The following is a 92811-nucleotide window of genomic DNA, read 5'->3' as shown; positions in this document are numbered from 1 at the left end:
CCAACGCAACGGGCAAGCCAGATTCATGAACTGCTGCCGCACCGCTGGCAACCACAAAGCTAGCTCGGTAAAGCAGGACTGCAATGCGCAGTCAATATGGGTTCACCGCATGCTTACCCTCGTAACTGTCGGCTGTCGGATCAACTGGATCAATGTCATCGTTCATTACGGTACCTTCTTTTTTGCCGCCATGCGCTTTTTCAAGGTAGCCAGTGCCAGCTTGGTGTCGCTGCCACTTTTATCGTGTTCTAGCGCCGCCAAAAACTCATTTAGCTCACGTTCCATTTCGCGGTACTGATAAAACTGAGAAGCCGCGACCAGTGCAACGGTCATCTTCCCATGTTTTGTTACAACTAACTCGCGGCCACCCATCACGTCCTCAATGACACGGGACAACCCAGAGCGCGCATCCGAGAACGGAATAAGCTCATCCGTCGAAAAATTCATACCGATTTGGCCATCAAAAAGTGAGCAGAAATTTGTACAAATTTTACGCGCAAACCGATTTTTCAACAAATTTCTGAAAATATCTGGGAGTTGCTTATTTTTTAAGCAATTCCGCCATATTTACTGTTTTGCTGGATAACCACCAGAACGCGGTTTTTTAGCTCAGTTGAGGGGTTCAAAGTGCCAGTTGAGGGGTCAATACGGCCACTTTCACGCTGTCAATTGGCATATTTAGTCGCTTTTATATACTAAAAATTGCATAAAGCTGTTAAAATACAGCTATCGGTTGTCAATATAAAGAAATTGCGGTTTTCACTGTGTTTCAGAGTCACCGATGGTTAATTGAGCAAGCCTAGACAGCCTGTCTCACCCATCCCAAAAACGTTCTGTTTTAGGGACGCTGCCTAGCATCACCGGGCAGCAAAGATTTCCACCCCGCATACGAGCCTGAACTGTGTGCCTGATCGCCTCCAAGCATCGGGCTACTTTCGCTCGTCTGTACCCGATGAACCTGTTGACCTGGCTAAACCGCGCAGGCGGCTGGACTGGGTCTGGAAACCGACATGAGCCCAAAACAAAGAGGTAGCGTCGATGATGATGCTGCCCCAAATGCAGACCCGACGGTTGCTCCTTATGGCGTGCCGCCCCATCCTGCAAATGAAGCCTATGCCAAGTGCGTGGCCGCTGTCCTGATGAAGACCATAGGTATGAACCTGAGCAGCATCACCACCAGTGAGAATTTTCCATGGGCTGCCATCCAGATCAGGGACCACTTTGCCGAACAGTTTGGTGACCAAATTGAAGCACCTGCCACGCCGAATGCGCCGAAGTTTTTACTGCCACCTGAGCAACGTGTCACCCCGGTGATAGTACCTGCGGCCTTTCGCTACCGACTAGGTTCACTGGAACTCGCGACACCTGATCAGGCATGTGCGGTGGTGCGAAATCTGGATTGGTTAACCGACGCCTTTTACTTAAGCCAAGCGGAGCGGAAGGTATTGCTTTGGACCTATGTGGCGAATTCCCAGATGCCCCCCGTTATTGAGGGTGTGATGTCCGAGATTCAGTTCTGCAATGAACGCCAAGCCCATGCCGCGCTGTCGTTGCTGTTGGATGAACCCGAATCTGACGTTGCGAAATGCTTTGCTGCCCCCTGTCGTTTACGTGGAATGCGGCTCATTGATTCGCACCTTTGGCGGTATCCGCTGACGCTGGACAGTTTCTTTCAAGGTACGGAGAACCTAACCGATGTGCTGGAAGTCGTTCATTACAGCCGCGCCGGAATGATTCAACGCCTGTCAGAACTGTCCTTGTACTGGTCAATGTTGCCCGACGCTGGTGTCCCAAACGAGCAGCTTTTTAGGTGGTTCAAGCCTGCAATGGCTGAGGCGTGTATTGCCACGGTCAATGACCAGCCACTGTCGGCGGCTCACATCTCAGAACTGGTGTGGTGGTTGATTGGCTACCGAATGCCCGCCGAACAGTTTGAACCACTGGCAGGAAACATTGATTTCGTGACCATTCAAAAGGCCATTCAACGCTGCTGCATAGAGCGCAGCCAACTTGATCAAGGCGTCACTCAATTGGCCGTCTTGCAGGCGCTTTACGCCGCTGTGCCGTAACCATTTAGCAAGTACCGCTGACACCGCCGATCCCGGCGATGTGCAGCACCAATTCTTTCACCGAGTGCTCTCGAATCCACGGACCTGTGGAGGGAAACACTCGCCCATCAATTTTTCAATAGAGGAACATGTCATGAAATGCACCACAACTGACGATGCGAGTTCACAAACGCCAGTCACGATCATCTCAAATTCAGTACGTTTTTCACTGGGGCAAGTTGTTGCAACACCCGGCGCATTGGCATTACTTCAAGCCACAGGACGTAGTGCCGCCAGCCTGCTTGCACGCCATATGCATGGTGATTTCGGAGATACCTGCCGGGACGACTCAGCTTTGAATGAACTGGCAATCACTGACGGCTCCCGAATCATGAGCGTTTACAGGCTTGTTGACGCGGAAAAGCTCAAGGCCACGCCGAAGCAAAAGCGAGCCGATTTACCCACTGTCTGGGTCATCACCGATGGCACGAACGACGATGGAAAACGTGAATACACAACGTTGCTGCTGCCAGAGGACTACTGATGGCAACCAGCCCTCGACCCAAAGAAGTAAAAGTGGCCTATCGGTTTCAGCGCGTCTATGCAGATTTGCAAACTGGACACGCACTAACCGTCAAGGCGACCAGAGCGGAACCAGTCAGACCGTTTATGCAGCAATCAGATTTGGATGGGGCCTGTGGCGTTCATCTCACCGCCATCATTGTTTCAATCTACGGACTTGCAAAGCCAAGTGCGCTACATGAAATGGGGCGGCGCAAGTTCGGACTTGCGGCAGAAATATTCAGCGCGTTCAAGCACACATATTTCACTGGGGTACACGCTGCGGAGTGGGTGGAACTGTTCAACGGCTTGCACCTGCCACTGCAAGTGACCTCCAAGTTCGGCGAGGAAGACAACGCCGATGGTCACGCGGTGGAGTGGTTGATGCGTGGCGAACTGGTGGCACTGGCGTTCGCCTCGGTCCAACACCAAAAGACCAAACATTGGAGTTTGGGCATTGGCATAGAGGGCGCTGTGATCGACAAGATTCACAGACCGGACACGATATTGCTGCTCGATCCCAGTGCGTCAGAACCCAGCTTTCAGGCGTTCAATGCGCGGATGCGGATACCCGTGTCTGGTGCTGGCGGTCGCAGTGCCAAGTCAAATCTGGTCAAGCCTTCGGATGCCGGAAAGCGCAAGCCCGTGACATGGCTCTATGAGTCGATGGAATGGAATGCCGAAGAAGTAAGGCTATTGGCCGCAGTTCGGATACGTCGAACTGACACCAGTTAGCGCAGCGGCGAACGGCGCGACCCCTGTTTACGTTCGCCATTTGCTTCGAGAGAAGCTTCATTGGCACGGCGTTTGACGGGTTGTTTGCGCGTTCGCTGCTTGGATAAATGCACCTCAAACCCGGCGACTAACTCCGAAGTTGGCAACCCCAGTGGCTTGGACAGCGCCATAAGCAACAGCAGCGTTGGACTGGCAAGCCCCCGCTCAAGCAGCGACACGTAAGTGCGATCAATCGCGGCATCGAACGCCAGCTCCTGCTGGGACTTGTTGCTCTCAATCCGAACCTCTTTTAGGTACTCACCAAACGCCACGGAAAGCGGGTGTCTTTCAGACGCAACTTTCTTCTTGGGTTTGGCTTTATCAGAGGTGGAATTCATTGACGCGAAGATGCGTCATTGAAGGATATATAGCGACGGAGTTAATGCTGCATTGTCATGTCAGAATCTTACTCTGACGAGTAAACACCTCATTGATCTAAAAACAGAATGGAAACCTTTATGGGAGCGATAACAAATGTGGGCGTAAGCATGTCTGTGCTGCTTGCACTAACCGGATGTGGAAACAAGACACCCTCATGTACCGACCCGGCAGCGGTCGATCTGGTGAAGACGATCTACCAGCAAACCTTCGATAAGGAACTGTCGGCCATGAGCGATGAGCGCAAGCAACGGGTTCAGTACACCGCCAAGGACACGAAGATTTCGGTGGATTCCATCAGAACGGCCAGTGCTGACGATGCGGTGGGCAAGAGAACCTGCGAAGCGCAGTTGATAGCCACGGTTCCGGCAGATGCGGTACCTACCGTTCCAGAATTGAAAAACCAGTTGCGATCAATCTACGACGCTCAGGGTGTCAGCATGGACGGCACGGCCATCAAGGGCCAAGTGACGTACACGGCTCAACGCACGCAAGACAAAGGCGAATTGTTGGTTTCACTGGTGGGGCATATGCCAGTCATGAGCTATCTCCATGACATTGCGATGTTCAGAGTCTGGGACAAGGGTGTACCGACCACACCAGATGCCACGACCAAATCATCGGCCTCATCGGTGAACTGGAGCAGCCTTCTTGGTCAGTCTGCATCTGTGGCGCTGAGTGATGCAGTCGTCAGTAACCAGTTCAAGGCCCTGCTTGGTGACAAGTACCCGGTATTCCAAACCAACATGGAAGTCGCTGGGGAGCTTCATGCTGAGGACGGCAATCTGATCGTCGGCAGCGGAAACGCTCCCCACGACGGTGGCACCAATGAAGCCATGTTCGCCGTCAACACGGCCACAGGCAAGTATTACGCGGTGCTTTTCACCGATGGCAAGTCGTTCAACGCATTTGGGGTGGCAAACATGCGCGAGTTGCCAGCGCCTTTACTTCAATGGTTTCAAAACAAAGGCGGTAAATTGTGAAGCACACCTTCAATCTCATTTGGACAGTATCAGTCCTGGCATGTACTGGTGCTGTAGCGGCTCCACTTGCAGACCTTACTGGTGGGCAGACTGGTCGTATTGAGTTTCAAAGCATCAACACGCAAGATATGTGGCAGTACGCCCGCAAGAACACCAGCAACACCACTCAGCAGACGGTATGGGGCGATCTGCTGATGCCAAAGACCGTGAGTGGCAAAGTACCAGCGTTGGTCATCATGCACGGCAGCGCGGGTGTGGAACCGTGGGCTTACGACTTGTGGGCGGCACGCTTGAACCCTGCTGGTGCGGCCGTGTTTGTGGTGGACAGCTACAAGCCACGAGGTGTTGACGGTACATCCACGAATCAACTGGATACAAAGGTCACTATGCCGTCGCAGGTTGCTGATGCGCTCAATGCCCTTCGCGTACTGGCAACCCATCCTCAAGTTGATGCCAGCCGTATCTACGTGATTGGTATGAGCCGTGGCGGCAATCCTGCCTTTTACTCAGCTTGGCCGATGTACCAAGCGGCGGTGAACACCAATGGAGCGAAGTTCGCTGGTCACATCCCCATGTATCCAGGCATGTGCAACATTCGCTACCGTGCCGATGAGAATGCCAAGGCCACGGCTCCGATCTTCTTTGCCTTACCTGATCGTGACCGTGAAGACTATCAGGATGTGGCCGTGTGTGAGCGTTACGCCAAAGAACTTGAGGCGGCAGGAAATCAAGTGACCGTCAAGGAATATAAAGGCACTTACCACGCTTGGGACGGTGGCGGTCGCAGGTTCCGATACGAAAACGGACAACACAGCGGCAAGCAGTGCGACTTGGAATTGCAGATGACTTCTGTGATGGGTGGTGGGCTTGGCAAAAATGCCAAAGACCTCAAGTCAAACCGCGAAATAAAAACCTTTGACGAGTGGAATACGGCGGTTCGAGGCTGCATGACCAGCGTGCGCGCTCGCATAGGTGGCGATGCCGCACAAACCGATGCGGTTGTAGAGGATGTACTCAAGTTCATGGGTGTCCGCTAATCAACCAAGAAGGGCGGCTTTTGTAAGGATGCAGATAGGTGATTTGACTCGGAGGTGAGGGCAGGGCGCTCGCCTCATTGCCACAGACAGATTGACAAGGTATGTGTGCGAAAATCCAAGCAACAAAGGAAGAGTCGCTTTTGTCTGAAAGAGTGCCGTTTTGCTTTGACGGTAAATGAGACGGTATAGCCACTTTTCCGAACTTTTAACAAAGGCTCAATAGTGAGTATCACCATCCAATGTCGTTCATTTTCAAAAACTTGTTGACGATTGAGTGGGAATAAGCGGGCCAGCAAGCCATTCACAAGGCAGGCTATGTATTTACCTCCGCAGTTCAAGTCAAAAAATGGTCTGGATGCGATCGAGCTTATACGCAGCCATCCATTTGCGAGCCTGATCAGCGTGGACGACGAAGGCCTGCCCTTTGTCAGCCACATCCCACTTCACCTTGAGATACATGGCGATCAACATGTGTTGCTGGGCCATGTCGCCAAACCCAATCCTCACTGGCGTTACTTGCAGAAACGCCCTAAGGCGCTGGCTACATTTTTGGGTCCGCATGCCTACATGTCGCCACAGGTCTACCCCGACCTCGCTCGGGTGCCCACCTGGAACTACCTCGCAGTTCATTGCACCGTAGAGGCCGCTCTGGTCGAAGTCCCGGCGAAAAAGGATGCGCTACTCAAAAAACTCATCGGAGACCATGAACCGGCCTACGCCGAGCAATGGCGCAGTTTGGGAGATGAGTTTGCGCAAAAAATGCTGGCAGGCATTGTCGGCTTTGAATTGCGGATGACGGATCTGCAATGCAAAGTAAAAATTAACCAGCACAGGCCGGAGGCGCACGAGTCGATGCAGGCGATGTATGCCTCAGGCAATGAAAACGAGCGTGCTTTGGCCCAGTGGATGACGCATTTGGGACTCCATACGCCCACATGATGACCGACGCCGATTTCATGGCGTTGGCACTTGGCCAGGCCTCGGACGCCATGAACGCCGGTGAAGTGCCAGTCGGCGCCGTGGTGGTCAGGGCAGGGCAGGTGATCGCGGTCGGTCGCAATGCCCCGATTGGCCAGCATGACCCCAGCGCCCACGCAGAAATTGTGGCCTTGCGCGCAGCTGCGCTTGCGCTGGGCAATTACCGACTGGACGATTGCGAACTGTTTGTTACCCTGGAGCCTTGCGCCATGTGTGCCGGGGCCATGCTGCACGCCCGGATGAAACGCGTTGTCTTCGGTGCGCCGGACCCCAAGACCGGCGCAGCGGGGTCGGTACTTGATTTGTTCGCGACACCCCAGTTGAACCACCACACCCGTGTACAGGGTGGCGTGCTATCCGCTCAATGTGCATCCATGTTGCAACAGTTTTTCAAAGCCCGGCGCAGGGAAACAGCGCGGTTGAGCAGCCCGGTGCGGGACGACGCTTTGAGAACACCAGACGAGTGCTTTGCGAGCCTTCCAGGCTACCCCTGGCCCGCTCAGTACCTCAGCGATTTGCCTGCTTTGGGTGGCCTGCGCATGCATTACCTGGATGTGGGGCCGCGTGATGCACCATTGACCTACCTTTGCTTGCATGGCAACCCCACTTGGAGTTATCTCTATCGGAAAATGATTCCGATTTTCCTCGGCGCTGGCAGCCGTGTTGTGGCACCCGACCTCATTGGATTCGGCAAGAGTGACAAACCCAAAAAGGACGGGTTTCATACCTTCACCTGGCATCGCCAAGTGTTGCTCGAATTCGTTGAACGACTCAATCTGAAAAACATCGTTCTGGTCGTGCAGGACTGGGGAGGCTTGCTGGGGTTAACGTTGCCAATGGCCGATGAGACACGCTATGCGGGCCTCCTGGTGATGAATACGACACTGGCCACGGGCGAATCGCCATTGCCTGCGGGCTTCCTGAATTGGCGCGACATGTGCGCCAAAAATCGTGAGTTTGACATTGCGCGCCTGCTTGCCCGTGGCAACCCAAACCTGAGCGAGCAGGAATGCAAGGCTTACGCAACACCCTTTCCAAATGCGGGATATCGTGCCGCAACACGGGCATTTCCGCCTATGGTGCCGGAGTTTCTGGATTCGGACGGTGCCGACACTTCGCGACAGGCTGGCAATTTCTGGCGCGACCGATGGCATGGGCAAGCCATGATGGCGATTGGCCGTCAGGACCCCGTGTTGGGCTTACCCGTGATGCGCGAGCTTCAACAACTGATTCACAACTGCCCTGAGCCTATGATCGTTGACGAAGCAGGACACTTTGTGCAGGAACTTGGCGAGCCGATTGCGCAAGCCGCCATTCAGTATTTCGTATCGACTCCAACCCATTGATTTCTCCGTGAACAAAAAGCACATCTATATCTATTCGCCCTCGGGCGCCGTCCGTGACAAAGCGGCGTTCAAACGCGGTGTTGCCCGCCTGAAAAAACTCGGCCATGAGGTCGAAATTGACGAGGCCGCACTAGCGAGTCATTTGCGTTTTGCCGGCGATGACGAGACCCGCCTGGCAGCCATTCACCGGGCCGCAGCCAGTGGGGCCGATGTGGCGTTGATTTCTCGCGGTGGCTACGGGTTGACGCGAATCCTGCCCGGCATTCACTACAAGAAAGTTGCAAAAGCCATTGAGGCGGGCATGCTGTTCGTCGGCATCAGTGACTTCACGGCTTTCCAAAGCGCTGTGTTGGCACGCACCGGCGGCATCACCTGGGCTGGCCCAGCGCTGTGCGAAGGTTTTGGTGTGGGCGGCAAGCCCGTCCAGGTGGATGGGAACGGCCATGGCGAGGCGCCAATGCCAGACGACATCATGGAAGCCTGTTTTGATGACCTCGTCACAGGCCAGGGGGAGGGGGCTGGCTGGCGTCAGAATCGTGAGGCACCGCAGGCCGCTATCAAAACAATAGCACCCTCCGCAAACAGAGAGGGCGCCAAGACAGACTATTGCATAAAGAATTCAGTGCTTTGGGGTGGCAATCTGGCCATATTGACGTCGCTGCTTGGCACGCCATACTTCCCCGATATCAAAGGCGGTATCCTGTTTCTGGAAGACGTGGCAGAGCATCCTTACCGCATCGAACGCATGCTCACTCAATTGCTCCATGCAGGCGTTCTGGGTCGCCAAAAAGCCATCGTCATGGGGCAATTCACCGACTACAAATTGGTGCCGCATGACCGGGGCTATAAATTGCAGACAGTAGTGGAATGGTTGCGTCAGCAGATCAAAGTGCCAGTCCTCACCAATTTGCCCTACGGCCATGTAGCCACCAAAGTGGTACTGCCGGTTGGGGCCCAGGCCGATTTGATGGTGGAGGGGCGTGATGCCTTACTCTATTGGGGCCATCCGGCTTAAGCCTGACTTTTTGCCTTGTACCAAGTGTGCAAAGTTCCCTGTATTGCGTCTAGATAGATGGACTTCGTTTTCAAATGGGCTTTCATTGCCTTTAAACTAGGAATAAGCAAAATATAAGGACTTAGAGGGCATGGGCGTTCAAAAAACGGTTGTTTTTACCGATCTGTTCGGTAGCACAAGTGCATTTGAAGCGCTGGGAAACGTCATGGCGACCAAGGCTGTGACACAGGTGACGACATGGATCGCCACCGTTATCGAGTCACACGGTGGCTATGTCGTCAAGATGCTGGGCGATGGCGTACTCGCCTTGTTCGAAGACAACGCATCGGCGATCAGCGCCGTGGTTGAAATTCAGCGCAAGCATCAAAAACACATTGCCCAGATCCCCCCTGCAAATCATCTCCCTATTCGTATCGGCGTCGCCAGTGGGGATGTTGAAATTGTGGCGGGCGATTGCTACGGTGATGCTGTGAATGTCGCAGCTCGTCTCAGCAGCCTCTCGGGTCCTCATCAGATTTGGGCCAACAGTTCGGCGCTTGAGCAAGCTGATGAATCAGACGGCGTACGATTTCGTATTCTGGGGCCCATCAGTATTCGCGGTCGGGCAGAACCTTGTACGGTCTACCAGGTTGAGTGGCAGGAAGATGTTGGGTCAGGTTTTCTGACCATGCAGGCGGCGCTTGACCCCATGCACGATATTGTCGATACCGACGTCTTGGGTGGGCAGATCGAATTGTCCTGGCTTGAATTGCGCAAAAACTTCATGTCGTTCGAGCTGCCTATTCACATCGGCCGTATCCATCAGGTCGAGTTTGTTGTCAACGATCCGCGAGTCTCTCGAACTCATGCCCGCGTTGACTGGCGCAATGGAAGTGTCTACCTGACTGACGTAAGCACCTATGGCAGTTGGGTACGTTTCTCGGGCACAGGTTCAGACCTGTTACTACGCCGGGATGAGTGTGTTCTGCATGGACGAGGGGAAATAGCCTTGGGTTCTCCATTTTCCGATTTGAGCGCACCAACCATCAGCTTTGCAGTCAGCTAAAAGGCGTTATTTGGAATCTGCGCCCGGCATCATCTTATTAACATAATATACATCGTATCAAGTACGATCCAGCACTGGATTACCAAGATCCTTTAGGGCTCAAGGCCCTGACGAAGGCAGCGATGATCTCTGCAGAATCGGCACGCTCGGCCTTTTGGGCAAAGTCAATGGCTGTCAGACCCTGGTCATTCTTGAGCAAGGGGTCGGCACCAGCCTCCAGCAACAACTTGACTGCCAACGGTGTGCCGTAATGGGCGGCCATCATGAGCGGCGTTGTGCCATTGGGCGATGCGGCGTCAATGTAGGCATGGTTCTCCAGCAAAAGACGCATCACATCCAGATGTCCATGCGTGGCGGCGTAATGCAAAGGCGCCCAACCTGGCTTGTTGACGTCGGCGCCTTTAAGGATGAGCTGGTTGCAGACTTCAAGCAGCCCTTGCAGGGAAGCCAGCATCAAAGGGCTTTCCTCGTTCAGGGTGCGGGATTCAACCTGCGTGGCGGGCCAATCCATCAGCACAGCCGCCACGTGAAGCGATGGCTCACGAAGGGCAATGAGCAGGCCATGCTCACCTTGGGGACTGAGCGTATTGGCATCAAAGCCACGCTGGAGCAAGCGGGTGATGGTGCTGGGCTCATCCCGTTTGATGGCAGAGAAAAAATCTTCGTAGGATCCTGCATGGGCAGAAGAAAATCCATAAAAAACAATAAGATAAATGACACTCTTAATGTAATTTATCATGTATCCCGAGCCTCTAAAATTCATACCAGGACGCCTTTGAACAGCCTGTCGAAGTTGCGACTGGTCACCTCTGCAATATGCTCAACCGGGCATTTCTTGATCTCGGCAAGCTGTGCCGCCACATAGGGCACGTAAGACGGATTATTGGTCTTACCACGATAAGGCGCAGGCGCCAGGTACGGACTGTCGGTCTCGATCAACAGTCGATCCAGCGGCACAAATGCGGCTACATCACGCAAGTCCTGTGCATTCTTGAATGTCAGGATTCCAGAAAAAGAAATGTAAAAGCCCAGGTCCAACGCGGCACGGGCCACGTGCGCGGTCTCGGTAAAGCAATGAAAAACACCGCCCGCGCTCCCCGGTGAGCCGTCTTCGCCCTCTTCCCGCAAAATCGCCAAGGTGTCATCAGACGCACTTCGGGTGTGAATGACCAGTGGCTTATCGAGCTGGCGAGCCGCAAGGATGTGGGTCCTGAAGCGATCACGTTGCCAGGCCATGTCCGCCACGGTGCGATCGCCCAGGCGGTAGTAATCCAGCCCGGTCTCGCCAATACCGACCACACGCGGCATTTTACCCAGGGTCAACAGGTCTTGCAGGCTGGGCTCGGTGACCCCCTCGTTGTCGGGATGAACACCCACCGTTGCCCAAAAATTATCGTATTGGACCGCGAGCGCCTGAACACCCGCAAACTCCTCCAACGTGGTGCAGATGCACAGGGCCCGGTCAACCTGGGCCTCGCTCATGGCCAGGCGAATGGCCGGCATTTGGGCCAGAAGCTCCGGGAAAATCAGGTGGCAGTGCGAATCAGTGAACATGAAATGAGTCAGATAAAAACCAGGGTGGCGCCCAAAAACCAAGCGCAATGCCTAGATGGTTTGTGTGGGGCGATCGGAAGCTATGTGAGCCCCCAGAATTTCTTCAATCCTGAGCTTCAGGGTGCGGGACTTTTCGTCTTTGGGAAACTGGATGCCCACACCTTGCGTGCGGTTGTTGGAGGCTTTGGCCGGTGTGACCCACGCCACTTTGCCGGCGACCGGATACCGCTGCGGGTCATCCGGCAAGGACAACAGCACATACACATCGTCACCCAGACGGTATTCCCGCGAGGTGGGAATAAAGATACCGCCTTCAGAAAACAAGGGAATGTAGGCTGCATAGAGAGCCGACTTTTCCTTGATCGCCAGTTGAATGACGCTGGGGCGAGGGGTGTTGGGACTTGGATTGGACATGCGCGATTTCTAATGACTGGAGTTTAGGGCGATTTGGGCCTGGCTCGCCAACGCCTCAAGCATCAGGCCAGCGTTGAAGGGGTGCTCCACCGTGCGTGTGGTCTGCGCCAGAGCACGGGACCAGGCGGTCAAGCGGCTCACTGAACCGCCAACAGGCAAGTCCGCCGCTGCAAAAAATCGCGGGCTGGCGCCCATCTTGATCGCCAGAACGTCGTGGCAGACCTTGTGCAGGGCATCTACCGCTTGCGAAGGCGTCCAGTCTTTGAGCACACTAACATCACCGCGGGCCATGGCCTTGGGCAACTTGACCCAGGCTTGCGGATCGCGGCCCGATTGGGAAAACTGCAGGGCGTCTTCAGGTCGGCCACCCGCCGCGCGCAACATCACCTCGGCCTGGGCCAGAGGAATGCCCTTCTCCACCATCCAGGCCAAGGCGTCCTGAGCCGACGGCCAGACCATGGTGTGACCCAGGCAACGACTGCGAATGGTGGGGAGCAACTGGTGGGCAGCGTCGCTGGCGAGGACAAACTTGACATCGCCCGGTGGCTCTTCGAGCGTCTTGAGCAACGCATTGGCCGTGACGTTGTTCATGCGCTCGGCGGGAAACACCAACACGGCTTTGCCGCGGCCCCGGGCACTGGTGCGCTGGGAAAACTCGACCGCATCGCGCATCGCATCCACCCGAATCTCCTTGCTGGGCTTGCGCTTTTTGTCGTCAATGTCCGACTGGGCTTTTTCGCTAAGCGGCCAGCCCAGTTCCAGCATGACGGTCTCGGGCATCAGCACGCACAAGTCAGCATGGGCACGTACGTTGATGGCATGGCAACTGCCACACGCCCCACATGCGCCATGCGCGGTCGGTTTGTCGCACAACCAGGCACGAGCCAGCGCCATTGCCAGGTGGTACTGGCCCAGCCCCGACGGCCCGGCCAACAACCAGGCATGCCCACGTTGTGCAAGCAACTGCGTTGTTTGTGCGGCAATCCAGGGGGCCAGCGTGCTCATGCCAGCCAACCTTTGGCCTGGACCGCCTGCAGCACATCCAGCCAGACGGCTTCGCGTGAATTGTCGGCATTGATCCGGGCAAAACGGGCTGGGTCAATCGTCATGCGACTCAGATAACCGTTCGACACCCGCTTGAAGAACGCCACGGGCTGCGCTTCAAATTTGTCGGGTGCACGCGCACCGGCAAGGCGCGCAGCGGCTACTTCAGCAGCCAGATCAAACCAGACTGTCAAATCTGGTTGTCGAATGAAATCGGGGCCTAGCCCAGGTACCGCCTGCACCCATTGCTCCAAAATAGATAGCAAATTCAAATCAAACCCACGTCCACCGCCTTGGTAGGCAAAGGTGGCGTCGGTAAACCGATCGCACAAGACCACATCCCCGCGGGCCAGCGCAGGTTCAATCACTTGCTGCAGGTGGTCGCGCCGGGCGGCGAACACCAGCAAGGCCTCGGTCATGGCGTCCATGGGATCGTTCAATACCAGGGTCCGCAGCTTTTCAGCCAAAGGCGTACCACCGGGCTCGCGGGTCAGCGTCACCGCCCTGCCCCGGGCCTTGAAGGCCTGTGCCAAACCATCGATGTGAGTTGATTTTCCGGCTCCGTCGATGCCTTCAAAACTGATAAAAAGTCCGCCTGTTGCCATAGGTTGTTACTGTCCGCGCTGGTATTTGTTGACTGCCCGATTGTGCTCTTCAAGGCTGGCGCTGAAGTGGCTGGTACCGTCGCCGCGGGCCACAAAATACAGCGCCTTGGTGGGTTCGGGCTGCACCGCCGCCAGCAAGGCCGCCTTGCCTGGCATGGCAATCGGGGTAGGCGGCAGGCCTGCGCGGGTGTAGGTGTTCCAGGGGGTGTCGGTTTTGAGGTCACTGCGCCGCAGATTGCCGTCAAAGCGGTCTCCCAAGCCGTAGATCACCGTCGGATCGGTCTGCAACATCATGCCGATGCGCAGCCGGTTGGTGAAGACGCCCGCGATCATGCCGCGGTCGCTGCCCCGGCCTGTTTCCTTCTCGACAATGCTGGCGAGAATGAGCGCCTGCTCGGGTGTTTTGAGGGGCGAGTCGGGCAGGCGCTGAAGCCAGGCGGCTTCCAGCTTTTTGTCCATGGCCCGCATGGCGCGTTTGAGCACCGACAGATCACTGCTCCCTTTGGCGTAGGTGTAGGTGTCCGGGAAGAACCTTCCCTCGGGGTGCACGCCCGGCCTGCCCAATGCGGTCATGATCGAATCAGGTGACAACCCTTGTGATTCGGGATTGAGTTGCTCCGCTTTTGAGAGCGCCGCGCGCACTTGGGTGAATTTCCAGCCTTCAACCAGCGTGACGACGCGCAAGGACTCCTCCCCGCGCACAAGCTTTCGTAACAGACTGCGCGGCGTGGTGCCGCGTTCTATTTCATAGCTGCCGGCCTTGATCTGGCGGGCCTCACCCGACAGGCGAAACCACCAGTACAACAGGGCCGGATTGACCTGGACACCGGCCTCGTTCACGACTAGCGTCAGGCCGCGCACCGAGGTACCGGGTTCCACCGAAAGGTCGACCGTGTCGCTGGTCAGGCTCAGGTCATTGTTAAGCCACCAGACCACGCCGCCACCCAGCAGCACGGCCAGTAGCAACAATAAATTAAAGAGACGACGCACAGCCCTACAGCCTTCCTAGAAATCAAGGGAGGATGATAATTCACGCCATGAAAAACAAACTCAATGGCGTTGCCCCACTGACCCACCTTGGCGTGATTCGGGTGGAGGGCGAGGATGCCGGCAAATTTCTTCACGGCCAGTTGACGCAGGACTTTGCGCTGCTGGGCCTGTCCGAAGCACGCCTTGCAGCGTTTTGTTCCGCCAAGGGGCGTATGCAAGCCAGTTTTGTGGGCTTCAAGCGCAGCCACACCGAGATACTGCTGATTTGCAGCCGTGACATTTTGCCCGCCACGCTCAAGCGTTTGTCCATGTTTGTGATGCGGGCCAAGGCCAAATTGACCGATGCGACCGACGACTTCGCCCTTTTTGGGCTGGCTGGAGATACTATTGAATTAATAGCTACTCCCGCACAGCCCACCTGGGCTAAGGTCGATATTGGTACTATAAACGTTATCAACCTCTACCCGGCCGATGATGTGCGGCGTGCTTTGTGGGTCGCACCTGTAGGCGAGACAGCGCCCACAGGCCAGGCATTGAGCGAGTCAGACTGGAACTGGGGCGACGTGCGCAGCGGTATCGCCATGATCACCACGCCCATTGTTGAAGCCTTTGTGCCGCAGATGCTGAATTACGAATCCGTGGGCGGTGTGAACTTCAAGAAGGGTTGCTACCCGGGACAGGAAGTGGTGGCGCGCAGCCAGTTTCGAGGCACCTTGAAGCGCCGCGCTTACCTGGTGCATTCGGAATCGGCCATGACCGCTGGCGACGACGTGTTTCAGGCAGAAGACAACACGCAACCCTGCGGCACGGTCGCCCAAGCGGCGCCTGCCCCGGCCGGCGGTTTTGACGCGATCATCTCGGCGCAAGTCTCGGCGGTAGAGGCTGGCGACCTGCACCTGACCAGCGCAAGCGGCCCTGCCCTGGTGGTCTCGCCACCGCCCTACCCTTTGCTCGCCGACATTTAAAGCCGTTAAATAAATGTCGCTAGATGAGAGAAGCAGGCAAGGCGTGGACCATCTCCACATGCACGATGCCAGCCTCCTCGAAGGGTTCACCACGGCGGACAAACCCCAGCCGGGCATAAAAGCCTTCAGCACTCCGCCGGGCGTGAACCAACACCTCCCGATCACCGCGCTGAGTGGCGGCTTTCATCAACGCCCGCAGCACATCGCGGCCCACATTGGAGCCCCGCAGCACCCGGTTAACCGCCATTCGGCTGATTTGCCCAACGCCAGGCGCCTGCTGTAGCAGCCGACCGGTGGCCACCGGCAGGCCCAGGCGGTTGCGGCCCAGGGCGTGCACGGCGAGGTGGTCCTCAGCATCGCCCGCCATCACCATGGGGATGCCTTGTTCGTCCTGGAATACATCCGTTCGCAACTGGCTCGCCTCGGCGCCCAGCGCTGGCCACGACCCAACGTCCACCTGCACCATCGGCTCCCACGCCTCATAGGCGATAAAGATGGCGCGCAGTTCGTCAGGCACGGGTTTGGAGGTCTGGGCAACAGGGTCGGCAAACACATAGAGCAACTCGCCCGTGACCAACTGCTGATCACCGCGAAAAATAGCGCCTGTGAACAGCATCGACGAGGTGCCGATGCGCTCGCACGTCAAGGCCACATCGAGCTGATCGTCCAGCCGCGCTGAGGCGTGAAACTCAACCGTGGCTTTCTTGACAAAAGGTTCTCCCGCCAGCGCGAACATGGTGGCCTCGTAGGGCAAGGCCAAAAAGCGCCAGTAGTCGGTCATGGCCGTGTCAAAGTACATCAGGTAGTGGGCGTTGAACACAATTTTTTGCATGTCCACTTCTGCCCAGCGCACCCGCAGGGCGTGAAAAAAGCGGAAATCCGTGCGCGTCAGTTCCGTCATGTCAGGCCTTTGGAGTCATGTCAGTTTGAAATGCGGCCTTCAGGGCGTGGGCTGCCTCGGCATGGGCTCGGGCGGCTTCCGGGATGACCCGCCCCAATTTGATGAACTCATGCACCACGCCACGGTAAATCTCCAGGTCCACCGGCACGCCCGCCAGACGCAGCTTGTCCGCATACATCACGCCCTCGTCCACCAGCGGGTCACACTCGGCCAGGCCAAACCAGGCCGGGGCCACGCCCTCCACATCAGCCGCATTCAGCGGGGCAAAACGCCAGTCATCGCGGTCAGCGGCTGTGCGCAGGTAGTGGTTGAAAAAGTAGGTGATTTGCGGCTCTTCGAGCAAAAAACCGTAGGCAAAGGTCTTGTGGGACGGAGTGTCCTGGTGCGCGGCGCAACCCGGATAGAACAATAACTGCAGCGCCAGCGGCACACCGGTATCACGGGCCTGCAAGGCACAGGCGGCGGCCAGGGTGCCACCGGCACTGTCACCGCCTACCGCGATGCGGGCGGGGTCAATCCCATGCGCGTCGCCGTGTGCGGCCACCCACTGCACAGCATCCCAAGCGTCATTGTGGGCAACCGGAAATTTGTGTTCGGGTGCCAGCCGGTAGTCCACCGACAACACCGCGCAATGGGCCAGGTGGCTCAAGTTACGGCAAAGAATGTCATGCGTGGCAATGCTGCCAATGGTGAAGCCGCCGCCGTGAAAGTAAACAAGAACAGGCAACTTCTCGTTTGACGGGGCGTACAGCCGCACGGGTACGTCGTAGCCATCACGGGCGGTGAAGGTGAAACTCTCAACCCGCTGCAACTTGACAGACGGAACTTCCAGCATGCTGGCACCCGTCTCGTAATTGGCACGCGCTTGTTGCGCCGTCAGCCCATGCATGGGCACCTGGACCACACGGGCCATGCGATCAAGCACGCGGTGCATGACGGGGGTCAGCAAGGCGCGCGGGTTACGGTGGTGACTCATATTTGTCGTGTCTTCTTGTTAAAGTGCATTTTTTATCCTACACCGCAAAACGCCATGGCACTTATTTACTACGTGACGCAAATCCAGTTCGATTTTGGTGCCATTCAACTGCTCAAACAGGAGTGTGAGCGGGTAGGCATCACCCGCCCGCTGATCGTGACCGACGCAGGCGTCAAAGCGGCGGGTATTTTGCAAAAAGCGCTGGACGCACTGCCAGGCATGGCTGTAGCAGTGTTCGACCAGACACCTTCGAACCCGACCGAGGCTGCTGTCCGCGCCGCGGCCGACCTGTACAAAAGCCAGGGGTGCGATGGTCTCATTGCGGTGGGCGGTGGCTCGGCCATCGACTGCGCCAAAGGCGTGGCCATCGCCGCCACGCACGAAGGCCCGCTGACCACCTACGCCACGATTGAAGGGGGTTCGCCCCGTATCACCGACCGGGTTGCGCCATTGATTGCCGTCCCCACCACCAGCGGCACAGGCAGCGAGGTGGCGCGCGGCGCCATCATCATCGTGGACGACCACCGCAAGCTGGGCTTTCACTCCTGGCACCTGGTGCCCAAGGCCGCCATTTGCGACCCGGAACTCACCCTGGGCCTGCCACCCAAGCTGACCGCAGCCACCGGTATGGACGCCATTGCCCATTGCATGGAAACCTTCATGTCGCCAGCGTTCAACCCGCCCGCCGACGGCATTGCGCTGGATGGTCTGACCCGTGGCTGGGCCCATATTGAACGCGCCACCCACGACGGCTCGGACCGCGAAGCTCGCCTGAACATGATGAGTGCGTCCATGCAGGGCGCCATGGCCTTCCAGAAAGGACTTGGGGCGGTGCATTCCCTGAGCCACAGCCTGGGCGGTGTGGATCCCCGTCTGCACCACGGCACCCTCAACGCCATGTTCATGCCCGCGGTCATCGCGTTCAATGCCAGCGCCGAGTCCATGCAAAAAGACCAGCGTTTGCAGCGCATGGCCCATGCCATGGGTCTGGCATCCGGCAGCGACATCCCCGCCGCCATCAAAGACATGAACGCCCGCCTGGCGTTGCCCACCGGACTGGCTGCCATGGGTGTGCGCACTGATCAGTTTGACCAGATCATCACCGGCGCGCTGGCCGACCACTGTCACAAGACCGGGCCGCGCATTCCCAGCGCCGACGCGTACCGTGACATGCTCGGCCAGTCGATGTAATTTGCCCTGATACTCACTGGCACCAACATTGCTAGTATGTGCACAGGTAAGGTGTTGCCTTGCACAACCAAAGATACAAAATATGTCCATTCACGCTGCCCTGAACCACGTAACCCATTACAAATACGACCGCTTGGTCAATCTGGGCCCCCAGGTGATTCGCTTGCGGCCCGCACCGCACTGTCGCAGCAAGATCATTTCGTATTCCCTCAAGGTTGAACCGGCTGACCACTACATCAACTGGCAACAGGACCCGTTTGCCAACTACCAGGGTCGTCTCGTTTTTGAGAAGAAGACCCGCGAATTCAAGGTCACGGTCGACCTGGTGGTCGAAATGGCCGTGTACAACCCGTTTGACTTCTTCCTGGAGCCCAGCGCGGAGAACTTTCCGTTCAAATACGAAGAACTGCTGGCCCAGGAACTGGCCCCCTACCTCGCTGCGGACCCTCTGAGCAAACGCATGAATGCGTGTTTGGCCCGTATTGACCGCACCAAGCGCCGCACCATCGACTTCCTGGTCGACATCAACCAGATGGTGCACAAGGACATCAGCTACCTCATCCGCATGGAACCGGGAGTACAAACCCCTGACGAAACGCTGGGACTGGGGTCCGGCTCCTGCCGTGACTCGGCCTGGCTGCTGGTACAACTGCTGCGCAACTGCGGCCTGGCTGCGCGTTTTGTATCGGGCTACCTGATCCAGTTGAAGCCCGACGTCAAGTCGCTCGATGGCCCCAGCGGTACCGAAGTCGACTTCACCGACCTGCACGCGTGGTGCGAGGTGTATCTGCCCGGCGCGGGTTGGGTCGGCCTGGACGCCACCTCGGGCCTGCTCGCGGGGGAGGGTCATATTCCCCTGGCCTGCACACCCCAGCCGTCTGGCGCCGCGCCCATTGAAGGTGGCATGGACAAGTGCGAGGTGGAGTTTGAGCACCACATGGCCGTGACCCGTATTTACGAGTCGCCCCGCGTCACCAAGCCCTATACGCAAGAGCAATGGCAAGACGTCATGGACCTTGGGGCAGCGGTGGACAAGGAACTCGAAGCCAGTGATGTGCGCCTGACCATGGGTGGTGAGCCGACCTTCGTGGCCGTCAATGATCGCGATGCACCAGAATGGAACACCGATGCCCTGGGCCCAACCAAGCGTGGTTTTGCAACCGCTTTGGTGCACAAACTGCGCAAGGAATACGGCGAAGGCGGCTTTTTGCACTTTGGGCAAGGCAAGTGGTATCCGGGCGAGCAGTTGCCACGCTGGGCGCTCAACATCTATTGGCGTGCTGATCGCCAGCCCGTTTGGGCCAACCCGGACCTCTTCACCGATGAGCGTGTGCCGTCGCATTACACAAGCGAAGACGCCAAACGTTTCACACAAAAATTAGCGTCCAAGCTGGGTATCACCGACGAATTCATGCAGAGTGCCTACGAAGACGTCTGGTACTACCTGTGGCGTGAACGTCGCCTGCCTGTCAACGTGGACCCCTTCAACTCCAAGCTCGACGACGAAATGGAGCGAGCCCGCTTGCGCCGCGTCTTCGAGCAAAAGCTCGATGCCGTGGTGGGCTATGTGCTGCCTGTGAAAGTTGCCGACAAGCCAGGTCCGAACGGCCCGGTATGGAGCACTGGCTCCTGGTTCTTGCGTGACGAACGCATGTACCTGATGCCGGGTGACTCGCCCATGGGCCTGCGCCTGCCGCTGGACTCACTGCCCTGGGTGAGCGAGGCCGATTACCCGTACCTGATCGAGCAAGATCCCTCGAGCCCGCGCGCTGGATTGCCAGCGCACGGCACTTTGGCCGCCCGTTACGCGCCCGGCGTGCCAAGTCGTGGCGTCAACACCGGTATGGCGGGCGCCGTCAGCAGTGCCGTGCCCTATTTGTCCGGCACGGGGCCCCAATCTGAGGCCGCCCGCAAATTTCAGACTTCAACTGGTACCGGCCGGGCCGCCATGGCGGCCAGCGCGCAAAGCCGTACCCAGGCCGAACCCTCTGAATTCGCCCGGGCGCCGAACAAACTTGAGTCGGCCTCCTGGATCACCCGCACCGCCTTGTGCGTTGAAGTGCGCGACCCACGCCGCGCCAGCGGCCCCAAAGCAGAAGCCGTTGGCCAAAAGTCAGGCGTCATCTACATCTTCATGCCGCCGCTGGAAAAGCTGGACGACTACCTGGACCTGCTGGCCGCCATTGAAGCCACAGCGGAAGAGCTCAAGGTCAAGATCGTGCTCGAAGGCTACCCACCGCCCCGCGATCCACGCCTGAAACTGCTGCAGGTCACACCAGATCCGGGGGTGATCGAGGTCAACATTCATCCCGTGACCAACTGGGGCGAACTCGTCAAAAACACCGAGTTCCTGTACAACGCGGCGTTTGAGTCCCGCCTGTCAGCCGAGAAGTTCATGAAAGATGGTCGCCACACCGGCACCGGTGGCGGCAACCACTTTGTGATGGGCGGCGCCACGCCGTCTGACAGCCCGTTCCTGCGCAAGCCGGAACTGCTGGCCAGCCTGCTGCTGTTCTGGCACAACCACCCGTCTCTGAGCTACCTGTTCAGCGGCATGTTTGTGGGCCCCACCAGCCAGGCACCGCGGGTGGATGAAGCCCGCAACGATCAGCTCTATGAACTTGAGATTGCCATCGAGCAAATCTACAAAAACCGCGAACTCTACGGCCAAAGCATGCCGCCGTGGCTGGTGGACCGCACGTTGCGCAACATCCTGATCGATGCCACCGGCAACACCCATCGCAGCGAGTTCTCGATCGACAAGATGTACTCGCCCGACTCGGCCACCGGCCGACTGGGTCTGCTGGAGTTGCGCGCCTTTGAGATGCCGCCCCACCCTCACATGAGCAGCGTGCAGCAGTTGCTGTTGCGGGCCTTGGTGGCACGGTTCTGGAAAACGCCCTACAAGGCACCGGCCACGCGCTGGGGTACCGAACTGCACGACCGCTTCCTGCTGCCCACCTTCATCAAGATGGATTTTGACGACGTCATGCAGGAGATGTGCAGCGCCGGTTATGCGTTTGATGCCAGCTGGTTTGCACCGCACTACGAGTTCCGCTTCCCGATCGTGGGCTCGATTCAATCAAACAGCATTGAACTCACCCTGCGCAATGCACTGGAACCGTGGCATGTCATGGGCGAAGAAGGGGCACCCGGCGGCACCGCCCGTTACGTGGACTCGTCTTTGGAGCGCATTGAGGTCCATGTGACCGGTCTGAACGAAAGCCGTTACGTGGTGACCTGCAATGGGCAGGCCATGCCACTGCAATCCACCGGCGTGACCGGTGAATATGCCGCGGGCGTGCGTTACAAGGCCTGGAACCCGCCGTCGGCCTTGCATCCGAGCATTGGCATTCACACGCCGCTGACGTTTGACATTGTGGACACCTGGATGAAGCGCTCCATTGGCGGCTGCCAGTACTATGTCGCGCATCCTGGCGGACTGAATCCCGACACCTTCCCGGTGAACTCGTACGAGGCGGAAAGTCGACGCATGTCACGCTTTGCAGCCATGGGTCACACGCCGGGCACACTGGTGATACCGCCAGCCACCATCAACGTGGCGGCCAGCCGCGAGTTTCCGTTTACGCTGGACTTGCGGCGCGAAAAACGCGGTTAAGAGAGGCCCCGCAAAAGCGGGAGGCCACAAGCACAAAGCGCTTCCTGCAGACCAGCAGGAAGCGCTTTTTTATTGGGCGGGCGGGAAGATTAAGCGAGCGGAACTTCAGGTGTAGTCACCGGACCACGCCCGCTGAATCGCTCCAGCGTGAGGTAGATCACGGGCGTGATGAAGAGCGTAATCGCCTGGGAAAAGACCAGGCCACCCACCACAGCCAGGCCCAGTGGCTGGCGCAATTCAGCACCGGCGCCAATGCCCAGGGCAATGGGCAACGCCCCCATCAGTGCGGCCAATGTGGTCATCATGATCGGGCGAAACCGCAAGACGCAGGCCTCGCGGATAGCTTGGGCGGGTGTCATGCCGTGACGGCGCTGGGCATCCAGCGCAAAGTCAATCATCATGATGGCGTTTTTCTTCACAATACCGATCAACAGCACGATACCAATGGTCGCAATCAGGGTCAGGTCCTGGCCAAAAAGCATCAAGGTCAGCAGCGCGCCAACGGCAGCAGACGGCAAGCCCGCCAGAATGGTGATGGGGTGGATATAGCTCTCGTACAGCACTCCCAGCAACACATAAATGACCAACAGGGCCGCCACAATGAGGATGGTCTGGCTGCCCTGTGAACTCTTGAACACCGCCGCATCGCCGCCGTAGGTGGCAATGATGGACGCAGGCATTTGAATGGCATCGCGTGCCGCATCAATCTTGGCGGTCGCGTCGCCCAGAGCCACGCCCGGGGCGAGGTTGAAAGACACCGTCACGGCCTGCAGTTGGCCCACATGGTTGATGGAGGTGGCCCCCACCGTCCGCTCCACGGTGGTGAAGCTTGACAGCGGCACCAAATTGCCTGCGGACGATCGAACGTAAATGCCGTTCAAGGCCTGTTCATCCTGTTTGGATTCCGGCTGTACTTCCATGATCACCTGGTAGCTGTCGGTGGGCAGGTAAATGGTAGATACCTGGCGTTCGCCAAAGGCGTTGAACAGCGCGTTGCGAATGGCATCGATGGACACCCCCAGCGTATTGGCGCGGTCGCGGTCAATCTTGAGCTGGGCTTGCAAACCACGCAACTGGGAGTCGCTGGTCACATCCCTGAACTGGGGATCGGCGCGCAAACGGTCCTGCAACTTGCTGGCCCAGCTGTTGAGCTCATCAGCGCGAACGCTTTGCAGGATGTACTGGAACTGCGCCTTGCTTTGTCGCCCACCCAATTGCAAATTTTGCACCGGTCGCATGAAGATGGTGATACCAGCCACCTCACGCAGTTTGCGCCGCAACCCCTCTGTGACCTTTTTCATGGCCTGTCGTTGGGCCATCGGCTTGAGGGTGACGAACATGCGCCCGGTATTCTGCGCACCGCTGCCGCCGTTGAACGAACTCACGGCCGCCACATTGGCATCAGCCCGAATGATGGTCGCCGCGCGCTCCTGCAGCCGGACCATCTCGGCAAAGGAAGTGTCTTCCGACGACTCGGTGGTGACCTGAATTTGACCAATGTCCTCCTCCGGGAAAAAGCCCTTGGGAATCACCGCGAGCAGCCATGCGGTGGCAATAAAGGTCGCCACCGCCACTGCCAGCACCACATGGCGATGACGAAGCGCCATGTCAAGCAGGCGCGTATAACCCGCGAGCAGACTGTCAAAACCACGCTCGAACAGACGTACCACGCGACCCGGTGGCTTTTTATGGGTTTCGTCGGTCAGAAAGCGACTGGCCAGCATGGGCACGAGGGTCAAGGACACAAAGGCGGACACCACAATGGAAAGTCCCACCACGACGGCAAACTCATGGAACAAAAGACCGATCACGCCCGGCATGAAAAAGATCGGAATGAAAACCGCAATGAGCGAGGTGGAAATTGAAATAATGGTGAAGCCAACTTCACGCGCACCCTTGAGCGCCGCCTGGAACGGGGGCACACCCTCCTCCACGTGGCGGATGATGTTTTCAAGGACCACGATGGCGTCATCGACAACCAGGCCAACGGCCAGCGTTAACCCCAGCAGGGAGATGTTGTCCAGGCTGTAGGAAAAACCCCAGAGCAGCGCGACGGCGCCAATCAGTGAGATGGGCAAGGAGAGGGCCGGGATCACCGTGGCAACAAACCGGCGCAAAAACAGGAAAATCACCAGCACCACCAGCACGATGGTGCCCAGCAGGGTCAGGGTCACATCGTGCAGGGCCTCACGCACGGACACCGAGCGATCGTTGACCGGGGTCAGGTTGACCGACTGGGGCATCTGGCTTTTGAGCATCGGCAAAGCGGCCCGCACGGCATCCACCACGCGCACGGTGTTCGCGCCGGGTTGCCTCTGGATTGCAATGGTGATGGAGTTCTCGCCGTTGAGGGTCGCCCAACTCCGGGTGTTCTCGATGCTGTCCTCGACCCGCGCCACATCTTTGAGCCGAACCGGGTTCCCCCCGCGGTTGCTGACAATCAGGTCGGCAAAATCGGCTGCATTTTTGAGTTGACGGTTCGCCTGCAAGGTCAGCGTCTGGCGTGGCCCCTCAAAGGTGCCCACCGGGGTGTTGACGTTGGCAGCGCGCAGCGCCGCGCTCAATTCGTCAAGTCCGATGTTGCGGGCCTGCAGCGCATCGGGCTGCACCCGGACCCGCACGGCGTAACGTTTTGACCCAAAAATATTGACCTGCGCCACGCCATCAATGGTGGACAAGGTGGGGGAAATCAAATGTTCGGCGTAGTCCTGCATGTCGGACGGTGCGAGCGAAGGCGAGGTCAAGGCGATCAGCAGCACGGGGGCATCCGCCGGATTGACCTTTCGGTAGGACGGTGGCGATGTCATGTCGGTGGGGAGCGAGCGCTGTGCGCGCAGCAAGGCGGCTTGCACATCCACCGCGGCGGCGTCAATATTGCGCCCTTCCTCGAACTCCAGCGTCAGCGAGGTATTGCCCAGCGTGCTGGTTGAGCTGATGGTCTTCAGCCCCGGCACGGTTTGAAATTGTTTCTCAAGCGGCAAGGCCACTGAACTGGCCATGGTTTCCGGATTGGCGCCCGGCAAAGCCGCGGACACATTGATCACCGGGGTGTCGTAACTCGGCAACGCGGCCACCGGAATGTTGCGAAACCCGATCACCCCGGCCATCACCACGGCCACGTTGAGCAGGACCGTCATCACCGGACGACGGATGAAGAGTTCGGAAATATTCATGGTGCTGCGGACCGTGTTGTCGTGGACGCTGCACCCGCTGACTCACGCACCTTCTCGACCACGGGGGTACCGGGACGCAGGTTTTGACGGCCATCCAACACCACGGGGTCGCCCACCTTGACGCCGGTGACCGCCGCATCGGCGTCCTGGGCATAGAGCACCTTCACGGGCTTCAGCGCCGCTTTACCCTCCTCCATGACATACACAATCGTGCCGCGGGCGCCTTGGATGATAGCGGCCTGAGGCACCACGACCGCGTCTTTCAGCGTGCTCACCGTCTGGGAGACCGCAACGAAGGCACCGGGCCAGAGTTTGCCGTCACGGTTGTCAAACACCGCCTTGACTTTGACTGTACCCGAGTTGGCGTCCACCGCGTTGTCCACAAATTTGAGGCGTCCGCTGAAGCTGCCCGCTGCATCCGCCAAGGTCGCAGTCACGGGCGCGCCGCCCTCCTTCAGGGCGACCAGCGCATCTGGCAGGTTGCGCTGCGGCAGATTGAACGTCACAGCAATGGGGTCCAGCTGGGTGATGGTGACCAGCGTGCTGACGTTGGCCTGCACCGCACTGCCCGGGAACACACTGATGGCACCTGCCCGTCCGGCATTGGGCGCAGTGATGCGGGCGTAGGACAAGGGCACGCGCGCTGCGTCGATGGCGGCCTGATCGGCCGCCACGGTCGCGGTTTGCGCATCCACCGCGGCCTGGCTGGTGTCCAGTGCGCCCTGGGAGATGAAGTTTTGCGCCAGCAACTGCTGGGCCCGCGCAAACTGGCGTTGCGCATCCGCCAGCGCAGCCCGGTCCTTGGCGAGCTGCGCCCGTGCCTTGGCGACGTTGGCTTCATCTGCCCGCGCGTCCAGCGTGAACAACAACTCACCAGCCTTGACAAATTGCCCCTCGTGGATATGCACCTTGGCGATCACGCTGTTCATTTGCGCCCGGACGTCGACGCTGGTCAGCGGCGTGACGGTCCCGGTGGCCTTGATCAAAATGGGTAAATCGCGCTTTTTTGCACGCACCGTGGTCACACTCACGGGCGGGCCTGCCGGCACCGCCGCGGCAGCTGGCGCACTGCTGGGCGCAACAGGCGCGCCGGCGGGTGCGGTGACATCGGCCTTGCCGGAACAACCCAGCAGCGTGGCCGCGGCAATTCCGCAGGCAATTTTCGAGAGATGGTACGAAGTGATCATGGTTGTTCTATGGGCGGTCGAAAAATGGGGAGAAGTGTGGTCAACCACGGCAGAGACCGTTGGCACGGTGACACCCAGAAAGCGGATCACCGCCCTCTGCTGGCTTGTGAGCAATGAGGTCTGCGCAGGCATGTCGTCTTGTTCAAGGCGTTGAAGGGGGCAACCGGGTGTATTAGTTAGCTTCACTGTCAATTTTCTGAGCTTATCAGCTACCGGTGGCGGACAGGTGGCGTTATTGTGTTTTCGCAAGGTGATACCAGCAAAGTTTGGGTAAAGCGCCCTGTTGGCAGAAGGGGTAATGAACGCCTACAGGCGAACGGGCAAAAAGCGAGCTTCTGGCCCGGCTTTGTCCGCTAGGTTGATGGCAGCCGGGTTCTTAGACTGGGGCATCCTCCTCCACAAAGCGAGTCGCCATGCAAACCACGTCCACCTCCCCTTCCATGCGCCAGGCCATCAACTACTTCCTTGGAAGCGCCATTTTTGCCGTCGCGGCCGCCAGCGCGCAGGTGGGCGTGATAGGTGACACCGGCATAGACACCTCCGGCAACCACCAGCAAGAAATGGCATGGTGCGTGGCCAACACGGTAGGGGACGAACGTGCCGCCTGCCTCAAAGACTCGGGGGCCGCGCAAGCCGAAAAGCGCCAAGGCACACTTGACGGCCCGCCCGCCAACTACCGCGCCAATGCGATGCGTCGGTGCGACGAACTGGCCGGGGACGACCGTACAGCCTGCCGGGCCCGGGTTCAGGGCCTGGGTAGCAGCAGTGGCAGCGTGCAGGGCGGTGGTGTCATCAAAGAGATCGAAACCCTCATTGCGCCAGCCGTGCAGTAAGACACAGGGTGTAAACCGTATGGCAGGTTTAAAGCGGTGACGCTGGCATACACTTACCCAGTGAAAGATGTAAACGAATCACCCATTCCCGCTGCACCGCCCGCATCACCTGATGCGCTCGCAGTTGCTCTTGCCTGTGCCGCCGTAGCTGGGCATTTTGACGAGTTGCGGGGCTCCACCTCGGCAAGCGCACCTCATCCTGCCACGGCTGCTATAACTTCGATAGCTGCTTCCGAAGAATTGACGGGGGCTTGGGCCCAATTCTTTGAAAATATCGCTGACAACAGCACGCTCCACCTGAACCAGCACATGGTCAGCCTGGAGCGCCAGATCCGGGACAACGGCGTCACCTACAACGTCTATGCCGACGAAGACGGGCCGCAGCGCCCCTGGTCGCTGGATCTTTTTCCACTCATCATCGAGGCGAACAGCTGGCTGCAAATCGAAAAAGGCGTCAAGCAGCGCATGCGGGTGCTGGAGCGTGTCATGGCCGACGTCTATGGTCCCCAGCAATTGCTGGCCAAGGGCCTGCTGCCCCCGGCACTGGTTCAGGGCCACCCCGGCTACCTGCGGGCCATGCACGGCGTCAAACCCGTGGGCGGCACGCACCTGCACATCGCCGCCTTTGATTTGGCCCGTGGGCCGGACGGCAACTGGTGGGTGGTCAGCCAGCGTTGCCAGGCACCTTCCGGGCTCGGTTACCTGCTGGAGAACCGGCTGGCCGTGTCGGGCCAGTTTCCCCAGGCTTTTCAGGCCATGCGGGTGCAGCGGCTGGCCGGGACCTACCGTGCGCTGATGGACAGCATGAAAAAGATGAGCCCGGCGGGTGTGGATTCGCACCTCGCGCTGCTCACGCCCGGGCCGTATAACGAAACCTATTTTGAGCATGCCTACCTGGCCCGGTACCTGGGCCTGACGCTGGTGGAAGGCAGTGACCTGATCGTGCGTGATGAGCGTCTTTTCCTCAAGACGCTCAAAGGCCTGGTGCCGGTGCACGGTCTCCTCAAGCGCGTGGACGACGAGTATTTGGACCCGCTGGAATTGCGCCCGGACTCCACTCTGGGCGTTCCCGGTCTGCTGCAGGCCATTCGCGCGGGCAATGTGCTGGTGGCCAACGCGCCAGGCTCGGCCTTTCTGGAATCACCCGCGCTTTTGGGCTTTTTGCCTGCACTGTCACAGCATCTGCTGGGCGAAGAACTGCAGCTGCCGTCTTTGCCCACCTGGTGGTGCGGCGAGCGCTCGGCCATGGAAGAAGCCCTGCCCCGATTGCGGGACTGCGCCATCAAACCCACTTACCCGGGTTCGGTCAGCCATGGCAGCTTTGATGCCGTCCTGGGTCGCTCGCTGTCCACCCGCGAACTGGACGAATGGGCGGGCCGCATCGCTTTGCAAAGCGAAGAACACACGGTGCAGGCTTACGTGCCCTTGTCACAAATGCCCACCTGGCATGCACCGGCCAAAGGCATGGAGGCCGAGGGGCAGGTTGTTGCACGCTCGGTGATTTTGCGGGTATTTGCCGTGTCAGACGGGCCGCAATCCTGGCGCGTACTGCCTGGCGGTCTGGCCCGGGTGGCGGGAGCGGGGGCCGAGATCGCCTCCATGCAACGCGGCGGCAGCAGTGCCGACGTCTGGGCCCTGACGCGCGGCGAGGTGGATAAAACCACCCTGCTTCAGCCGCAACTGACGCCAGCAACACTGGCGCAGCGTAAACGATTGGTCACCAGCCGGGCGGCCGAAAACCTGTTCTGGATGGGCCGCTACACCGAACGTGCCGAAAACGCGATCCGGCTGGCCCGCCTGACCCTGGAATGCCTCAATGGCGAGGAGCAGTCCTCCGCCCCGCTGCTGGCGTGGCTGAGCAAGATGGCCGTGGCCAATACCCTGGTGTTGCCGCGTGTGCCCTCCGCTGCGCAGGCGCGGCGCGTCTTTGAACGCTCGCTGATTTCCAGCCTGGGCAGCACCGAGGGCGCCACCAGCGTGGGCTACTACCTGCGCGCCCTCAAGATGACCGGCGCGACCGTGCGCGACCGGCTGTCGCAGGAGCATTGGCGTGTGATCGTACGGGCCGAGGAAGAGTTGTTTTCGCGCTGCGCAGAGCACGCCCGCAAAGGTGACTATTCGTCGCTGGACGCCCTGCAGATCCTCAAGGACACCAGCGACTACATGGCCGCCATCACCGGCGCTCAGACCGACCGCATGACCCGCGACGACGGCTGGCGCCTGCTCAGTATTGGACGTCACATCGAGCGCCTGAGTTTTCTGGCCAGCGCCCTGACCCGCGGCCTGGCCACCGGCTCAGTCCACACCCAGGGCGGCTTTGAGGCCATGATCGCCTTGTTTGACAGCACCATCACCTTTCACGCCCAGTTCCAGCAAAGCCGCGACATGGCCGCGCTGATTGACCTGCTGGTGCTGGACCGCGACAACCCCAGGTCGCTGGCCTGGGTGGCCCACACCATGCGCGGTCGCCTGGCCAAACTGGCTGGCAGCGAGCCGGATGAACTCAGTGCCCTGTCCCTGAAGGTGCCCAACCCTGCCTGCTGGGACCTGACGCATTTGTGTGAGGTGCAAACCCAGGGGGACGCCGACGACGCTGAACCCGTTCTGGAGACGGATGATGCGCCCGCGGACAGCTCGGGCTACTACTTTGCGCTCAACGAGTTGCTGCTGCAGTGTTCGGCCGCCGCCTTTGCCGTATCCGACGAGATCAGCACGATTTATTTCACCCACTCGGGCGAGACCAAACAAAGCATGGGGACCTCATGAAGCTGCAGATCACCCATGAAACCCGGTACAACTACATGCCCGCGGTCGAAACCGCGCAGCACATGGCTTACCTGCAGCCCGTCAGCACCCGGTATCAACAGCTATTGAGCCATTCTTTGCTGATCAGCCCCACGCCCGCCCAAATGACGCAGACACTGGACGTGTTTGGCAACCCGCGCTGCTTTTTCTCGTTGCAAACGCCGCACAGCGAACTCGCCGTGGTGGCCCACAGCCTGGTCAGCACGGTGACCCGCCGGCTGCCTTTGAGCCGTATGAGCTGGGAGCAAACGCGTGAGCACTTCCGGTATCAGTCGGGCAGCGTGTTTGACGCGGCGACAGAATTTGTGTTTTCCTCACCGTTTTGTCAGCGCCACCCGGACTTTGCGGCCTATGCACGCCCCAGTTTTGCACCGGGTGTGAGTGTGCTTGCCGCGGCAAGCGACCTGATGACCCGCATTCACACGGACTTTGTCTACGAGAGCCAGAGCACCCAGATCAACACGCCCGCGCTGGAAGCCCTGGCCAACCGCAAGGGCGTTTGCCAGGACTTTGCCCACATCATGATCGCCTGCCTGCGGGCCATGGGCATTGCGGCGCGTTATGTGAGTGGCTACCTCCTCACCCGACCGGCGCCCGGCACCGTCAAGCTGCGCGGCAGCGATGCGTCCCATGCCTGGGTGGCGGTGTACGCGCCTGATCTGCCGCCGGGCGAGCGCTGGTGCGACTTTGATCCCACCAACGATCGGGCTGGCTGGCATTCACCGGGGGAAGACTACGTGACGCTGGCGACCGGTCGGGACTTCTCCGATGTGTCACCGATTCGCGGCGTCATTCACGGCGGCGCCAGCCATACGCTGACCGTGGGTGTCACGGTGGAGCCCGCGCCGGGCGATGGTGGCAAAGGCCCATCGCAATCGCAGTCACAAAGCCAATCCCAGGGACTCAATCAGTCTCAAAGTCAAAGCCAAAGTCAAAACGCTATCAATTAGATAGCTTCCTGCGCATATCACACGTGGGCTACAGGCACTATTTACCTAAAAAAGGAAGCATCATGAGCATTTACGACAAACTCGCCGAACTCAACATCACCCTGCCCCCGGTGGCGATTCCCGCGGCCGCCTATGTGCCGTTTGTACAGAGTGGCAATCTGGTTTTTCTGAGCGGGCACATTGCCAAAAAAGACGGCAAGGTCTGGGTCGGCCAGCTCGGCAAAAACATCTCCACCGAAGAAGGCCAGGCCGCGGCACGCGCGATCGCCATCGACCTGATGGGCACACTGCACGCGGCGGTGGGTGACCTGAACCGTGTGAAGCGCATCGTCAAACTGATGTCACTGGTCAACTCCACCGGCGACTACACCGAGCAACACCTGGTGACCAACGGCGCCAGCGAGTTGATTGGCCAGGTGTTTGGTGCGCAAGGCGCGCACGCACGCAGTGCTTTTGGCGTCGCCCAAATTCCGATGGGCGCCTGCGTTGAAATCGAAATGATTGCCGAACTGGCCTGACCTGCCAAGGCGCCTAACCGGCGTCAAGCGCCTTAAAAGCTCTCCCAGTCCGACTCGGCAGCCCGCTGGATCACCGGCGCAGGCTTGGCGAGTGCTGGCCGGGCCGACGCTGACGACGGCGTGCTGAGCGGTCGCGATAGCGGCAGCTTATTCACCACTGGCGCACGTCGGGTAGTGGCCAGCGGCAGGGGTCGCTTGTAAGTGAACGCCTGGGCCTGTGGCGTGATGTTCCGCGGGGCTCGGGTTGGCGCGTGTACCACCATCTCCCTGATTTTGAAGACGGCCACGGCCTGCGCCAACTGGTTGGCCTGGTCCCGCAGGCTTTCGGCCGCCGCGGCGCTTTCTTCCACCAATGCCGCGTTTTGTTGCGTCATCTGGTCCAGGTTGCCAATGGCCTGGTTGACGTGGGCAATACCCGCGCTTTGCTCGGTGGAAGCCGCCGTGATCTCGCCAATCACATCAGCCACCTTGCGCACCGATTGCACGATGTCGCTCATCGTGACCCCGGCATCTGACACCAGCTTGGTTCCGGAAGCCACTTTCTCTACCGAGGTGCCGATCAGCTGCTTGATTTCTTTGGCGGCCTCGGCACTGCGCTGCGCCAAGCTGCGCACCTCACTCGCCACCACGGCAAACCCGCGTCCCTGCTCACCGGCACGGGCTGCTTCCACAGCCGCATTGAGGGCCAGAATATTGGTCTGAAAAGCAATGCCGTCAATGACACCAATGATGTCCGATATCTTCTTGCTGCTGGCGTTGATCTCTTCCATGGTGAACACCACTTGCTTCACAACCGCCCCGCCCCGCTCGGCCACGGACGACGCATTGGCCGCCAGTGTGCTCGCCTGGCGGGCGTTGGCCGCACTCAGCTGGACCGTACCGGTCAGCTGGTCCATGCTTGACGCGGTGGACTGCAAGTTGCTGGAGGTTTGTTCAGTGCGCTGCGCCAGATCGTTGTTGCCGCTGGCGATTTCTGCACTGGCCGTGGCAATGCTGTCGGTGCTTTGGCGCACTTGATGCACCATGCGGCCCAGGGACTCATTCATCAACGCCAGGGAGCGCATCAGGTCGCCAAACTCATCGCCCCGCAGGGTAGAAATCTGCATGCTGAGGTCACCCTTGGCAATACGCGCTGCCAGATCATTGGCTTGCTGCAGCGGCTGGCGAATGGAGCGGATGAGCCAGGCGGCACCAGCCAGAATGCCGATCATCAACAACACGGCAAACCCGGCCGAAATCAGAATAAGGTCTTTGGACCGTTGGGCATAAAAAAGGCGGGCCTTCTCGTACGCTTGCTCCTGCATCACCACAAAATCACGCTGTGATTGCTGATACACGGTCATGGCCGGTTTGTACTGGCTGTCGAGAAGGGCTGTCACTTCATCGGGTTTGGCGTCTGCGCGCAGTTTCATGGCAGCAGCGCGCGTCTCCAGAACCACTTTGCGAAGACTCGCAATCTTCTCCATCTGCTCACGGTCCGCCGGGGTGAGGCGGGTGCCTTCAATGCTTTTCTGGATCTCCCCGATCTGTGCAGACGTCGCACTGATGGCCTCTTTCAGGCCCGCCTCCACGGCAGGATCGATGCTGAGCAAGATGGCCTGGGAGCGCGCTGCATTGGTTTCGGTCAGCCCGGCCCAACGGTTGGTCAATTTGATTTTGCTCGTCAGACCATCAAGAATGGCAGCACTTTCGGCCCGGTCACCCCCGGAACGCGAGGCGGCGAATCCGACCAGCGCGCACAAAGCCAAAACCATCAAACCGGTGGCGAGCCACAGTTTGGCCGCAAGGCGCATATTGTTAAAATTCATGAGGGGTCTCCAACCATTTTTATTGACAGTGATCGTACGGCAAACAGCCGCTGTCCGGCGTGTTCTACATTTTTACAATGGCTTGCGACTGCACCGCCCAAAGTTGCGCCGCAGTCACCTGCTGAGGCGCAATTTCAGCCAGAGGCAGCAGGACAAAAGCTCGATTCACCATGCGGGGGTGCGGAATAGTCAGCTGGTCGCTGTCCATGGAGGCCGCCCCAAAAGTCAATATATCCAGGTCCAGCAAGCGCGGCGCATTGTGGTAAGGCCGCTCACGCCCGGCTCGCTGCTCAATGGCCTGCAGCTGGACCCAAAGCGCCGGGGCCGATAAAGTGGTCTGTATTTCCACCACCGCATTCACGTAGTCCGGGCCGCTGGACTCTATCGGCGCGGTGCGGTACAGGGATGAGCGCCGGACCAGCGTGACATCGTGCAGCGCAGCAATCTCATCCATGGCCGATCGCAGCGCAGTGGCGGGGTCCCCCAGGTTGGCGCCCAGGGCCACAAATGCCGTGACTGCGGGGCGGGACAACAACGTCAAGCGCCGTTGTCCGGCATGGACTCACCACCCGTTTGGGGGCCGCTGGGGCGACGGCGACGGCGACGCTTTTTGGGCGCGTCACCCGTGCCGGCCTCGCCTTCGGGTGTTGCTTCCGGGCGATTGAGATCCGCTGCGTCGGCTGTAGAGGGATCGCGCGCGACTGGCGCGGCATCACGGGCCACTGGCGCCTTGTGCACACGAGGTGCGCGTTGGCGCTGTTGCTGTTCTTCGCGCACCTGGTCCACCAGGTCCTGGCGCAGCTCATCACTCGCCATGCTGAACTCTTGCCACCAGTCGGCCAGCACCAAGTCAATTTCGCCAGCATCCGCGCGCAAGCGCATGAAGTCAAACGCAGCTCGGAAACGCGGCTGGTCCACCAAGCCAAACGGCGCGCTGCCGACCCGTTTTTCGAACCGGGGCTGCATCATCCAGATTTCGCGCATGTCGCCAGCCAGCTTGCCGCGGCCCGACACATCACCAATACGGGCATTGAAGACATCGTCAATCGCATCTTGCAAGGCCGGATGGGCATGTTGCCGCTCATTGATCCGCTGTGCCCAGCCATCACGCACATCCGCCCATAAGGCACAGGCCAACAGGAAGCTGGGCGCCACGGGCTTGCCTTCGCCCACGCGGCGATCGGTGTCCTTCAGGGCAGCGTTGACAAATACCTGCTCTGCACGTTCCACGACCACATCAAGCAGCGGGTAAATGCCACGTGCCATGCCCAACGCCTTGAGCTGCGCAATCGACGCCAGCGCATGACCAGTCTGCAGCAGCTTGAGCATTTCATCAAACAGGCGGCTTTGCGGCACATCGGCCAGCAGCTCTTGTGACTTGATCAGGGGCGCCGCCGTTTTGGGCTCCAGCTGAAAGCCCAAACCGCTCAATTTGGCCGCAAAACGCACGGCGCGGATGATGCGCACCGGGTCTTCACGGTAACGGGTGGCGGGGTCGCCAATCATGCGGATGACGCGCTTTTTCGCGTCCTTGATGCCGTTGTGATAGTCCACGACGATCTGGGTCTCAGGGTCGTAGTACATGGCGTTGATGGTGAAGTCACGCCGCACAGCGTCTTCTTCCTGCGGGCCCCACACGTTGTCGCGCAGCACCCGGCCTGATGCGTCCACCGCGTGTTTCATGCCTGCCAACTCATTTTTGCTGGTGCGCTCATTGCCGGACACGGCCTCAGCGGCGGCGTTGTCCATGTAGGCACGGAAGGTGGAGACCTCAATCACGTCGTTTTCACGACCGCGGCCAAACACCACGTGAACAATGCGAAAACGCCGCCCGATGATGAAGGCACGGCGAAACAGGTTCTTGACCTGCTCGGGTGTGGCATTGGTGGCCACATCAAAGTCTTTGGGTCGCAGCCCGACCATCAGGTCCCGGACTGCGCCACCGACGATGTAGGCCTCAAAACCCGCGCTTTTAAGGGTGCGCACCACGTTGAGCGCCCGGTCATCCACCAGCGCCGGGTCGATGCCGTGGGCGTCAACCCCCACTTCCTCACGCTTGCCAAATTGAAGCTTTTTGCTTTTTGCCGCTGACGGAGATTTCCCCAGGAGCTTGTCTATAAATTTTTTAATCATTGAATTCTGAAACTGTGCGGGGCAGGCGTCAGATTGAAAAACAACCGAATCTTGCCCCCCATACGCTGTAAGACCTAAAACAGGTCAAGTATGCGCCATCCGCGCTGGGTCGCGATGGCGCGCAAAGAGTCGTCAGGGTTGGTCGCCACAGGGTGGGTCACTTTTTCCAACAGGCTCAGGTCGTTGATGGAATCACTGTAAAAAGTACTCTCCACATCGCCCCAGCCGAGTTGACGGCGACCCAACCATTGCTCGACGCGGGTGATCTTGCCCTCGCGAAACGACGGAACCCCCCGAATCTCACCCGTGAACCAGCCCGAACCCCCGGGCAAATTGTCACGCTCCAGGTCCACGGCAATCAGTTCCGCAACACCGAACGCCTGGGCGATCGGGCGCGTGACAAACTCGTTCGTAGCGGTGACGATGATGACGTCGTCACCCGCCTGCTGGTGTTGCTGCACCAACGACAAAGCCTGAGATTTTATGGCTGGTTGAATCACAGCCCGCATGTAGTCTACGTGAGCAGCTTCTGATTTGATAGCGCCCTGACGACGCATGGCGCCTGTGGCAAAACGCACGTAATCGTGAATATCGAGGGTTCCCGCCTTGTAATGGGCGTAAAACTCGTCATTGCGCCGGCCAAAGTCCACCGGGTCCGTCCAGCCCAGTGCCGTCGTGAAGGAACCCCAGGAGTAGTCCGAATCAATCGGCAGCAAGGTGTGGTCAAGGTCAAACAAGGCGAGTTTCATGCGGTCAGGATTCTTCCATCATGGATTTGATAAGGGGAATGGTGATGCTCCGCTTGGTCTGCATGGCGTAGCCGTCGATCAAGTCCAGCAACTCCATGAGGCTGCCCAGGTCACGGCTGAAGCGGGTCAGCATGAAATCCATGACTTCATCGCCGAGAAAAACACCCCGCGCATCCGCTGCCTTGCGCAGCACGGCCCGTCGCTCCGGCTCGCTCAGCGCATGAAGCTGGAACACATGGCCCCAGCCCAGGCGGGTTCGCAAGTCATCACGCAATTTCAGGTCGGCAGGTGGCAGGGACCCCGCGCCCAGCACCCAGCGCTGGTGGGTTTGGGAATTGACAAACCAGTTGAAAGCGGCGTGCTGCTGCACCGAGTTGTACTGATGCACATCATCCATCAGTACGGCAGCCCAACGCTCGTCAAACTCGGGCGGCGAGAGTACCGTGGCGTCGAGCCAGCCGACGGTCGCCCCCTGCTCCCGCAACGCCTCCTGAACGGCCTTGAGCAGATGGGTCTTGCCGCTGCCGCTGGTTCCCCACAGGTAGGTGGGGACGGGAGAACGCAGGGCTGCGCCCGACTTCTCCCCCACCCAGAGTTCGAGGTGCTTGAGCGCAGCCTCATTCGGACCGGCAAAAAAGCTGGTCAGTGTGGGCCCGGTGGCCAGGCCTATGTCGAGGGCGATTTGCTTCATGCGCTGCGGTCAACCCTTGTAGATTTTGCTGGAAAGATAACTGGCCTGTGCCCGGCGCATGGCCACCAGCAAGACGGCGCTGGCCGGCAATGCGATGAGCACGCCGACAAAACCGAACAGCTGTCCAAAGGCCAGCAGGGCAAAAATGACGGCCAGCGGATGCAGGCCGATGCGCTCGCCCACCAGGCGCGGCGTCAAAAACAAACTCTCAATGAACTGGCCCAAACCATACACCACCGCCACCATGATCATGGCCTTGGTGGGGCCGTCCGTCACTGCAAATTCAAGAAAACCGGCCAGAGTGGCCAAAATCAGCCCCAGGCCAAATCCAAGGTAGGGCACAAAAATGGCCAGCCCCGTAAAGACCCCGATGGGCAACGCCAGATCCAGGCCAAACAGTGCCAGGCCAACGCTGTAATACACGGACAGCACCAGCATCACCAACAATTGTCCCCGCAAGTACTGTCCCAAAACAGAGTCTGCCTCGTCGGTAAAACTGTCAAAGCCTGCACGCATGGAAGGCGGCACGTAGTCAAGCAGACGGGCCATGAAACGGTGCCAGTCCATCAACAGATAAAACAACGCGACCGGAATCAGCACCGCATTCCCCAGGATGGCAAACGCCACGCTCCCCCCAAGTTTCAATGACGTCATGACCGACCCAAACGCGTCTTCCACGTTGGCACTGAGGTATTTCAGGACAAAGGACTTGATGCTGACCACATCCAGCGAAAACTTGATGCCAAACTGCGCCAGAAACGGTTTCAGTGAGGCATTCAAGCCATCCAGCAGCACGGGAACCTGCTCCCTCAACAGCGGCAACTCCTTGACGAAGATGGGCACCACCAACAGGATCACGCTCAGCAAGGCCACAATAAACAGCAGTTCCACGACCACCACCGCAAGCAAGCGTGGCAGGCGGCCACGCCCAAGGTCATCAAGCCAGTCCACCAGCGGCGTCAGGGCATAGGCCAGAATCGCAGCCACCACAAACGGGGTCAACACGGGCGCGAGCAGCCACACGGTCAGTGCCATGAGTGCCGAAATCAGGCCCCAGGCGGAGGCTCTTTTTTGAGTAGAAGTAAATTGCATTTAGATGACTGAGGACAAACCCTTAAAATCAGGGCAAATTCTATAGGGCTCTGTTCCACGGCCCGACTCGTCGTACTTATCCATTCACTTCACATGACAACAACGAACGCTTCCTCTCCCCTTTCCTACAAAGACGCTGGTGTCGACATTGACGCAGGTGACGCGCTGGTCGAACGAATCAAGCCGCTGGCCAAGAAAACCATGCGCGAGGGTGTGTTGGCGGGCATTGGCGGTTTTGGCGCCTTGTTTGAGGTGCCCAAACGCTACAAAGAGCCCGTTCTGGTCAGCGGCACCGACGGCGTGGGCACCAAGCTCAAACTGGCCTTCGAGTGGAACATGCATGACACCGTGGGCATCGATCTGGTGGCCATGAGCGTGAACGACGTGTTGGTACAGGGCGCCGAGCCCCTGTTTTTCCTGGACTATTTTGCCTGTGGCAAGCTCGATGTGGACACCGCGGCAGCGGTCGTCGGTGGCATCGCCCGGGGTTGCGAACTGTCAGGTTGCGCCCTGATCGGCGGCGAGACGGCAGAAATGCCGGGCATGTACCCGTCTGGTGAATACGACCTGGCAGGTTTTGCCGTCGGCGTCGTTGAAAAATCAAAAATCCTGACCGGTCAAAGCGTGACCGCAGGCGACGTCGTGCTGGGCCTGGCATCCAGCGGCGTGCACTCCAACGGTTTCAGCCTGGTGCGCAAGTGCATTGACCGCGCCGGCGACTCGGCGCCCGCGATGCTCGACGGCAAGCCATTCAAGCAGGCCTTGATGGAACCTACCCGCCTCTACGTGAAGAACGTGCTGGCCGCGCTGGCCGCCCACCCCATCAAGGCACTGGCCCACATCACGGGCGGTGGTCTGCTGGAAAACATTCCGCGCGTCCTGCCCGAAGGCACGGCAGCGCACCTGACAAAAGGCAGCTGGCCACAGACCGAGTTGTTCGCCTGGTTGCAAAAAACCGCCGCCATCGACGACATTGAAATGAACCGCACGTTCAACAATGGCATCGGCATGGTCGTGGTGATTGACGCCGCCAACGCCGCTGCCTGCGCCGCTACCCTGCGCGCCGCGGGTGAGCAGGTATTTGAAATTGGCGTCATTGCCGCACGTGGCGAGACCGCTGCCGTGGTCGTCAGCTAAACCGGAATTGACCGGGTGTCCAAGGCCACGCAGACCTTGCGGCACATCCCCAGCGGCGTTTGGGCGTTGGGTTTTGTCAGCATGCTGATGGACATCTCCTCCGAGTTGATCCACAGCCTGCTACCGGTTTTCATGGTCACCACGCTGGGCACGAGCGTGTTCATGGTGGGCCTGATTGAAGGCGCTGCCGAATCCACGGCGCTGATTGTCAAAGTATTTTCCGGGGTGTTGAGTGACTATTGGGGCAAGCGCAAACCGCTGGCGGTCCTGGGCTACAGCCTGGGGGCCTTGTCCAAACCCCTTTTTGCGCTGGCAAGCACCACGGGCCTGGTTCTCACGGCACGGCTGATTGACCGGGTTGGCAAGGGCATCCGTGGCGCACCGCGCGACGCGCTGGTGGCGGACATCACGCCCCCCGAACAACGCGGCGCAGCTTTCGGCCTGCGCCAATCGCTCGACACCGTGGGTGGGTTTCTCGGCCCCCTGTTGGCCATGGGGCTCATGTTGCTGTGGGCCAATGATTTTCGGGCCGTGTTTTGGGTCGCCACCCTACCGGCTTTCCTGTGCGTGGCGCTGCTGGTAGTGGGCGTGCAGGAGCCCGAGCGGGCACCGGGCGCTGTTCGCACCAACCCCATCAGTCGGGCCAATCTGCGCAGGCTGGAGCCCACGTATTGGTGGGTGGTCGGTATTGGCGCCGTCTTTGCGCTCGCCCGCTTCAGCGAAGCCTTTCTGGTGTTGCGCGCCCAACAAGGCGGTTTGGGCCTGGCCTGGACGCCCTTGGTGCTAATCGGCATGAACCTCATCTACGCCCTGTGCGCCTACCCTTTTGGCAAGCTCGCTGACTCCATGAGTCACACGACCCTGCTGGTCTGGGGGCTGCTGCTGCTGATGGGTGCTGACGCCATGCTGGCCTACAGCAACCACTGGACGTGGGTCTGGGCCGGTATTTCGATGTGGGGACTGCACATGGCCATGACCCAGGGCTTGCTAGCCGCCATGGTGGCCGAGACGGCACCAGCTGATCTGCGCGGTACGGCCTACGGTTTTTTCAATCTCATGAGTGGGCTGGCCATGCTGCTCGCCAGCGGACTGGCGGGCTTGCTGTGGGATCAGTTGGGCGCTTCGTTCACCTTTGTTGCCGGTATCGTCTTCAGCGTGGCCGCGCTCTGTTTGCTGTGGCTACGACCTTCATTCACCAGGAGTACCCCGTGTTAGCACTGCGACCCAATTGCGAGGCCTGCGATACCGACCTGCCACCCGGCAGCAAGAAAGCATTCATCTGTTCATTTGAATGCACGTTTTGCACGACTTGTGCGCACGACAGGCTGCAAGGCATCTGCCCCAACTGTGGGGGTGAACTGGTGCGCCGCCCCATCCGCCCGGCCAGCAAACTGGCGGCCAATCCACCGTCAACCGAGCGGGTTTTCAAACCACTAGGTTAATGAATAGCTATTAAATATATAGCTATATCCGCACGCTGGACGGGGGCTACAGCCCTATTTTTCATTTATTTTGAGCTGCAATGCCTGGTACCGCGGCAGGCGCGCACCGCCGAGTTCCACGGCTTTGGCAATGGCTATGGCAGCCTCGGAGCGATTGCCCTGTTCCAGCAACGCCTGCGCCAGGTTATTCCAGGCGTCGGCAAAGTCCGGATGCCATTTCACCGCCAGCCGGTACGCGGCAACGGCCGCAACCGGTTGACCCAAGGCATAGGCCGTGTTGCCAGCCCCCAGCAAAGCCGTCCGCTCTTGAGGCCATTGGTGCAAAGCGGAGGCATAAGCCGTCTGCGCCGCCTTCGGGTTCAGTCGCTCCAGCGCCGCTGCTGCAGCCGCATAAACGGCCGGGTCAGCGGTCGCAGGCAAGCGATCCGGCGGCAAAGCGAGCATGGACCAGTACTGCCCGCGCGCCCAGGTGCGCTCAAACGTGAACAGGGACATTTCCATCCGCTCGGTGCGGCCAGAGTGCAGCACCAGCACATTGCGGTCACGGTCATAACCGATCACCACGGCGTAATGCCATACCGGGTACACCGCGAATGAGAGGTTTTGAAAAACAAGTACCGGGTTGCCCGTGGCCACCTCGCGCATCAAGTCTTCCAGGCGGGCGCTCAATGGATAGGCCACCAGGCCCTGGCGCCGGGTTGCCGCCAACATTTCCTGTTGCAACGAACCCTTGCGCCCAGGCAGGTAAACCTGCTCGACCAGCGCCTCAGGCAAAACCGGCACGCCAGCGGCGCCCGCCACCATGGCCAGCGCGGCGGGCCCGCACTCAAAATCTTCCTGGGGAAAAAAGGGCACGTCGACAAGTTCAGCCTGGTGGGGCAGATCCGGCGGCCAGCGTGCATCAAGTGACGCCACCTGTGGCGTTGCACAGCCCGTGAGCAACACAAGAGCCAAAACAAAAACCCCCGCCAAAGCGGGGGTTCGCAGACGGGTTAACCCGCCAATCATCGAACCGATCGTGTGAAGGGGAACACCTTGGTCAGGCCCATGATGTCCGTCACCAACAAAATAATGAAAACGGTGAACAAAATACCCAACACATCGCCGCCTGCTGGCGCCTGGTCAATACGGCCAGCCAGTTGGGCCACTTCAACATCCGACATGGCCTTCACCCGTTCCAGCGCCGCTTGCGGGCTGACGCCTTGGGCCTGCATGGCTTCGCGTACATCGTCGCGGGCCAGATAAGTGCTCACCGTGTTGCGGCTTGAGGCGGTTGAACTTGCAGACGCAATCTCATCGGTTGCCACCATGCTGGCTTGCGCCGTCATGGGAAGGCCTGCCGAGATGAGGCCAACAATCAGACAAGAAGAAACAAAGCGTTTGAAGTTTTTCATTAATTTTCTCTTTTAAAGTGACGAGTTCAGTCTAAGCCCAAAGCAGACTCAACGGGGGAGGAATTTAACCCGTGCGCGGTGTTCAAGTCAAAGCCCCTTACACCCTGAAACATCAGTTCCTGGCACGCCGGATTTCAGTCACCCGCGCGGCAATCGCAGCCGCATCCACCGCGTCCTGGGCATGCGCAAGGTAGGTGTCGAGGTCTTCCAGCGATTGCCGCACATGACCGGCTTCGGCATGAGCCAGACCCCGGTCGCGGTACTCGGACCACGTATCGGGCAACAAGACGATCAACCGGTCTTGCACCGCAATCAGTCGCAGCCAGTCTTCCTGTGTGGTGTGAATTTCTTTCAGGTTGTGCAGCATCCTTGAAAGAATATCCCTCGGCGGCATCACCTGCAGGTAAAGGCCCAACGGCACCTCAAACTCGTCCATCAGGCCATTTCGACGCCGAAACGGCTCCAGCCGCTCGGCCAGGTCTTCACGACTCAGAGACTGCCCATCCAGCGGATCAATCACCACCTGCCCGTTGGGCAAATTCACCTTCAGCATGAAGTGACCGGGGAAACCGATCCCCCTTGCCGACAGTCCCAGGCCGTGGGCCAACTCAAGCCACAAGACAGCCAGGGAAATCGGAATCGCACGACGGGTGCGTAAAACGACACTCACATAACTGTTGTCAGGATCGTAATAGTGGTTGACGTTGCCCGCAAAGCTCAAATCCCGAAAGAAAAACTGGTTCAGCGTCCGTAATTTCTGCAGGGGTCCGGCATCGACCGGAATGCGGCGTTTCAGTCGAGCCAGCAACTGATCCACATCGTCGAGCACCTGTTGAACATCGAGGTCGGGGTATTCGTCCTGCCCCAGGCTGATGGCGGCTTCAAGTAACGGGATGTCGGTATCGCTTTGCACCAGCGTTGCAAAGTACTCCAGAGGGGTCGGGACCGCAAACGAGAGATTCATGGGGACATCCTTTCCGAAAAGGTCTGAACGATCAAGCCGGCGCTCAACGCTTGAGAAATTGACTGACTTTCAGGCCTGCGGCCCAGAGCGCTACAAAATATATAGCTGCTGACCCAGCCATGATAAGCGCAAGGAGCCCAATTCGCTTGAGACTCTCGCCGCGCATCTGCGTCCACCCAAAGGCCGCATTAGCCCACATCAGGTAAATGGCCAACAAGGCGCAGGCGGCAACCACCTGCAGCACAAACACGGCCCAGCCCGGTTCGGGTTTGTAGCTGCCTCGACGCAGCAAGCCCACCAGCAGCCAGATGGCGTTGATCATGGCACCGATGCCGATGGAAAGGGTCAGGGCCGCATGGGCAAAGATGGGTACCAAAAACACATTGAGCAACTGCGTGATGACCAGCACGGCAATGGCCACGCGCACCGGCGTCTTGGTGTCCTGGTTGGCGTAATACCCGGGCGCCAGTACCTTGATGGCGACAATGCCGATCAAACCAACACCCCAGCCCATCAAGGCAAAGGTGATCTGCTGCACATCGAATTCGGTGATGGCGCCGTAGTGATACAAAACCGCCACCAAGGGCTTGGCAAAGGCAATCAGTGCCACCGCACAGGGCACGGCCAGCAACACCACCAGTCGCAAACCCCAATCCAGCATGGCCGAGTATTTGGCCGTGTCCCCTGCGGCACGCGCACCGGCGAGTTGGGGCATCAGCACCACGCCCATCGCCACGCCCAGCATGGCGGTCGGAAACTCCATCAAGCGGTCGGCATAGGTAATCCAGCTCACACTGCCAGGGGTCAGGCTCGATGCAATCTGCGTATTGATGAGCATGGAGATGTGCGCCACACTCACGCCCAGCAAGGCTGGCCCCATCAGCTTGAGAATGCTTTTGGTCCCCGGATCGGCCCAGGCCGCTCGGAGTTCGGTCCAACGCAGACTGATGCGCGGTGTCAAGCCGAGCCGTTTGAGCGCCAGCATTTGCACCAGCAGTTGCAAGGCACCACCCAGCAGCACGCCAACCGCCAGCGCATATATAGGTTCCAGACCCAAGGTCTTGAACCAGGGAGCGCCCAACCAAGCCGCACCAATCATGCAAACATTCAGCAGCACCGGCGTCGCCGCGGGAACTGCAAAACGCTTCCAGGTATTGAGGACACCTGCCGCCAGCGCCACCAGGGACATGAAGGCAATGTAGGGAAACATCCAGCGGGTCATGACCACCGCCACGTCATAACCATGCGGGCTTTGCTTCAAGCCGCTGGCCATCGCCCACACCATGAAGGGAGCCCCCAGCACGCCCATGACGCTGATGACCAGCAAGGCCCAGGCCAGCACGGTGGCTGCGCGGTCAATCAGTATTTTGGTGGCCTCTTCGCCCTGCTGAGCCTTGGTCGCAGCCAACACCGGGACAAAGGCCTGACTGAAAGCGCCTTCACCAAAAAACCGCCGAAACAGGTTGGGAATGCGAAACGCCACATTGAACGCATCCGTCAAGGCGCTGGCGCCAAACGTGGAGGCAATCAGCAGCTCGCGCGCCAGGCCGGTGATGCGTGAAACAAGCGTAAAAAGGGAGACGACAGAGGCGGATTTGATAAGACTCACGGCCGGAAGTGTAGCCGCGCCGGACGCATCAACAGGGTGGGTGGTGATCGCCGGGGCGGCAATGCTAGAATCGAAGGCTTTTCTGACAACATCCACAGACTCAAGGAACTATTTATATGGCATCTGGAAAACCCAAGAAAAAGAACCCGCGCCTCGCGTCGGGCCGTAAGCGCGTCCGCCAGGACGTCAAAATCAACGCTGCAAACACTTCTTTGCGTTCCAAATACCGCACCGCGGTGAAGAACGTTGAAAAAGCTGTGATTGCTGGCGACAAGGTTAAAGCAACCGAGTTGTTTGCCAAAATGCAAGCCGTGGTGGACACCGTGGCTGACAAAGGCATCTTCCACAAGAACAAGGCTGCTCGCGATAAGAGCCGTCTGTCGACCAAGGTGAAAGCCTTGGCCGCAATCGCTGCCTGATTTCAGGCAAATCGCACGCATTCACAAGCAATTGAGAATGCGCCGTTTGTAACGGGTGCGCTGTCAGAGAAGCTAAAAAGCCGTCGAAAGACGGCTTTTTTGTTGGCGCTCAGAAAGAGGTAGTCAGGGCGTGGTGGATACAGGCGCGCCTTGCGAGACCTGCAGATCATTGTCTTTGGCGAAGTTCATGCAGAAATCCCAGGCCATCACGTCGTAATCCAGCAGGTCACGGTGGACCACCACGCAACGCACGCCGTTCACGGAGGTTGGAACACACCAGGGCGAGTAACCCAAATGACTGCCCGGTTGAGGACCACCCGGCCGAAACTGGCTCATCACGCCTGCCAGACGTTCTGCCCAGTCGCTGGGGCGAAACGCACGTCCCGCATGGGTCAAACCCAAGATGTAGACTTCTTTGGCAGATTTGGAAATCATCAGATAAATGGTGATCAGTTTGACACTGAAAAAATGTTGCAATGCACAAGAATTCTACCCGACGACCTGTCGCCTGCCGGACGCCTGTCGAACAGGGCCACGCATTGTAGTGATGTCAATTTGTCAAAAATACCCGCAGTTGATGCGCCTAAAATCAGACTTCAATGGCCCAACCGACGTTGGGCCGCTTTGTTTTTGTGACCCCTTTGGAGTTTGAAATCATGAACGCCGCATTGCCTACGACCGAAGCTGTCGCCCCCGCCTTCATCGAAGCTTCGTCACCACACGTGATGAACACTTACGGTCGCTTGCCCATTGCCTTGTCACACGGCCAGGGGTGTCGGGTGTGGGACGTCAATGGCAAGTCCTATCTGGACGCTCTGGGCGGCATTGCGGTCAATACCCTGGGTCACAACCATCCCAAGCTGGTGCCCGCCCTGCAGGACCAGATTGCAAAAATCATCCACAGCTGCAACTACTACCACGTGCCCAACCAGGAGGCACTTGCCAAGAAACTCGTGGAGCTGTCCGGCATGACCAACGTGTTTTTCTGCTCCACGGGCCTGGAAGCCAACGAAGCGGCACTCAAGCTGGCTCGCAAATTTGGGCATGACAAGGGCATCGAACGTCCCGAGATCGTGGTTTACGAGAAAGCCTTTCATGGACGCTCCATTGCAACATTGAGCGCCACCGGCAACCCGAAAATCCAGGCCGGGTTTGGTCCGCTGGTGGAAGGGTTTATCCGCGTGCCCATCAACAACATCGAGAGTCTGAAAAAGGCCACGGATGGCAACCCCAATGTCGTGGCCGTGTTTTTTGAAGCCATCCAGGGTGAAGGCGGGGTGCACCCCATGCACATGGACTACCTGAAGGATGTACGCCGGTTGTGCGACGAGCGCGACTGGCTGCTGATGATTGACGAGGTGCAATGCGGCATGGGTCGCACCGGCAAATGGTTTGCGCATCAGTGGGCGGGCATCAAACCCGATGTGATGCCTCTGGCCAAGGGCCTGGGTTCGGGCGTGCCGGTGGGCGCGGTGGTGGCAGGCCCCAAGGCCGCCCACATTTTCCAGCCTGGCAATCACGGCACGACCTTTGGTGGCAACCCACTGGCCATGCGCGCCGGTGTGGAGACCATTCGCATCATGGAAGAAGACGGCTTGCTGGAGAACGCTGCCACCGTGGGAGCGCATTTGGCCGCCGCACTTGCCCAGGCGCTGAAAGCCGAACTGGCCAGCGGTGCGGTCAAGGAGATTCGGGGTCAGGGCCTGATGTTGGGCATTGAGTTGTCAAAACCCTGCTCGGCGCTTGTGGGGCAAGCCGCGACCAATGGCTTGCTGATCAGTGTCACCGCGGACACCGTGGTGCGTCTGGTGCCCTCATTGATCATGACCACCGTGGAGGCCGATGAAGTCGTCAGCATCCTGTGTCCGCTGATCAAACAACTCCTGTCCGACACGGCCGCCTGAAGCCCGCCCTGCCCCCCCATTTGCCAGCCGAGTACCTGTCCATGCAACATTACCTGCAATTCAGCGACCTGACCGCCGACGACTACGATTACCTGTTCGAGCGCGCGGCGCTCATCAAGAAAAAGTTCAAAGCCTACGAGAAGCACCATCCGCTGGCTGACCGAACCCTGGCCATGATCTTTGAAAAAGCATCGACCCGCACGCGCGTGAGCTTTGAAGCCGGCATGTACCAGTTGGGCGGCAGCGTGGTGCACCTGACCACCGGTGACAGCCAACTGGGGCGCGCGGAGCCGATTGAAGACAGTGCCAAGGTCATCAGCCGCATGGTCGACCTGGTGATGATCCGCACGTTTGAGCAGACCAAGATTGAGCGTTTTGCAGAGCACTCGCGCGTGCCGGTCATCAATGGTTTGACCAATGAGTTCCACCCCTGCCAGATTTTGGCGGACATCTTTACCTACATCGAACACCGCGGCTCGATCCAGGGCAAGACGGTTGCCTGGGTGGGTGACGGCAACAACATGGCCAATACCTGGTTGCAGGCCAGCGAGATTTTGGGTTTCAAGGTGCACGTCAGTACACCCGGCGGGTACGAGGTGGACCAGTCCATCGCCGGGCTGCGCTCGGCCGAGAGTTACCAGGTGTTTGCCGATCCGATGCAGGCCTGCGCCGGTGCCGACCTGGTAACCACCGATGTGTGGACCAGCATGGGCTTTGAGGCCGAAAACGAAGCCCGCAAGAAAGCGTTCGCCGATTGGCGGGTGGATGCCGACATGATGCGCGCGGCCAAGCCAGACGCCCTGTTCATGCACTGCCTGCCCGCCCATCGGGGTGAAGAAGTGGACGCCGACGTGATCGACGGCCCCCAGTCAGTGGTGTGGGAAGAGGCTGAAAACCGCATGCACGTGCAAAAAGCATTGATGGAGTTTTTACTCCTGGGGCGCCTCTGACCACATAAAGTGCGTGTTGTTGGTAATTACCGACACCACGCATTTTTCGGCGGTGATACCTTCTCGGTCTTATGAAAAAGCCCTTGAACACCCCTGCCGATCGACCCGAAGACATCGTGGTCGATGAAAAAGCCCAGCTCGACTTCAGCCAGTCCATGAGCTACGGCGACTACCTGCATCTGGACGCCATTCTGGGCGCTCAACACCCGCTCTCGCCTGACCATAACGAAATGCTGTTCATCGTGCAGCACCAGACCAGCGAGTTGTGGATGAAACTCATGCTGCATGAACTGGGTGCCGCCATTCAATGCGTGGCCCACGATGAACTGGGTACCGCATTCAAAATGCTGGCCCGCGTGAGCAAGATCATGGAGCAGCTGGTGCATGCGTGGGACGTGCTGGCCACCATGACGCCACCCGAATACAGCGCCATTCGGCCCTACCTGGCCAATTCCAGCGGTTTTCAGAGTGCGCAGTACCGCTGCATCGAGTTTGCCCTAGGCAACAAGAATGCGGCCATGCTCAAACCCCATGCCCACCGGCCGGATCTGCTGGCCAGGGTACAGGCCGCCTATGAAGCCCCCTCGCTGTACGACGAAGCGCTGCGCCTGCTGGCACGCCGCGGTCTGGCCGTACCCGCCAGCCACACCACACGCGACTGGACACAGGGTTACCAAGCCAGTGAGGGGGTCGAACAAGCCTGGCTGCAGGTGTACCGCAACCCCAAACAACATTGGGATCTGTACCAGTTGGGTGAGGAACTCACTGATCTGGAAGACGCCTTTCGCCTCTGGCGCTTTCGCCATGTGACCACGGTGGAGCGTGTGATTGGCTTCAAACGGGGCACGGGTGGCACAGGAGGCGTGAGCTACTTGCGCAAGATGCTTGATGTCGTACTGTTCCCCGAGATCTGGACACTGCGCACCCAGCTCTGAAGGGGCTTTGGCCTGCGGTTCAGTCTTGCAGCAACTGGCGCAGCACAAACGGCAAAATGCCCCCTGCGCGGTAGTAATCCACTTCAATGGGCGTGTCGATCCGCAGCAAAACGGTGTGAGAACTCCGGCTGCCGTCGGTGCGGGTGATCACCAACTGGGCATCGCTTTGCGGGAGCAGGTTGGCGTCGGGGTGGATCTCCATGGTTTCGTCGCCCCGCAGCCCCAGGCTTTGCCAGCTGTCGCCGGGCTTGAACTGCAGCGGCAGCACCCCCATACCCACGAGATTGCTGCGGTGAATGCGCTCAAAGCTTTGCGCCACCACCGCCTTGATGCCCAGCAACTGCGTGCCCTTGGCGGCCCAGTCACGGCTGGACCCGGTGCCATATTCCTCGCCCGCCAACACCACGGTAGGTGTGCCTTGCGCCATGTAGCGCATGGCGGCGTCAAAAACAGGCAGCTTTTCAGCCAGGGGGCTGGCACCGGCCTCACCGCCTGACAGCTGGAACAGGGTCATCCCGCCCTCTTCCCGTGACCCATCGGCTGCGGGTGGAATCATGAGATTCTTGATGCGCACGTTCGCAAACGTGCCGCGCACCATCACCTCATGGTTGCCGCGGCGGGCACCGTAGCTGTTGAAGTCCGCCTTTTGCACGCCATGGGCCAACAACCACTGGCCGGCTGGCGAGCTTTCCTTGATGGCGCCAGCGGGCGAAATATGGTCGGTGGTGATGGAATCCCCAAACAGGGCCATGATGCGCGCGCCGGTGATTGATTTTGTATCATTTAGGCCTCTAGCGCCCGTGTACAGTGCGGGAGTAGCTACGTTATTCATAGCAAACGTTGCAAAGAACGGCGGCTCTGCAATGTAGGTACTCTTGGGCCAGGTGTAGGCCTTGCCCGCCACGCCCTTGATGTCTTCCCACAGCTTGCCCGGCTCGGACGCAATGCGGGCGTAGTTTTCCCGAAAAGCCTGGGCATTCATGGCGAACTTCATCAGGGCGTGGATTTCATCGCTGCTGGGCCAGATATCTTTCAGGTACACATCCCGGCCCCCGTGGCCCTGCCCCACGGGTTCGGTCATGAAGTCCCGCAGCATGGTGCCCGCAATGGCATACGCAACCACCAAGGGCGGGCTGGCCAAAAAATTGGCTTTCAGGCTGGGATGAATACGCGCCTCAAAGTTGCGGTTACCCGAGAGCACCGCGGCGCAGACCAAGTCGTTGGTGCTGATCAGTTCATTCAGTTCGGGCGTCAAGTCGCCCGCATTGCCAATGCAGGTGGTGCAGCCGTAACCCGCCAGCGCAAATCCGAGTTTTTCGAGGTAAGGCATCAAACCGGTTTGCGTCAAATACGCCGTCACGATGCGCGAGCCGGGTGCCAGCGAGGTCTTGATGTGCGGCTGGACCGTGAGCCCCGCCTCAACGGCCTTCCTGGCCAACAGCCCCGCTGCCAGCAGGACGCTGGGGTTGGACGTATTGGTGCAACTGGTGATGGCAGCAATCAGCACGTCGCCGTTGCCTACCGTCACACCCGTGGCTGTGTGCTGGGGCGCATTCGCCGTTGCCTTGCTCGCCTCCAGTGTGGAGCGGTTCAGCACCATCTCGGCCACGGCACGGGCTGCGCCCGGTGGCAGTGGCGGCGCGATCGGAGCCTCACTGCCATGAACGGCGCCCTGAATCGGATAACGCGTCAGCAGCTTGTGCGCGGGCTGGTTGAAGCCATTCTCGGCGCTGGAGCGGCTGAACAGCTTGGCAAACTGCTCGGCGACCTGCCCCAGTTCAATGCGGTCCTGCGGCCGTTTGGGGCCTGCCAGGCTGGGGGTCACATCGTCCAGATTCATGGCAACCACTTGGGAGTAGTCAACCTCTCCGCGCAAGGGCACACCAAACAGGCCTTGTGCCTTGAAATAAGCTTCAAAGGCCTGGACCTCGTCGTCCGTGCGGCCCGTGCCCTTGAAGTAGTCCATCGTTTTTTCGTCCACCGGAAAGAAGCCCATGGTCGCGCCGTATTCAGGCGCCATATTGGCAATGGTGGCCCGGTCGGGTAGCGCCAGGGTCCGCGTGCCCTCGCCAAAGAACTCCACAAACTTGCCCACCACTTTGTGGCGTCGCAGCATCTCGGTCACGGTCAGCACCAGGTCGGTCGCCGTCACCCCCTCGCGCAAGCGGCCGGTCAGCTCGAAACCCACCACATCAGGCGTCAACAGGTACACCGGTTGCCCCAACATGGCGGCTTCGGCCTCAATACCGCCCACGCCCCAGCCCACCACACCAATGCCATTGATCATGGTGGTGTGGCTGTCCGTGCCCACCAGCGTGTCGGGGTAATACAGGCCCGTCTTGTCCTGGTGAACACCACGGGCCAGGTATTCCAGGTTGACCTGGTGCACGATGCCAAACCCTGGCGGCACCACGCCAAAGGTGTCAAACGCCTGCATGCCCCACTTCATGAATTCATACCGTTCGCGGTTGCGCTGGAATTCCAGCTTCATGTTCAGGTCCAGCGAGTCTTTCTTTCCATAGTGGTCCACCATGATGGAGTGATCCACCACCAGGTCCACCGGCACCAGGGGTTCAATGCGGCGGGGGTCATAACCCAGACGCTGGGCCGTGCTGCGCATGGCGGCCAGGTCCGCCAGCAAGGGCACACCCGTGAAATCCTGTAGCACCACGCGCGACACGACAAACGGAATTTCGTCCGTGCGCAGGGCTTGCGGCAACCAGCCCGCCAACTGGGTCACGTGCCCGGTGGTCACCTTTTTGCCGTCGCAATGACGCAGTACTGACTCCAGCACGATGCGCAAGGAGACCGGCAGACGGCTGATGGTGGGGAACTGTTGGGCCAGCGCGGGCAAGGAATAGAACTGGCCCGTTTTGCCCGCAGCAATCTGGAAAGTCTGGAGGGTGGATGCAAAAGCGTGAGACATGGCAACTCCGTGGGGAATAGGGGTCCGTACATTTTGTCAACAAGAGTGTTCACTGCATTTACGTCACCTTGTTTGAGAATGCGTAAATTGTCGTCAGCGGATGCGCCGCAATATGTTGCCCAGCGCACGGACCGCGGTGAAATAGGCCGGTACCGTGAGTCCTGTTCGTTTACAAGGAGTGCTTCATGACCCATTTTCAAATCGCCGTTGTTGTTGGCAGTCTTCGCGCCGACTCTTTCAACCGCAAACTGGCCACCGCGATCGCCAAGCTGGCCCCGGCCGACTTTTCGTTCAAGCAAGCCGAGATCGGTGACCTGCCGCTTTACAACCAGGACGACGACACCGCGCCTGCTGACGCCGTCAAACGACTGAAAGCCGATATCGTGGCGTCGCAAGGCGTGCTGTTCGTCACCCCCGAATACAACCGTTCGATTCCCGGCGTCCTCAAGAATGCGATTGACCACGCCTCTCGCCCGTATGGCCAAAGCGTTTGGGCGGGCAAGCCGGCTGGCGTGCTGGGTGCGTCGGTCGGCGCCATTGGCACCTCCATGGCGCAGCAACATCTGCGCAACATGCTTGCTTATCTCGACATGCCGACACTGGGTCAGCCAGAAGCGTTCATCCACGCGAAAGACGGTTTGTTTGACGACGCAGGCAACATTGGTGTCGAGAGCAAAAAGTTCTTGCAGGCCTGGATGGATCACTATGTGGCCTGGGTGAAGAAGCATGCTGGCTGAAACAAGCGCCGCCAGGGAACGACATAAGGTGACCGGTGCGGACGTCCAGCCCGGTTTCGGGCCCCGGTTCATGGGCGCGCATCTTTTTGTAGGTAACGCCGTCTTCAATCAGAAGGACGAGGACCTCGGGTACATCAAGGAAGTGATGCTCGACCAATGCAATGGCCAAGTCAGCTTTGCGGTCTTGTCTTACGGCGAGTACTTTGGGATCGGCGAGAAACTCTTTGCCGTGCCTGCGGCCGCCTTGACGATTGACATTGAACACCAGCGGATTGTTCTGGATGATGACAAGTACAGCCTGAAAAACGCGCCCAACTTTGACAGCACAAAGTGGCCCAACATGGCCGATCCCCAGTGGGCACAAGGCATCCACGCCTACTACGGAACAAAAATGGACGTCGCCCATCCGCATCGCCAGGCCTCGCTTTGACCCCGTCAGTGAACAGGCCGCCCCTCGGACCCGACATGGATCCGAAAGCTGCACTGATTTTTATCATCAACGCGACGTCTGGCCATAACGACCCAACCGAAACACGCCAGGCCATCGAAGCGGCGCTGAAGACGGCAGGCCGACTCGCCGAGTTCTGGCCAGCACCACCCAATGAACTGGCCCGTGTGGCCCAGAAAGCCGCCACTATGGCCAAGTCCCGCCGCAGCGCCGTGATCGCTGTTGGCGGAGACGGCACGATCAACGCTGTGGCACAGGCCGCCCACCAGCAAGGATGCGCGATGGGCGTGGTGCCGCAAGGCACCTTCAATTACTTTGCCAGAGCGCATGGCCTGCCCAGTGGTGCCCATGAGGCCACGCAATCCCTGTTGGACAGCGGGCCGTTGCCGGTTCAGGTGGGCGTGATCAATGACAGGGTGTTTCTGGTCAATGCCAGCCTGGGGCTGTACCCTGACTTATTGGAAGACCGCGAGGCTTACAAAGCGCGCTTTGGACGCAGTAGGTTGGTGGCATTCATGTCCACGGTGATGACCCTGCTTGGCAAACACCGCCAGTTGAAATTGCGCATTGAACTCGGGGGCATCTCCCGGGACATTACGACTCCCACAGTTTTCGTCGGCAACAACCGGCTGCAACTGGAGCAAGTGGGGCTACCTGAGGCCCGCGCGCTGGACGAGGGCTGCATCGCAGCCGTCATGCTGCGGCCTATTGGCTCTCTCGCCATGCTCTGGCTGCTGCTACGCGGCTCGTTCGGGAAACTCGGGGAAGAAGACACGGTGGAAAGCTTCAAGTTTCACCGCATGGTGATCAAACCCAGGCAAGCGTGGCGCGGCCACAGGGTCAAAGTAGCCTACGACGGCGAAGTGAGCTGGATGTCGGCCCCGCTGGAATTTCGCGTGGCGCCGCAGCCCTTGTACCTCCTCAAACCGAAGGCGACGGACGTTAAACCAGAGGCGGATACAGTCGGGCCATGAGTGTCGTGCTGCAACTGTCGGATACACACTTTGGTACCGAACAGGCGCCGGTCATTGCTGCCCTGTTCGCGCTGACCCGGGCACAGCAACCTGAACTCGCCATCCTCTCGGGCGACATTACCCAACGGGCCCGTCCAGTGCAATTTCAGGCGGCACGGGCCTTCATGAACCGGCTGGGCGTTCCTTTTCTGGCCATTCCGGGCAACCACGACATCCCTCTTTTTGACCTGCCAGCCCGCCTCGGCAACCCTTACGGCCACTACACGGCAGCATTTGGCAGCGACCTCGAACCCATCCATTCATCCCGGGATTGGTTGGTGGTGTGCGTCAACACCACACGGTGGTATCGGCATAAAAACGGTGAAATTTCTTTATCCCAGATTGAGCGTGTTGCCCAGCAGCTGAGAAGCGCCAGCCCCGAACAACTGCGGGTTGTGGTGGTTCACCAGCCGGTTGCCGTGTTGCGCGCCGGGGAAGCGCACAACCTGTTGCGTGGTCACCGTGCCGCATTGACCCGCTGGGCAGCGGCTGGCGCCGACCTGGTCCTGGGCGGGCACATTCACCTACCCTACGTGCAGGCGATCCCATTTGCTGCCAGGCCCCTGTGGGCGGTACAGGCAGGTACGGCCGTTTCAAGCCGGGTGCGGGATGGGGTTCCAAACTCGGTCAACCTGCTGCGCTGGAAGGGTGATACCCCCGAGGGCCGATGCTTGATAGAACGCTGGGATTACGATGGTTCGGCACAATCTTTCTTATGCATGACCGTCAACGACATCCAACCCGGCCCAACAAACAGTGACTGTTGACGCCGCATTGCTCACGCGAGGCGCCCAGTGGGCAGGTCAGCACGCCTTGGCGCTGTACTTCTCCATTCTTGTCCTGCTGGTGGCGGGCGTCCCTGTCGTCCATCGGCTACTTCGGCCAAGCAGTTCAGCAGGCTCCGCAACCGTGATCAGGCCCTCGCTCCAAACCCGGGTGGTGCAAGGCGCCAGTGCATTCATCATGGGAGCGGGGATCTTTGTGAGCCTGGCCAGCCAGGTCGGCCCGAAGGGTCTCCTGGCCCGCATCGACCTGGTGTTCACAGACGCGGTCCGCGAGAGTGTTCCACTGCCGGCGGTTCAGGTGTTTACCGGCATCACGCATCTGGGAGATACCGCAACCCTGACGGCGTTGTGTCTTGCCATGGCCGTGCTGCTGGTTGCGGTTCGTCAGCGTGCGCTGGCGTTTGGCTGGGTGCTGGCGGTCGCGGGCAACGGCCTGCTGAACCAGACGCTGAAACACGCCTTCGGGCGCCTGCGGCCCTTGCACACCAATGGCGGTCTGGTCGAGCCGGGCTACAGCTTCCCCAGCGGCCACAGTTCGGGGGCGGTGGTGGCCTACGGCATGCTGGCGTATCTGGCACTTCGGCTGTTGCCGGCGCGCTGGCATGTGCCTGCCTTGTGTGCCGCCGTTGCGCTGGGTTTCAGCATTGGCGCGAGCCGGCTGTTCATGCGCGTTCATTTTGCAAGCGATGTACTGGCCGGCATGGCCTCGGGCACAGCATGGCTTGCGATCTGTATCACGGGCATGGAACTGATGCGCCGCCACAGACGGGGAGCAAGCTGACCTGGGCCTAGGTCTTTGAGGGTCTGCGGTAGAGCCACGGCACATCGAGCAGGCGTTCCCCCATCAGTTTCATGCTCGCGTCACGGCCCAAACGCACCAACCCTGTAGCGTGAAAAATCCGTCCATTTCGTATCGCCCGGGCTTGAACACGGGCGTTGCGCTGCCAGCGCCGGTGCGCGTAATGGCTCAAGGCGGCAGGCACGTCGGTCGCATGGTTAACGAGAGACTGCCCCAAACACGCGGCGTCCTCAATCGCCATGCCAGCCCCCTGCGCAAGGTAGGGCAACATCGGATGCGCGGCATCCCCCAACAATGCAATCCGGCCTTGCGCCTGCTCCCGGGCATGGCGCATGGGCGGACGAATGCTCAAGGCCCACAAACGCCACTGGGCAATGGCCTGAATCAGGTCCTGCAAGGGCGAGCAGGTGGCCGCCAGGTGACGCCTCAAATCGGACGCGTTGGCGTTGTGGTCCCAATTTTGGGGATCACCCGGTGTCTGTCCGTGCACGATGGCAACCACATTGAGCCACTCGCCCCCCCGCACCGGGTACTGCACCACATGCATCTGCGGCCCCAACCACGCTGTGATCTGATTTGAACGGAGCGGCTCTGGCAAGCTGGTCTGAGGCACCATGGCGCGGTAGGCCAGATGGCCGGTAGCCAGGGGCGCACCATCGTTGAGCAGCTGCTGGCGCACGCGGCTCCACAGGCCATCGGCGCCAATGAGCAAGTTACCAATCGCCTCGCAACCCCTGTCCGTGCGGACTGCCACAGACTTGTCCCGTTGCACGTACTGCTCCACGGTGTGGCCGACATGGAGTTGCACATCCCCATGCGCCTGCACGGCGGCCAGTAACAAGGCGTGGATATCCGCCCTGTGAATCGTGGCGTAGGGTGCCCCGTAGCGCGCCACGGCGTCAGCCCCCAGACGCAAAACGCCGAGCTCTGCGCCAGTCACGGCACTGCGAACCTGAAGACGCTCCGGGTACGCCGCCACGCCCACCAGCGCGCTCTGCAAACCCCAACCCTGCAACACGCCCACCACGTTGGGCCCCAGTTGAATACCGGCCCCCACTTCGGTAAATGCGGCAGCCCGTTCAAATAAATCAACCGAGACGCCCGAACGCACACAGGCCAGCGCACCAGCCAGGCCGCCAATACCACCACCAATCATCACAGCGCGAGTCGTCATGTCTGTCATTTTGCCAGCCCGGTCCCTGGCCATCGAGTCATGACGGGCTGTAAGGTGTGGCGTCGGCGGATGTCTACCGTGGTGCAGGGGCATTCCGTCTGAGGCCCGGCAAGGGTTCTCGCCTGCCGTTAAGCTCCATTTTTTTGGAGACCTCACCATGAAGCAAAAGACCGCGCAAGATTTTGATCAGGAACTGTTGATTTTGTTTGATGCCTACGTGCACGGCACGATCGACCGGCGCGGATTTCTCGAAGGTGCCCAGAAGTTTGCGGTAGCCGGCATGACGGCGGGCATGTTGCTGACAGCGCTCAGCCCCAAGTTCGCCCAGGCCCAGCAAGTGAGCCCCCAGGACAAACGGCTCAAAACCGAGATGCTTGAATTCTCATCCCCGAATGGGTCTGGCAAGGTCAAAGGCTATCTGGCACGGCCTGCCGGTGCCTCAGGCAAGCTGCCCGGCATCTTGGTAGTTCATGAAAACAGGGGACTCAACCCGCACATTGAAGACATCGCCCGACGCCTCGCGCTTGACGGCTACATGGCCTTTGCGCCTGATGCACTGACGCCGCTGGGCGGTTACCCCGGCGATGAGGACAAAGCGCGCGAGTTGTTTGCAAAACTTGACCAGCCCCGCACCCTGGAAGATTTTGTTGCGGCAGCGGGCTACCTCAAAACCCGTCCGGACTGCGACGGCAAGGTCGGAGTGGTCGGCTTTTGTTACGGCGGTGGCATGGCGCACACGCTCTCCACGCGTCTGCCCGAACTCAATGCTGCCGTGTCTTTTTACGGCAACCATCCACCGGAACAGGACGCGGCAAAAGTCAAAAGCCCCCTGCTCATTCATTTCGCCGGGGTTGACGAACGCATCAACGCCGCATGGCCCGCCTACGAGGCAGCGCTGAAAGCGGCTTCGGTTGCCTACACAGCCCACCAGTACCCTGGCACCCAGCACGGCTTCAACAACGACACCACTCCCCGTTTTGATGCGAGCAGCGCCAAACTCGCCTGGGAACGGACGATGTCGTTTTTTAATAAAACGTTGCGAACCTGACGGTTGAAGGCCGCTGGCATTGACATCGCGCAGCTTGTTGTTCGCTTCAAGGGCCCAATATCAAAGAAATGATTCCATTTTCCGTTCTCGACCTCTCCCCCATCACGCAAGGCAGCGATGCTGCCCAATCGTTTCGCAACACCCTTGACCTGGCCCAACATGCCGAACGCTGGGGCTTTCAGCGCTACTGGCTGGCCGAGCACCACGGGATGCCAGGCATTGCCAGCGCGGCGACGGCCGTGCTCATGGGGCATGTGGCGGGCGGTACCCGCAAGATTCGCGTCGGTGCGGGTGGCATCATGTTGCCCAACCATTCGCCGCTGGTCATTGCCGAGCAATTTGGCACGCTGGAGTCACTGTACCCAGGCCGAATCGACCTGGGGCTGGGTCGCGCGCCGGGGTCCGACCAGGTGACCGCACGCGCCATGCGGCGCAACCTGTCCTCTGACGCTGATGAATTTCCGCGTGATGTGCTGGAGTTGATGGACTATTTTTCCGCAGACTCCAAAAACCCGGTGCATGCGGTGCCGGGACGAGGCTTGGACATTCCCGTCTGGGTTCTGGGCTCCAGCCTCTTTGGCGCTCAGCTGGCCGCAGCCCTTGGCCTGCCTTACGCCTTTGCGTCCCACTTCGCGCCGCAGCAAATGATGCAAGCCATCGCCTTGTACCGGGCCAGCTTCCGCCCTTCGGCGCGGCTCGCCAAGCCCCATGTCATGCTGGGCTTCAATGTGTTTGCCGCCGACAGTGACGAAGAAGCTGCCTTTCGGGCCACGTCGATGCAGCAGGCCTTTGTCAACCTACGCAGCGGACGCCCGGCGCGTCTGCCGCCGCCCCTGGCGGACTACCCCAACCTGGTCGGGCCCGCGGAACGGGCCTTGCTGGACAGCGTGTTGGCCTGCTCCGCGGTTGGGGCCTCCAGCACGGTGCATGCAAGCATCAACGCATTCATTGAACGAACCGGTGCCGACGAATTGATGATCACCTCCCAGATCTTTGATCACTCGGCACGTCTGCGCTCTTATGAGATCACGTCCGGGCTCTTTGCCGGACAACCCGCTCTCAGTTTTTGAAAAGGAACGGCCATGACAGATTTACCCAAGCACACCGCGCAGCGCAGCATCTGGATGCGTGGCCTGCTCATGATTCTGATGGCCCTGGCTTACCAGTTGGCGAGCACCTTGCTGGTTTTTGTGGCCATCATCCAGTTTGTTTTGGCGGTCGTGAGTGACACGCCAAATCCGCGACTGATGGCGCTGGGCCGCAGCCTGGGCCGATACCAGGGACAGATAGCCGACTTTGTCAGCTTCTCATCTGAAGAACCGGCCTTTCCATTTGCCGAGTGGCCGTCGCCCTGAGATCACAAATCAAGGCAAGGGCTACAGCAGCAAGCGACCAAAATGCCGGGCAAAAGCCTGGGTCGTCTCTGCACTGAGACGCTGGCCAATAAAAATCTCGATCCCCCGCAACAACTTGCGCAACTCGGCCGGATTGTTGCAGCGGCCAATGGCCTCACAAATAGGCGCACCGGACGCCCCCAGACGGTCAAATACGAAGCGTGATGCGTCCTCACGCACCTCCAAAAACTTTTCTGGACTGGTGGCGGGACGGGGCATGTCCGAGGCTTCACTGGCGGCATAACCCGACGCCACGGGGGCCTGAAGTGGCGTCACATAGCCGGTCGAGTCGATGAGCCCCATGTGCTGCAAATACTGCAGCACCGGCTCAAGTTCACCCACTCGCACCAAAGCGCCCAAGTCATTAACTGTCTTTTTGCCGTCCACCACGATCAGAACGCGTCGCTGCAATGCGCTCAAAAGGCCGCTTCGGCCCGCCATCTCGGCCCTGCCTTTGTCGGTTTTGGCGAAAGTCGTTCCTGGGTTCATTGTCATGCGTCGGCAATGATCTCTGGCGAGTCAGTCTGTACCCGCGCCCATCCTAAAGTGCCTGTCCCAGCCGGGCAATGCCTTCTTCAATCTTGTCCACGCCCACGGTCGCAAAACTCAGGCGAAATGAAGACAGATCGGGATCATGGGCAAAAAACGGGGCGCCCGGGACAAAAGCGACCAGCTTGTCGATGGCACGTTTGGCGAACTCGGGCGCATCCATGCCCTTGCCGTGGGCACCCGTGAGCCTGGCCCAAAAGAACATGCCGCCCTGCGGCGCATTGAAGGCCACAGCGTCGCCCAGTTCACGGCGCAGCGACTCAGCCATGACCCGGGCACGCTCAGCGTAGGTTTTTCGCACCGCACCCAAGGCGGTGTCCAGACGATTGAGTGTGAGGTAATGGGCCGCGGTGGCCTGGGTCAGGTTACTGGTGTGGGCATCGCTGAACTGCTTGCACATGGTGGCATTGGCCAGGAGCGCAGGAGGCGCGATCATCCAGCCCACACGCAAACCAGGGCTCAAAATCTTGCTGAACGACCCGCAATGGGCCAGCCAGTCGCAGCTTCCAGGAATATCGTCGCTCAATGCCAGCATGCTGGGCGGCGGTGGGTTGTCAAAGTACAGTTCGCCATACGGATCATCCTCAACCACCAGCGTCCGGGTGCGCACGGCAATCTCCAGAATACGCTTGCGCCGTTCAAGGCTGAGTGTGGCCCCGCTGGGGTTACCGAAGGTGGGAATGAGGTACACGAGCTTGGGCTTGTGCTCTTCGATCAATTGCTCCAGCTTGTCCACATCCACGCCGTCCGCATCAATGGGCGCGCCGATGATGTGGGCGCCATACAGGCGGAAACACTGGATGGTGGCCAAAAACGTGGGCGCTTCAACGATGACTTTGTCTCCCGGGGAGATCATGGTCTTGCCAATCAAATCCAGGGCCTGCTGGCTGCCGGTGGTGACAATCAGGCCATCAGGCTTGACGGACGCACCCTTGTTGGCCATGAAGGTACTGATGCCTTCACGCAGAGGCTGGTAACCCTCGGTGGCGCCATATTGCAGCACCGGGCCGGGGTTGCTGGTCAAGACCGCATTGGCGGACTCCTTGATGCCCTGCACATCAAACAGGGCCGGGTCAGGAAAACCGCCCGCAAACGAAATGATGCCCGGTTTGCCAAGCAACTTGAAAAGTTCGCGGATGGCAGATGTCTCCACATTGTTCAGGCGATCAGCGAATTGCATGGATTTCCTTCATTTTTCGCCGCATATGACGATTAAGATTAAATTGGTAACAGTCCGCAATTATTATTCAGCCATATCACCAGCGCCCACTGGCGTACAAGCCCATGCCAGACATCTCCCATTTCTTCAAAACAGTCAGGCTTCCGGCCATGCCAGAGGTGGCTTATGCGCTCATCAAGTCCCTGAGCGCAGAAAATGTGTCGGCCGCCCGGGTAGGGGACCTGATCGCCAAAGACCCCGCCATCACGGCCACGCTGCTGCGCATGGCCAACAGTGCGCTGTTCGGGTTGTCGCAAAACGTCAGCTCACTGGACAACGCCATCAGCCTGATCGGCATGTCACAAATTCGCTCCCGGGCCCTCTCGGTCTGCCTGGCCAATGCATTTCCGGTGGCCCCCGGGATGGACCGCATTGCTTTCTGGCAAGGCAGCCTGGCGACTGCCGCCTACGCCCAGTGGTTGTGCGCCCACCTTGACATGGATCCCCAACAGGGCTGGCTGGCCGGTTTGATGCTGCGCCTGGGGGAGATGATCATCGCGCAGCGGGATCCGGCGCTGATAGACGGCATCGAGAAACTGCCCTGCGGCCCTGGCGAACGCTGGACGCGTGAACAGCACCTGGCAGGCTTCAGCGAAGGCCAGATCACGGCCGAGTTGGCCAGGCGCTGGGACTTCCCCACCGACATGGTGGAAGGGCTCGATTGCGCCACGGACCCGCTGGCAACCCAGCCTCTGAACCGGCTTGGCGCCGTCCTGCACCTGTCCAGCCAACTGGCCGACTTGCCTGACAGCGGCCCCGTTGTGCTGGATGGCCTGCCGGCTGACGTGTTGATGGCGCTGGCACTCAACACAGACTGGATGCTGGCCAACGTGCCCGACGTGAGCGCACTGATGGATGTTTCCTCCTTTTCCGGCTGATCCCTGCCCTCCTACGCATGAAACTAACGGCCATTGAAGGTTTTTTCGCCACCCTGAAGGCAGCCAATCCACAACCCCAGACCGAACTTGAATACACCTCGGTTTTTGAATTGCTCGCAGCCGTTTTATTATCAGCCCAGGCAACGGATGTGGGCGTCAACAAGGCCACGCGACGACTTTTTCCTGTGGCTAACACACCGCAAAAAATTCTCGCCATCGGCCTCGAAGGCCTGGAAAACCACATCAAGACCATTGGCCTGTTTCGCTCCAAAGCCAGGCACCTGATGCAGACCTGCCGGATGTTGGTTGAGCAGCACGGTGGCGTCGTGCCCCGCACACGCGAAGCCCTGGAAGCCCTGCCAGGCGTCGGTCGCAAGACCGCCAATGTGGTGCTGAACGTCGCTTTTGGGGAGCCCACCATGGCCGTGGACACCCATCTTTTCCGGCTGGGTAACCGCACCGGCCTGGCGCCGGGCAAGACGCCCTACGAGGTGGAGATGAAGCTCCTCAAGCGCATTCCTGCGGCCTACCTGGTTGATGCCCATCACTGGCTGATCCTGCATGGCCGCTATGTGTGTCAGGCACGCAAGCCCTTGTGCTGGCAATGCAGCGTCAGCGCCTATTGCGACTTCGAAAGCAAGACGCCGAACCCCACTGGCCAGCCCGCCAGAACCGGCAAGCCACTTTGATTCTGATGGACCCGCGTACCGTCATCATGCTCGCCGGGGCCATGAGCGGCCTGATGGCCGTGGTGCTGTTTGGACTCAAGCGCAATTTCCCGACATCGATCAAAGGCCTGGGCGAGTGGTCAGCGGCTTTGCTGATCTTGTTTGCGAGCGGTGTGCTGGTGTCCGCGCGGGGCTTTTTGCCCAACTTTGTTTCGATTTCGGTGTCGAGTATTCTGTTGTGGAGCGGGCTGTGTCTGGGGTACTTTGGCACGCAGCGCTTTTTTGACATCAAACCGGCCCCGGGGCCCTGGATCGCCTTGATCACGATCGTGCTGCTGGTTCAGGTGTGGTTCACCCTGTTCACCCCCAATTACCACGCGCGCATGGTGTTGACAACATCAACCACAGCCCTGCTGACCGCCGTGCATGCGTATCTGGTGCTTAAACAAGGCGCGTTTACCTATGCCCGCGTGATGGTCATCTGGGTGCTGTCTTTTCTGTCGGTCACACAGGTCATGCGCCTGGTGACCTCGTTCATGTACCCCCTGGCCAGCAATGCCGAGTTTTTTGACAAATCGGTCTTCCAGTTGATCTACATCACCAGTTTTGCCCTCTGCATTTTGTTGTTTTCGATTGGCGTGGTGTTGATGGCCACCGAACGCCTGCGCACCGAGCTGGAGCATCTGGTCACGCATGACGCTCTGACCAACGCCTTGACACGGCGCAGGATGAACGATGCTTGCGACCGCGAACTCGAACGCTGCCGCCGCTACGGCCACCGCATGGCGCTGCTGATGATGGACCTGGACCATTTCAAGGCCATCAATGACACTTATGGCCACCAGGCGGGTGACCGGGTGCTGGTGAGCTTTGTCTCCAAGGTCAATACCCTGTTGCGAAGCGCCGACCTGCTGGGGCGTTTCGGGGGCGAAGAATTCATTGTCATCCTGCCCGAAACCACGATGGAGGAAGCCATTGCGGTTGCCCAGCGCATTCTTGAAATCAGCCCCCTGGCCGACCAGGCCCCGTCTTGCACCGTGAGCATCGGCATCACCACCAACCACAAGGACAGCGACAACGCGGACACCTTGCTGGCGCGGGCGGACAGCGCCATGTACCGTGCCAAGGCGCGTGGCCGCAACCGGGTGGAGACGGGCTGAGCCGCTTGCTACCGCAGCAGCTCACACCAGCCGCCAAAAGCGGGCGCCTGCTGCGGCCAATCGGCGGCCTGAGTCACTGCACGCACGCCCCTTGAGAGCAAACCGGCGGCGCGAATCACACCGGCATGGGTGATCCACACCGCGTTCTGCCCCAGGCGCTGCGACTCATCCCACGCAGCCCCCACGCGCCGCATGACGTCAGCCACACTCTCCCGTCCGCCAAACCGGTGCTGGCCAAAATCCGCGGTCCATCGGTCATAGTCGACCTGGGGGATGGCGTCCCAGCGCTGCTGCTCCCAGCAGCCAAAATCCATCTCGACCAGCCTCGCATCGGTTTTACAGACCAAATCAGACCGCAGCCCTTGCAGGACGTGCGCAAGGCGCTCACATCTTTGTAGCGGAGACGTCGCCATGCACAAGCCCTGCGGCAAGAGGCCAGCCAGGGTTTGGGCGGCCTGCAGCGTGGCGGCCTCGTCGGCCGGCACATCGGTCGCCCCGTAACACAGGCCCGGGGCGATCAGCGGTTGTGCATGGCGCACGAGCCAGAGCTTCATGCGGGCGATCTCACAAGCTGAGGGCCAGACCCAGGTAAAAAGCGATCTCGCACACCTGCTGGGTGGTGCCCAGGCAGTCCCCGGTGAAGCCCTGCAAACGCTGCCAGAACCAACGCCACATGGCGATGAATACCATGCCCGAGAGCGCCAACGCCGTCAGCAACGACTGCAACAACGCCTGCGGACTCCGGTCAATTGCTATGAAATGAATAGCTACCTGCGCACATATCACGGCGGCTAGTGCCATAAAACACCATAAAAAAGCCGTCCCCAGGCTCCACCCGCTGATCTGGTCCGCCAACGGCTTGGACTTGGACCCCGCCGCGTCACCCACATGCGGCATCAACCGAATCAGCAGCAGCGGCCAGGTGCGCGACACCACATGCGCCAAAAACAGCGCCGTGCACAGCACCGCGGGACTCACCGAGCCCAGCAACGCCAGCAAAGACACTTTGGACAGCAGCGCCAGCACCACGGCAATGGCGCCAAAAGCCCCCACGCGCGAGTCCTTCATGATGATCAGCGCACGGTCACGGTCCAGCGTGCCGCCCAGTCCGTCAGCCACATCGGCCAGGCCGTCTTCATGAAAAGCGCCGGTGATCAGCACTCCCAGCGCGGTGCCCAGCACGGCCGCCACCAGCGGCGAAAACACACTGTTCACCAGCGCCGCCATCAAGACCGCCGTGAATGCGGCGATGAGCCCGCCCACCAGCCAACCCACCCCCGGAAAATGCCCGGCGCTCATGCGGAGCAGGGCCGGACTGAACCCAACCCAGTCCGCCAGCCGCCCGGTGACCGGGATGCGCGTGAAAAACTGCAGGGCCAGCAGGTAGTGGCGGGCAAACTGGCGCATCATCAGGCCGCGCTGGTCTCGGAGGCCGATTTTTCAGACACGCCTGCCGACTCAAAACTGGCCATCTCGCGCAGGATGGCGCAGGCCGACTGCAGCAGCGGCCAGGCCAGCGCACCGCCCGAGCCTTCGCCCAGACGCAGCCCCAGGTCCAACAGCGCCTGCACGCCCAGGTGCTGCAACATGAACTCATGCCCGCGCTCGCCCGAGCGGTGCGCAAACACACAAGCCTGCAGCACCAGCGGCTGCAAGGCATGCGCCACCAGCACGGCCGAGGTGGCGATGAAGCCGTCCACCACCACCACGCGGCGTTCCTGCGCGGCCTGCAGCACGGCCCCCACCATGGTGGCAATCTCGAATCCACCCAGAGCGGCGAGTGCGTCCAAAGGTGCGGTGGCCGTGGCGTGTCGGGCCAACACCTCGCGCAGAACAGCGGTCTTGCGTTGCACCGCAGGCGCGTCCAGCCCGGTGCCCGCGCCGGTACAGACCTCAATGTTCAGCCCGGCCAGCCGCGCCAGCAAGAGCGAGGCGGCCGAGGTGTTGCCAATACCCATTTCACCCAGCAACAAGGCATTGCCGGGCAGGCTCTTGACGATGTCCTGCCCGTTTTGCAGCGCCTGCTGGCATTGCTGCGCGGTCATGGCGGGCTGCACGGAGGAGTCAGCCGTGCCCTGCTCCCCCCCCGCCACCTTGCGTACCAATAAATGGGGGCGCTGCGTACCGGCAGGCAGCCCGGCCAGAAAGTCGTGGTTCACACCGCAATCCACAACCGTGAGGCTGATGCCGTTCTGGCGCGCCAGCACGCTCACCGCGGCGCCACCGGCCAGAAAGTTCTCCACCATCTGCCAGCTCACATCGCTCGGAAAGGCGGAGATGCCGCGGGCGGTCAGGCCGTGGTCACCGGCAAAAACGACCAGCTGCGGGTCCAGCAGCGCGGGCGACTCGGTCCCCAGAATCTCGCCCAACTGCAAGGCCAGCACTTCCAGGCGGCCCAGGGAGCCCTGGGGCTTGGTCTTGTTGTCCAGCTTGTGTTGCAGTGCGGCGGTCAGGGCGGAGGTGCGGATGTCGGCCAATGTGGGCAAGGTGGTGTGCATGGTGAAACTCCGGTGAAGAAATATGGGAACGGCGAGTGAAAGGAATGTCAGTGGAGCGCGATCAGGCCATCAAGGCGTTCAGCACGCCCGGCTCGAAATGTTGTTCGATGTAATCGGCGAGCCCGTCAAACACCGCGTCGAGCGTGGGCACGGGCCCGGCCAGGCTCGCGCCAAACAGCGCCTGCAAGGCAGCAGCGTCTTCCAACAGGCCATGCAGGTACAGGCCCAGCACGTTGCCGGCGCCGTTTTGCCAGCCCAGGCCACCGGGCAACACCACTCGGGCTACGTCGCCTGCGGCGGCCATGGCGGGATGCTGCTGCGTCTGGCCATGGTGAATTTCGTAGCCGGCCACGGGCACACCCGCCAGGGTGGACCAGGGACCGGTCATGTCCACACCGAAGCGCGTTTGCGTGTGCCGCACCGTCTTGTCGGGGTCAAACACGGTCACCAGCGGCAACAGGCCCAGGCCGGGGGCGTTGCCGTCAATGCCATGCGTGTCAATCAGCGCCTCGCCCAGCATCTGCAGGCCGCCGCAAATGCCCAGCACCGCCCCGCCCTGCCCCGCGTGGCGGGCAATGGCCCCGTCCAGCCCCTGCTGGCGCAGCCAGGCCAGGTCGCCGCTGGTGTGCTTGGAGCCGGGCAGGATGACCCAGTCGGTCGGCGCCAGGCCAGCGAGTTCCGACGGGCTGCGCACCCACTGCAGGCGCACGCCGGGCACGTTTTTGAGCGGCTGGAATTCATCGAGGTTGCTGATGCGCGGGTAGGCGATGACGGCCACCGTCCGGGTGACCGCCCCGGCGGCGGTGCTGCGGTCGTCAAACACACCGTCTTCTTCGGGCAGGCCGTGCTGCCACCACATCGGCAGCGTAGCCACGGTGGGCACACCGGTGAGGTCTTGCAACATGTGGGGCGCGGGGGCCAGCAGACTGGCGTCACCGCGAAACTTGTTCAAGACAAAGCCCTTGATCAAGGCGCGCTCGTCTTCGGGCAACAGGGCCCAGGTGCCGTACAGGTGCGCAAAGGCACCGCCGCGGTCAATGTCGGTCACCAGCAGGCAGGCCGCGTTGGCGTGCCGGGCCACACGCATGTTGACGATGTCGCTGTTGTGCAGGTTGATCTCGGCAGGAGAACCCGCGCCTTCGATCACCACCACATCGTTCTCGGCACGCAAATCGTCCAGCGCCTGCGCAATCACCGGCCACACGTGCACGCTGCGCCCGCGCCACGGCATGGCGGTGAGTTCATCACTGACCTGCCCCATCAGCACCACCTGGCTGTGGGTGTCGCGCTCGGGCTTGAGCAAGAGCGGGTTCATGCGCACGTCGGGCACCGCGCGGGCCGCCAGCGACTGAAAGTACTGGGCGCTGCCAATTTCGCCCTGGCCGTTTTCAGAGGCAACAACGCGGGCGTTGTTGCTCATGTTTTGCGCCTTGAAGGGCGCCACTTTCAAGCCCTGGCGGGCGTAATAACGGCACAGGGCGGTGGTGAGCCAGCTTTTGCCGGCGCCGCTGGTGGTGCCGAGCACCATGATGCATTTGGCCGTCACAGGCGTTCTCCAGACTGAGGGGGATCAAGGTGTTCGAGGGCTGTTTTCAAGGCATCCTGCGCCTGCGGCGACAAGACCCCCAGACGCAAATGGCCAGGCAGACCCAGGGAGGTGGCATCGCGCAGTTTGATGCCCGCCGCACGCAGGGCATCCAGATCAAGCGCCTGGTCGGGCTTGGCGCAGAAATAATTGGCGTCGCTGGGCAGGCAGCGCCAGCCCAGCGTTTGCAGCAGGTCGATCTGGCGGGCCTTCCACAACGCGAGCGTTTGCAGGCTGTCCGCCAGCCAGGTCTGGGTTGGGGGTTTGACCCAGGCCTGCAGCATGGCCACGGCATGAGCGCCCAGCGGCCATGAAGCACACAGGGCGTTGAGAGCGGCAACGGCCACTTCAGCCCCCAGCGGCGCAATCGCATAGGCACCGCGCACACCGGTCAGGCCCAACGCTTTGTTGGGCGTCCACAGTTGCCAGACTTGGTCGATCTGCCGTAGCGGGAGACTCACCACGCCACTCAGGCGCAAAGGAACGTAGGCGCAGTCCAGCACCACCGGCGCACGGTTAGGGATGTTCAGGCCCATCATGCGGGCCAGCGCCTCACCGGCTGAATCGCCGCGCGTCAACCAGGCCGGCCATGAAGTGTGCGCGCCTCCCAGCGGGCTGGAGGGCTCACAGGCCCAGACCAGTTGCGCATCGTCCGGGCTGCTGGCCGTGCCCAGCCCGCAAGCCTGCGCAGCATGGGCGTAATCGCCATAACGGTGCGGCGGCAGGCTGACCCGGGCGGTGCCGGGGGCTGGCTGGTGCTTTGCCACCCAGCCCGTCATGCGAAAAATGAACTCGCTGGCACTGCCAGCCAACACCACGCGCCACAAGTCCACCGCATGAAAAGCCGCCAACTCAGCCCGCAGGGCCGCGTAGCTGGCATCCGGGTAGCGGGTGGCGTCGGCGTTTTGGACGGCCAGCAAGGCACTGGGGCACGGACCGCAGGCGTTGCTGTTGGTCGAGAAGTCAAAACGCGCAGCACCGAGGGCGTCCGGACCGCCGTGCACGCGTGGCGTGGTGGCGACCGCAGGGCTTGAGTGGGTCGGATCGCTCATGGGGCAGGCGTCGCAACCAGGGTAAACAACGCTATATAAATCATAGCTATCTGCGCAATCAACACAAGGGCCAGGAGTGCTTTTGAGGCATAAATGTGAGCCTGGCGGGTGTCTTGGGTCAGGGGCAGGCGGCCCGCTTCGTTCAGCACATACACACCGGGCTTCCGCAGGCTCACATTGAGCGCCAGCGCCATCGCCGCCATGGGCCAGCCGCTGTTGGGCGATGGGGTGCGTCGGGCCTCGGTCAAGAGCCGCCGCCAGGGCACACGCCCGGAAACCAGCGCAATCAGCACTGCGGTGATGCGTGCAGGCACCCAGCTGAGCACGTCGTCGGCCACGGCGGCCCACTTGCCGGCCCACTCCCAGTTGTGCCCCTTGTAGAGGCCGCGGTAACCCCACATGGCGTCCGCCGTATTGGCAAAGCGGTACAGCGCCGCACCGGGCAACCCCAGCAGCATGAACCAGAAAATGGGGGCGACGACCGAGTCGTTGAAGTTCTCGGCCAGCGACTCGATGGCGCTTTCGCGCACACCGGACTCACTCAACGCCGACACATCGCGGCTGACCAGCCAACTCAGGTGCTCGCGCCCGGCCGCCAGTGACCCTCCGTGCTCGGGGTTCAGCGCGTGCTCCACGGCCAGCACTTCGCGCTTGAGCATGGCCCAGGCCAGCATGGGTTTGAGTAGCAGCCCCAGCAGCAAGGCGGCCAGCGCGCCACCCGTGACGGGGCCGAGGACGTCCGGCAGGCGCAAGACCCCGTCTTCCAGCCCCCAAGACACTATCAAAACAATAGCTGCTCCCGCACACCAAATCAGGGCCCCAAGCCCAAAAGCCTTGAAATCTGGCGTGGCAGGGTGTTGCCCGGCCAAACGCTGCAATTTTTTGCCCGCCCAGCCCAGGTAGTTCCCCATCCACACCACCGGATGCCAACGCACAGGCGGCTCGCCCAACCAGCGGTCGGCGGCCAGCGCCATCAGCAGGGCCGTCATGGAGATGAGGGAGATGACCACGGCGAGTCCTTATTCAATCGCCAGCAGCGGGCGGTTCGGCTGGACGCAGCGCCTGACCCCAGGCGTCTTCAAACAAGAGTTCGTCCAGCGGGCAGCGCTGCGCCCAGCGCTCCTTCTGCAGCATGGGCTCTTCGTAAAACGCAGGTACCGGCCCGATGCACAGCAAGGCGATCGGTTCAGCGCCGGGTGGCATCTGCAGCAGTTCAGCCACCGCCAGCGGGTCAAACAAGGACACCCAGCCCATGCCCAGCCCTTCAGCCCGCGCAGCCAGCCAGAGGTTCTGGATGGCGCAGGCCGCCGAGGCCAGATCCATCTGCGGCAGGGTGCGCCGGCCAAACACGTGCTTTTCACGTCCATCGGCCAAGGCCACGGCCCACACCTCGGCAGCGTCCAGCAGGCCCTCCACCTTGAGGCGCATGAAATCTTCCGCGCGCTCACCCAGGGCGTGGGCGGTCTGCACCCGCTCGTGCTCCACCAGCGCATGCAATTGAGTGCGCAATTCGCGCTGGGCCACCCGTACAAAGCGCCAGGGCTGCATGAACCCCACACTGGGGGCGTGGTGCGCGGCGGTCAGCAAACGCCGCATCACCTCGGGCGCGACCGTGCCCCCGGCAAAGTGGCGCATGTCGCGCCGCTCGAAGATGGCGCGGTACACCGCAGCGCGTTCGGCGGCGGAAAACATCAATCTTCAATCCCGCGCTGCGCCGGAATACCGGCCTTGAAGGCATGCTTGACCAGGGTCATCTCGGTCACGGTGTCCGCCAGCTCGATGATTTCGGGCGGGCAGCGCCGCCCGGTCAGCACCACGTGCACATGGGCGGGGCGGTTTTTGAGCGTCTCCAGCACATCGTCCAGCGGCATCCAGCCGTAGATCAGCGGGTAGGTAATTTCGTCCAGCGTGACCATGAAGTAGTCGCCGCTCATGATGGCGGCCCTGGCCTTTTGCCACCCCAAGCGCGCCAGCTGTGCAGAGTGCTCCAGGTCCTGGCTCTTCCAGCTGAAGCCGTCGCCCAGGCCTTCAATCGGAATCCCGATCTGCTCGAACATGCGGTGCTCGCCAAAGCGGGCGCTGGGCACTTTCATGAACTGGAAAATCTTGACCGCCTTGCCGCGACCGTGGGCGCGCAGCGCCAGGCCAAACGCGGCCGTGCTTTTGCCTTTGCCATCCCCCGTGTTGACGATGACAATGCCGCGCCGTTCGCCCTCCGGCTTCTCGTAAGGCTTTTCGCTGGGAGGGGTCTCAACTTGCATGGGTCGCTTTCTTTGTACTTTCAGGGGAGCCAATTGGGGTCAGATTCCAATTAATTTCAGGAAAGATGGGGCACCGTTTTGGGCAGCGCCACCCACTGGTCCCCCAAGGCGTGAATGGCGATGCGGTGCTCAAACACCGCCTCCAGCGCGCGGTGGGTATTGGGGTCTTCACACGCGCCCTGGTGTGTCACCCGGCCCCGGGCCATGATGACCATCTGGTCGGCATGCAAGGCAAACGAAATTTCGTGCAACACGCTCACCACCGTCTTGCCCTGCCCGATGAGGGCGCGCACCACGCCCAGCCAGTCGGCCTGGTGCGGCGGGTCCAGGTTGGCCAGCGGTTCGTCCATCAGCAGCACGTCAGCCTGCACCGCCAGGGCACGGGCCAGCAGCACACGCTGGCGCTCGCCGCCCGACAAATGCCCCAGCGTGCGGCTGCGCCAATCCCAGGCCTGGGTGGCGCGCAAGGCGTTTTCGACCGCGGCATGGTCGGCCGGGCTGGGCGGCGCCAGCCAGGCCTGGTGCGGCAAACGGCCCAGCATGGCGACGTCCCACACGGTCAAATCATCGCCCGTGGCCTCGTTCTGTCCCAGCCACGACAACTGCTGCGCACGCTGACGGCCGGGCAGTTTCTCCAGCGGCTGGCCCAGCAGGGTGACCTTGCCCGACGCCTTCAGCAAGCCCGCCAGCACCTTGAGCAAGGTCGATTTACCGGCGCCGTTGGGGCCCACGATGCTGCTCCAGCAGCCTCGCGGCAAGGCCAGGTCAATGCCATGCAAGACCTCGGCATTTCCGAGGCTGGCCCTGATGGAGCTTGCGCCAATAGCGATTGAATGAATAGCATCAGTCATAAGCCCGCCCCGGACGAGACGCGGGTGCTGCGGTGCATCAGCCACAGCAGGTAGCCGCCACCCAGCACCGCCGTGAGCACACCCACGGGCAGCTCCTGCGGCGCAATCAGCCAGCGGGCCAGGGTGTCCGCCGCCATCAGCAAAACGCCGCCCATCAGGCTGGAGAGAAAAATCAGTCGGCCATGCGTGGTCTTGGTGATCGACCGCACCAGGTGCGGCGACGCCAGGCCGACAAACGCAATCAGGCCGGTTTGCGCCACCGCAGTGCCCGTGGCCAGTGACATCACCACCACCAGCGCCGTTCGCATGGGTGCCAAGGGCAGGCCCAGGCTGGCGGCCGTGGCCTCGCCCAGCGAGAGGCCGTCGAGCACATTGCTGAGCATCCAGGCCACGACCATGCACACCAGCCAGACCGCCCCCATCAACAGGCAAGCCGTCCAGCCCACAAAGCCGGTGCTGCCCAAGTCAAAAGCGCGCATGGCCTGCATGACCTCGGGGGACAACAGCGTGGTGAGCGAGGCCAATGCCCCCAACACCACGCCCACAATCACCCCGGACAGCAGCAGGCGCAAGGTGTGCTGCACGCCTTTGGCGAGCAGCAGCGTCAACAGCACGGCGCCAACGGCGCCCACAAAAGCAGCCCCCGTCAAACCGAGGCGAACGACCCACTGCGTCGCAAAGGGCGACACCCCCAGCAACACCAGCGCCACGGCCACACCCAACGACGCGCCGGACGCACTGCCCAGCAGAAAAGGGTCCGCCAGCGGGTTGCGAAACAGGCCCTGCGCCACCGCGCCGGCAAAGCCCAGCAGGGCCCCGGCCGCCCACGCGCCCAGGGTGCGTGGCAAGCGGATGTCCCCGACAATCTGCATCGCCACCGGGTCACGCCAGCTGTTCAACACGCTGTCAAACCCGGTGCTGCCCACACTGGCCCCCAGCAGCAGCAACAGCGCGCACATGACGAGCAAACCCAACGCCAGCCAGGCAGCCACGCGCTGCGGGTGCAGGACTGACTTCAAGGTGCGGTCCTCGTCCTGGCCCCTGTGCGCAGCAGGCACTGCGCCATCAGGCGCGCACCTTCCGCCATGCGTGGCCCGGGACGGACAACCACATCAGACTCAGCCACCGTGAAAATGCACACGTGCCGCTCCTTCATGGCGCGGATGCCACCCCAACCCGGACGCCCTTCCATGCCCGTGTAATTGCGGTCACCCACCATGATCACGTCGGGATTGGCCCGCACGATGAACTCAGGGTTGAGTTTGGGAAACGGCCCCAGCTTGGCCGGCACGATGTTTTGCGCCCCCAAACGCGCAAGCGTTTCACCGATGAAAGACGTCTCCCCTGCCGCATAGGGCGCCGGGTTGACCTCAAAGTACACCCTTGTGGATTTGACCGCGGCGGGCAACGACTGCGCAGCCGCCTGAACGCCCGCGTCAATCACCCGCCAGACACGAGCCGCGTCGGGCACGTCCAGCAACTGGCCCACTTTGCCCAGCACACGCTGGACATCGGCGTGCGTTTTGGGTTCCAGCGCCACCACCTTGATGCCCAGCGCCTGCAACCGGTCACCCGCGCGGGACGAGGTGGCCATCAACACCACGTCGGGCTTGAGCGCCACGATGGCCTCGATATTCGGGTCCAGGCCACCGCCCACTTGCGGCAGGCTGCGCACCGCCTCGGGGAAGTTGGAATACCGGTCCACCCCCACCAGACGCTGACACTGCCCCAGCTCGCACACGGTCTCGGTCAGCGACGGCAGCAGGCTCACGATGCGCTGCGGCGTCTTGGCAAAGTTGACCACGACACCGCGGTCATCCGTCACCTGCAGGGCATGGGCGGCGCTGGTGGCCATCAGGGCGGCAGCCAAGGCCAGGAACACAGTTTTCATGAAGCATCTTTCAAAGTCAGGGGCAAGCCCGCCGCCATCAGCGTCACCCGCGCGCACACCCGGGCCACGTCCTGGTTGAGCCGCCCGAGCGCGTCGACAAAGGCGCGAACCTCGGCGCCCATCGGGATCACACCCAGGCCAATCTCGTTGCCTACCAGCACCACCGGTCCGGGCGCGGCCTGAATAGCTCCTAAAAGCATAGCTACCTCCGCACGGTCCACCTGGGCTAGAGCCGTATTTTGTTTAAATTCCGGGTCCATCGGCATTCGCGTGTTGGTCAGCCACAGCGTGAGGCAATCCACCACCACCAGCGTGTGGGCGCGGCTGTGTTGGGTGATGGCTGACCCCAGTGCCAGCGGTTCTTCCACCGTGTGCATGCCCGGCACCCGCTCGGCCCGGTCCGCCTGGTGGCGCGCAATGCGCTCGCGCATCTCCTCGTCCCAGGGCTGGGCGGTGGCAATCAGCACGGCGCGGTGCTCTGACGACGCCGTCAGCCAGGCGCGCGCCAACAGCTCGGCACGGCGCGACTTGCCGCTGCGCTGGCCGCCCAGAATGAACTCGCTGCGGGCGGGGTGCAAGACTTCATCCATGCTGGGCGCTCCATTGCATGACGATGCGGTGCAAGGCGGCCACGCCGTCCGTCAAGGCCGCGGGGCCGGGCTGCAGGATGTCGGGTGACTTGATCTCGAACAGTTGCTGGTGTTTGACCGCATTCACGTGCTCCCAGCCCGGGCGGGCAGCCACTTTTTCAGGCCTGAACTTTTTGCCGCACCAGGAGCCGATGATGATGTCGGGGTTGCGCCGCACAATCTCGGCACCGTCGGCAATGATGCGGTTCTTGCCCAGGGACTGGGTCGACAGTTCGGGAAAACAATCGTCCCCGCCCGCGATGCCCATCAGCTCCGACACCCAGCGAATGCAGCTGATGTGGGGTTCGTCCCATTCTTCAAAGAAGATGCGGGGGCGGCGCTTCAACGATGCAGCGGCCTCGGCAATGGTGGACAACTGCTGCTGCATGCCTTTAATCAAGGCCTGGCCCCGCTCGCCCTGCCCCACCATCGCGGCCACCTGGTACATCATGGAAAAAATCTCGGCCACGCTGCGCTGGTTGAACACCGTGACTTGCACGCCCTGGCGAATCAGGGCGGCGGCAATGTCAGCCTGCAAGTCGGAAAAGCCAAACACGCAATCGGGCTGCAAGTCCAGAATCTTGTCGATCTTGGCACTCAAAAAAGCGCTGACCCGCGGCTTCTCGGCCCGCGCCCGCGTGGGGCGCACGGTGTAGCCGGAGATGCCCACAATGCGCCGCTCTTCACCCAGCAGGTAGAGCCACTCCGTCGTCTCCTCCGTCAGGCACACGATGCGCTGCGGGCCTTGGGCAAAAGTAAAACGGTCAGTCATTCAAGTCTCCTGCAAAAAAAGCGCCGCCGTGGCCACCGGGCTGGATGCAAACCACGCGTGAAAATAACTGGCCCGAATGGAGCCGACTTCATATACCGCCTCGCCCGCCTCCGGCGTGGGTGCCAGGCTGGGCCGTGCGGTGCGCCAGCGGCCTGCCAGGGGGCTGGCGCAGGTGGAGTAGTGGAAGGTATGGCCACGCAACACCCCGTCGTCCATCGCCAGCTGTTGCGGGCCCAAGGCCGCCAGGCGCTTTTGCATCGTGACCGTGCCGGGCAACAAGCCCCATTGCGCGTGGGCTTGTCCATCCACCGTGACCAGGGTGTCAAACAACACCATCATGCCGCCACACTCGGCCCAGACCGGTTTGTGGCTCGCCACATGGGCCGCCAGACTGTCGCGCAGGGCGGTGTTGGCGGCCAGTCGCGCGGCATGCAGCTCGGGGTAGCCACCGGGCAGCCACACGGCATCACATTCGGGCAAAGCGGCATCTGCCAGCGGCGAGAAAAACACCAGCGTGGCGCCCAGGGCCTGCAAACAGTCCAGATTGGCGGCGTAGATAAAGCAAAAGGCGGCGTCGCGGGCAACAGCCACCGTGCGGCCGCCCAAAGGCAGGGCACTGGGGGTGGATGGGCGCTGGTCTTCGTGGTCGGAGAACGCCACGTTCCAGCGCTTCAAATCGTCCAGCGACATTTGCCCCAAAGGGGTTGCGGCCAGCGCATCGGCCGCAGTATCCAGCCGCGCCACCGCGTCCACCACCTCGCTGGCCACGGTGAGGCCCAGGTGACGCTCCGGCAGGCTCATGGCCGGGTTGCGCATGACCGCGCCCAGCCACTGCTCGGGCTCACGCACGCTATCCTTCAGCATCCCCGCATGGCGTTCACTGGCCACCCGGTTGGCCAGCACGCCCGCCCAGGGCAGACCGGGCCGGTAGTGCTGCAAGCCAAACGCCAGTGCGCCAAAGGTGCCTGCCATGGCGCCCGCATCAATCACGGCCAGCACCGGCAAACCAAAGCGCTGCGCCAGATCGGCGGCACTCGGGTCCCCGTCAAACAGGCCCATCACGCCTTCGACAAGGATGAGGTCCGCCTCAGCCGCGGCAGACGCCAGGCGCGTGCGGCAATCGGCCTCGCCAGTCATCCACAAGTCCATCTGGTGCACCGGCGCTCCACTGGCCAGCGTGTGCCAGTAAGGGTCCAGAAAATCCGGCCCGCATTTGAACACCCGCACCTTGCGGCCCTGGCGTGTGTGCAGCCGCGCCAAAGCCGCCGCCACGGTGGTCTTGCCCTGGCCGGAGGCGGGGGCGGCGATGAGGATGGCGGGGCAAAGCGTCATAACGTCAAAAAACTCAGAACTTGACGCGCAATGCAGCGGTGAAAGCACGCCCGGCTTCCGGGTAAATTCCATTGGTCACGCCTGCCGTGCACGTGAATGCCTGGGTGTAGTACTTGGCATCCAACAAGTTGTTCATGCCCAATGACAACTCAACATTGCGCAGTTGGTAGGCATAACGCGCATCCACTGTCGCGTAGCTGGGTATCGTGCATGCGTTGTTGTAATCCACGTGTTGGGACGAAACCCACACCACCCCGGCATTCACAGAATGCGCGGGCGCAGGACGCCAGTCTGTGCGCAATGCCAGGGTCGTACCGGCCACCAGCGGCACGTTTTTGCCGTTATGCGCGCCCTGGGTGAACTTTGCTTCACGAAGGCCGGCATTGACTTGCAAGCCCACTGTTTTGCTCAAGTCATGACGGGCTTCCAGCTCCAGGCCTTGACGCCGGGTAGGCTCAAAGTTCACATTGGCACCGAATCCGTTGAAGGAATTCACATTCGCCACAGTCGGGTCATATCCCAACTCATTGCTCAGGTTGTTCCTGTAGTAACGCAATTCAACCTGGCCGCCAGCGTATTTCCAGCGGCTACCCAACTCCACATCGCGTGACGTTTGTGGTTGCAACACTGCACCGGGCAAGGTAAAGCCCAGTTCATCAACATTAGCCAGACGATAGCTGCTGCCCACCCGGCCATAGACTGACCATTTCTCATTCAGAGGCTGGGTAATGCCCAACTCCCAGGCAGATTGGTCCTGATCGGTGCTGGCGTTGTAGGTATCGCTTTGTTTGATATTCTCGGACCGATAGCCTGCAGACAAGCGCGTACCGGAAGCAAGTGTCACCTGATCCTGAACATACAAAGCACTGCTTTTTTGCTGCGACACGGAACCAAAAGTCCCGGGCACCGTACGCTTCCAGTCTGACTGGTCATGCCCGAACGTCAACACGTTCCCAAGGCCGCCCAAGCGAGCTTCGTTTTTTGCCCGCAAGGCCAAGGTGTTGGCGTCAACGTCATAGCGGTACGTGGACACGCCACTGCTCAAGCTATCGAGGCTCTTGGTTCGTTGCCCGGCATCCAAGCCCACTTGCCATGCGCCCAATTCGGCGCTTGCAAACAATGTTTGACGGGTGTTTTTGATGGCCCCTGTTTTGGTGGGATTCGTTGTCTGCGTTGGGTTGGATTCGTATCGGGCGGCAGTCAACGAACCTGGCAATCCGCTGTCGAGCATGTCGTTGGCCTGACTGGCCCCCACACGCAACCAGTCATTGCTCCACTGCGCCTGCACCGAGTTACCCTCGACATCTGACTTGAAATTGTCACGGTGATTGTCAGCCTGGCGCTTATTAGCCGCCAGATCAAGCGAAAAACCACCCGATGCCAATGTGCCATTGGCTCGAACTTCGTTCAACCCGTAGCTGCCCGTTGCCGCATAAATTTCAGCAGAATTTTTGCGCTCTAATCCACGCCCTGCCTTGGTCGTAATCACGATCACCCCGCCGGTTGCCCCTTCGCCGTACAAGACAGAACCGCTGCCGCGCAACACTTCGATGCGCTCCACGGAATTGATCGCAATGCCTGCCAAGCGGCTACCGCTGGTATCGGCTTCATTGATTTTGATGCCGTCCACAACCACGACTTGATTGTTGCCTGCAGTCGTGCCAAAGCCGCGAAGATCCAAACCGTAGTCGCCGCCGCCGTAGAAGTCAACGCGGCCGGGAACGCCAAGCAGCTTGATCACGGCTTCGTTCACCGTAGATACGCCCGAGCGGGCAATATCGTCCTTCGTAATCACACTGACACCAAATGGCAAGGTAGCCGCTTCAGACTGAAAGCGCGTAGCTGCTACAACAACATCTTTCAGCGAGGGGGAAGTCTGACCCAGCGAGACACCAGGAAAGGCAGCAACAAGCGCGAGTGAAAAAGCGGACAGGGAATAGCGTGCATTGACACGCATGGGAAAAATACAGGTTTTCATGGAAATGAACAATCAACAAAAGCCGTCACCGTCGTCCCCGACAGCGCATTGGCGTCACGATTGAACGCAAGCGTGCAATCACCTTGTTGGCCGGTATCCGGGCTGGTGGAACAACCTCCATCGCCTTCCCAAACGCTTGTTCAAAACGTTCAGTGGCTGTGATGGAAGCAGAATCCGAAGATTCGTCCACTTACCGTTGCGGGGGCAGCGCAGGTTAGGTTTGCTGTTGCCAGCAGCACCCTCCTGCTTCCCGTTGAACTGCGGCGTGTGAACCACACCGCGAGCACCAACGTACGTATTTTACAGCCGGTTGCTGTCGCAAACCCTACAATGCTAGCCCTATGTCGAACCAATCCCAAATCGACCAAATCGCCGATCGTGTGGAGCGCCTGCTCGTCCGTTATGAAGAGTTGCAGCGCACCAACGCGCTGCTCAACACCCAGGTCGAAGCCATCACCCAAGAGCGCGACTCACTCAAATCCCGACTCGGTGCCGCCCGTGCGCGCGTTGACGCGCTGCTTGAACGCTTGCCGGAAGCGACCATTGACAGTATGAAAAAAGGCTCGGCATGAAGCAACTCGAAGTTCAAATCATGGGGCAAAGCTATTTGCTTGGCTGCCCCGACGGCGGTGACTCTCGCCTGCTGGAAGCCGTTGAACGTGTGGACACAGCCATGTGCAAGATCCGCGACGGTGGCAAGGTGAAGGCGCGTGACCGCATCGCCGTGCTGGCAGCCCTCAACCTGGCTTTTGACGTGGCCGACAAAAGTGCGACATCTACAGCAACCACAAGCTCAACTCGCCCGGCCAGCCAGGAATCGACAACAATCCACCGCGATTCGGATACCCATGGTGATTTACTGCTGACATCACTCCTGGAGCGGCTTGATGTTGCGCTCGGCGATGACGGCCGCCTCATTTGATTTTCAAGGTTTTTGTTTCTTTGTCGCGCCTTCTCGCTCTACAATATTCTCTGTCTGCAGTGCACGCCGGGCTTTATATTTCTTGAACCAATGCTCTTTGAGCCCGGGCTTGGAACATCGCTGGTCAAGCGTGACCATCTCGCGTTAGATGGACCCAATGTCCAGCTGACCTCGCCCACCTGAACCCCGGTTCAGGATGCCGGTCCGGTGGCACTTGCAGACACCTACCTTCTTCCCCCTATGACTATTGAAATCCTGCTGATTGCCCAACTTGCGCTACTGGGCCTCGGTACTGGTTTTCTGGCGGGTCTGTTGGGTATCGGGGGCGGCATGCTGATGGTCCCATTCATCACTATCATCCTGTCAGGTCGGGGAGTTGGACCAGACCTCTCCGTCAAGATGGCCATTGCCACCTCCATGGCAACCATCCTCTTCACCTCTTTGTCCAGCGTACGTGCACACCATCAACGAGGCGCGGTTCGCTGGGACTTGGTCAAGGCGCTGGCGCCTGGCATCGTTTTAGGCGGCATGGTGGCCAGCCTCGGTGTTTTCGCTATTCTCAAAGGCTCATGGCTGGCCTTGTTTTTTGCAGCGTTTGTCAGCTTTTCGGCAACCCAAATGTTTCTGGACAAAAAGCCTGCGCCCACACGACAAGTGCCCGGCACCAGTGGCTTGCTGGGTGCAGGCGGCGTGATCGGCTTTCTATCAGGCCTGGTGGGCGCTGGGGGCGGTTTCGTGAGCGTGCCGTTCATGACTTGGTGCAATGTGGCCATTCACAACGCGGTAGCCACCTCTGCGGCACTTGGATTTCCAATTGCGCTGGCCAATGTGGTTGGCTACGTCATCGGTGGTTTGCATTTGAAAAACCTTCCACCCTATTCATTTGGCTATATCTGGTTGCCAGCCCTGGCAGTGATTGCCACCTGCAGCGTGTTAACGGCACCACTGGGAGCCAAGGCGGCACATCAGTTGCCAGTGAGGCAACTCAAGCGTGTTTTCGCAAGTATTCTGTACCTGCTGGCCACCTACATGCTCTACAAAGGCCTCACGACTTTGTGACCGAATACTGTTTACGTCAGCACGTTAACTTGACGTCGACCAGCATACGCAATAAGTCTTCGGGTTGACACAAGCCAGTGCCCCCGCTGAGCAGCGCAGCGGAACCTGCCGCAACGCCATAGCGGAAGGATTCGCGTAGATCCATACCCCGAGAAAGTGCCCACACCATGGCGCCGACAAAGCTGTCTCCAGCACCAATCGCGCCAATTACCTTGACAGGCAAAGCGGGAGAGAAGAAGGAGCCCTCATCGGAGATCAACCATGCGCCCCCCTCCCCCAACGACAGTACAACAACTTTGGCTTTCCCTTGCGCCACCAATTGTTCGGCAGCATGCTTCCATTCGAGCTCGGTTTCAAGCGGTTGCCCAACCAGTTCACGCAATTCGCGCAGACTGGGCTTGACAAGGTAAACACCCTCCTCCAGCGCCGCCGCCAAGGCCGGCCCAGAAGAATCCAACACCACTTTGGCTCCGGATGCCTTCGCCAACCTTGCCAACCGGGCATAGAAATCATTGGGAACACCAGGCGGTAAGCTGCCACTGATCACAACATACCGCGCTGGTGTCTTAAGATTGGCAATGTAGTGAAGAACCGATTGCCACTCTTCAAATGACAAGGCCGGCCCTGGCAGCACGAATCGAAACTCATGCCCAGTCAAATTCTCAATGACTGAAAAACTCTCACGGGTTTCGCCAGCGATGGCAATGCAAACGCTGTTGATACCTTCTTCACCCAACAATTGCTTGAGCAGCTGACCATAAACGCCACCAGCAGGGTACAGCGCCACACAGCTTCCTTGCAAGCGGTGCACCACGCGTGCCACGTTGATGCCTCCACCTCCCGGGTGTCGCTGTGAAACACCGCACCTGATTTTGTGCGTAGGGATGACCTGGTCTGCCGAAGTCGCAATATCAACAGCAGGATTCATGGTGACGGTAAGAATGTCGTTCATGCTCGTACGAGAATATCATGGCGACCGACCGAAAAAGCAGCAATGATTGACGCAAACGAAAAAGGCCTGATCTAACGATCAGGCCTTTTAATTTTGGTGGGATGTGCGGGGGTCGAACCCACGACAAACGGATTAAAAGTCCGCTGCTCTACCAACTGAGCTAACATCCCTTAACAACAGCATTAAATTAATTTAACATATGTTGCCAAGCCTCAAATTATAGCGTTATTTTTCGCGCCTTTTTCAGAAGGCTTTAGAAATTTTGTCGATGACCCATCCAGCAGCGCACTGTCCAAACGTGGCAGTCACGCTGACCACTGAACCATAGCCATGACAGTTGAGCGATCCGTCGCCTTCCATTACACAAGAAGCGTCAGGCGCCTGAATAGCTTCTCTGCTGAACACACAAGACAAACCAATCGTCTTCCCTTCGCGAGGTGCACCAAACTCCTTGCGCAGACGGTAGCGCACTTGGGCAAGCAAAGGGTCGTGCGTCACTTGGGCCAAATCATCAATATCCACCAAATGAGCATGACGTTTTCCACCGGCTGCGCCAACGGTCACGAACAGGGATTTCGTGGCTCGCGCCCAAACAGCCATGGCAGTCTTCGCGGTAATTTGATCACACGCATCAACGACAGCGGTCACGCCCTCAGGCAGCAGTGCAGGCCAATTGGCAGGCTCGACAAAATCTTCTATGCACGTCACATCACACGCAGGGTTGATTGCCAGAATACGGTCACGCATAGCCAGTACTTTGGCTTGGCCAAGCGTTGAATCAACCGCATGAATCTGGCGATTGATATTCGACTCTGAGACATGATCCAAATCGACAAGTGTGAGACGCCCTACTCCGCTACGGGCCAAAGCTTCGACAGTCCAAGAGCCAACCCCCCCGATACCGACAATGGCCACATGCGCCGCACGGATGCGTTGTGCACCCAGCACACCATACAGCCGTGCCAAGCCGCCAAATCGTCGGTCAGGGTTTATGTCAGCCGCTGTTAGCTCGGCATTCATCACTGCTGGGGGTAGTTCGGTTGTCTGCATTCGTCAATGAGCGTTTGCTCAAAGCTATTTGAGATTTGCAAGTCTCTCTTTGGCAGCCACGGCCGCTTCCGACTTGGGATAGACTTTGATCAAGTCATCAAGTGTCTTGCGTGCGCCACGGGCATCTTTGAGCTCGACTTGGCAATTGGCGATGGACAACACTGCTTCCGGTGACCGTAGGTGATCAGGCTCTTTCGACACAAGAGCGCGAAAATTGCTCATAGCCTCTTTATAGTCACGTGTAGCGTATTGGGCATTGCCGAGCCAAAACAAGGCCGAAGGCCCGTATCCACTTTGGGGATAGCGCCTCAAAAAGTCCACAAAAACGGTTTGTGCTGCCGCGAAATCACCTTTTCTGAAAATGGCCAACGCAGCATCGTAGTCACGTTTTTCAGTAGGCTCTGTCAAAAATTCGCGCCCATCCACCGTGACTTTGACGGGCTCAAATTGCCGCAACCTGTCATCAACACCTTGCGCAATATCTTTTTGTCGCCTCTGCATATCTGCAACGTCACGTGCCAATTGCTCATTGCCCCCCCTGAGCTTGGCCATGTCCGCACGCAGAGTCTCAATCTGGTTCTGAAGGTCGAGCAGGCTACGCCGTAACGAGGCGTTTTCCTCACTGGCGCGACCTGCACTTTGGGTGGACTCCAGACGAACCGCATCAACACGCTGACGCAAATCAAGAATCGCTTTTCGGGCTTCCTCGTCATCAAACAGCCCGGCACCAGCACCAGCAGCACTCAAACAGAGCAACACAGTCATTGCTGTTCGATGAATAGCTCTCATCGCATTTGCCTCCCGATACCTCATCGGTAGCTGATCTCAGCGCGGCGATTTTTGGCCATCGCGTTTTCATCGCTGCCTTGCACTGCAGGCTTCTCCTTGCCAAAACTGACGGCCTCCACCTGACTATCGGCGACACCCAGCAAGCCCAAGGCCCTGCGGACGGATTCAGCGCGCTTTTGGCCCAATGCCAGGTTGTATTCACGCCCGCCACGCTCGTCTGTATGTCCCTCAATGGCCACTTTTCGCATTTTCTCTACTTTGAGATTTCGCGCATGAGCCTCTATCACGGACTGAAACTCAGGTTTAATCACAAAGCTGTCATAGTCGAAATACACGATGCGCGAACCCGCTGGAGCGGCGGCATCCTGGCCTGACTTGCCAATATCCAACGACTTCACGCCGCTTTGCCCGACGGCACCGCCTGAGTTCTCTGAACCCTGCTGGGAAACAGACATTCCAGTTTTATCCTCAACAGGCACATCATCCAGCTTCACCGAAGAGGCACACCCAGCCATCAACGCCGTGGTACACAGAACCAGCCATAGTTTTTTCATCATTGTCATCCTCAAAAGATTATTGTTTCAGGAACGGGCCCCAGGCCGGCTCCCGTATATCACCACCCTGGCCGTTCAAACGGGCTTTCAGTTTGCCGTCCAACGTGGTTGTCATCAGTGCTTCACGCCCTTGCTGCTGCGTCGCATAAACGATCAGGCGCCCGTTTGGCGAGAAACTGGGGCTTTCGTCGGCCGATGAATCCGTGATCGAATTCACCGTACCGCTTGCAAGCTCCATCACATGCAATTTAAAGGCTCCGCCCAAACGTGAGATATAGGCCAGCCACCGGCCGTCCGGGCTAACCGCCGGGGAAATGTTGTAGCTACCCGCAAAGGTCACGCGATCCACGCTGCCACCGACCGCGGACATCCTGTAAATCTGCGGAGACCCACCACGATCGCTGACAAAGTACATGCTTTTGCCGTCCGGCGTGTAGACAGGTTCTGTATCAATACTGCTGGACTGCGTCAACCGGCGCGGCTCGCCACCTCCCGCATCGATTGCGTACAGCTGGGACCCACCATCGCGGCTTAGTGTCATGGCCAGCGTACGCCCATCTGGCGACCAGGCTGGCGCGCTATTCGATCCCCTGAAATTCGCGATGAGGCGACGTTTTCCACTGTCAATATCATGCGTGTAAACCACCGGCTTACGCGATTCAAACGACACATAGGCCAACTGATTGCCGCTTGGAGACCAAGCCGGTGAAATAATTGGCTCAGAACTTGCCAACGCAGACTGGGCATTTTCACCATCGGCATCCGCAACCCACAACTGATATCGCTGACCCGCCTTGGTGATGTAGGAGATACGTGTAGAAAAAACACCTTTCTCGCCCGTCAATTTTTCATAAATGAAATCTGAAATGCGATGGGCAGCCAAACGTAAATCCGCTTGGGCAACGGGGTAACTTTGCCCACCCAAATCCTGCCCGCTTACAGCGTCCCATAACCGAAATCGAACATCATATCGCCCATCAGACAAGCGGGTAATGCTTCCCGAAGCGAGTGAATCTGCACCTTTTTTCCGCCACGACGGGAGGTCTGGCCTGGAAACCTCGTCCAACGCAGCACCAGAGGCGTCTACACCACGGAACTGACCACTGCGCTCCAAGTCCGCCTGAATGATGGCGCTGATTTTTTGAGCTGACTGGTCTTCACCGCGGAAGGCCGCCACCGCAATTGGCAGCTGTGTCAACCCCACACCAGAGACCTCGACGCGGAACTGGGCACTTGCCGAGAAAGAAAGGACGAAAGACAGGAGGAAAAAAGAAATTCTTGTAATGGTGTTGCTCATCTTGGGATCACATGTTTTTTCACATCAATTCAGCTTAGTGACGACGATATCAGTCTCGAGACGGGCATCGTCAACACCTTTATCAGCACGGACAATTCCCGACCGCATCCGTTGAGTGACTAAATTTCGATTCGATAGTTCATTGTTTCGACTGTTTTCCTTGTGCCACAAATGATAAACCTCAGAAGCACAGAAACCATTCTTCCTTTGTACGCCAGCATGATGAAGACGTAACACCAAGTCAGCGTCTTCGTGTCCCCAGCCCTGAAAGGACTCGTCAAATCCATTGACCCGCAGGAAGTCATCACGCCAAACACCAAAATTGCAGCTTCTGATTTTCTTCCACCGAAAGTGCCGTTCTTTTCTGAACGGCGCGCTTGACCAGTGGAGCAAGTGGAGCAACTTGTTGGAGTCACCTGACAAGCGCCAGCGAAACCAATCCTGCCACCGAGCTTGCTGTAAATCGACACCCATTGTCAGCACGCTGCGCGTCAGGGACTCACTCAGCAGCACACGATTGCCGTTAACAAAGAACCCCTGTTCGCGCAACTGTTCATGCGACACCACAAAGTGTTGATTGGGTATGCAGTCACCATCGAGAAAAACCAAATAGTCTGCCTCGCTTTGAACGGCAGCCATATTTCTTGCACGTGAGGCTGTAAAACCGATATCCGGGTGCCAGACATGTCTAACCGAGCACTTGAACTTCGGTAAGCCTTCAATAAGCGCTTTAACAGAAGTTGGCCCAGATCCGTCGTCAGCAATCAAAACCTCATGCCCTTCACCGCACTGAGCGGCAAGACCATGAAGTACCTGCGTTAGCGCATCGGGGCGGTTATATGTCAGGACAATAAACGCAGTCTTCACAACTTATGCACACCTGGGTTAACAGGCTGCGATCGAATCATCAACCAGCGTTTCGCGTAGCGGTAGTAAGTTCCTTCAGCGTTCGATATGGCCAAGGCCAAACCCAACTGGCCGTCCAAAAACCCAAAGCGCAAGAAATAGGTACGAAAGAACGCCCAAACACCATGTCCGATTGCACTCCACAAGCTTGCTGACCGGCCCTTTCTTGCCATCCCTGCAGCCCCCGCCGTTGAGTAACGATTGACCTTGTCAAGCACAGACTCAAAACTCGGAAAGCTCAGGTGCACCAAGGGCGTATTGAGTCTCCCAATTGGACCCGCGGCAACCAGACGTTCATGAACCAGATCATCAGAGAACCGTGCTGAATCCCGGCGAAACAAACGAACGACGACATCCGGTTGCCATCCGGAATGCTTCATGAATTGACCACAATAACTTGAAAGCCGGGGAAAACCATAAACATCACGTGCGGAAGAAGCAGCAATGGTAGACAAGATTTCCTCCCGCAAGGCGGGTGGAACCCGCTCGTCCGCGTCTATCGACAAAACCCATTCACCACTGGCCAATGCAAGCACCCTGTTTTTCTGAGGGCCGAAACCAGGCCAGTCCTCTGTTACAGCAACTTTGGCGCCAAGCGCCCTGGCAATGTCCGCCGTGCCGTCAGTGCTGGCATTGTCCAGCACAATCACTTCGTCTGCGAAGTCAAGACTGTGCAGACAATCAGCGATATTGGCACTCTCATTGCGGGTGATGATGATGACGGAGAGGCGCATAGGTAGGGCGGGAGTGTAGCAAGTTGCCGTCATAATACGGCCGCTGCCTGCCACTTAGGACGGCTCCAAATCACTTTTGGCAGAGCCGAAAGCTTTGAACACATTCACTGATGCCGAAAACAACGTCCCCCAGCAACCGAGAACTGTACGTCCGACTCTTGAGTTATGTACGGCCGTATTGGAAGGCGCTTGCATTGGCTGTGCTGGCCATGGCGGGAACAGCGGCTACTGAACCGGTCTTTCCGGCAATTCTCAAGTATTTGCTTGACAAAGGAATCCAGACGCAAGACACACGCACGGTGTGGCTGGTTCCATCCGGCATCGTCTTGCTATTTTTGGTGAGAGGCATCCTGACGTTTTGCACAAGTTATCTGATGACGTGGATTTCTACCCGAGTGATCACCGATCTGCGGCGCGAAATGTTCGCCAAAATTCTTGTTCTGCCTACTCAGGTGTATCACGATCAATCATCAGGCAAATTGATCTCACGTCTGCTCTATGACGTCAACAATGTCGGTGAAGCAGCGACAAGCGTGCTGGTCACGCTCGTGCGGGAATCCCTCACTGCGGTCGCGCTCATCGCCTATTTGCTTTACCTTGACTGGAAATTCACATTGGTCACGCTGGCCATCGGTCCGATCATTGCATTCATCGTCAAAGCATTCGGGCAACGCATACGCAATGCGAGTCGCATGAGTCTGGAGTCGATACGACAAATCGCGCACTCCATAGAAGAGACCGTTGTTGCCCACAAAGTGATCAAGATTTTTGGCGGACAAGCCCAGCAAACCGAACGATTCCGAATCGATACTGAGCGCTTCAGGCGCGCGATGATGCGTGAGGCCATTCCCGCTTCAGCCATGACGCCCATCACCCATATGGCAGCCTCAGTGGCCATCGCCATCATCACTTTTTTGGCGCTAAGTCAAACCATGGGAAACGCGGGGGCGTCCGCAGGCGGATTCGTATCATTCATTACATCAATGCTTCAGCTGATTTCGCCGATCAAGCAGCTTACAGGCGTCAACGCGACCCTACAACGCGGACTGGCTGCGAGCGAAAGCGTTTTTGCGCTTCTTGACACCCCTGCAGAGGCTGACCCCGGTGCAACAAGAATAGATCGCGTCAAAGGTAATATTGAGTTTGAGCACATCAGCTTCAAGTATCCGGGCTCAGAACGCCTGGCGCTCGATGACATAAGTTTCCATATTGCCGCGGGGCAAACCGTTGCACTGGTTGGTGCATCTGGCGGAGGAAAAACGACCATAAGCGCTCTAATTCCTCGTTTCTATCGAAGCACCATGGGTCACATTCGGATTGACGGTATGGACATCAACAACCTGTCCTTGACCAGCTTACGCCAAAACATTGCATTGGTCAGTCAAGACATTGTCCTGTTCAATGATTCGATTGAAGCCAATATTGCATTCGGATCCCGCGACACGAGCAGCCGGGAAGATGTCATCAGGGCCGCGCAAGCTGCCAACGCCTGGGATTTCATTGCTCAGTTGCCAGAAGGGCTCGACACACCAATCGGTGAAAACGGCGCGAAGCTGTCAGGCGGACAACGTCAACGCATCGCCATTGCCAGAGCCATCCTCAAGAACGCCCCAATTCTTATCCTTGACGAGGCGACCTCGGCGCTAGACACAGAGTCTGAAAGGCAAGTGCAATCGGCGCTCATGCATCTGATAAAAAATCGTACGACACTCGTTATTGCCCATCGACTCAGCACCATCGAAAAAGCCGACTGCATATTGGTTTTGGACCAAGGGAAAATTGTTGAATCAGGGACACACACCGAGTTACTGAATAGCGGTGGCTACTATGCCAATTTGAGTCAAATGCAGACATGAAGATTCCGATTTTGATGTACCACCAAATTGACGTGTCACCCCCAAAGGGCACGCCGTTGCGTGGGCTGGTTGTCTCACCCGGCTCGTTTGCGCGACAAATGCTATTGCTGAAAATATTGGGTTACAAAGGCCTGTCAATGCGCGACCTCGAGCCCTATATCAAGGGCCAGAAAGAGGGCAAAGTGGTTGGAATCACATTTGACGATGGCTATAAGAACAATCTTACGAATGCTCTTCCGACATTGATGAAACAGGATTTCACTGCCACCTGCTATGGGGTCAGTAGCATGATTGGCGGCACCAACAGCTGGGACCGCGACATCGGCGTGGAGCAAAAACCATTGATGACAAACCATGATTGGCGAACTTGGGCATCGGCTGGTATGGATATCGGGTCACATACCAAGACGCATGCAGACCTTACCTTGCTCGACATTGATGAGTCCTTCGACCAGATCGCAAACTCAAAACAAGAAATGGAAAATGCGCTGGGATCTGAAGTAAGGCACTTTTGTTATCCCTACGGCCGATTCAATAATGCGCACAAGGAAATGGCAAAAAAAGCGGGTTACATCACTGCAACAACAACTCGTCGTGGCCGCGTGCACTCCGGCGACGACGAATTTTCACTGAACCGAAGCATGGTTGCCCGCGCCACGAATCTTGCCTTGTTTATGGCAAAAATCATGACTGAATATGACGACCGACGTCGATAGAAATCTCGAACGATTTTTCAAAATAAAAACAAATTTTCCTCAAGAGTCAGAATTCCGATGACACCATTCGTACTCTATTGCAAGAGCTATAGGACTGACCTGAAACGAGTCATCCGTTTGGCTGAATCAGTTCAGCGATTCAATACAGACAAACTGCCTTTCTACATTTCTGTACCTGATGATGATTTTGATCTATTCAAAAAGCAACTAACCGGTCTAGATGCGGAAATCCTTTCGGATCAAGCAATTCTCCGAGCCTCGCCTCACATTAATTCGAGTCAACTGGATCAGATGCCAGGCAACCTGTCGCAGCAGGTCATCAAGTCCGAATTCTGGCGATTAGATCTTGCCGCCGCCTATTTCTGCATCGATTCCGATTCAATATTTATCAGGCCATTCTTTTTATCCGAATTTATTTCAAATGAAGGCACTCCATATACCGTAATAGACGAAGGACAAACTCTTCTGGAGGATGCCTTACGCCACAGAAAAGAAAGAGTTTTGTCCGACTTCAAAAATGAAGCAAAGAAATTTCAAGGAATCTTCAACCGAGTTGGGCGAGCATATAGCTTTGGACCTTTCCCACTGGTCTGGCATCGTGCAGTTTGGGAAAGTTTGGACCAGCAGTACCTTCAGCCCAACGGCCTGAGCTTCGCTGACGCAATTCAAATTGCGCCAGTTGAATCTCGCTGGTATGGCGAAGCTCTCCTAAAATACAACGCCATTCCGTTGATGCCTTGTCAGCCATTCTTTAAGGTGTATCACTATGCATGGCAACTTGATCAAGATCTTCGTGCGAGGGTTGATGTGGAGAAATTGGCGCAAATATATAGCGGCGTCATCTATCAATCAGCGTGGGAGCGCTCAATGGACTGGCCCCGTGAAGGTGGAAGCTCACTCTCAATGGTAGGTCGCCGCATAAGGCGGCGATTGGGGCGAATCTAACCGAGCCCATTCTTACTCAAAAAATGAGCGGAAGATCCTTGCAATGCAGCTATTGACAATTTTCATACTGTGCCATAACAGGCCCGATGACGCCAAAAAAGCAATTTTGTCTGCGATCGGTCAAACTGATTCAGGGTACTGCTTGACGATATCAGACAACTCTACCAACGAAGAGGTTAAATGCCTTGTCGAAAGTGAATTTTCAAATATTAGATATATCAAGCGAACCCCTAATCTTGGGGCCCTTGAACACTTCAATACGTGTATCAATGAATCAAAAAGTGATTACTTTTGCCTTTTTCATGATGACGACGTATTGGAATCCAGTTTTGTTCAGGAAGTCAAAAAAGCAATTTATAGCTATCCAAATGCAATCGCAATTGGATGTAATGCTCACATTGAGCGCTTCGGAAAATTAGAATTAAAACCATCCTTCTCTTCCATATCCAGCTACGAAATAATTGATTCACCACGTAATTTAGCCACTCGATATTTTGCAAAATCTCAATCTGGAATTGCTCCATTCCCAAGTTACATATACAACAGGAAATTGATAAATAAAAATAGATTCCCTTTGGATGGCGGAAAATACTCAGACGTTACCTGGCTGCTGGAACTCGCCAAAAAAGAACGTATTGTTTGGATAAACAAGCGATTGCTCACGTATCGTTTGCATGCCAGCAATGATGGAAATATAGAATCTCGGCGTGATCGCCTCAAATTCTTGGCATACCTCAAAAGTAACACGAAGACATTCAGCAATGAGATTCTGGCGATGTATCGCTTCAGCTTCATTTACAAGAATATTGCGAAAATAAATCAGGATAAGAATCCCATGCGTAATATTATTGCGAATGGATTTTCAAAAAAATATCGATGCACTCGCATGTCTAGGCTGGAGTACTACAAATCCGCACTCATACGCGTAATAAATAAGTGGTTGTCCAAAAAATGATTTACGGGAATATTTTTGCTGATGGACATAGTGGCAACTCGCTATTCGCTGAAGAAGACAAGATTCACCAATTTAATCCAACAAAAACACCCAGACTACTTCGTCAAGAATTCCTTAGTCAGGGAATTGAACTTAATACACCAGATGTAAACATTGGACGAAACGTTTCATTTGATTTGCATCTGGAAGGAAGATTTATTTCGGATAAAAAAGATTTCCAGTATTTAATTGCACTGGAAAATCCAAACATCAATCGACTTAACGAAAATCAGGAATTTTGCAAACAATTCTCAGCAGTATTTGCATGGGATTCCAGATTATTTACTCTTCAAAATGTTATCCCAATACTCATACCATACCCATTTGAGCTGCAGAACTCTCCCGCATTCCATGAGCGCAGTATATTTAGTTGCCTGATCAACGCCAATAAGGCTTTTAAAAAAAATACTCCGTCAGATCTGTACATTGAACGCCTAAATACAATTCGCTGGTACGAACTCAATGCGCCTAGACAGTTCGCGCTTTACGGTATGGGCTGGGATAAATCAACGCCGGCATACACATTTTCAGGTAAGTTATACCGCAGCATTTCACGAATTCAAACCATAATATTTGGAAAAATGCCGTTCCCAAGCTATCGCGGCAAAACAACAGACAAAAGCGAAGTCTTGCGCAACAGCAAATTTTCATTTTGCTACGAGAATAGCCGCAACTTGTCTAACTATATAACGGAAAAAATATTTGACTGCCTCGTGAATGGTTGCGTTCCTATCTACTGGGGTGCAGACAATGTGAGGGAACATATTCCAGAAGACTGTTTCATAGATAGAAGAAATTTCAAAAATACTGAAGAAGTTCATAAATTCTTACTTTCCATAGACAGTCAAGAGTATGAAAAATATCAATTCGGAATTTCCAGATTTCTTACTAGTGAAAAGGCGAAGGAGTTCAGTTCAAGCCACTTTGCATCCACCGTTGTCGACCATATTGGCAGAGATGTCAATGGGGCATCATTCGCAAGAGAAGTAATTCAGCAAATGGAAAGCACTCAATGATAGTTGTCATACTAGCCGGTGGATTGGGCACACGAATCAGTGAAGAGACCAATGTAAAGCCCAAGCCAATGATCGAAATAGGAGGCAAGCCCATCCTCTGGCACATCATGAAGATGTACTCCCATCACGGCATCAATGACTTCATCGTGTGCTGTGGCTACAAAGGCTATGTCATCAAGGAATATTTCGCCAACTACTTCTTGCACATGTCGGATGTCACCTTCGACATGAGCAAGAACAGCATGGAAGTCCATCAA

The 92811-nt window shown here is 58.9% G+C and carries 92 protein-coding genes, 1 tRNA gene, 1 other RNA gene and 1 riboswitch; of the genes, 44 read left to right on the top strand and 50 right to left on the bottom strand.

Annotated features, from left to right (window positions below; translation table 11 throughout):
• Positions 1–165: 165 nt before the first annotated feature.
• The gene (locus AC097N_RS17890) at positions 166–447 is read right to left on the bottom strand and encodes a type II toxin-antitoxin system Phd/YefM family antitoxin (RefSeq protein ID WP_479583419.1); all 282 of its coding nucleotides are present in this window, start codon (positions 445–447) and stop codon (positions 166–168) included.
• Positions 448–1010: 563 nt separating this feature from the next.
• On the opposite strand from AC097N_RS17890, the gene AC097N_RS17885 reads away from it, so the two are divergent.
• From AC097N_RS17885 to AC097N_RS17875, 3 genes are all read left to right on the top strand, one after another.
• Entirely contained in the window at positions 1011–2069 is a 1059-nt protein-coding gene (locus AC097N_RS17885) for a hypothetical protein (protein WP_479583418.1), read from the top strand.
• A 133-nt stretch (positions 2070–2202) separates the two neighbouring features.
• A complete protein-coding gene (locus AC097N_RS17880) occupies positions 2203–2592 on the top strand; it encodes a type I restriction endonuclease subunit M (RefSeq protein ID WP_479583417.1) in 390 nt (129 codons plus the stop codon).
• Positions 2592–3344 carry a hypothetical protein gene (locus tag AC097N_RS17875; protein WP_479583416.1) on the top strand — a complete coding sequence of 251 codons (753 nt, stop codon included), beginning with the start codon at positions 2592–2594 and terminating at the stop codon, positions 3342–3344. The genes AC097N_RS17880 and AC097N_RS17875 overlap by 1 nt, the downstream gene beginning before the upstream one ends.
• On the opposite strand, the gene AC097N_RS17870 is transcribed toward AC097N_RS17875, so the two are convergent.
• Complete coding sequence (locus AC097N_RS17870; RefSeq protein ID WP_479583415.1) at positions 3341–3721, bottom strand: helix-turn-helix domain-containing protein; 381 nt, start codon at positions 3719–3721, stop codon at positions 3341–3343. The genes AC097N_RS17875 and AC097N_RS17870 overlap by 4 nt on opposite strands.
• Positions 3722–3829: 108 nt before the next feature.
• On the opposite strand from AC097N_RS17870, the gene AC097N_RS17865 reads away from it, so the two are divergent.
• From AC097N_RS17865 to AC097N_RS17840, 6 genes are all read left to right on the top strand, one after another.
• Complete coding sequence (locus AC097N_RS17865) at positions 3830–4744, top strand: hypothetical protein (protein WP_479583414.1); 915 nt, start codon at positions 3830–3832, stop codon at positions 4742–4744.
• Positions 4741–5781 carry a dienelactone hydrolase family protein gene (locus tag AC097N_RS17860; RefSeq protein WP_479583413.1) on the top strand — a complete coding sequence of 347 codons (1041 nt, stop codon included), beginning with the start codon at positions 4741–4743 and terminating at the stop codon, positions 5779–5781. The genes AC097N_RS17865 and AC097N_RS17860 overlap by 4 nt, the downstream gene beginning before the upstream one ends.
• A 315-nt stretch (positions 5782–6096) precedes the next feature.
• On the top strand, positions 6097–6720 hold the full coding sequence (locus AC097N_RS17855; protein WP_479583412.1) for an FMN-binding negative transcriptional regulator: 624 nt from the start codon (positions 6097–6099) through the stop codon (positions 6718–6720).
• Positions 6720–8105: a tRNA adenosine(34) deaminase TadA gene (tadA, locus tag AC097N_RS17850; RefSeq protein WP_479583411.1), complete on the top strand. Its 1386-nt coding sequence runs from the start codon at positions 6720–6722 to the stop codon at positions 8103–8105. Before AC097N_RS17855 ends, tadA begins: the two co-directional genes overlap by 1 nt.
• A 7-nt stretch (positions 8106–8112) precedes the next feature.
• A complete protein-coding gene (locus tag AC097N_RS17845) occupies positions 8113–9120 on the top strand; it encodes an LD-carboxypeptidase (protein ID WP_479583410.1) in 1008 nt (335 codons plus the stop codon).
• Between the two features lie 130 nt (positions 9121–9250).
• Positions 9251–10165 carry an adenylate/guanylate cyclase domain-containing protein gene (locus AC097N_RS17840; RefSeq protein ID WP_479583409.1) on the top strand — a complete coding sequence of 305 codons (915 nt, stop codon included), beginning with the start codon at positions 9251–9253 and terminating at the stop codon, positions 10163–10165.
• Positions 10166–10244: 79 nt separating this feature from the next.
• Here AC097N_RS17840 and AC097N_RS17835 read toward each other — a convergent pair whose 3' ends face one another.
• From AC097N_RS17835 to mltG, 6 genes are read right to left on the bottom strand one after another with little or no spacing between them, the layout of a single operon-like run.
• Complete coding sequence (locus AC097N_RS17835) at positions 10245–10904, bottom strand: ankyrin repeat domain-containing protein (RefSeq protein ID WP_479583408.1); 660 nt, start codon at positions 10902–10904, stop codon at positions 10245–10247.
• Positions 10905–10924: 20 nt separating this feature from the next.
• On the bottom strand, positions 10925–11719 hold the full coding sequence (locus AC097N_RS17830; protein ID WP_479583407.1) for a TatD family hydrolase: 795 nt from the start codon (positions 11717–11719) through the stop codon (positions 10925–10927).
• 51 nt (positions 11720–11770) lie between these two features.
• Positions 11771–12133: a PilZ domain-containing protein gene (locus AC097N_RS17825; protein ID WP_479583406.1), complete on the bottom strand. Its 363-nt coding sequence runs from the start codon at positions 12131–12133 to the stop codon at positions 11771–11773.
• A gap of 9 nt (positions 12134–12142) precedes the next feature.
• On the bottom strand, positions 12143–13138 hold the full coding sequence (locus tag AC097N_RS17820) for a DNA polymerase III subunit delta' (RefSeq protein WP_479583405.1): 996 nt from the start codon (positions 13136–13138) through the stop codon (positions 12143–12145).
• A complete protein-coding gene (gene tmk / locus AC097N_RS17815; RefSeq protein ID WP_479583404.1) occupies positions 13135–13782 on the bottom strand; it encodes a dTMP kinase in 648 nt (215 codons plus the stop codon). The genes AC097N_RS17820 and tmk overlap by 4 nt, the downstream gene beginning before the upstream one ends.
• A gap of 6 nt (positions 13783–13788) precedes the next feature.
• Positions 13789–14772: an endolytic transglycosylase MltG gene (gene mltG / locus AC097N_RS17810; protein WP_479583403.1), complete on the bottom strand. Its 984-nt coding sequence runs from the start codon at positions 14770–14772 to the stop codon at positions 13789–13791.
• A 47-nt stretch (positions 14773–14819) separates the two neighbouring features.
• On the opposite strand from mltG, the gene ygfZ reads away from it, so the two are divergent.
• Positions 14820–15737 carry a CAF17-like 4Fe-4S cluster assembly/insertion protein YgfZ gene (gene ygfZ, locus AC097N_RS17805; protein WP_479583402.1) on the top strand — a complete coding sequence of 306 codons (918 nt, stop codon included), beginning with the start codon at positions 14820–14822 and terminating at the stop codon, positions 15735–15737.
• 19 nt (positions 15738–15756) lie between these two features.
• On the opposite strand, the gene AC097N_RS17800 is transcribed toward ygfZ, so the two are convergent.
• Both AC097N_RS17800 and AC097N_RS17795 read right to left on the bottom strand, forming a co-directional pair.
• The gene (locus tag AC097N_RS17800) at positions 15757–16638 is read right to left on the bottom strand and encodes a YbgC/FadM family acyl-CoA thioesterase (protein ID WP_479583401.1); all 882 of its coding nucleotides are present in this window, start codon (positions 16636–16638) and stop codon (positions 15757–15759) included.
• Position 16639: 1 nt separating this feature from the next.
• A complete protein-coding gene (locus tag AC097N_RS17795) occupies positions 16640–17614 on the bottom strand; it encodes an alpha/beta hydrolase (protein WP_479583400.1) in 975 nt (324 codons plus the stop codon).
• Between the two features lie 54 nt (positions 17615–17668).
• On the opposite strand from AC097N_RS17795, the gene AC097N_RS17790 reads away from it, so the two are divergent.
• Together AC097N_RS17790 and AC097N_RS17785 are read left to right on the top strand one after the other, a co-directional pair.
• Complete coding sequence (locus AC097N_RS17790) at positions 17669–18805, top strand: iron-containing alcohol dehydrogenase (protein WP_479583399.1); 1137 nt, start codon at positions 17669–17671, stop codon at positions 18803–18805.
• An 82-nt stretch (positions 18806–18887) separates the two neighbouring features.
• Positions 18888–22424: a transglutaminase family protein gene (locus tag AC097N_RS17785; RefSeq protein WP_479583398.1), complete on the top strand. Its 3537-nt coding sequence runs from the start codon at positions 18888–18890 to the stop codon at positions 22422–22424.
• Positions 22425–22513: 89 nt separating this feature from the next.
• On the opposite strand, the gene AC097N_RS17780 is transcribed toward AC097N_RS17785, so the two are convergent.
• Together AC097N_RS17780 and AC097N_RS17775 are read right to left on the bottom strand one after the other, a co-directional pair.
• Entirely contained in the window at positions 22514–25597 is a 3084-nt protein-coding gene (locus tag AC097N_RS17780; RefSeq protein WP_479583397.1) for an efflux RND transporter permease subunit, read from the bottom strand.
• Entirely contained in the window at positions 25594–26784 is a 1191-nt protein-coding gene (locus tag AC097N_RS17775; protein WP_479583396.1) for an efflux RND transporter periplasmic adaptor subunit, read from the bottom strand. Before AC097N_RS17775 ends, AC097N_RS17780 begins: the two co-directional genes overlap by 4 nt.
• A 413-nt stretch (positions 26785–27197) precedes the next feature.
• Between AC097N_RS17775 and AC097N_RS17770 the strand changes: the two genes are divergently transcribed.
• The 4 genes from AC097N_RS17770 (at position 27198) to AC097N_RS17755 (ending at position 31890) form a co-directional block, all read left to right on the top strand.
• Positions 27198–27617, top strand: coding sequence for a hypothetical protein (locus AC097N_RS17770; RefSeq protein ID WP_479583395.1), 420 nt, complete (start codon positions 27198–27200; stop codon positions 27615–27617).
• A 60-nt stretch (positions 27618–27677) separates the two neighbouring features.
• Positions 27678–30383, top strand: coding sequence for a circularly permuted type 2 ATP-grasp protein (locus AC097N_RS17765; protein WP_479583394.1), 2706 nt, complete (start codon positions 27678–27680; stop codon positions 30381–30383).
• On the top strand, positions 30380–31372 hold the full coding sequence (locus tag AC097N_RS17760; protein ID WP_479583393.1) for a transglutaminase family protein: 993 nt from the start codon (positions 30380–30382) through the stop codon (positions 31370–31372). The genes AC097N_RS17765 and AC097N_RS17760 overlap by 4 nt, the downstream gene beginning before the upstream one ends.
• Positions 31373–31434: 62 nt before the next feature.
• A complete protein-coding gene (locus tag AC097N_RS17755) occupies positions 31435–31890 on the top strand; it encodes a RidA family protein (RefSeq protein ID WP_479583392.1) in 456 nt (151 codons plus the stop codon).
• A 32-nt stretch (positions 31891–31922) separates the two neighbouring features.
• Here the strand turns inward: AC097N_RS17755 and AC097N_RS17750 are convergent, their stop codons facing one another.
• The 6 genes from AC097N_RS17750 to AC097N_RS17725 form a co-directional block, all read right to left on the bottom strand.
• Entirely contained in the window at positions 31923–33698 is a 1776-nt protein-coding gene (locus tag AC097N_RS17750) for a methyl-accepting chemotaxis protein (RefSeq protein ID WP_479583391.1), read from the bottom strand.
• Between the two features lie 64 nt (positions 33699–33762).
• Positions 33763–34239, bottom strand: a complete 477-nt coding sequence (gene folK / locus AC097N_RS17745) for a 2-amino-4-hydroxy-6-hydroxymethyldihydropteridine diphosphokinase (protein ID WP_479583390.1) — start codon at positions 34237–34239, stop codon at positions 33763–33765.
• On the bottom strand, positions 34236–35831 hold the full coding sequence (gene pcnB / locus AC097N_RS17740; protein ID WP_479583389.1) for a polynucleotide adenylyltransferase PcnB: 1596 nt from the start codon (positions 35829–35831) through the stop codon (positions 34236–34238). The genes folK and pcnB overlap by 4 nt, the downstream gene beginning before the upstream one ends.
• A 74-nt stretch (positions 35832–35905) precedes the next feature.
• Positions 35906–36580 (bottom strand): histidinol-phosphatase, encoded by a 675-nt coding sequence (locus tag AC097N_RS17735; RefSeq protein WP_479583388.1) that lies wholly within the window; start codon positions 36578–36580, stop codon positions 35906–35908.
• Between the two features lie 4 nt (positions 36581–36584).
• Entirely contained in the window at positions 36585–37271 is a 687-nt protein-coding gene (gene hda, locus AC097N_RS17730) for a DnaA regulatory inactivator Hda (protein ID WP_479583387.1), read from the bottom strand.
• Positions 37272–37280: 9 nt separating this feature from the next.
• Positions 37281–38363, bottom strand: a complete 1083-nt coding sequence (locus AC097N_RS17725; RefSeq protein WP_479583386.1) for an AI-2E family transporter — start codon at positions 38361–38363, stop codon at positions 37281–37283.
• 93 nt (positions 38364–38456) lie between these two features.
• Between AC097N_RS17725 and purM the strand changes: the two genes are divergently transcribed.
• The 3 genes from purM to AC097N_RS17710 all read left to right on the top strand — a co-directional run bounded on the left by purM (position 38457) and on the right by AC097N_RS17710 (position 40942).
• Positions 38457–39500: a phosphoribosylformylglycinamidine cyclo-ligase gene (gene purM, locus AC097N_RS17720; protein WP_479583385.1), complete on the top strand. Its 1044-nt coding sequence runs from the start codon at positions 38457–38459 to the stop codon at positions 39498–39500.
• An 81-nt stretch (positions 39501–39581) separates the two neighbouring features.
• Positions 39582–40715 carry an MFS transporter gene (locus tag AC097N_RS17715; protein WP_479583423.1) on the top strand — a complete coding sequence of 378 codons (1134 nt, stop codon included), beginning with the start codon at positions 39582–39584 and terminating at the stop codon, positions 40713–40715.
• The gene (locus tag AC097N_RS17710) at positions 40709–40942 is read left to right on the top strand and encodes a DUF1272 domain-containing protein (protein ID WP_479583384.1); all 234 of its coding nucleotides are present in this window, start codon (positions 40709–40711) and stop codon (positions 40940–40942) included. The genes AC097N_RS17715 and AC097N_RS17710 overlap by 7 nt, the downstream gene beginning before the upstream one ends.
• A 54-nt stretch (positions 40943–40996) precedes the next feature.
• Here the strand turns inward: AC097N_RS17710 and AC097N_RS17705 are convergent, their stop codons facing one another.
• The 4 genes from AC097N_RS17705 to murJ all read right to left on the bottom strand — a co-directional run bounded on the left by AC097N_RS17705 (position 40997) and on the right by murJ (position 44909).
• Positions 40997–41950, bottom strand: coding sequence for a PA2778 family cysteine peptidase (locus tag AC097N_RS17705; RefSeq protein WP_479583383.1), 954 nt, complete (start codon positions 41948–41950; stop codon positions 40997–40999).
• A complete protein-coding gene (locus tag AC097N_RS17700) occupies positions 41947–42336 on the bottom strand; it encodes a PA2779 family protein (RefSeq protein ID WP_479583382.1) in 390 nt (129 codons plus the stop codon). Before AC097N_RS17700 ends, AC097N_RS17705 begins: the two co-directional genes overlap by 4 nt.
• 112 nt (positions 42337–42448) lie before the next feature.
• The gene (locus AC097N_RS17695; RefSeq protein ID WP_479583381.1) at positions 42449–43300 is read right to left on the bottom strand and encodes a SirB1 family protein; all 852 of its coding nucleotides are present in this window, start codon (positions 43298–43300) and stop codon (positions 42449–42451) included.
• 43 nt (positions 43301–43343) lie between these two features.
• On the bottom strand, positions 43344–44909 hold the full coding sequence (gene murJ, locus AC097N_RS17690) for a murein biosynthesis integral membrane protein MurJ (protein WP_479583380.1): 1566 nt from the start codon (positions 44907–44909) through the stop codon (positions 43344–43346).
• A gap of 116 nt (positions 44910–45025) precedes the next feature.
• Between murJ and rpsT the strand changes: the two genes are divergently transcribed.
• On the top strand, positions 45026–45328 hold the full coding sequence (rpsT, locus tag AC097N_RS17685; RefSeq protein WP_479583379.1) for a 30S ribosomal protein S20: 303 nt from the start codon (positions 45026–45028) through the stop codon (positions 45326–45328).
• 123 nt (positions 45329–45451) lie between these two features.
• Here the strand turns inward: rpsT and AC097N_RS17680 are convergent, their stop codons facing one another.
• Positions 45452–45763, bottom strand: coding sequence for a DUF3579 domain-containing protein (locus tag AC097N_RS17680; protein ID WP_479583378.1), 312 nt, complete (start codon positions 45761–45763; stop codon positions 45452–45454).
• Between the two features lie 221 nt (positions 45764–45984).
• On the opposite strand from AC097N_RS17680, the gene AC097N_RS17675 reads away from it, so the two are divergent.
• From AC097N_RS17675 to kynA, 3 genes are all read left to right on the top strand, one after another.
• Positions 45985–47232, top strand: a complete 1248-nt coding sequence (locus tag AC097N_RS17675; RefSeq protein WP_479583377.1) for an acetylornithine/succinylornithine family transaminase — start codon at positions 45985–45987, stop codon at positions 47230–47232.
• 41 nt (positions 47233–47273) lie between these two features.
• A complete protein-coding gene (gene argF / locus AC097N_RS17670) occupies positions 47274–48182 on the top strand; it encodes an ornithine carbamoyltransferase (RefSeq protein ID WP_479583376.1) in 909 nt (302 codons plus the stop codon).
• Positions 48183–48253: 71 nt separating this feature from the next.
• On the top strand, positions 48254–49117 hold the full coding sequence (gene kynA / locus AC097N_RS17665; protein ID WP_479583375.1) for a tryptophan 2,3-dioxygenase: 864 nt from the start codon (positions 48254–48256) through the stop codon (positions 49115–49117).
• Positions 49118–49136: 19 nt separating this feature from the next.
• On the opposite strand, the gene AC097N_RS17660 is transcribed toward kynA, so the two are convergent.
• A complete protein-coding gene (locus tag AC097N_RS17660; protein ID WP_479583374.1) occupies positions 49137–52043 on the bottom strand; it encodes an aconitate hydratase in 2907 nt (968 codons plus the stop codon).
• Positions 52044–52228: 185 nt separating this feature from the next.
• Between AC097N_RS17660 and AC097N_RS17655 the strand changes: the two genes are divergently transcribed.
• The 5 genes from AC097N_RS17655 to AC097N_RS17635 are packed head-to-tail and all read left to right on the top strand — an operon-like array spanning position 52229 to position 55807.
• Complete coding sequence (locus AC097N_RS17655; RefSeq protein ID WP_479583373.1) at positions 52229–52780, top strand: NADPH-dependent FMN reductase; 552 nt, start codon at positions 52229–52231, stop codon at positions 52778–52780.
• Positions 52770–53210, top strand: coding sequence for a PRC-barrel domain-containing protein (locus AC097N_RS17650; RefSeq protein WP_479583372.1), 441 nt, complete (start codon positions 52770–52772; stop codon positions 53208–53210). The genes AC097N_RS17655 and AC097N_RS17650 overlap by 11 nt, the downstream gene beginning before the upstream one ends.
• Before the next feature lie 35 nt (positions 53211–53245).
• Positions 53246–54202 (top strand): diacylglycerol/lipid kinase family protein, encoded by a 957-nt coding sequence (locus tag AC097N_RS17645; RefSeq protein WP_479583371.1) that lies wholly within the window; start codon positions 53246–53248, stop codon positions 54200–54202.
• Positions 54199–55008, top strand: coding sequence for a metallophosphoesterase family protein (locus AC097N_RS17640; RefSeq protein ID WP_479583370.1), 810 nt, complete (start codon positions 54199–54201; stop codon positions 55006–55008). Before AC097N_RS17645 ends, AC097N_RS17640 begins: the two co-directional genes overlap by 4 nt.
• On the top strand, positions 54998–55807 hold the full coding sequence (locus tag AC097N_RS17635) for a phosphatase PAP2 family protein (RefSeq protein WP_479583369.1): 810 nt from the start codon (positions 54998–55000) through the stop codon (positions 55805–55807). Before AC097N_RS17640 ends, AC097N_RS17635 begins: the two co-directional genes overlap by 11 nt.
• Before the next feature lie 7 nt (positions 55808–55814).
• On the opposite strand, the gene AC097N_RS17630 is transcribed toward AC097N_RS17635, so the two are convergent.
• On the bottom strand, positions 55815–56999 hold the full coding sequence (locus tag AC097N_RS17630) for an FAD-dependent monooxygenase (RefSeq protein WP_479583368.1): 1185 nt from the start codon (positions 56997–56999) through the stop codon (positions 55815–55817).
• Between the two features lie 157 nt (positions 57000–57156).
• Here AC097N_RS17630 and AC097N_RS17625 point away from each other — a divergent pair, with 157 nt between their 5' ends.
• From AC097N_RS17625 to AC097N_RS17615, 3 genes are all read left to right on the top strand, one after another.
• On the top strand, positions 57157–58047 hold the full coding sequence (locus tag AC097N_RS17625) for a dienelactone hydrolase family protein (RefSeq protein WP_479583367.1): 891 nt from the start codon (positions 57157–57159) through the stop codon (positions 58045–58047).
• Between the two features lie 68 nt (positions 58048–58115).
• The gene (locus tag AC097N_RS17620) at positions 58116–59117 is read left to right on the top strand and encodes an LLM class flavin-dependent oxidoreductase (RefSeq protein ID WP_479583366.1); all 1002 of its coding nucleotides are present in this window, start codon (positions 58116–58118) and stop codon (positions 59115–59117) included.
• A gap of 12 nt (positions 59118–59129) precedes the next feature.
• On the top strand, positions 59130–59402 hold the full coding sequence (locus tag AC097N_RS17615) for a DUF4389 domain-containing protein (protein ID WP_479583365.1): 273 nt from the start codon (positions 59130–59132) through the stop codon (positions 59400–59402).
• A gap of 21 nt (positions 59403–59423) precedes the next feature.
• Here AC097N_RS17615 and AC097N_RS17610 read toward each other — a convergent pair whose 3' ends face one another.
• Together AC097N_RS17610 and AC097N_RS17605 are read right to left on the bottom strand one after the other, a co-directional pair.
• Entirely contained in the window at positions 59424–59930 is a 507-nt protein-coding gene (locus AC097N_RS17610; protein ID WP_479583364.1) for a hypothetical protein, read from the bottom strand.
• Positions 59931–59982: 52 nt separating this feature from the next.
• Complete coding sequence (locus AC097N_RS17605; protein ID WP_479583363.1) at positions 59983–61170, bottom strand: aminotransferase-like domain-containing protein; 1188 nt, start codon at positions 61168–61170, stop codon at positions 59983–59985.
• Between the two features lie 104 nt (positions 61171–61274).
• On the opposite strand from AC097N_RS17605, the gene AC097N_RS17600 reads away from it, so the two are divergent.
• Genes AC097N_RS17600 through AC097N_RS17590 form a run of 3 tightly spaced genes read left to right on the top strand, consistent with a single transcriptional unit; the run spans position 61275 to position 63915 of the window.
• Positions 61275–62087, top strand: coding sequence for an HDOD domain-containing protein (locus AC097N_RS17600; protein WP_479583362.1), 813 nt, complete (start codon positions 61275–61277; stop codon positions 62085–62087).
• 17 nt (positions 62088–62104) lie between these two features.
• A complete protein-coding gene (nth, locus tag AC097N_RS17595) occupies positions 62105–62776 on the top strand; it encodes an endonuclease III (protein WP_479583361.1) in 672 nt (223 codons plus the stop codon).
• Between the two features lie 5 nt (positions 62777–62781).
• Positions 62782–63915: a GGDEF domain-containing protein gene (locus AC097N_RS17590; RefSeq protein WP_479583360.1), complete on the top strand. Its 1134-nt coding sequence runs from the start codon at positions 62782–62784 to the stop codon at positions 63913–63915.
• 8 nt (positions 63916–63923) lie between these two features.
• Here the strand turns inward: AC097N_RS17590 and AC097N_RS17585 are convergent, their stop codons facing one another.
• The 15 genes from AC097N_RS17585 to AC097N_RS17515 all read right to left on the bottom strand — a co-directional run bounded on the left by AC097N_RS17585 (position 63924) and on the right by AC097N_RS17515 (position 78764).
• Entirely contained in the window at positions 63924–64469 is a 546-nt protein-coding gene (locus AC097N_RS17585) for a histidine phosphatase family protein (RefSeq protein WP_479583359.1), read from the bottom strand.
• A 10-nt stretch (positions 64470–64479) separates the two neighbouring features.
• A complete protein-coding gene (locus AC097N_RS17580; RefSeq protein ID WP_479583422.1) occupies positions 64480–65322 on the bottom strand; it encodes an adenosylcobinamide-GDP ribazoletransferase in 843 nt (280 codons plus the stop codon).
• Between the two features lie 2 nt (positions 65323–65324).
• A complete protein-coding gene (cobT, locus tag AC097N_RS17575) occupies positions 65325–66413 on the bottom strand; it encodes a nicotinate-nucleotide--dimethylbenzimidazole phosphoribosyltransferase (RefSeq protein ID WP_479583358.1) in 1089 nt (362 codons plus the stop codon).
• Positions 66414–66474: 61 nt separating this feature from the next.
• Complete coding sequence (locus AC097N_RS17570) at positions 66475–67959, bottom strand: cobyric acid synthase (RefSeq protein ID WP_479583357.1); 1485 nt, start codon at positions 67957–67959, stop codon at positions 66475–66477.
• On the bottom strand, positions 67956–69050 hold the full coding sequence (locus AC097N_RS17565) for an aminotransferase class I/II-fold pyridoxal phosphate-dependent enzyme (protein WP_479583356.1): 1095 nt from the start codon (positions 69048–69050) through the stop codon (positions 67956–67958). The genes AC097N_RS17570 and AC097N_RS17565 overlap by 4 nt, the downstream gene beginning before the upstream one ends.
• A complete protein-coding gene (cbiB, locus tag AC097N_RS17560; protein WP_479583421.1) occupies positions 69047–70039 on the bottom strand; it encodes an adenosylcobinamide-phosphate synthase CbiB in 993 nt (330 codons plus the stop codon). The genes AC097N_RS17565 and cbiB overlap by 4 nt, the downstream gene beginning before the upstream one ends.
• 34 nt (positions 70040–70073) lie before the next feature.
• Entirely contained in the window at positions 70074–70742 is a 669-nt protein-coding gene (bluB, locus tag AC097N_RS17555; RefSeq protein WP_479583355.1) for a 5,6-dimethylbenzimidazole synthase, read from the bottom strand.
• A complete protein-coding gene (gene cobO / locus AC097N_RS17550) occupies positions 70742–71311 on the bottom strand; it encodes a cob(I)yrinic acid a,c-diamide adenosyltransferase (RefSeq protein WP_479583354.1) in 570 nt (189 codons plus the stop codon). Before cobO ends, bluB begins: the two co-directional genes overlap by 1 nt.
• 56 nt (positions 71312–71367) lie before the next feature.
• Positions 71368–72162: an ABC transporter ATP-binding protein gene (locus tag AC097N_RS17545; protein ID WP_479583353.1), complete on the bottom strand. Its 795-nt coding sequence runs from the start codon at positions 72160–72162 to the stop codon at positions 71368–71370.
• Positions 72159–73121 (bottom strand): FecCD family ABC transporter permease, encoded by a 963-nt coding sequence (locus AC097N_RS17540; RefSeq protein ID WP_479583420.1) that lies wholly within the window; start codon positions 73119–73121, stop codon positions 72159–72161. The genes AC097N_RS17545 and AC097N_RS17540 overlap by 4 nt, the downstream gene beginning before the upstream one ends.
• A 56-nt stretch (positions 73122–73177) precedes the next feature.
• A complete protein-coding gene (locus AC097N_RS17535) occupies positions 73178–74053 on the bottom strand; it encodes an ABC transporter substrate-binding protein (RefSeq protein ID WP_479583352.1) in 876 nt (291 codons plus the stop codon).
• Positions 74050–74643, bottom strand: coding sequence for a bifunctional adenosylcobinamide kinase/adenosylcobinamide-phosphate guanylyltransferase (locus AC097N_RS17530; protein WP_479583350.1), 594 nt, complete (start codon positions 74641–74643; stop codon positions 74050–74052). Before AC097N_RS17530 ends, AC097N_RS17535 begins: the two co-directional genes overlap by 4 nt.
• Entirely contained in the window at positions 74636–75454 is an 819-nt protein-coding gene (locus tag AC097N_RS17525; RefSeq protein WP_479583348.1) for an ABC transporter substrate-binding protein, read from the bottom strand. Before AC097N_RS17525 ends, AC097N_RS17530 begins: the two co-directional genes overlap by 8 nt.
• A complete protein-coding gene (locus tag AC097N_RS17520; protein ID WP_479583346.1) occupies positions 75455–76786 on the bottom strand; it encodes a cobyrinate a,c-diamide synthase in 1332 nt (443 codons plus the stop codon).
• Between the two features lie 13 nt (positions 76787–76799).
• On the bottom strand, positions 76800–78764 hold the full coding sequence (locus AC097N_RS17515) for a TonB-dependent receptor (protein ID WP_479583343.1): 1965 nt from the start codon (positions 78762–78764) through the stop codon (positions 76800–76802).
• Positions 78765–78835: 71 nt separating this feature from the next.
• Positions 78836–79070, bottom strand: a riboswitch (cobalamin riboswitch).
• Positions 79071–79105: 35 nt separating this feature from the next.
• Here AC097N_RS17515 and AC097N_RS17510 point away from each other — a divergent pair.
• The 4 genes from AC097N_RS17510 to AC097N_RS17495 all read left to right on the top strand — a co-directional run bounded on the left by AC097N_RS17510 (position 79106) and on the right by AC097N_RS17495 (position 80745).
• Positions 79106–79336 carry a DUF904 domain-containing protein gene (locus AC097N_RS17510; protein WP_479583341.1) on the top strand — a complete coding sequence of 77 codons (231 nt, stop codon included), beginning with the start codon at positions 79106–79108 and terminating at the stop codon, positions 79334–79336.
• Positions 79333–79686, top strand: a complete 354-nt coding sequence (locus AC097N_RS17505; RefSeq protein WP_479583338.1) for a cell division protein ZapA — start codon at positions 79333–79335, stop codon at positions 79684–79686. Before AC097N_RS17510 ends, AC097N_RS17505 begins: the two co-directional genes overlap by 4 nt.
• A 48-nt stretch (positions 79687–79734) precedes the next feature.
• Positions 79735–79913, top strand: a non-coding RNA gene (ssrS, locus tag AC097N_RS17500) — 6S RNA.
• A 13-nt stretch (positions 79914–79926) separates the two neighbouring features.
• On the top strand, positions 79927–80745 hold the full coding sequence (locus AC097N_RS17495; RefSeq protein ID WP_479583335.1) for a sulfite exporter TauE/SafE family protein: 819 nt from the start codon (positions 79927–79929) through the stop codon (positions 80743–80745).
• A gap of 16 nt (positions 80746–80761) precedes the next feature.
• On the opposite strand, the gene AC097N_RS17490 is transcribed toward AC097N_RS17495, so the two are convergent.
• The 8 genes from AC097N_RS17490 to AC097N_RS17455 all read right to left on the bottom strand — a co-directional run bounded on the left by AC097N_RS17490 (position 80762) and on the right by AC097N_RS17455 (position 87027).
• Complete coding sequence (locus AC097N_RS17490; protein WP_479583333.1) at positions 80762–81697, bottom strand: 1-phosphofructokinase family hexose kinase; 936 nt, start codon at positions 81695–81697, stop codon at positions 80762–80764.
• A 94-nt stretch (positions 81698–81791) separates the two neighbouring features.
• Positions 81792–81867 (bottom strand) — tRNA-Lys (locus tag AC097N_RS17485).
• Positions 81868–81940: 73 nt separating this feature from the next.
• Complete coding sequence (locus AC097N_RS17480) at positions 81941–82717, bottom strand: tRNA threonylcarbamoyladenosine dehydratase (RefSeq protein WP_479583330.1); 777 nt, start codon at positions 82715–82717, stop codon at positions 81941–81943.
• Positions 82718–82771: 54 nt separating this feature from the next.
• A complete protein-coding gene (gene ybgF, locus AC097N_RS17475) occupies positions 82772–83512 on the bottom strand; it encodes a tol-pal system protein YbgF (protein WP_479583328.1) in 741 nt (246 codons plus the stop codon).
• A gap of 44 nt (positions 83513–83556) precedes the next feature.
• On the bottom strand, positions 83557–84093 hold the full coding sequence (gene pal, locus AC097N_RS17470; RefSeq protein ID WP_479583326.1) for a peptidoglycan-associated lipoprotein Pal: 537 nt from the start codon (positions 84091–84093) through the stop codon (positions 83557–83559).
• Positions 84094–84109: 16 nt separating this feature from the next.
• Positions 84110–85387, bottom strand: a complete 1278-nt coding sequence (tolB, locus tag AC097N_RS17465) for a Tol-Pal system beta propeller repeat protein TolB (RefSeq protein WP_479583324.1) — start codon at positions 85385–85387, stop codon at positions 84110–84112.
• 24 nt (positions 85388–85411) lie between these two features.
• On the bottom strand, positions 85412–86254 hold the full coding sequence (locus AC097N_RS17460; RefSeq protein ID WP_479583322.1) for a glycosyltransferase family 2 protein: 843 nt from the start codon (positions 86252–86254) through the stop codon (positions 85412–85414).
• Entirely contained in the window at positions 86251–87027 is a 777-nt protein-coding gene (locus tag AC097N_RS17455) for a glycosyltransferase family 2 protein (RefSeq protein ID WP_479583320.1), read from the bottom strand. The genes AC097N_RS17460 and AC097N_RS17455 overlap by 4 nt, the downstream gene beginning before the upstream one ends.
• 110 nt (positions 87028–87137) lie before the next feature.
• Between AC097N_RS17455 and msbA the strand changes: the two genes are divergently transcribed.
• The 6 genes from msbA to AC097N_RS17425 form a co-directional block, all read left to right on the top strand.
• Complete coding sequence (msbA, locus tag AC097N_RS17450) at positions 87138–88883, top strand: lipid A export permease/ATP-binding protein MsbA (RefSeq protein ID WP_479583317.1); 1746 nt, start codon at positions 87138–87140, stop codon at positions 88881–88883.
• Positions 88880–89599, top strand: a complete 720-nt coding sequence (locus tag AC097N_RS17445; RefSeq protein ID WP_479583315.1) for a polysaccharide deacetylase family protein — start codon at positions 88880–88882, stop codon at positions 89597–89599. Before msbA ends, AC097N_RS17445 begins: the two co-directional genes overlap by 4 nt.
• Positions 89600–89656: 57 nt before the next feature.
• On the top strand, positions 89657–90544 hold the full coding sequence (locus AC097N_RS17440; RefSeq protein ID WP_479583313.1) for a DUF6492 family protein: 888 nt from the start codon (positions 89657–89659) through the stop codon (positions 90542–90544).
• A gap of 43 nt (positions 90545–90587) precedes the next feature.
• The gene (locus AC097N_RS17435; RefSeq protein ID WP_479583312.1) at positions 90588–91499 is read left to right on the top strand and encodes a glycosyltransferase family 2 protein; all 912 of its coding nucleotides are present in this window, start codon (positions 90588–90590) and stop codon (positions 91497–91499) included.
• A complete protein-coding gene (locus AC097N_RS17430; protein WP_479583310.1) occupies positions 91496–92554 on the top strand; it encodes a glycosyltransferase family 10 domain-containing protein in 1059 nt (352 codons plus the stop codon). Before AC097N_RS17435 ends, AC097N_RS17430 begins: the two co-directional genes overlap by 4 nt.
• A partial coding sequence (locus AC097N_RS17425) for a sugar phosphate nucleotidyltransferase (RefSeq protein WP_479583309.1) occupies positions 92551–92811 on the top strand: 261 nt, incomplete at its 3' end. The genes AC097N_RS17430 and AC097N_RS17425, both read left to right, overlap by 4 nt.

The sequence above is a fragment of the Rhodoferax sp. LS1R11 genome (assembly GCF_056521395.1).
Note: the sequence above shows the minus strand (reverse complement) of the source record. Positions and strands in the feature narration are given on the sequence as shown.

Excerpts from the sequence above, each read along its gene's own strand:
- AC097N_RS17435 (WP_479583312.1), top strand. The coding sequence starts at position 90,588 with ATGCAGCTATTGACAATTTTCATACTGTGCCATAACAGGCCCGATGAC.
- AC097N_RS17725 (WP_479583386.1), bottom strand. The coding sequence starts at position 38,363 with ATGCAATTTACTTCTACTCAAAAAAGAGCCTCCGCCTGGGGCCTGATT.
- AC097N_RS17625 (WP_479583367.1), top strand. The coding sequence starts at position 57,157 with ATGAAGCAAAAGACCGCGCAAGATTTTGATCAGGAACTGTTGATTTTG.
- AC097N_RS17835 (WP_479583408.1), bottom strand. The coding sequence starts at position 10,904 with ATGATAAATTACATTAAGAGTGTCATTTATCTTATTGTTTTTTATGGA.
- AC097N_RS17645 (WP_479583371.1), top strand. The coding sequence starts at position 53,246 with ATGGATCCGAAAGCTGCACTGATTTTTATCATCAACGCGACGTCTGGC.
- AC097N_RS17615 (WP_479583365.1), top strand. The coding sequence starts at position 59,130 with ATGACAGATTTACCCAAGCACACCGCGCAGCGCAGCATCTGGATGCGT.
- AC097N_RS17735 (WP_479583388.1), bottom strand. The coding sequence starts at position 36,580 with ATGAAACTCGCCTTGTTTGACCTTGACCACACCTTGCTGCCGATTGAT.
- AC097N_RS17580 (WP_479583422.1), bottom strand. The coding sequence starts at position 65,322 with ATGCGCCAGTTTGCCCGCCACTACCTGCTGGCCCTGCAGTTTTTCACG.
- ygfZ (WP_479583402.1), top strand. The coding sequence starts at position 14,820 with ATGAAAAACAAACTCAATGGCGTTGCCCCACTGACCCACCTTGGCGTG.
- AC097N_RS17605 (WP_479583363.1), bottom strand. The coding sequence starts at position 61,170 with ATGCAATTCGCTGATCGCCTGAACAATGTGGAGACATCTGCCATCCGC.
- AC097N_RS17650 (WP_479583372.1), top strand. The coding sequence starts at position 52,770 with ATGCTGGCTGAAACAAGCGCCGCCAGGGAACGACATAAGGTGACCGGT.
- AC097N_RS17700 (WP_479583382.1), bottom strand. The coding sequence starts at position 42,336 with ATGAAAAACTTCAAACGCTTTGTTTCTTCTTGTCTGATTGTTGGCCTC.
- AC097N_RS17620 (WP_479583366.1), top strand. The coding sequence starts at position 58,116 with ATGATTCCATTTTCCGTTCTCGACCTCTCCCCCATCACGCAAGGCAGC.
- AC097N_RS17680 (WP_479583378.1), bottom strand. The coding sequence starts at position 45,763 with ATGATTTCCAAATCTGCCAAAGAAGTCTACATCTTGGGTTTGACCCAT.
- AC097N_RS17715 (WP_479583423.1), top strand. The coding sequence starts at position 39,582 with ATGCTGATGGACATCTCCTCCGAGTTGATCCACAGCCTGCTACCGGTT.
- AC097N_RS17520 (WP_479583346.1), bottom strand. The coding sequence starts at position 76,786 with ATGACGCTTTGCCCCGCCATCCTCATCGCCGCCCCCGCCTCCGGCCAG.
- cbiB (WP_479583421.1), bottom strand. The coding sequence starts at position 70,039 with ATGACGGCCCTGCTGATGGCGCTGGCCGCCGACCGCTGGTTGGGCGAG.
- nth (WP_479583361.1), top strand. The coding sequence starts at position 62,105 with ATGAAACTAACGGCCATTGAAGGTTTTTTCGCCACCCTGAAGGCAGCC.
- AC097N_RS17885 (WP_479583418.1), top strand. The coding sequence starts at position 1,011 with ATGAGCCCAAAACAAAGAGGTAGCGTCGATGATGATGCTGCCCCAAAT.
- pcnB (WP_479583389.1), bottom strand. The coding sequence starts at position 35,831 with ATGATTAAAAAATTTATAGACAAGCTCCTGGGGAAATCTCCGTCAGCG.
- AC097N_RS17875 (WP_479583416.1), top strand. The coding sequence starts at position 2,592 with ATGGCAACCAGCCCTCGACCCAAAGAAGTAAAAGTGGCCTATCGGTTT.
- AC097N_RS17525 (WP_479583348.1), bottom strand. The coding sequence starts at position 75,454 with ATGACTGACCGTTTTACTTTTGCCCAAGGCCCGCAGCGCATCGTGTGC.
- AC097N_RS17655 (WP_479583373.1), top strand. The coding sequence starts at position 52,229 with ATGACCCATTTTCAAATCGCCGTTGTTGTTGGCAGTCTTCGCGCCGAC.
- AC097N_RS17510 (WP_479583341.1), top strand. The coding sequence starts at position 79,106 with ATGTCGAACCAATCCCAAATCGACCAAATCGCCGATCGTGTGGAGCGC.
- bluB (WP_479583355.1), bottom strand. The coding sequence starts at position 70,742 with ATGTTTTCCGCCGCCGAACGCGCTGCGGTGTACCGCGCCATCTTCGAG.
- AC097N_RS17775 (WP_479583396.1), bottom strand. The coding sequence starts at position 26,784 with ATGATCACTTCGTACCATCTCTCGAAAATTGCCTGCGGAATTGCCGCG.
- AC097N_RS17870 (WP_479583415.1), bottom strand. The coding sequence starts at position 3,721 with ATGAATTCCACCTCTGATAAAGCCAAACCCAAGAAGAAAGTTGCGTCT.
- AC097N_RS17705 (WP_479583383.1), bottom strand. The coding sequence starts at position 41,950 with ATGATTGGCGGGTTAACCCGTCTGCGAACCCCCGCTTTGGCGGGGGTT.
- AC097N_RS17825 (WP_479583406.1), bottom strand. The coding sequence starts at position 12,133 with ATGTCCAATCCAAGTCCCAACACCCCTCGCCCCAGCGTCATTCAACTG.
- AC097N_RS17530 (WP_479583350.1), bottom strand. The coding sequence starts at position 74,643 with ATGGATGAAGTCTTGCACCCCGCCCGCAGCGAGTTCATTCTGGGCGGC.
- AC097N_RS17440 (WP_479583313.1), top strand. The coding sequence starts at position 89,657 with ATGACACCATTCGTACTCTATTGCAAGAGCTATAGGACTGACCTGAAA.
- AC097N_RS17830 (WP_479583407.1), bottom strand. The coding sequence starts at position 11,719 with ATGTTCACTGATTCGCACTGCCACCTGATTTTCCCGGAGCTTCTGGCC.
- AC097N_RS17430 (WP_479583310.1), top strand. The coding sequence starts at position 91,496 with ATGATTTACGGGAATATTTTTGCTGATGGACATAGTGGCAACTCGCTA.
- AC097N_RS17675 (WP_479583377.1), top strand. The coding sequence starts at position 45,985 with ATGAACGCCGCATTGCCTACGACCGAAGCTGTCGCCCCCGCCTTCATC.
- AC097N_RS17515 (WP_479583343.1), bottom strand. The coding sequence starts at position 78,764 with ATGAAAACCTGTATTTTTCCCATGCGTGTCAATGCACGCTATTCCCTG.
- AC097N_RS17610 (WP_479583364.1), bottom strand. The coding sequence starts at position 59,930 with ATGAACCCAGGAACGACTTTCGCCAAAACCGACAAAGGCAGGGCCGAG.
- AC097N_RS17755 (WP_479583392.1), top strand. The coding sequence starts at position 31,435 with ATGAGCATTTACGACAAACTCGCCGAACTCAACATCACCCTGCCCCCG.
- AC097N_RS17455 (WP_479583320.1), bottom strand. The coding sequence starts at position 87,027 with ATGCGCCTCTCCGTCATCATCATCACCCGCAATGAGAGTGCCAATATC.
- AC097N_RS17780 (WP_479583397.1), bottom strand. The coding sequence starts at position 25,597 with ATGAATATTTCCGAACTCTTCATCCGTCGTCCGGTGATGACGGTCCTG.
- purM (WP_479583385.1), top strand. The coding sequence starts at position 38,457 with ATGACAACAACGAACGCTTCCTCTCCCCTTTCCTACAAAGACGCTGGT.
- AC097N_RS17880 (WP_479583417.1), top strand. The coding sequence starts at position 2,203 with ATGAAATGCACCACAACTGACGATGCGAGTTCACAAACGCCAGTCACG.
- cobT (WP_479583358.1), bottom strand. The coding sequence starts at position 66,413 with ATGCACACCACCTTGCCCACATTGGCCGACATCCGCACCTCCGCCCTG.
- AC097N_RS17495 (WP_479583335.1), top strand. The coding sequence starts at position 79,927 with ATGACTATTGAAATCCTGCTGATTGCCCAACTTGCGCTACTGGGCCTC.
- AC097N_RS17590 (WP_479583360.1), top strand. The coding sequence starts at position 62,782 with ATGGACCCGCGTACCGTCATCATGCTCGCCGGGGCCATGAGCGGCCTG.
- kynA (WP_479583375.1), top strand. The coding sequence starts at position 48,254 with ATGAAAAAGCCCTTGAACACCCCTGCCGATCGACCCGAAGACATCGTG.
- AC097N_RS17785 (WP_479583398.1), top strand. The coding sequence starts at position 18,888 with ATGTCCATTCACGCTGCCCTGAACCACGTAACCCATTACAAATACGAC.
- AC097N_RS17660 (WP_479583374.1), bottom strand. The coding sequence starts at position 52,043 with ATGTCTCACGCTTTTGCATCCACCCTCCAGACTTTCCAGATTGCTGCG.
- AC097N_RS17770 (WP_479583395.1), top strand. The coding sequence starts at position 27,198 with ATGCAAACCACGTCCACCTCCCCTTCCATGCGCCAGGCCATCAACTAC.
- AC097N_RS17820 (WP_479583405.1), bottom strand. The coding sequence starts at position 13,138 with ATGAGCACGCTGGCCCCCTGGATTGCCGCACAAACAACGCAGTTGCTT.
- AC097N_RS17800 (WP_479583401.1), bottom strand. The coding sequence starts at position 16,638 with ATGACGGAACTGACGCGCACGGATTTCCGCTTTTTTCACGCCCTGCGG.
- AC097N_RS17855 (WP_479583412.1), top strand. The coding sequence starts at position 6,097 with ATGTATTTACCTCCGCAGTTCAAGTCAAAAAATGGTCTGGATGCGATC.
- msbA (WP_479583317.1), top strand. The coding sequence starts at position 87,138 with ATGCCGAAAACAACGTCCCCCAGCAACCGAGAACTGTACGTCCGACTC.
- AC097N_RS17490 (WP_479583333.1), bottom strand. The coding sequence starts at position 81,697 with ATGAACGACATTCTTACCGTCACCATGAATCCTGCTGTTGATATTGCG.
- AC097N_RS17695 (WP_479583381.1), bottom strand. The coding sequence starts at position 43,300 with ATGAATCTCTCGTTTGCGGTCCCGACCCCTCTGGAGTACTTTGCAACG.
- AC097N_RS17535 (WP_479583352.1), bottom strand. The coding sequence starts at position 74,053 with ATGAAAACTGTGTTCCTGGCCTTGGCTGCCGCCCTGATGGCCACCAGC.
- rpsT (WP_479583379.1), top strand. The coding sequence starts at position 45,026 with ATGGCATCTGGAAAACCCAAGAAAAAGAACCCGCGCCTCGCGTCGGGC.
- argF (WP_479583376.1), top strand. The coding sequence starts at position 47,274 with ATGCAACATTACCTGCAATTCAGCGACCTGACCGCCGACGACTACGAT.
- hda (WP_479583387.1), bottom strand. The coding sequence starts at position 37,271 with ATGAAGCAAATCGCCCTCGACATAGGCCTGGCCACCGGGCCCACACTG.
- AC097N_RS17540 (WP_479583420.1), bottom strand. The coding sequence starts at position 73,121 with ATGTGCGCGCTGTTGCTGCTGCTGGGGGCCAGTGTGGGCAGCACCGGG.
- AC097N_RS17890 (WP_479583419.1), bottom strand. The coding sequence starts at position 447 with ATGAATTTTTCGACGGATGAGCTTATTCCGTTCTCGGATGCGCGCTCT.
- AC097N_RS17840 (WP_479583409.1), top strand. The coding sequence starts at position 9,251 with ATGGGCGTTCAAAAAACGGTTGTTTTTACCGATCTGTTCGGTAGCACA.
- AC097N_RS17585 (WP_479583359.1), bottom strand. The coding sequence starts at position 64,469 with ATGAAGCTCTGGCTCGTGCGCCATGCACAACCGCTGATCGCCCCGGGC.
- tolB (WP_479583324.1), bottom strand. The coding sequence starts at position 85,387 with ATGAGCAACACCATTACAAGAATTTCTTTTTTCCTCCTGTCTTTCGTC.
- AC097N_RS17760 (WP_479583393.1), top strand. The coding sequence starts at position 30,380 with ATGAAGCTGCAGATCACCCATGAAACCCGGTACAACTACATGCCCGCG.
- tmk (WP_479583404.1), bottom strand. The coding sequence starts at position 13,782 with ATGGCAACAGGCGGACTTTTTATCAGTTTTGAAGGCATCGACGGAGCC.
- AC097N_RS17565 (WP_479583356.1), bottom strand. The coding sequence starts at position 69,050 with ATGAGCGATCCGACCCACTCAAGCCCTGCGGTCGCCACCACGCCACGC.
- AC097N_RS17480 (WP_479583330.1), bottom strand. The coding sequence starts at position 82,717 with ATGAATGCCGAGCTAACAGCGGCTGACATAAACCCTGACCGACGATTT.
- AC097N_RS17865 (WP_479583414.1), top strand. The coding sequence starts at position 3,830 with ATGGAAACCTTTATGGGAGCGATAACAAATGTGGGCGTAAGCATGTCT.
- AC097N_RS17795 (WP_479583400.1), bottom strand. The coding sequence starts at position 17,614 with ATGAGTCACCACCGTAACCCGCGCGCCTTGCTGACCCCCGTCATGCAC.
- cobO (WP_479583354.1), bottom strand. The coding sequence starts at position 71,311 with ATGCAAGTTGAGACCCCTCCCAGCGAAAAGCCTTACGAGAAGCCGGAG.
- AC097N_RS17600 (WP_479583362.1), top strand. The coding sequence starts at position 61,275 with ATGCCAGACATCTCCCATTTCTTCAAAACAGTCAGGCTTCCGGCCATG.
- pal (WP_479583326.1), bottom strand. The coding sequence starts at position 84,093 with ATGATGAAAAAACTATGGCTGGTTCTGTGTACCACGGCGTTGATGGCT.
- AC097N_RS17545 (WP_479583353.1), bottom strand. The coding sequence starts at position 72,162 with ATGACTGATGCTATTCATTCAATCGCTATTGGCGCAAGCTCCATCAGG.
- tadA (WP_479583411.1), top strand. The coding sequence starts at position 6,720 with ATGACCGACGCCGATTTCATGGCGTTGGCACTTGGCCAGGCCTCGGAC.
- AC097N_RS17445 (WP_479583315.1), top strand. The coding sequence starts at position 88,880 with ATGAAGATTCCGATTTTGATGTACCACCAAATTGACGTGTCACCCCCA.
- AC097N_RS17630 (WP_479583368.1), bottom strand. The coding sequence starts at position 56,999 with ATGACGACTCGCGCTGTGATGATTGGTGGTGGTATTGGCGGCCTGGCT.
- AC097N_RS17505 (WP_479583338.1), top strand. The coding sequence starts at position 79,333 with ATGAAGCAACTCGAAGTTCAAATCATGGGGCAAAGCTATTTGCTTGGC.
- ybgF (WP_479583328.1), bottom strand. The coding sequence starts at position 83,512 with ATGACTGTGTTGCTCTGTTTGAGTGCTGCTGGTGCTGGTGCCGGGCTG.
- AC097N_RS17790 (WP_479583399.1), top strand. The coding sequence starts at position 17,669 with ATGGCACTTATTTACTACGTGACGCAAATCCAGTTCGATTTTGGTGCC.
- AC097N_RS17750 (WP_479583391.1), bottom strand. The coding sequence starts at position 33,698 with ATGAATTTTAACAATATGCGCCTTGCGGCCAAACTGTGGCTCGCCACC.
- AC097N_RS17640 (WP_479583370.1), top strand. The coding sequence starts at position 54,199 with ATGAGTGTCGTGCTGCAACTGTCGGATACACACTTTGGTACCGAACAG.